This is a genomic window from Alteromonas confluentis, from assembly GCF_001757105.1.
Classification (GTDB): Bacteria; Pseudomonadota; Gammaproteobacteria; order Enterobacterales; family Alteromonadaceae; genus Alteromonas; species Alteromonas confluentis.
In genome coordinates this window covers 1-82770 of record NZ_MDHN01000009.1, presented here as the reverse complement: position 1 = coordinate 82770, position 82770 = coordinate 1, and the positions used below count along the sequence as shown (strand labels likewise).

The 82770-nt window shown below is 47.8% G+C and carries 66 protein-coding genes and 1 pseudogene; 26 read left to right on the top strand and 41 right to left on the bottom strand.

The window, feature by feature from the left end; translation table 11 throughout:
• Positions 1 to 146: 146 nt before the first annotated feature.
• Both BFC18_RS04520 and BFC18_RS04515 read right to left on the bottom strand, forming a co-directional pair.
• A pseudogene (locus BFC18_RS04520) lies at positions 147 to 578 on the bottom strand (transposase); the annotation flags it as partial.
• 60 nt (positions 579 to 638) lie between these two features.
• A complete protein-coding gene (locus tag BFC18_RS04515) occupies positions 639 to 1535 on the bottom strand; it encodes a DUF8021 domain-containing protein (protein WP_070124004.1) in 897 nt (298 codons plus the stop codon).
• A 140-nt stretch (positions 1536 to 1675) separates the two neighbouring features.
• Here BFC18_RS04515 and BFC18_RS04510 point away from each other — a divergent pair, with 140 nt between their 5' ends.
• A complete protein-coding gene (locus BFC18_RS04510; protein ID WP_070124003.1) occupies positions 1676 to 2110 on the top strand; it encodes a winged helix-turn-helix transcriptional regulator in 435 nt (144 codons plus the stop codon).
• Between the two features lie 224 nt (positions 2111 to 2334).
• Here the strand turns inward: BFC18_RS04510 and BFC18_RS04505 are convergent, their stop codons facing one another.
• Positions 2335 to 2706 (bottom strand): winged helix-turn-helix transcriptional regulator, encoded by a 372-nt coding sequence (locus BFC18_RS04505; protein ID WP_070124015.1) that lies wholly within the window; start codon positions 2704 to 2706, stop codon positions 2335 to 2337.
• Between the two features lie 147 nt (positions 2707 to 2853).
• Between BFC18_RS04505 and BFC18_RS04500 the strand changes: the two genes are divergently transcribed.
• The 7 genes from BFC18_RS04500 (at position 2854) to BFC18_RS04470 (ending at position 9059) form a co-directional block, all read left to right on the top strand.
• Positions 2854 to 3450: an NAD(P)H-dependent oxidoreductase gene (locus BFC18_RS04500; RefSeq protein WP_070124002.1), complete on the top strand. Its 597-nt coding sequence runs from the start codon at positions 2854 to 2856 to the stop codon at positions 3448 to 3450.
• 44 nt (positions 3451 to 3494) lie between these two features.
• Positions 3495 to 3869, top strand: coding sequence for an MBL fold metallo-hydrolase (locus BFC18_RS04495; RefSeq protein ID WP_070124001.1), 375 nt, complete (start codon positions 3495 to 3497; stop codon positions 3867 to 3869).
• A 47-nt stretch (positions 3870 to 3916) separates the two neighbouring features.
• On the top strand, positions 3917 to 4636 hold the full coding sequence (locus BFC18_RS04490) for a glutathione S-transferase family protein (protein ID WP_070124000.1): 720 nt from the start codon (positions 3917 to 3919) through the stop codon (positions 4634 to 4636).
• A 357-nt stretch (positions 4637 to 4993) separates the two neighbouring features.
• Positions 4994 to 5554: a gluconate 2-dehydrogenase subunit 3 family protein gene (locus tag BFC18_RS04485; RefSeq protein WP_139138949.1), complete on the top strand. Its 561-nt coding sequence runs from the start codon at positions 4994 to 4996 to the stop codon at positions 5552 to 5554.
• Positions 5542 to 7251 (top strand): GMC oxidoreductase, encoded by a 1710-nt coding sequence (locus tag BFC18_RS04480; protein WP_070123998.1) that lies wholly within the window; start codon positions 5542 to 5544, stop codon positions 7249 to 7251. Before BFC18_RS04485 ends, BFC18_RS04480 begins: the two co-directional genes overlap by 13 nt.
• A gap of 307 nt (positions 7252 to 7558) precedes the next feature.
• The gene (locus BFC18_RS04475) at positions 7559 to 8065 is read left to right on the top strand and encodes an SRPBCC family protein (RefSeq protein ID WP_070123997.1); all 507 of its coding nucleotides are present in this window, start codon (positions 7559 to 7561) and stop codon (positions 8063 to 8065) included.
• A 91-nt stretch (positions 8066 to 8156) separates the two neighbouring features.
• Positions 8157 to 9059, top strand: a complete 903-nt coding sequence (locus BFC18_RS04470) for a LysR family transcriptional regulator (protein WP_070123996.1) — start codon at positions 8157 to 8159, stop codon at positions 9057 to 9059.
• A gap of 83 nt (positions 9060 to 9142) precedes the next feature.
• Here the strand turns inward: BFC18_RS04470 and BFC18_RS04465 are convergent, their stop codons facing one another.
• Positions 9143 to 9685: a hypothetical protein gene (locus BFC18_RS04465; RefSeq protein WP_070123995.1), complete on the bottom strand. Its 543-nt coding sequence runs from the start codon at positions 9683 to 9685 to the stop codon at positions 9143 to 9145.
• Between the two features lie 238 nt (positions 9686 to 9923).
• Here BFC18_RS04465 and BFC18_RS04460 point away from each other — a divergent pair, with 238 nt between their 5' ends.
• Positions 9924 to 10400 carry an acyl-CoA thioesterase gene (locus BFC18_RS04460; RefSeq protein ID WP_070123994.1) on the top strand — a complete coding sequence of 159 codons (477 nt, stop codon included), beginning with the start codon at positions 9924 to 9926 and terminating at the stop codon, positions 10398 to 10400.
• A gap of 111 nt (positions 10401 to 10511) precedes the next feature.
• On the opposite strand, the gene BFC18_RS04455 is transcribed toward BFC18_RS04460, so the two are convergent.
• The 7 genes from BFC18_RS04455 to BFC18_RS04425 all read right to left on the bottom strand — a co-directional run bounded on the left by BFC18_RS04455 (position 10512) and on the right by BFC18_RS04425 (position 21659).
• On the bottom strand, positions 10512 to 11858 hold the full coding sequence (locus BFC18_RS04455) for a M24 family metallopeptidase (protein ID WP_070123993.1): 1347 nt from the start codon (positions 11856 to 11858) through the stop codon (positions 10512 to 10514).
• 120 nt (positions 11859 to 11978) lie between these two features.
• Entirely contained in the window at positions 11979 to 12338 is a 360-nt protein-coding gene (locus BFC18_RS04450) for a DUF2750 domain-containing protein (protein WP_070123992.1), read from the bottom strand.
• Positions 12339 to 12539: 201 nt separating this feature from the next.
• Entirely contained in the window at positions 12540 to 15656 is a 3117-nt protein-coding gene (locus BFC18_RS04445) for a glycoside hydrolase family 2 TIM barrel-domain containing protein (RefSeq protein WP_083272916.1), read from the bottom strand.
• A 79-nt stretch (positions 15657 to 15735) separates the two neighbouring features.
• Positions 15736 to 18504, bottom strand: a complete 2769-nt coding sequence (locus tag BFC18_RS04440) for a TonB-dependent receptor (protein WP_070123991.1) — start codon at positions 18502 to 18504, stop codon at positions 15736 to 15738.
• A 611-nt stretch (positions 18505 to 19115) separates the two neighbouring features.
• Positions 19116 to 19640 (bottom strand): RidA family protein, encoded by a 525-nt coding sequence (locus BFC18_RS04435; RefSeq protein WP_070123990.1) that lies wholly within the window; start codon positions 19638 to 19640, stop codon positions 19116 to 19118.
• An 18-nt stretch (positions 19641 to 19658) separates the two neighbouring features.
• A complete protein-coding gene (locus BFC18_RS04430) occupies positions 19659 to 20057 on the bottom strand; it encodes a c-type cytochrome (protein ID WP_070123989.1) in 399 nt (132 codons plus the stop codon).
• An 18-nt stretch (positions 20058 to 20075) separates the two neighbouring features.
• Positions 20076 to 21659, bottom strand: a complete 1584-nt coding sequence (locus BFC18_RS04425; protein ID WP_211481011.1) for a flavin monoamine oxidase family protein — start codon at positions 21657 to 21659, stop codon at positions 20076 to 20078.
• A gap of 470 nt (positions 21660 to 22129) precedes the next feature.
• On the opposite strand from BFC18_RS04425, the gene BFC18_RS04420 reads away from it, so the two are divergent.
• Positions 22130 to 23284, top strand: coding sequence for an AI-2E family transporter (locus BFC18_RS04420; protein WP_070123988.1), 1155 nt, complete (start codon positions 22130 to 22132; stop codon positions 23282 to 23284).
• Positions 23285 to 23314: 30 nt separating this feature from the next.
• Here BFC18_RS04420 and BFC18_RS04415 read toward each other — a convergent pair whose 3' ends face one another.
• Positions 23315 to 24343, bottom strand: coding sequence for a beta propeller repeat protein (locus BFC18_RS04415; protein WP_245680338.1), 1029 nt, complete (start codon positions 24341 to 24343; stop codon positions 23315 to 23317).
• A gap of 218 nt (positions 24344 to 24561) precedes the next feature.
• Between BFC18_RS04415 and BFC18_RS04410 the strand changes: the two genes are divergently transcribed.
• Positions 24562 to 25440 (top strand): LysR family transcriptional regulator, encoded by an 879-nt coding sequence (locus tag BFC18_RS04410; protein WP_070123987.1) that lies wholly within the window; start codon positions 24562 to 24564, stop codon positions 25438 to 25440.
• Between the two features lie 177 nt (positions 25441 to 25617).
• Positions 25618 to 26514, top strand: a complete 897-nt coding sequence (locus BFC18_RS04405; RefSeq protein WP_070123986.1) for a cation diffusion facilitator family transporter — start codon at positions 25618 to 25620, stop codon at positions 26512 to 26514.
• A gap of 66 nt (positions 26515 to 26580) precedes the next feature.
• On the opposite strand, the gene BFC18_RS04400 is transcribed toward BFC18_RS04405, so the two are convergent.
• The 9 genes from BFC18_RS04400 to BFC18_RS04360 form a co-directional block, all read right to left on the bottom strand.
• Positions 26581 to 31170, bottom strand: coding sequence for a hypothetical protein (locus tag BFC18_RS04400; protein ID WP_070123985.1), 4590 nt, complete (start codon positions 31168 to 31170; stop codon positions 26581 to 26583).
• Between the two features lie 238 nt (positions 31171 to 31408).
• Positions 31409 to 32527: an RNA polymerase sigma factor gene (locus BFC18_RS04395; protein WP_070123984.1), complete on the bottom strand. Its 1119-nt coding sequence runs from the start codon at positions 32525 to 32527 to the stop codon at positions 31409 to 31411.
• Positions 32528 to 32529: 2 nt separating this feature from the next.
• On the bottom strand, positions 32530 to 33438 hold the full coding sequence (locus tag BFC18_RS04390; protein ID WP_070123983.1) for an alpha/beta fold hydrolase: 909 nt from the start codon (positions 33436 to 33438) through the stop codon (positions 32530 to 32532).
• A 198-nt stretch (positions 33439 to 33636) separates the two neighbouring features.
• Positions 33637 to 34743 (bottom strand): adenosylhomocysteinase, encoded by a 1107-nt coding sequence (locus BFC18_RS04385; RefSeq protein ID WP_070123982.1) that lies wholly within the window; start codon positions 34741 to 34743, stop codon positions 33637 to 33639.
• 110 nt (positions 34744 to 34853) lie between these two features.
• Entirely contained in the window at positions 34854 to 35324 is a 471-nt protein-coding gene (locus BFC18_RS04380; RefSeq protein ID WP_070123981.1) for a CreA family protein, read from the bottom strand.
• A 121-nt stretch (positions 35325 to 35445) separates the two neighbouring features.
• The gene (locus tag BFC18_RS04375; protein ID WP_070123980.1) at positions 35446 to 36513 is read right to left on the bottom strand and encodes a branched-chain amino acid aminotransferase; all 1068 of its coding nucleotides are present in this window, start codon (positions 36511 to 36513) and stop codon (positions 35446 to 35448) included.
• A 370-nt stretch (positions 36514 to 36883) separates the two neighbouring features.
• Positions 36884 to 38113 carry a dipeptidase gene (locus tag BFC18_RS04370; RefSeq protein ID WP_070123979.1) on the bottom strand — a complete coding sequence of 410 codons (1230 nt, stop codon included), beginning with the start codon at positions 38111 to 38113 and terminating at the stop codon, positions 36884 to 36886.
• On the bottom strand, positions 38113 to 40455 hold the full coding sequence (locus tag BFC18_RS04365) for a TonB-dependent receptor (protein ID WP_070123978.1): 2343 nt from the start codon (positions 40453 to 40455) through the stop codon (positions 38113 to 38115). The genes BFC18_RS04370 and BFC18_RS04365 overlap by 1 nt, the downstream gene beginning before the upstream one ends.
• A gap of 392 nt (positions 40456 to 40847) precedes the next feature.
• Positions 40848 to 44153 carry a S41 family peptidase gene (locus tag BFC18_RS04360; protein ID WP_070123977.1) on the bottom strand — a complete coding sequence of 1102 codons (3306 nt, stop codon included), beginning with the start codon at positions 44151 to 44153 and terminating at the stop codon, positions 40848 to 40850.
• A gap of 136 nt (positions 44154 to 44289) precedes the next feature.
• Here BFC18_RS04360 and BFC18_RS04355 point away from each other — a divergent pair, with 136 nt between their 5' ends.
• Positions 44290 to 45039: a sulfite exporter TauE/SafE family protein gene (locus tag BFC18_RS04355; protein WP_245680337.1), complete on the top strand. Its 750-nt coding sequence runs from the start codon at positions 44290 to 44292 to the stop codon at positions 45037 to 45039.
• 34 nt (positions 45040 to 45073) lie between these two features.
• On the opposite strand, the gene BFC18_RS04350 is transcribed toward BFC18_RS04355, so the two are convergent.
• From BFC18_RS04350 to rutA, 5 genes are all read right to left on the bottom strand, one after another.
• Positions 45074 to 46531 (bottom strand): NCS1 family nucleobase:cation symporter-1, encoded by a 1458-nt coding sequence (locus BFC18_RS04350; RefSeq protein ID WP_070123976.1) that lies wholly within the window; start codon positions 46529 to 46531, stop codon positions 45074 to 45076.
• 68 nt (positions 46532 to 46599) lie between these two features.
• Positions 46600 to 47430, bottom strand: a complete 831-nt coding sequence (rutD, locus tag BFC18_RS04345; RefSeq protein WP_139138948.1) for a pyrimidine utilization protein D — start codon at positions 47428 to 47430, stop codon at positions 46600 to 46602.
• The gene (gene rutC, locus BFC18_RS04340) at positions 47420 to 47803 is read right to left on the bottom strand and encodes a pyrimidine utilization protein C (RefSeq protein ID WP_070123975.1); all 384 of its coding nucleotides are present in this window, start codon (positions 47801 to 47803) and stop codon (positions 47420 to 47422) included. Before rutC ends, rutD begins: the two co-directional genes overlap by 11 nt.
• Before the next feature lie 10 nt (positions 47804 to 47813).
• Positions 47814 to 48554, bottom strand: a complete 741-nt coding sequence (gene rutB, locus BFC18_RS04335) for a pyrimidine utilization protein B (protein ID WP_070123974.1) — start codon at positions 48552 to 48554, stop codon at positions 47814 to 47816.
• Positions 48554 to 49642 carry a pyrimidine utilization protein A gene (gene rutA, locus BFC18_RS04330; RefSeq protein ID WP_070124009.1) on the bottom strand — a complete coding sequence of 363 codons (1089 nt, stop codon included), beginning with the start codon at positions 49640 to 49642 and terminating at the stop codon, positions 48554 to 48556. The genes rutB and rutA overlap by 1 nt, the downstream gene beginning before the upstream one ends.
• Positions 49643 to 49934: 292 nt before the next feature.
• On the opposite strand from rutA, the gene BFC18_RS04325 reads away from it, so the two are divergent.
• Positions 49935 to 51122, top strand: a complete 1188-nt coding sequence (locus BFC18_RS04325) for a DUF418 domain-containing protein (RefSeq protein WP_070123973.1) — start codon at positions 49935 to 49937, stop codon at positions 51120 to 51122.
• A 5-nt stretch (positions 51123 to 51127) separates the two neighbouring features.
• On the opposite strand, the gene BFC18_RS04320 is transcribed toward BFC18_RS04325, so the two are convergent.
• The 4 genes from BFC18_RS04320 to BFC18_RS04305 all read right to left on the bottom strand — a co-directional run bounded on the left by BFC18_RS04320 (position 51128) and on the right by BFC18_RS04305 (position 57374).
• Positions 51128 to 51685, bottom strand: coding sequence for a uracil-DNA glycosylase family protein (locus BFC18_RS04320; protein ID WP_070123972.1), 558 nt, complete (start codon positions 51683 to 51685; stop codon positions 51128 to 51130).
• Complete coding sequence (locus BFC18_RS04315; protein ID WP_070123971.1) at positions 51682 to 52611, bottom strand: M20/M25/M40 family metallo-hydrolase; 930 nt, start codon at positions 52609 to 52611, stop codon at positions 51682 to 51684. The genes BFC18_RS04320 and BFC18_RS04315 overlap by 4 nt, the downstream gene beginning before the upstream one ends.
• 97 nt (positions 52612 to 52708) lie before the next feature.
• Positions 52709 to 54343 (bottom strand): glucoamylase family protein, encoded by a 1635-nt coding sequence (locus BFC18_RS04310; protein WP_245680336.1) that lies wholly within the window; start codon positions 54341 to 54343, stop codon positions 52709 to 52711.
• A 112-nt stretch (positions 54344 to 54455) separates the two neighbouring features.
• On the bottom strand, positions 54456 to 57374 hold the full coding sequence (locus BFC18_RS04305) for a TonB-dependent receptor (protein WP_070123970.1): 2919 nt from the start codon (positions 57372 to 57374) through the stop codon (positions 54456 to 54458).
• A 632-nt stretch (positions 57375 to 58006) separates the two neighbouring features.
• Here BFC18_RS04305 and BFC18_RS04300 point away from each other — a divergent pair.
• Positions 58007 to 59056, top strand: a complete 1050-nt coding sequence (locus BFC18_RS04300) for a LacI family DNA-binding transcriptional regulator (RefSeq protein ID WP_070123969.1) — start codon at positions 58007 to 58009, stop codon at positions 59054 to 59056.
• Positions 59057 to 59110: 54 nt separating this feature from the next.
• On the opposite strand, the gene BFC18_RS04295 is transcribed toward BFC18_RS04300, so the two are convergent.
• From BFC18_RS04295 to BFC18_RS04285, 3 genes are all read right to left on the bottom strand, one after another.
• The gene (locus tag BFC18_RS04295) at positions 59111 to 59704 is read right to left on the bottom strand and encodes a hypothetical protein (protein WP_070123968.1); all 594 of its coding nucleotides are present in this window, start codon (positions 59702 to 59704) and stop codon (positions 59111 to 59113) included.
• Between the two features lie 593 nt (positions 59705 to 60297).
• Positions 60298 to 61485, bottom strand: a complete 1188-nt coding sequence (locus BFC18_RS04290; RefSeq protein WP_083272911.1) for an MFS transporter — start codon at positions 61483 to 61485, stop codon at positions 60298 to 60300.
• Positions 61486 to 61522: 37 nt separating this feature from the next.
• Positions 61523 to 61768, bottom strand: a complete 246-nt coding sequence (locus tag BFC18_RS04285) for a DUF2798 domain-containing protein (protein WP_070123966.1) — start codon at positions 61766 to 61768, stop codon at positions 61523 to 61525.
• Between the two features lie 308 nt (positions 61769 to 62076).
• Here BFC18_RS04285 and BFC18_RS04280 point away from each other — a divergent pair, with 308 nt between their 5' ends.
• The 4 genes from BFC18_RS04280 (at position 62077) to BFC18_RS04265 (ending at position 68319) form a co-directional block, all read left to right on the top strand.
• On the top strand, positions 62077 to 65079 hold the full coding sequence (locus BFC18_RS04280) for a TonB-dependent receptor domain-containing protein (protein WP_211481010.1): 3003 nt from the start codon (positions 62077 to 62079) through the stop codon (positions 65077 to 65079).
• Positions 65080 to 65135: 56 nt separating this feature from the next.
• Positions 65136 to 65807, top strand: coding sequence for a response regulator transcription factor (locus tag BFC18_RS04275; RefSeq protein ID WP_070123965.1), 672 nt, complete (start codon positions 65136 to 65138; stop codon positions 65805 to 65807).
• Positions 65808 to 65817: 10 nt separating this feature from the next.
• On the top strand, positions 65818 to 66831 hold the full coding sequence (locus BFC18_RS04270) for an AAA family ATPase (RefSeq protein WP_139138947.1): 1014 nt from the start codon (positions 65818 to 65820) through the stop codon (positions 66829 to 66831).
• Positions 66832 to 66900: 69 nt separating this feature from the next.
• Positions 66901 to 68319, top strand: a complete 1419-nt coding sequence (locus tag BFC18_RS04265; protein ID WP_083272909.1) for a HAMP domain-containing sensor histidine kinase — start codon at positions 66901 to 66903, stop codon at positions 68317 to 68319.
• A 36-nt stretch (positions 68320 to 68355) separates the two neighbouring features.
• On the opposite strand, the gene BFC18_RS04260 is transcribed toward BFC18_RS04265, so the two are convergent.
• Positions 68356 to 69063 carry a GNAT family N-acetyltransferase gene (locus BFC18_RS04260; protein ID WP_070123962.1) on the bottom strand — a complete coding sequence of 236 codons (708 nt, stop codon included), beginning with the start codon at positions 69061 to 69063 and terminating at the stop codon, positions 68356 to 68358.
• A 161-nt stretch (positions 69064 to 69224) separates the two neighbouring features.
• Complete coding sequence (locus tag BFC18_RS04255) at positions 69225 to 69458, bottom strand: hypothetical protein (protein WP_070123961.1); 234 nt, start codon at positions 69456 to 69458, stop codon at positions 69225 to 69227.
• Between BFC18_RS04255 and BFC18_RS04250 the strand changes: the two genes are divergently transcribed.
• The gene (locus BFC18_RS04250; RefSeq protein WP_070123960.1) at positions 69441 to 69947 is read left to right on the top strand and encodes an AzlC family ABC transporter permease; all 507 of its coding nucleotides are present in this window, start codon (positions 69441 to 69443) and stop codon (positions 69945 to 69947) included. The two genes, BFC18_RS04255 and BFC18_RS04250, sit on opposite strands and share 18 nt — an antisense overlap.
• On the opposite strand, the gene BFC18_RS04245 is transcribed toward BFC18_RS04250, so the two are convergent.
• From BFC18_RS04245 to BFC18_RS04235, 3 genes are read right to left on the bottom strand one after another with little or no spacing between them, the layout of a single operon-like run.
• Positions 69944 to 70717, bottom strand: a complete 774-nt coding sequence (locus BFC18_RS04245; RefSeq protein WP_083272907.1) for a carboxymuconolactone decarboxylase family protein — start codon at positions 70715 to 70717, stop codon at positions 69944 to 69946. The genes BFC18_RS04250 and BFC18_RS04245 overlap by 4 nt on opposite strands.
• Before the next feature lie 20 nt (positions 70718 to 70737).
• Positions 70738 to 71643 (bottom strand): helix-turn-helix domain-containing protein, encoded by a 906-nt coding sequence (locus BFC18_RS04240; protein ID WP_070123958.1) that lies wholly within the window; start codon positions 71641 to 71643, stop codon positions 70738 to 70740.
• A gap of 4 nt (positions 71644 to 71647) precedes the next feature.
• Positions 71648 to 72568: an MBL fold metallo-hydrolase gene (locus BFC18_RS04235; RefSeq protein WP_083272917.1), complete on the bottom strand. Its 921-nt coding sequence runs from the start codon at positions 72566 to 72568 to the stop codon at positions 71648 to 71650.
• Between the two features lie 273 nt (positions 72569 to 72841).
• Here BFC18_RS04235 and BFC18_RS04230 point away from each other — a divergent pair, with 273 nt between their 5' ends.
• From BFC18_RS04230 to BFC18_RS04220, 3 genes are read left to right on the top strand one after another with little or no spacing between them, the layout of a single operon-like run.
• Complete coding sequence (locus BFC18_RS04230) at positions 72842 to 73507, top strand: 2Fe-2S iron-sulfur cluster-binding protein (protein ID WP_070123957.1); 666 nt, start codon at positions 72842 to 72844, stop codon at positions 73505 to 73507.
• On the top strand, positions 73494 to 74450 hold the full coding sequence (locus BFC18_RS04225) for an FAD binding domain-containing protein (RefSeq protein WP_070123956.1): 957 nt from the start codon (positions 73494 to 73496) through the stop codon (positions 74448 to 74450). Before BFC18_RS04230 ends, BFC18_RS04225 begins: the two co-directional genes overlap by 14 nt.
• Complete coding sequence (locus BFC18_RS04220) at positions 74447 to 76648, top strand: xanthine dehydrogenase family protein molybdopterin-binding subunit (RefSeq protein WP_070123955.1); 2202 nt, start codon at positions 74447 to 74449, stop codon at positions 76646 to 76648. The genes BFC18_RS04225 and BFC18_RS04220 overlap by 4 nt, the downstream gene beginning before the upstream one ends.
• Before the next feature lie 27 nt (positions 76649 to 76675).
• On the opposite strand, the gene BFC18_RS04215 is transcribed toward BFC18_RS04220, so the two are convergent.
• A complete protein-coding gene (locus tag BFC18_RS04215) occupies positions 76676 to 76942 on the bottom strand; it encodes a LysR family transcriptional regulator (protein WP_070123954.1) in 267 nt (88 codons plus the stop codon).
• A 1-nt stretch (position 76943) separates the two neighbouring features.
• Entirely contained in the window at positions 76944 to 77846 is a 903-nt protein-coding gene (locus BFC18_RS04210) for a LysR family transcriptional regulator (protein WP_070123953.1), read from the bottom strand.
• Positions 77847 to 78062: 216 nt separating this feature from the next.
• Here BFC18_RS04210 and BFC18_RS04205 point away from each other — a divergent pair, with 216 nt between their 5' ends.
• The 3 genes from BFC18_RS04205 to BFC18_RS04195 are packed head-to-tail and all read left to right on the top strand — an operon-like array spanning position 78063 to position 81871.
• Positions 78063 to 78827, top strand: a complete 765-nt coding sequence (locus BFC18_RS04205) for an SDR family NAD(P)-dependent oxidoreductase (protein WP_070123952.1) — start codon at positions 78063 to 78065, stop codon at positions 78825 to 78827.
• Between the two features lie 43 nt (positions 78828 to 78870).
• Positions 78871 to 79473: an NAD(P)H-dependent oxidoreductase gene (locus BFC18_RS04200; RefSeq protein ID WP_083272906.1), complete on the top strand. Its 603-nt coding sequence runs from the start codon at positions 78871 to 78873 to the stop codon at positions 79471 to 79473.
• Positions 79474 to 79486: 13 nt separating this feature from the next.
• Positions 79487 to 81871 carry a membrane-bound PQQ-dependent dehydrogenase, glucose/quinate/shikimate family gene (locus BFC18_RS04195; RefSeq protein WP_070123951.1) on the top strand — a complete coding sequence of 795 codons (2385 nt, stop codon included), beginning with the start codon at positions 79487 to 79489 and terminating at the stop codon, positions 81869 to 81871.
• Positions 81872 to 81963: 92 nt separating this feature from the next.
• Here the strand turns inward: BFC18_RS04195 and BFC18_RS04190 are convergent.
• Positions 81964 to 82770 (bottom strand): reverse transcriptase domain-containing protein (locus BFC18_RS04190; RefSeq protein WP_245680317.1); only part of this gene is annotated, 807 nt, incomplete at its 5' end.

The following is an 82770-nucleotide window of genomic DNA, read 5'->3' as shown; positions in this document are numbered from 1 at the left end:
GGAAACTGCGAATAAGTCCCGCAGTTTAACGCTGAGTTAAGCCGCAGCATCAGCTGCCTAATTTTTAAACTCTAATTTTGCAGTTTAGGCCAATATACTGCCGTTTTAGGCCGGATTTCGACCTACTTCCGGGCCATTTCCGGATTTCAGACAGATCTTGGCTGTCTTCGTAACATCTGGTCTACTTTAAACAGGTTCGCCAAGGTGAATAGCATGGCTAACTGTGAGTCATTTTCCATCAGCCCTTTATAGCGTGCTTTTATAAAACCAAACTGACATTTGATGATCCGAAACGGGTGTTCTACTTTCGCCCGAATGCTGGCTTTTAAATATTCGATGTTGATGGCGGTTTTATTCTTGCGGGGATGCTTCTTCAGCGCCCGAACTTTGCCGGGACGCTCTGCTATCAGCCATTCCACGTTAGTGTCTTTCAGCTCTTCGCGTTTTTCTGCACCTCGATAACCAGCATCGCCAGAGATGAACTCCTCGTCGCCATGCAACAGGTTTTTCAACTGATTCAGGTCATGCTCATTGGCGGCGGTGGTCACCAGCGTATGAGTCAGGCCGCTCTTTGCATCCTTAGGCAAATAGACTCAATGCCGTGGTAACGGCATTGAGTCTTAAACATTCAACATTAATTAATTTGTAAATCCTGACGTTAAGATTTCATCCTGCATTAATCCTATATTGTCGATCATACGAATTTTCCCACCGATAATTTTAAACACTTCATTGATTTGCATTTTCTTGGTGGTATTTGAGTAGTGAAGAATCGAATACGCAATTACGATTCCACGATCGGCATCGATTAACGCAATACGAATTTCTGATGCAGGCCCCCAAGGTTTTTGTCCTAAATTGCTTTCGTAGCATCCCACTTCACCGCTCTCTTCTATACCGTTCCGCGCATTATGGGTAACTCTTTCGCCACTGTGGAAACGATCACAACGAGGATCATAATCAGCTTCAACCGGCTTATGGTCAGTCAGCCCTTGAAAATATCTCGTAATAATTTGCTCTAACTGTTCACGCGTAGATCTATCTTCTGGTGCTACAAGCGTATTAAAAAGCGGATCGTAGGGGACAATATTTTTGAGTTTCACTTTCGGTGAATCATCAAAATTAATTTCTACTTCCGTTATTTTCCCATTAACAATTTTTAAACGAGTTCCTACATAAACTGATTTTCCATCCAATGTTTCAGCTGCAACGTGTTCAATAACATTACCTTTAATAGGATCAGTAAATGTGCCCACAGAAAGAATTCGTCTTATATTCATCCATTTACTATCTGTTAGTGCTATGGCTTTGGTGTTTTCACGGATTTGTACGTCGACAGCCAAAGGAAGTTTCTTTGTTGTTTTTGCAAGAATGCTTTCGTTAAATTGTTTTGCTTGATCCAGCAGGCAATTGCGTTCACAGCTTTGATTGGAGACTTTAAGCTCTTTCGCGTCAGCTGAAATCGCTGGAGCGCCCATAGCTATCACCGACATCACCAGCAGTGCTGAGGACATAAAGCGGTTATATTTTTTCATTGGTGATTTCCTCATAAATGAGTTTAGGTACGTCACTTGTAGTGTAAAGCCCAAGGTAAGCAGTTTCTTCCTAGGCTGAAGACGTGCATAATAATCGCACAACTAACTTTTAGTAAGTACGCACAAAAAGGTAAGTATGCATGACTGACAATTTATTGAGTGATGAAAAAGTCAGAGACACCCTATCCGCGTCGTTTCAGCGCGGTAATGTCTTTGCTGAGCAATGTCCTTCCAGGTTGGTAATGAATCATGTTACTAGTCGATGGGGAGTGCTGTGTTTAATTGCTTTACGTGGCGGCAAGCATCGTTTCAGCGAGTTGCGTAGAAAGATAAATGGAATCAGTGAAAAAATGTTGGCTCAAACTCTTCAGTCTCTTGAGAGCGATGGCTTTGTCGATAGAATTGCGTATTCAGTGGTGCCGCCTCACGTTGAGTACTCTCTGACGCCGCTAGGTAATGCAATTGGTGAAAAAGTGGTATCTCTTGCCGATTGGATTGAAATCAATCTTCCGGAAATTATTCAAGCTCAAAATAGTAAAGCCAAGTTAATATTAGATTCGAAAAGCATATCTTGATTCTGGTTTGCCGACTGAAGTGTAGGTAGCAGATCGTAATTATTTTTGTTGAGTTACAATGAACTTTCCTTGGCTTTACGTATGTCCGCTTTTGGCCGAGAGTAACACAAAAAAATCACTGCCTAGGTTTGAATGAGGTGTAACTCATGAAGCTTAAATTTGATAATATTTTTGATTCCATTATTGATGATCCAGTTAAGGCAAGGAAGGCTAGCCAATCCGAACTATTTAGTGTTTATCTGCACATCATAGGTTTCAGACCACACTCGGAGTTCATCCAAGATGTGCAAAGCTGTTCGCCCAAACTCGGTCAGCTCATACGTAACAGCAACAGGCCTGTCGCTTATCACCTTCCGTAACACCATGCCTTCGTCTTCGAGCTCTTTGAGGCGTTGATCAACCATCTTTTTACTTGCGCCACCGAGCATACGTGCAAGATCGTTAAATCTGACAGGTTCATCTTTCAGGTGATAAATAATCGAACCTTTCCATTTTCCGCCTATTAATCGCATGCCCTTTTCGATAGCGCAGGGTTCCATGCAAGCGTTGAAAACTTTTTTACGCCCTTTACTGTCTGTTTTTATTGAGCTTTTCACGAACTCCCCACTCATTTAAATAAGGTTACTAAAAGTATACTAATTGATTACAGTTTAAAGGTTACTAAAATATACCACATCTAGTTAAGTGAGAAAACGCACTTGCTTTCTTTAGCCCGTATACCAGCGATATCAGGAGTTTTTACAATGACCACCACAAGTTCAGGCAATGTTTTAATTATTAATGCCCACCAGTATTACCCATTCTCAGAAGGAAAGCTGAATGCCACCCTTGTTGATAAAGCTATCACCCTGCTTGAAGACAAAGGCTATCAAACACGCGTAGTGACGATGGCAGAAGAATACGATGTGGATGAGCAGCTAGCACATCATCAGTGGGCAGATTTTGTCATTCTTCAATCGCCTATTAACTGGATGGGTGTGCCATGGTCATTTAAAAAATACATGGACGAAGTTTATACCGCAGGTATGGGCGGCGCTATGTGTGCAGGCGACGGACGAGTAGCAGAAGCACCTAAGAAAAACTACGGTACTGGCGGCACGCTTTCTGAAGTGAAGTACATGATGTCCTTGACCTTCAATGCACCGGAAGAGTCATTCAATGACATTGAAGAGTTTTTCGACGGCAAATCTGTTGACGATTTAATGTTCCCGATGCATATGAACTTCAAGTTTTTTGGCATGACACCAATGGAAACCTTTGCCAGCTTCGACGTGATGAAAAACGCAGACGTCGAGAACGACTTTAAACGCTTCGAAGCCCACATCAACAAACACTTTTAACCAGTTCTAAAGCCGCTTCTTTGAAAAGCGCCTGAGGAGTTTTTATGTCTTTTTTACGTCACGTTTGGAAATCCGGACTTTGCTTATTATTGGCAGCGTCTGCCAACACTTACGCTCACGAGCTGCATGAGCCAGGACACATTGCTTCACCGAAAATGTATGAAATGCTGCTTGAAAACGACCGTGCTCTGGTTTTGAAAATGGTGTTAAAGCCTGGTGAGAGCGATGCATTTCACAGTCACAACAACGAAACAGTCTATTTTGAAAAAGGCAGTAAGCTAAAAATTGAAACGCTCGGCGGCGAGTCGGTTGTTGCTGACGTTCCTGACGGCCATGTTATGTGGCATGAGGCCTGGACCCACAGAGTGACAAATCTGGGTAAACAGACGGCTATCGCCATCATTGTTGAAGAAAAATAGGAGAGGTTTGCAATGGTATTTACTGATCTGCGAAGGGAAATACAACTATGAATTCACAAAAAGATATTCATCTATACACAGCCTCTACCATGAATGGCTGGAAACCAGTTGTTTTTCTTGAAGAAGCGGGTGTTGAATACGATTTAACACATATCGATTTTTCAAAGAACGAGCAAAAAGCGCCGGACTACGTGAAGCTCAATCCAAATGGCCGCATCCCTACCATTGTAGATCGCTCCAACAACGACTTTGTTGTTTTCGAATCAGGGGCGATTCTCTGGTACCTGGCAGAAAAGTACGGGAAATTTCTTCCATCCGATCCGAATGAGAAATCAAGAACACTACAGTGGCTGATGTTCCAAATGGGTGGTGTTGGACCCATGATGGGCCAGGCTATGTATTTCCAACGTATTGCGGCTAAAAACGGCAATGAAGATCCATTCGCTATTAAACGTTACGTTGACGAAAGCCGCCGACTGTTGGAGGTCTTAAATACACATCTGAAAGAGAAAGAATTCCTGGTAAACAACGAGTACACCATCGCCGATATGGCTACCTACACGTGGGCACGTGCCTATTATTGGGCGAATGTCAGCGTTGACGGTTTGCCTTACTTACAAGCTTGGTTCGATAGGATTGACGAGAGGCCCGCTACACAACGTGCGCTTGAAATTCCAAAGCCATTCTGGGCTTTTTTTGGTAAGGGCGACATTGAAGCTCAGGAACGTGAAAACGCTGAACGCTTCAAGAGTGATGTAAGGAAATAAAGGTAATCATTACTTCGCGCAAAGCACTTGCAAAGGGGCTTTTTAGAATCCGTTGCCTAGGGCGTGGCGGCCGAGTGTCGGTCCAATCAAGCCCGCCCACTGGTACCATTCTCATATTCACACGCAAGTTTTAGTGCTATTCAATCCAAATATTCAGGAGCGAACCGGATTTTTATTAATTAAAAGCCGTTAACGCTCTATCCTAGATTCATCGTTCCGAAGACAAAATGTTTCTATTTTCCGTAACCTTATTACGATTTATCGTTAAGCGTTCCAGTCTGAAAAAATTGTGGTAGCTTTGTTATGATTTTGTAACAGAACTGTTTATTGAAACAGCAGATCGACAAGGTAACCGCTATGGATAGAAGACAAATTCTAAAATATGCAGCAATGCTCACAGGCACAGCATTATGTGCTCCAGTAACAGCAACGATGCTCTCTGATTTAAGTAGACTTTCAGATAACGCTTCTGCCTCCCCCAACCCGACGTTCTTTTCCGCTGATGATTTTCAGCTGCTAACACAAATAATGGATACGATCCTACCTGAAACTGATAGCCCGTCGGCGTCAGATGTCGGGGCTAACACGATGATGGATCACATGTTTGCCGTTGTTTTCGAACCTGAGTATCAACAAAAGTTTAATGTGCAATACAAAGCTCTGCGCCAATTCCTTGAATCAAATAACTTCTCACGACTAAAACCAGACCAGAGAGGTAATGTTTTACGTCAGTTAGAGCTAGGTGAGAAGCAAGGTGATACTTTCTGGGCATATACAGATATCAAGCAGCAAACAGTGGCTTATTACCTGCTCTCGGAACAGATTGCGGAACACTATTTAAACTATTTGCCAGTTCCTGGTGAATACAAGCCGTGTGTGTCGTTAGCCACATTAGGCGGTAAGGCATGGGCAATATGAAAATGAAAAATAATAAAAACTTTGATGCGATTGTCATTGGTTCTGGCATCAGTGGTGGATTTGCAGCCATGGAATTATGCAATAAAGGTTACAAGACACTGGTACTTGAACGCGGGCGCATGGTTCAACATGGACAGTATCCTACAGCTCATATGGATACCTGGGATTTACCTAATCTCAATAAAGTCTCTCTCGAAGAAAAACAACAACATTACCAAAAACAGGACAGGCTGAATTGGTGGGTTAATGAAGACAATAAGCATTGGATCAACAAAGACGACGAAAATCCCTATAACGAAGATCAACGTTTTGACTGGATAAGAGGTTACCATGTTGGCGGTCGTTCCATTATGTGGGGGCGACAATGTTATCGCTGGAGTGATATTGATTTTAGCGCCAACCTTAATGACGGTGTGGCCGTAGACTGGCCAATCCGTTATGCCGATATCGCTCCCTGGTATGACTATGTAGAGACATTTGTTGGCGTAGCCGGTCAGGCTGAAGGTCTTAAACAAATACCAGATGGTGTATTTTTAAAACCTTTCCAACTTAATTGTGTTGAGCAAAAGATGCGTGAAGCGGTAGCAAAACGCTATCCCGATAGAGTTGTGACGCCAGGCCGCGTCGCTCATCTGACCGAATACAACCCTGAAGTGCATAAAGGCCCCAGAGGACAATGCCAAAGCCGCAACCGTTGTTGGCGTGGATGCCCTTTCGGTGGCTATTTCAGTAGTTTATCATCTACGCTGCCTGTCGCCGCCGAAACCGGCAATCTAACCGTGCGGGCGAACAGTATCGTTATGGAAGTTGTATATGATGCCAAAACGAAAAAAGCCAGTGGGGTAAAAGTTAAAGATGCTGAAAGTGGTGAAGTTATTGTGTTCAATGCACGCGTCATTTTCTGCAATGCCAGTACGGTAGCCACAACCGCTATTTTGCTTAATAGTCGTTCGGAAACTTTCCCTAATGGTCTGGGAAATTCAAGTGGAGAGCTGGGTCACAACTTAATGGATCATCACTATGGTATGGGTGCATCCGGCATACTACCGGGTCATGAAGATGATTATTACCAAGGGCGCAAGCCTACAGGTTTTTATATTCCTCGATTTACTAATATTGATGAGCAAAGCAAACAGAAAGAATATATTCGTGGTTTTGGTTATCAGGGTGGCGCTATGCGCGTGCAGAATAATCCGCACGGTTTAGTTGGCGAAGAATTAAAAGCTGAAGTCTTTAAACCCGGACCGTATCGTATTGGCATGACCTGTTTTGGCGAAATGTTGCCTTATCATGAGAACCGCATGTATCTGAACTTTAACCAGCGTGATAAACATGGTTTGCCCATGGTTACCTTTGATGCCAGATTACGTGATAACGAAATGAAATTGCGTGAGCATGGGGTAAAATGCGCGATTGAAATGCTGGAAGCCGCCGGGTGTGTGGATATTACGAGTTACAATAGTTTAACTGCTCCGGGCGCATGTATTCATGAAATGGGTACTGCGCGAATGGGACGGGACCCAAAGACCAGCGTGTTAAACAAATGGAATCAAATGCATGATGTTTCAAATGTATTTGTAACCGACGGTGCTTGCATGACCAGTTCAGGTACACAAAACCCAAGTATCACCTACATGGCATTAACCGCGCGAGCCGTGGACTATGCGCATAAGCAAATTCAGCAAAACAAATTATAGATTGCTGATGTTCCAAACAAGCAGTGTCGACCCCGTGGAAACGTGCCTAATATTGGGCAAATGTCAGCGTTGATGGCCTGCCTCACGTGCACAGTGTCTGTTTTGAATTCCAGGCTATCTATTGGTAGCAATTAAAATAGACACTTTCCTTTCAAAATCCCCGCCTTCAGGTACATTCTTTCGCCCTCTGATATAAGAATTCATTATAGATTTCATAGCATTTTACGATTGGCGCTATAACTGGCTTACCAGGATGATATCACTCACTGAGAAACAACCTGTTTAACAATACAAAAAGGTATTCATAATGAGCGATATTATCTGGCCAGATGGCTATGTCCCCGGATTTACTGACAACTACTGTTCAAACGAAGTCATTGTTGAAGGCCTTTCAGCCGCTGATATCTGGCCATTGCTTAACACTCCTTCGCTATGGCCAACATATTATGAGAATTCAGCTAATCCTCGTTTTTATGACGAGAAGGGCCCTATGTTGGAAAGGAACGTACGCTTTTATTTTGAGACTTTTGGTTTTCCGGTTGAATCGGAGTGCTTGGAGCATGTTGCTCCAGTCAAGGGGCAGTCTGCACGTCTTGCCTGGCATGGCTGGTCGGGTGAAGGTGACAGCCGTTTAGATGTGCACCACGCGTGGTTGATAGAAGATCTCTCTGGAAATCGTGTACGCATTTTGACTCAGGAAACCCAAAACGGTATACCTGCTAAAGCGTTAGCGACAACAAAGCCGAATCCAATGATTAATGGTCACCAGGAATGGCTGGATGGACTTGTTGAAGCCGCTCGTAAAGCTAAATAAACTACCTAAATAACGGGCCGCTCTCGACATTATTGAGACTGGCCTTTTTGCACTATATTTAGCATAACTTTTTCTAAACTACGCACTGACTATGGCCAATATTAAGAATCTTGATCTGAACCTGCTGCGGGTTTTCGATACTTTGATGGATGAAAAAAACGTATCAAGAGCTGCAGAGAAGCTATCTGTTAGCCAACCGGCGGTAAGTGGTATGCTGACACGGTTAAGGCACAGCCTGAACGACCAGTTATTCATACGTAGTCAACATGGCATCGTTCCTACTATTCGCGCTCAAGCGCTTTCAGGGCCAATAAAAAAGTTACTAAGGGAGCTGGATGCTGTTTTAGAGCCCACCGTTTTCATCCCTCACGAGGCTGAACTAACCCTCTCCATTGCGGCTACAGACTATTCCTTAAACGCTATTGTTGAGCCTTTTTTACAGGCTTTACGTCAACAAGCACCGAAAATGAAAGTCGCGGTTCGCTGGATCAACGAGCACGAGCTTTTCGAACAGATGGAACGCGGAACCATTGATTTTGCGCTTACAACCCCGGAAGCAGCCCCCGATGAACTGCACTCCAGAACATTATTTAACGAAACATATGTCTGCGTGCTCAGAAATGAACACCCTCTACTGGAAAATAAGAGTTTAACCCTCGATCAGTTTTGCAATGTAGAGCATGCCATTGTGTCTTACGTAGGTGGCGCATTTGAAGGCACTACAGATACTGTTCTTCGTTCACTGGGAAGGCAGCGCCGCGTAGTGCTGTCGGTACCTAGCTTCCTTTCTTTGGCCAGTATTTTAAAAAACAGCGATCTCTGTGCCGTGGTACCCAAAAGAATCATGAAAAATATGCACGATCTCACAACCGTAAAATTGCCATTTGAAGTGCCCGGATTTACAAAAATAGTGGCTTGGCATGAACGCTCTCATGACAGCGAGGCCCATCGATGGGTTCGGGAGCTATTATCTGCCACATGCAAAGAAATTTGAATGTTGCAATGAGTGGTGGGAGGCTTGTTGAAGCACGTTCAGCCAGCCTTGCGACAGGCTAAACGCGCTTAGGCACACACTTATTATAGTGCGTGCTCTTCGGTTATACGGGTAACATTCGCGTTACCATCTTCAACCCGTTTAATCACCTTTCTTGCCTCGACAATGTATTTTTCGGGTACAGGCTTAGGCTTCGACTCGTCTTTTGCAATAGTGGTCATGGTCTTCCACTCAGCAATTCTGTCATCCAATGCATCAGCAGCCCCCAGAATAATACTCCAGCCTGTCAGATTCAATTTGAGATAATAGGTTTTGCCCGCTTCAATATTTCCCTGAGCGACTGCCCACATATTCTGTAGCTCCACCATGAAAAGGTGCTCGCCAGGCTCGACTTGATATTGAAGTAACTCACCAGCACCTAAGGTACCGACAAAGCTTTCACCGTCCCACACTTCACTTTTCGCGCCATCGCCCATGAAGACCGAACGACGAACAAAATTTACCGTTGCTTTATCTTCTTCCGGCTTGTTCTGAAACGCCACCTCTTTCATATTTCCCAACCCCGCGCAGCCTGCGAGGTTAAAAGACAATAATACAAAAACAATAATTCCAATTTTCTTAAACATGCTAATCCCTGTTGTAAGCCTTTGATTTTATTTTTTAATCACGGCATTAGTTTACTTATTTTGCGAGTACGCCGAAGAAGAATAAACGTAAAATCCAACTAGCACAAGAAAGCAAAAACCTAGCCTAGCACTACCTCAACTCACCTCATCAATTAGTTTAAATTATCAGCAAAACCACACGCACGGTGATTATTTGTACTATAGATACATAGTAAGTTGCGATTACTTGAGGTGTGTTATGCCATCTTCTCAATTGACCTTTCGGTTTCTTGCTGAACCAACCGATGTGAATTTTGGAGGGAAAGTTCACGGAGGAATGGTGATGAAATGGATTGATCAAGCTGGCTACGCGTGCGCTGCCCAATGGAGTAGTCAATACTGCGTAACAGTTTCTGCTAACGGCATACGGTTTATTAACCCGATTTTAGTGGGTCAGGTGGTAACTGTAAAAGCCAGCATTGTGCATACGGGCAACTCAAGCATGCATATCTACGTCACGGTTTCGTCATGCAACCCACAGGATGGCATTGCAACGATAACTAACCGCTGCTTCATTACATTTATGGCCGTTGACGTTAACGGCGAGCCAACCCATGTACCCCATTATATTCCTGACTCTCAGGAGGAGTTGCAGTTAGAGTTGGTCGCCATGCACGCAAAGGAATTCGCCAAAGAATTAGATGAAGATTTTAAGAGCTCGATTGGCTATCACTAACGGCTGGTTTGAAAGTTCCAAGCTTTGAATGTTGTTTTCGGGAATCGCAAAGGGCGCGGCACTGCATGCCCTTAGTGCCTGCAGTGCTCCACGTAGAAAGCTAATCTTATTTTATTCCGAACGAATTAAATGAAAATCGGTTTGTCTGCCGTCGATATATTCAACTTTATCACCGTCGAAAAAGGCGTCTTCTTCCAGCATTATTCTAATTTCTTTATTCCACTCAGGTACGAAGGTAGCTGCATTTAACTCAATCGAAAATGCCGTGTTGGGATATAGCGGATAATCTCCCACTACCGGCAAACCTTCTTGCGCATCCCACATTCCTATCGTTGGGCCCGCTGCATGCCCATGAAAGCCAAGAGGATGTGTATATACCGAAGGTTTGATGCCCTCACTGATTGCCTGCTGCCGGGTGCGTTTCAGAATTTCATTGCCTGAGTGACCCAGCTTAAAGTTGTTGATAAGCAGCGTTTGCAAACGATTAGCATTGGCGAGGGCTTTTTGTAGTCTCTCTGGGGCTTTTGTTTCACCAGGCTTCAGCACATAGGCATGTTGCTGCTGATCGGTATTGAGGCGTAGATAAGTAATACCGAAATCCACATGGAGCAGGTCGCCAGGCTGAATCACAGACTCACTACCATCTTCACTAAAGGTTTTAATCTGGTCAAACTCGGCATTGTCAGCCCGCTGAATAGACACTGAAGGATGGAACCAATTACTCACACCCAGTTTAGTACTTTGATCGCGAAACCACCACACAAGGTCGTCAGAGGTGGTTTTTCCCGGAGATACGACTTCGTTTGAAAACGCCGTTGCAATGAGTTGATGACCAATAGCCGCCAACTGCGGGTAAATTTGCATTTCAAGGGCACTGCGGGTTTCCAGCCAGCCAATGGCCAGTTTCTCCGCCGACACCAGGCGTGAACGATACTCTGGTGACAAAGCCTGGGTCAGCTTTTGTTTTTCGGTAGACGACATGCCATCTGCCAGCGCAAATGCGTTGGAAGTATTAATGCCTATTTTCTTTGGCTGACGCTTTTCAATAATGTCTGATAACGCGGCCCACTGATCAGGCTGCTTTTCTTTATCCCAAGCTTTTTTAAACTCGTTCCCTACGGCATATCGAGCTACAGCCAGCATTTCGAGCGGCTTACCCTGCCCTGCATCATAGATAACCAACATTGTGTGCCTGCGAGCAGACATCCAGGTAGATGGCAACATGGTTTTAAGCACGGGATCTTCGTTATATTCCCTCGACATGATCACCCACATGTCGATGCCCGAGCGTCGCATTATGCCCGGCAAAATCTGCTCAAAGCGCTGAGCCAGGATCTCATCGATGATCTCGCTGCGCTTTTTCATATCCGCAATATTATTCATTTCCGCCGAGTGGGATTCAACAGCCCAAGTCTGCAGGCTCAAAAATATCGACAATAAAACGCTGATAGTTCGCATAAATGTCCCTTTTCTAGATGCGCTTCTGGCCATCTGCGCGTTTGAGCGCAAGCTGAACTTCATGACCCACTGAACGACTAAAATGAAAAAACGCAGCCGAAGCTGCGTTTAATACATCGTTTATAACTTTTCTATCTCAGCCACCATCTGACTGAACTCGGCAAGTTCCACTTCCAGGTACTCGCCACCATCGCGCCATTCCACACCGATAACTACATTGTCTTCTGCCAGATCTTCCATCCAGAACTCCAGCCAGTCTGAAACCGAAATGGCCTTAGGTACGTAGTCCTGCCATTCGTCCGTGCAGTGTTCACGGGCCAGTTCAGCGTTTGACCACAGCGGCATCACGTCAGTGTTTTCGTAGTTTACTGAGTCGACAATTACCCAGCCTTCGCTGCTCTTGTCCTGCAACGCCCATACTTCCTGCGTTTCCTTAACCTGTGCCATAAAATCGGCTGAATCTGCATGTTTATCTGTCATGATGAACTCTGGGTAATGAATAAGGCTGCTATGATACGGCTTGCTAGCCTGTTAGGCCAGATATTCGCGCTACACTAGCGGATTCAGTCGACCTGAGCGGGCCTGCTCAGCTTTCCAAACTCTGACATCGCAATCGACTCAGCATATACAACGGGTACGAGATAGCTCTGCGATTTTCCCTACCCGTTTTCTGCTGGCAGATTACTCCACCACTGGTTTTAACACAAAACTGTACTGATAATCCCGCCACGGCAGCGTGTAGCGATACAGCGGTGACTCGCCCCAGGAATTGGTGCCGCCTACGCCGCGCTGACGATAATCAATGTACAGGAAAGTATTCTCGGTTTGCGGAATTTGATAGCTGTGCAGTCCCTGCTTTTTAAACTGATCGTAATTGAACAGATCATCTTTTGACAGGTTGAAGCCAATCGTAGGCTCTCCGGAAACCCGGAACGTTTCTGCGCCTTTACCGCTGAAATCAGCCTCGTACACGAACGCTCTATGACCGTTTTCCTGAGGACGGGCATAATCGTGACCCAGTTGCTCGACAGATCGGGTATAGCGCCCGAACATGGCGGAGTGATGGCGGTCACGGTAGTTTTCATGCGGACCTCTACCAAACCAGCTGACGGTATCGTAGTTTGGCAACAGTTCCACACGATACCCGATGCGCGGTAATTCAGGGAATTTCTTATGTGCGGCCGCGTAGAAATTCACACTCACTTCTAAGGTACCGTCTCCGGCAATGGCATAGCGGGTAAAGTAGCGACTTTCCAATGTCGGTAATGCATGCTCCGTATTGATAACAACCCGGTTGCCTTCCGTCGAACTGGAGATCGACGTGAGTTTGGCAGACGCGTACAGCTTCTGGTATACCTTCGCCTTCTCAGGATATTTCTCTCCAAAATCGTTATCTGTAGGCGCACGCCAGAACCAGGGCACCATGGGTGATGCAAGCTGCTTGTCACCGTCTGCAGTCCATTGACTTAACCAGCCACTTTGCTTATCAAACGTATACGTTTGCTTGCCGGCTTTCACAGTAATGGCATCATCTGCCGCATTCACGGTAGGCGTCTTACCTTCACCAAGAGACGGTGCCGCTGCCATAGCATTGATTGCCAGCGGGAGCTGTTCTGTCGCGATAGCGACATCGGCGGCATACAACTCAGTTTTCTGTTTCGGATAGAACCGGACTGTCAGGTAGTAACGTTTGCCCTCCTGCGTTTTATTGCTGAAAGAAGGAAGGGTAAACGTGCCGGACTGCTGTGGTTCGATATCGAGATTTTGAATATCGCCCTGTGCTACAACGTTACCGTTTTCTTCCAGCGCCCAGTTCAATGTCAGGTCGTTCAGAGAGGTGAAATACCGGCGGTTAAATACCTGGATCTGACGTTCGCCATTACCGGCAAAAGACACTTCCACATCCTGATACACATACTTCACTTCTTCTGCATGAGGATGCGGCTCGCGATATGCGTTCATCACGCCATTCGCACTGAAATTCTCGTCGTGATACACGCCTTCTGGCTCAAAGTCACCGCCATAACCAAGGAAAGTGTTACCGTCCTTGTCCTTAGTCTCTATGGTCTGATCAACCCAGTCCCAGATGAAGCCACCCTGCAGCGCCGGATATTTACGGATCAGTTGCCAATAGTCATAAAGTTCACCCACTGAGTTGCCCATGGCGTGTTCGTACTCGCACAAAATCATTGGGCGAGTGGGATCAGAGAGCGCATAGTTTTCCATCAACGGAATGGACGCATACATTTTGGCGAACATGTCGGTGTGTGACTTGGTGCGTGCCTGATCAGACATGACCGGTCGGTCAGTGCGGGTTTTCAGCCAGTGATATAACTGCTCGGTATTCGGACCGTCGCCGGTTTCGTTGCCGATAGACAGGATCACCACCGCGGGATGATTTTTACTCGCCTCGTACATGTTGCGAACGCGATCGAGAAAGGCGTCTTTCCACAATGGGTTATTTACAATGTGCTTTTCTGGATCGTAGTTGCTGTCTGTGGCACCAAACGCGTGGGCTTCTTGGTTTGCTTCATCTACCAGGTATAAGCCCAGCTCATTAGCCAGTTCATACCAGGCAGGATTGTTTGGATAGTGAGAATTTCTCGCTGCATTGATGTTGTGTTGTTTCATCAGCAAAATATCACGGCGCATGGATTCACGGGAGATCACATGGCCTGTACGCGGATCATGCTCATGGCGGTTTACACCCTTGATCAAAACCGGCTTACCATTGATAAGCACGTTTCCGTTTTTCAGCTCACTTCGACGGAAGCCAATCCGCTGCCAGGCATATTGTGCGGTATCACCTTCCCCTGCGGCGACCTGCAGGCTGTAAAGATTTGGCGTTTCTGCCGTCCATGTATCAATGCCAGGAAGGGTCGCTGAAGCGGCACAATCGGCACCTTCCCCTTGCCCCTGCCAGACCAGCTTTTCATTTTTGCCAAACAGCTGGTAACTGACATTGCAGCTATCCATTACGTCGCCAGAGCCGGTTTGTACGTCCGTCTTTAGAGATAAAATGCCCTGTTTGTAGCTGTCATCCAGTGTGGCAACCACTTCAATATCGCGAATATGTTGTTCAGCAGGTGTGCGATAAAGGTATACGTCCCGCTCAATGCCCGACAATCGCCACATATCCTGAAGCTCAAGATAGGTGCCGTCTGACCACTGATGTACCTTTAGTGCAATCAGGTTATCACCGCTTTTGAGTTTGTCAGTAATATCGAATTCAGCGGCGGTTTTTGAATCCTGGGAATACCCCACGTACTTGCCGTTCACCCAGACAGAAAATGACGATTTCACCGCACCGAAATATGCAACAACACGATCACCGGCCCAGTCTTCCGGCACGGACACATGCTTACGATACAACCCCGTGGAGTTATTCTCTGACGGAATCTCACCGGAAGGAGTTTCGGGGCCGTAATCCAGACGAATATTAACATAGTTGGGGTAACCATAGCCGTTTAATTCCCAGTTACCGGGTACAGGAATTTCTCCCCAGCCTTTTTCAGCATAATCCGGCTGCATAAAATCATCAGGGGCAGCATCAGGATTTTCCGCCAACTTAAACTCCCAGGTGCCATTCAACGACAAGTAATCGCTACTGTCCCAGGGCGTAGTATTAAACGCGCCCGGATCTTCAGTGAATGCGAAAAAATGAGCGCGGGGTTCAAGGCGGTTCTTTTGTAAAACTTGTGGGTTTTGCCAGTCAGGCAATTCGCTGCTCCCCGCCTGAGCAAGGGCTGCAGTCGAAGGCGTTAGCACCGTACAGAGTATAAGGAATCTTTTAAACATAACTATCCTGTCAGAGTTACAGAATGGGAAAATGACAAAGGCAAGCGCACTGCTGCGCCTGCCTTTTTAGTCAGAATGCTTAGAAACTGGTGCGAACACCGAGGGTATAGCGTGCGCCGTTATCGATCATCTGAATAAACTGTTCACTGTAACGACCATGACGACGTAACTCTTCACCTGTCACGTTGATACCTTCAACGAAAACAGTGAGGTTCTCATTGATGTCGTAGCTGGCACTTACATCGAACTGGCCGTAGGTTTCAGTGAAACGAGGCTCGGTTCCGCCAAGAGGACTCACCAGATCCTGCATGAAGCCTTCACGATTGTTGTAGGCAACACGTGCTTGCAGCGGGCCTTGCTCATAAAACAGAATGATATTCTGCGAATCACCCAACCCTTCCAGAGCAAAAACCTGCGTGTTGTCTTCACTGTCGAGTGAAGCGTCACTGTTTACGATAGTGGCGTTAGCCTGAATACCGAAGCCGCTTTCGAAAGTGTGCAACCACGCGATTTCCAGACCATTCACATCAGCCGTTTCGCCGTTATCAGGCAAACGAACAGTGAAGTCATAAGGACCACTTGCCAGGTTCAGCGTGCGGGTTTCAAACGATGCCACGATGAAGTCTTCAACTTCTTTTTTGAACGCGGCCACAGACAGGTAACTGGTGTCGGCGTAGTACCATTCCAGTGACAAATCGAAGTTAGTCGACAGGAAAGGTTTCAGGTCGGCGTTACCAGAGTCGGCCTGTAGGTTATTCGGACGGGTAACAGACACATTGAACACCGGCACCAAATCGCTCATGGTTGGACGAGTCAGAGTTTCAGAGAAGCCAACACGCAACATTAAGTCATCGGTAAGATCCATCTTCGCGTTGATGTTTGGCAGTAAGTTGGAGTAGCTGTTTGATTCAGCAATCGGTACCCCTTCACTCGTAGCATAAACATCGCTGTAGTCTGAAGGATCGTTTGGCACAGGGACCACGTCCAACAGTTCGCGACCATAACCGGTGGTAGTGGTATCCGTCTCGCTGTAGCGTAAGCCGAAGTTAATATCCACCGGCATGTCAGAGATCAGCAGACTAAAATACATTTGCGCATACAGGCTCAGCACTTCTTCTTTTACAGAGAATGAACTGCCCGCGAGTGAAGGACTATTCAAACCTTCAGCGTCTACGATTGCACGAACTTCATCAAAGGTTTGTCCGGTATTATCAGCAACCTGCTGAATCGCATCGTCAGAGATTGCGTAATCAAAGTAGGCTTCCGGATCGTAAGCAATCCATTGTTGGCTGGCATTTGAGAAGTAGTTCTGGGGCGTGTAAATATACAGAAGCTCATCAGGAATATCTGTCTGATAGCCGCAGTACACATTACATAAACTAGACGTCAGGCTGTTGTTGTCTTTGCTACGATCCTGATAGTACGCCCCAAACTCCATTTTGGAGAATGCGTTGTTTGAATCAGGCAACCAGGTAAAATCTGCACGATATTCGTTGATGGTATCTTTGATGTCGTAACCTTCGCGGTTGGTTACGTGCATACGGCCTGCCGGAATATCGGTTAACGCATCAGAGCCACCTTCGATATTGATGGTTGGTGTTTCACCAGAAAAATCGAGACTGTAAGCGTTGTTGTAGCCCACCACGGTGAAATAGTTATTACCACCGCTGTTGTTCTTCGCCGTTGATGTAGATACATCGAAGTTAGCCGTAAAGTAGTCGTTTACCAGCCATTCGTAATTGATACCGTAGGCCTGAATCTCTACATCACGGGCGTCGCTGCTTTGAATGAAGTCGGTCGCGCCACCTACACCGTTTACCAGTGTACTGTCGAGAGATGTTACCGAGCCATTCTCGTTAACCACAACGTTATCCAGGTTACTGTCTGACAGCCAATGTCCTACCGTATTCCTGCGGGAGCCCACTTCAAATTTGGAATACAACGCATCAACTTTTAGCATCATGTTGTCTTGTGGGGCATACTGAACCACCACGTTTCCACTGGTGCGCTGACGGTCACCAAGATCGACGATCTGATCAAAGTTCTGCGGCACATATACGCCATTGAACTGGTCATTGTCGGCGTATTGTGGGTCGTCTACCTCTGAGCGGTTAGTCAGGCTGACATTCGAGCGCCAATCACGTACTTGAAGGATGTTAGTTTGCGCCTTCCGTTTTTGCAGGGAACCCGCGACAAGTACGCCTAATTTATCATCCATAAACCGATTGGTGATCAGGCCTGAAATTTGCGGCGTGATCTCTTCTGAGATTTCCTCATACATGCCCTTGGCACTCGCAGCGCCTGCGAACCCTTCAAAATCAAACGGATTTGCTGTTGTTACATTTACGGTAGAGCCGATACCGCCGGCTTGAAGAGACGAGATAGGGCTTTTATAAACATTAGCGCCACTGATGAGCTCTGCCGGTAAGGTGTCGAAGCTAAACTCACGCCCCTGATTCTCAGTCGCGATTTGTCTGCCGTTAACCAAAACAGTATTAAATTGAGGCCCAAAACCCCGAACAGTAATGAACTGACCTTCACCACCACTTCGGTCAATGGCTACACCGGTGATACGCTGAAGGGATTCAGCAACGTTCTGATCAGGGAACTTACCCAGATCTTCCGCAGAAATACCATCAGATACGACATCCGACGCCTTCTTGTTGAGCATGGATTCTTTAAGTGAGTTTCTGAAACCACGTACTTCAATGACTTCGGTGTTTTCGGCTGTCGCATCTGTACTTTGTGCCATCGCTATTGATGTATTGAGCGACGAAACGATTGCTAAACATAGTGAACTTTTAAGAAAAATCTTTTTCGTGAAACCGGTATTTCTGCTCTCAATCATGCTTGTCTCCTTTCAGGGCATCCGCGCGCCCCGTATCCTTGATTTGGCCGTTGAATAAATTGCAAATTTTCCATAACCAAACGTCACGGTGCTTAACTACGACTCAAAGTTAAACGTTTACCCTCACAGCCCTGTTTTCTCTTATTTTTATTGTTACGAAAACGGTATTCCTGTTTGAGTTGTGACGTTATTCCACCAAAATATATATAAGTATCAGCAGAATAAGCTATGCGCAAAGCTGGTGTTACCGCCATTATTAAGGCGTGAACTCCGCTACACTGGTCTTGCAAACCCAAGGTTAAACGTTAAACCTTAGACGAAAGTATACTAAGATAACGTCAAGCATATGTAAACAGAATGTTTACGCTTGAGAAAAATAAAACATTTATACCAACAATAATGCACAGCGTTTAACAAGCTGTATTGCCTGGTACGGTTTACAGGCAGGTTTGTTTAATGAGAAGGTGTTTATGAACAGGTAAGTTCAAGACTCTGAAATCGAAATTCTTATTACTACAAAAAGGGATTATTCAGGAAGCGCGTAGCTGGCTTGATGAGTAACGAAAAAAGCTCGCTTCAATGTAAAGCGAGCTTTTTTCGTTTATATATGATTATTCTGGACGAACGGCTGTCACTTCAATTTCTACCAGGTAGTTAGGGTTAGCTAACCCTGCTACCTGCAGCGCAGAACGTGAAGGCAGGTTAGGCTGCTCGTCTGTGCCAAAGAACTGCGTGTAACCGCGCATAAAACCAGCGAAATCCATTTTTCCATCCATTTCCGGATCGCCAACCAGGAACGCTTGCATCTTAATCACATCGCCCATGGTCAGGCCAAGGCTTTTCAGATTTTCATCGATGCGTTTCATCACGCTTAAGGTTTGCGCTTCGGTATCACCGTAAGCTTCACGGGTGCCCGCAGGCGCATCAGGGAAACTTACACCAGGCACTGAACCACTTAAGAAAACAATCGTGCTAGTCGCTGGTACTTCAGAGGCGCGCAAAATAGGGAAGTCAGAGCCAATCAAGCCATGACGGATAACAGTTTCTTTCGGTTCAGCCGTCGCTTCCGCTTCGCTACAGCCAGTGTTTGCAAGTGCTGCAGTAAGTAACAGAGGGGCAATAAATAGTTTTTTCATTTTATGTGTTTCCTGATATTAACGTTTGGCAATTATTTTTACGTCGTCTGCGCTAACTTTATCGGTAAAGTTATTGCCGAAATGGGTACGTGTGTAATTCACCACCTCAGCAATTTGCTCATCAGACAGATATTGTTTTAGTGCGGGCATGCCGCCCATTCCATTGCTCACCATAAAGGTAACGTAAGCACCGGCGCTCAGTTTTGGATTATTAGCCAATGCAGGATAGCGGCCTGCACCTTGCGCTCCCTGCGCTTCAGACATATGGCACCCCTGGCAAATTGCATGATAGAGCTCGTCACCAGACGCTTCTTCAAACTTATTCCCCAGTGAGAAACCTGCGTCATCGGTTGCCATCGCAGCTGTGCTGAGCGAAAACAGGCCAGTTACCACTAATGCTTTTATTGAAGATTTCATTATGTGTTCCCTTTTATTTTACGCAGCGGTTGCTACCGCTTTTTTGTGTAATCGCTTAATGGCATCGTGGGCGGAGGAAATCGCCCCTTCCTGCCAGGCAGGAAGATGTGAAGCATGCTCACCGGCCAACACCAGTCGACCATCAACCTGACACAAGTTATCGTAGTGCTGCTCGCGCTTCTCTTCTGTCCAGGCGCCAAAACAGCCTTGAGTCCATGGCACACGGTGCCAGCCAACAGCAATACCGTTGTTAAACTCTTCAGTGTATTGAGGGTGAATTTGCTTACCGTATTCCACTGCTTTCTTAACCCGTTCTTCCGGTGCTAATGAGGTGAATTCAAAGGCATTCGGCCCCCAAACATAGGCGCCTAGCAGTACGCCCTTACCTTTATCGTAATACTTCGCGCTTGGGTAACTGATATTGGTGATGGGTAAATCGGTATAAGACACGCCGCCGAAAATGGCTTCGTCCTGTTCCCAGAAACGACGATTAAACTCGAGGCCCACTTTCACCGAAGATGCATAGGGCACCGAGCGGATAGCAGTCTGCATTGCGCTGCTCGCTTTCACTGGGATTTGTGAAAGTATGGAAAGTGGAATCGTGCATACACACCAATCGGCTTTCGCTGTTTTAGCCACGCCGTGGTGTTCATAATCGACTGTCACGCCCGTATCGTTTTGATCAATCTTGGTAACGCGGGCGTTGTATTCAATCAAGTCGCCAACGCGTTTCTCAAAGGCTTTCGCAATATTGTCCATGCCACCAACGGGTTGGAAGATGCTGCTTTGAAATTCAATGTCTTGCCCGTTTACGATGAATTTCCACAGGTCAGACTGTAGCAAGGCACTTTGATCTATAAGGTCGCTTGGTTCGCCCTTGCCTGACAAACCACCGCCCGGTGGAATGGCAAATCCGCGTCTGAGGCTGGTTTCATGAGACTTTTGATACTTCCCTTTCTCATTCAGCGCCCCCCAGTGACGCAGTGATTCGAACAGCTTTTCACGATCTTCAAGACTCAAAGAATCGTCCAGTGCATTCTGATTGATGGTCTTTGCCAAAAGCTCAGCAGCATAGCCTTGATAATCAGCTTGAACCGTGCGGTAACGTTGCGGCTTACCGCCAAAGGCCTTGGTGGAATGCACCAGCGCGTTGTAGTTCACCTGAATGAAAGGTTCGATGGCAATGTTGAATTCATTAATGTAAGACATCACGTGATGATGGTGATACGGTACACGCCATGGACCTGGGTTTATGTAGTTGCCTTCGGCAAATTGACATTGCTGTGTTGCCCCACCCAGTTCGGTATAGCTATCGCCTCCCCGTAATGTCCAGCAACGTCCACCAGCACGTGAGTTAAATTCGAGAATTTTTACTTTATAACCCGCTTTTCTTAATTCATAAGCTGACGTCATTCCAGCGACACCCGCGCCCAGAACCAGTACAGTCGCGCCTTTTTTAACGCCATCTAAATTTAATGAACCCGGGTGTGAAGACTCGGCTGCGAAGCCGAGGGATGTCATGGCCTGATACATGGCCCCGGCTCCCGCCGTCTTTCCGATCCAGCCTAATAGCGCCCGGCGGCTCATACTATGATTGGTCATCGAAAATACTCCTCGTGATGATCAAATTACTCAAGGTCGGGCTTTAATTGCACTGTCAGTACCAGCTTTAACTTCACTGAGTTTAAACAGCAAAAAATCGCGATAATTCGTCGATATGTAAAATTTATGAAAACAGGAGCCGCAGTTATTAGGCGTTGTGCACAAATCAATCGCATGACTGCACTTATTCAAAGCAGTCATTGCACAATAAATGTGTTGCGCATCGCGCTGATTTGGTGCGCATGACGCACCTATGCCATGTTATGTAAAGAGCGTAACGGTATATCTGAGAAAACTAATTGACGGGGAGAGAGAAAAATTTATAAAAGCAAATAGCAATTAATTAGTCTGAGGAACATTAATTTTGTGCTTCACCCACAGTGAACCGAACACAACACTTCACGTACCAACACTAATTAAAATGCGCAGTGTGCCTAGTAGAGCACTCGGTTTCATGAAAAGGCTGGCAAATGGACTACAGAGAAAACGGAACAAATAACCAGCAAGACAGTATTTTGCAGCCTGGAGTTAAGGAAAGTCGCCATATCCGCCTGCTCAAGACACTCGTTGGCTTGGCAATTATCTATACTTTATACCTGGCAAAATCACTGTTAATTCCGCTATTTTTCTCTGCACTGGTAGCGCTGCTGTTAAGCCCGCTTGTTAGAATTGCGCGCAGGTTCTTTATTCCTCCTTCACTATCTGCAGCCGCACTTATGCTCTTATTAGTAACGCCATTCACATTACTGGGGCTGGAATTAGCCGAGCCCGCACAACGGTGGATGCAGTCTTTGCCCAAAATAGCGGCAGAAGTCACACAGGAAATCGAAGAAATCAGTGACAGCTTAAAACAAGGCGCAGAACTCACAGCGCCTGAACCAGCGAAAGAAAACACCTCATTTTTTAGCTGGTTTGATGATGAGGAGGAACCAGAACCCAAGCCCAATGATGGCAACACAATGACGGACAGGCTTAAACAAAGCGGTATTGAATTAGGTCTGACCATATTAAGCAGTGCGCCTTTGCTGTTAGCTCAGATATTTGGCTGCCTGATCCTGATCTTCTTTTTATTGGTGTTCGGCCCTAACCTGTTCAACGTATTCATTCGCGATTTTCCTATTGTGACCAATAAGCGCCGGGCACTGGTGTTGGTTAACCATATCCAGCGGGAACTTTCTGCGTACATCATTACGATAAGCATGATTAATGGCTTGCTTGGTGTTGCCACCGCTATCGCATTTACCTTTTTGGGTGTACAGGATGCAATATTGTGGGGTGCGTTGGTCGCGCTGTTGAATTTTGTGCCTTATCTGGGCGGTCTGATAAGTTGCAGTATTCTTTTGGTTGCAGGCTTGGTGCAGTTTGGTCTGGTGTCTGCTGCTTTGCTACCCGCTTTTGTATTTCTCGGTATTAACATTTTCGAGTCACAACTTGCCACGCCCACGGTGCTAGGCCGCAGCTTGCGACTTAACCCGGTGATTATCATCTTATGGCTATCGATTACCGGCTGGTTGTGGGGCATCGTAGGCGTGTTGATAGCTGTACCCATTTTGATGAGTTTTAAAATTATCCTGTCTAATTTAGGTGCCCTGCCCCACTGGGTGAAGTTTATCGAGTCGAAGTGATTATCCAGCATCCAGCAGAAAAGGCATAGGCTAGTAAACTTCAATCAGCCCTTCTTTTCCGGCCCCTATACAGCTCTTACTTTGCTGGCAGGCAATGCTCCAGATATTGCTTTTACTGATCACCTGCCATTCACTGGCATCTGGCTTTAGCACCGCCACGCCATCTGGATTACTCACCCAATATTCAATGCCTTCCGAGGTAGGTAACAGCGCCGAGCCGTAAACCGCTCCCCTGAGCGGGAGTGGCGGCAAGGCAACCCATTTACCGCTTCCCAAGTGATAAAGCCAGGCTTCCGCCTGTTTGCCTGCGGCCTTCAGGCTGCCACCAGCTACAAAAATCGCCTTTCCTTCAACTTGAACTGAAAAAACGCCGCCAGCCTCTCCACCGGGTATGGGGGTTTCAAGACTTCGCCATTCCCCGTTTTCCTCAATGAGTAGCCGCGACGTTTCGCCGTTACCGGTACCAATGATAATACCGCTGTCGTTGTAGCGACTCAGGCAGGTTCCACTCGAGGCAAATCCCCCTTCAGAAGTTTGCGCCTTGATGTCCAAACTCTGACGTTGCCAGTGCTTACCGCCATCCTTTGTGGAAAGTACAAACAGCCCCTTCTCATCGGAATCTCCGTAGAGCCAGCCGTTGCTTTCATCTGTCATTGTAAAGCAGTCATAAAATGTAGAAGACGCTTCCCCTTGCGATACTTGCTGCCAACGCTCTCCCTTATCGCCACTGATATATATACCTGATTTATTCCCTTCTCCGGCGCTCATCACGATAAGTTGGCCGTTTTCCAGATACTGGTTGTCTCTGAATTGCAGAAAATCAGAGCGTACAGGCCCATTAATTTTTCGCCATTGCAAACCGTTATCGTCTGATAAGTAAATACCGCCGCCACTGCCGCTGGCAACCACAGTATCGTTTTGCCAGGTGACCGCCTGAAACGACACGCCTTTATCGAGCTGATGGGTAGTGATATTTTCCGTGGCTTGTGCATATGGCGCCAAACTGGCGAACGCCATCGAGAAAGACATCATTAATGTAGAAAGCGAGATGTTTTTCATCGAAGGTCTTTTAATTCGATGTTTATTCATAAGCGGGGCATGTTCCTTTGCATCATCAAATCGAGGTACGGGTCATTCAGAGCGCCAACCAGTGTAGACTGACCTTTGTCCTGAAATCAAAACCTTAACATCGCAATTTATTGAAATCCTCAGCAGATGCTGCACGTTTTCACTGCAAGATCGATTATGATAAGTAGACCTGTTCAACCGAGATCAATATGAATCTATCGCAGATAGAAGCCTTTTGTGCCATCGCCGACACCGGTTCGGTGTCTGAAGCAGCACGTCAACTGGAATGCAATCGCAGCAAACTTAGCATGGCGATTAAAGTGCTGGAAAGTGAGCTTGGTGTAGAGTTATTCGTGCGTACCGGCAATCAAATTGCGCTGTCAGAAGTTGGCAAAGCCATCTATAAAGACTGTGAGAGTATGCTTATTACCGCCACCCGCATTCGCGGTACGTGCGCGCAGGTAACCGAGGAATTTGCAGCCGAGGTATGGATTGCGCCAGACGACTCCCTCCCCGACTCGGTATGGCAAGGATTTATCCATCAGCTAAACAACCTGTTTCCCAATACGTCCTTTAATCTTATTTTGGCCTCATGCGGCGATCTCGCCAACCTGGTCGCAACCCAGCAAGTCGATTATGCCTTTGGTGTAGATTACGAACGTTTTGATGATGCTCGAATTACCTATAAGCCGCTGGGCAAAATTCGCATGATGTCGGTTTGTAGTGCATCGCACCCGCTGACTAAAATAAAGCGGGTCACCGACGAAGATCTGCGGAAATCCATGCAAGCTGCCATGGTCTATTTGAATGAACAGAATAACTCGAGTCTGGAACCCTTCTCTCGCCGCCATATTGGTTTTTCCAGCTTCGAATTTATGCTCAATACTATTTTGACAGAAAGTGCCTGGGGGGTGTTACCCGAACCATTAATTCGCCACCATCTCAGGGAAGAGCGCCTGGCCGTAATCCGTCATACCTACGGCTTAACGCAAGAGGATTATTGCATGGTAAGTTTAACCGGAAGTGCGGACAACCCTGCAATGGCGTGGCTGGCAGATAAGCTAAGCGACTATCTGTTTGACTTCTGAGTATAAACACCCCGCTAAGCGTCAATTTTATTGACACCACACTTTAATCGTATCTGTTTGATTATGTTGACAAATATATCAATACAGATTTATCCGGCCGATTAACACACGAGAATGCCGTTGTAAAAAAGCCCGATTGGACGAAAATAAGCGCAGTTTTCAACAGGTGTTTAATTTATGTGTATCCAAACAAGCCGCAATGAAAAGCGCACTCTGACCCTCTCAGCCCTTTCTGCACTGCTCTTCGCTGTTGCCGGACTGGTGATTGGTTTGCTTGTAGATTCACTGGTTATTGTGTTCGATGGTGCCTATTCTCTGGTGAGTCTGGTGTTAACTTTATTGTCGCTAGCTGCAGCCCGCTTCATCGCCGCGCCATCGTGCGATCGTTTCACCTTTGGCCGCGCAATATTTGAACCTGCCGTAATTGCGATAAAAGGCGCTGTTATCTTGCTCGTAGTGGGTTACTCGCTTTACGCCGCGGTAGAAGCATTACTCACCGGCGGTCGTGAAGTAGATGCCTCAGTCGCCACAGCGTTTGGCGTAGTAAACGTGCTCGGCTGTATTGCTGTATGGGCATTAATTGCTGCACAAAGTAAACGTCAGCATTCAGGCTTACTGGATGCCGAAGCCGATCAGTGGCAAATGGACACCATGTTAAGTGTGGCGGTGACCGCGGGCTTTGTGGTGGCTTGGTTGATGACGCAGAGTTCATTGGCAGCCTATGCGGTCTATGCCGACCCGGTGATGATGCTACTTATTTCCCTGTACTTTATAAAGGTGCCGCTGAACATGCTGACATCGGCATTGCGCGAAATCTTTCTGATGGCGCCGAGTGAGGAGATTCGTGAACGGATCGATCAAAGTGTACTGGAAGCGGGTAAAGATTCAGATCAGGAAATTGAATTGGCGGGTGTAGCAAAAGTTGGTCGCGAATTATGGGTTGATGTAGATATATATCCCGACGACAGTGATGTTATCAGAGTGAAAGACATCGAAAAAACCCGTGAAACCATTCAAAAACGTTTGGCTAAGTTACCGCTGGAGCTTCAAATTAATGTGAATATCGCCAGCTAGCGCGGAACACTTCGAACAGGCCGTTATTTCGGCCTGTTTTTATTAGCAACGCCAAGTTCATTAGCTCTATTCTATATCTGAGCCGCCACCTTTTAATAAACTCAGGTTTTTTATCATCAACGGAATTAGACCAAGCGCCGCGGTAGCAATTCCCAATAGAGAATCCAAAGAGCTACCGCTGGAATAAATAAAGGCGGCCATCAACACCAGCAATATGGCAAAAATGGGGATCCGTATGATGCTCCAGACTCCAGTGCTGGTGTTGTCCATCCAGCTTTTCATCACAGATTCGGGTTCTGCAGTCAGTACAAACTGCCTGAAGCTTTCATTGATAAGATGCCATCCCTTGTCTCTGTATAAGTAACAGCGCCGAACCAAACGTTCGATAGTAACTGCACTTTGAGGATTAATCGTTGCCCCGTGGGCCATACGCCAAAGAATGATTTTCTCCTTAATGGTGCATTCTTCCCATTTGCGTCGATAGAGGGGGCCTGCATGTACTAACATAAATTCTATTATTTGTTCTGGCTCCCTTAACCTCTCACTGTCAAACTGGGGCAGAACCGAGGTAATTTCGGGCCAAGCTGCACATTCATAGCTTAAAAGCTCATTAACGTCGAAAGGGTTTAATGGCAGGGATTTATGTACTGGAGACCAGGCGTAATACTTGTCAAATTCGGAAAATAGCGTCGCCCATTCAGTCTTTTCATCTATATTAACTTCCGCTACTGACCCGTATTGGTAGGCATTTGGATTTAGCATCCGATAGAGGGGGGCTGTCTCAGACACGATGACTAACAAAACTTGTTTATTCAGGTGTAACTCAAACAGTAAATCCAGTGCATCTTTTTTAGCTTCCGGGTTTAAACTCAGTTGCTCTAGTGCTGAAACTGCTACAACCATATGTTTGCCAACAGATTTACCTACACATTTTTTTATCCTCTCACTAAAATAAAATACATTGGCATGCTCATCAGTAGAGTAAAACTTATCCAAACAATCGACAATTCGGAAAACTTTTCTTTCGAAAAGTACATAAGAGTTGTTTTTTTCAGAATTTCTTAACAGTTCCATTTCTCCCTTCAACCTGGTAGCGTTCAGAATCAGCTGTGAGTGCCCGTCAATTTTCAGTTTATGAAAATTCAGCTGAGGGAATTCTGAAGGATAAGAAAACTCCCCCCTATCCAGATCACCAAGCCGGTATTGATCTAGTATATGCTCGCCCATTAATCGGCGCACTATGAGCTGTCTGACAGTCAGGTAAAGTCCAAAAGGCACGCCCAGGAACATAAGTGTAACGATCATAACACCGCCAGATGTTGTCAACGGTTCAATAAGAAATAAATCAGCTCGGTAACGAAGTTGTGAAATAAACGGTTGATCAGTTTTCATCAAATCTTTTTTTGCCGCTAAAGTTAGTTGACTGATGAATTCAGTCTCACCCAACATTGCTCCAAACAAATAATTGAACAATCTGTCTGTGGAGTTTCCCTTGTAATTCGTTGCTTCATTTTGAATTTGTACCCAATCAGGTCTTTTCCTACTTTCCGCAACACTTCCCAAGGCATAGAACTTATTAGCCAACGATTTGAATGTATTTCCTAAGCTGATATCACATAATGATTTCTCCTTGGAATAAGCAATCCGGCCTGTCATGGTTTGGGTTTCACAGGCATCGCCGGTCAGAAAACGAATATAACTAGCAAACACTTCGTCTTTCTTACTAATTTCACTTTTTAGCGCTTGCTCTTCAAACTGAGCTTGCCTTGATAGTAAGTAATCATGAGCGCTAAAGGTAATTATTGATGCCGGCACACTACCAGCAAAATAAAAAAGACTAGCTAAAAACCAGACGTAGCTTGTCGAAAATCGTGTTTTCTCTCTTGAAAATGTTGATTCGGGTCGGCTGGCATTTTTATTTTTTCTACTAATGACCCACCACAAAACGAGCCCTAAACATATTACTATGCCAAATTGCCAGCTTCTGAATAAAAAGATAATAGTCAAAGCCAATAAACAAAGGGAAAGCAGCAATTTAGCACATAAGAAATTAATCAGAGGGCTTTCCCATAATTTACACTGACTTCTTTTCAGTAATATACTGCATGCTGAAATAAGGAGAACAATTCCTATAAGTGCACTAATTTGGTTTTCAGGAATAATTGTGTAGAACTCTCTCCAGGAAATAAATACTGCGAGCAAAACCGGAATGCAAAGGCCTGTGAAAGCGATAAGTGGCTGTCGCCACCAATAATACATATTGTAACGTAGTTGCCAGCAGTAGATGACCAGTGAAGCCAGTACCGCTGACATCACGGACCAGAGAAGTAGCCTGCCTACCAGGCTGACCACTATACCCATTAGCGAAATAATAAAAAGACCTGTCGCAAATGTTAGGATCGTGCCGCCCAAGTAACACATTTGTTTGTGGCGGTTGTAATAACACAAATCCTGCCAGAATCGTTGAATAGTCAGATATCGGAAAATTATAAAGCCAGGAATAATAGTCAGTAAAAAAATAAAGACCGTTGTAAAGACCATCACCATATTAATAGTTTGTAGTTCCGTCGGATCGAAAAAAACAACAAGATGCCAAGGTGCATTGTTCGACGCTGAGGGCTCTAGTAGAGACCCTACAACCGCCTTATGAGGTACTCCCTTATATTCCAGATTAACGGGAACACTCTGATTTGAAATAGATGTCGTTGCCGCTCTCAATAATGCATTTTGGCTAGTTTCAATAAAGAAATTCTCCACGAGACTTAGCGAATCATCACTGTGAAAAATAACATCACCTTGTTCGTCGATAACTGCAAATCCAAAATGCTTTGGTAAAATGCGATCAACAAGTGATGATAATCTTGTACCTGCAAAATGCATTTTTACTTCGTCTTGACCACTCTCTATTTCTTCATGAGAACGTTTTATTGGTGGGATTGTGAACATTAGATTCCGACGCCCATCCTCAATATTGAAAATCCGCTCCATAAATACGTTCTGCATATCTATTCCATCAAGCTTCATGCTCCAATACTCTTCGCGCATAGCCGCTTTAAAGTACTCTCTGTCAGAAAGGTCCAATAAGCTCGTGTTCACCAGCTTTTCAGAGAGGTATAAAAATGGCGTTAATTTATCTTTAACCACTTTCCCATCAGCACCAAGAGAGGATAAGGCTTCCAGGAACGAGCAGTTTTTGCGGCCTTCCACTGAATTTCCGAGTAACTGCGTGCTAAGAAAGCTTGTGTATACTGTATTTTCAAGCTTTATATCCGGCTTAATTTTTTCTTTTTTAGTTCTATCAATGATTTTATTGTGATTAAAACATGTTCCTAAAAAACCATACGCATTTACAATGTTGAGTGCGGGTATTAGTAAATATTGCTCAGGAATATAATTATATTTATCCCTTAAAAATTCACCCCAGGATTTAAGATTATTTTTCTTGTAAGTTAAAGGGCCGAGCAATGGATGCTCTTCTGTGGGTTGTTCCCTCGCAATAGCTAATCTTCGTGTTATACCCAGAACTTGCTTTACCTCTTTAGTGACATCTTGACGCATATCACGATAGATAGTCTTTAACTGCTTCTCTTTCACCTCGATCAGATAGTCCTGAAACAACTGTTGGGAGAGTCCAATGGTAACAATGCCTACAGCCACGATAAGTCCTAGGACGATTTGACTTTTATCTCCTGGCTGAATTGAATAAGTTTCACTGATAAATCTAAGCTTGAGTAGTGGGATAATCGCAATAAGGAACAATAACGCTAAAATCAGCCACATCAACATATCTGGCGGCAATTTCAGTTTCTGGGAGGTGATTAGTTTCTTTTTAACTGCCCCAACTAAATAGTAATATTTACCTTCAACGCTTTTACCTTTGCTGGTTAATGGATGAAGATAAATGCGATAGGTTGTGTCATCGAATTGAACGTCGTTGTATCGCGTACCGGAGAGGCGCACCCGATCCGAAACAGCTTCGTCTATATTTTTTTCGCTGCCATTAGCATAGAGTTCTGGTACAAGATTACCTATATCCTTAAAAAATAACTCAGGGTCATTAACTAACTTCGTTGCGTTATTCACCACGCTTTTGACTTCACCGCTATCTTCTACAAGCGCGACAGTTTGAAATCGATTAAGCCGTTGACTCAGTACATACTGAATACTGCTTTGGAGGGTAAGTTTAAGTTTAGTGTTTGCACCGTAATATACCGATTGTTCAAATATGGCTTTATCATAGCTCGGTATAAAAAAAGCAAATTGAGAGTTAGTTTTCTCTATTTCATATCTGTTTTTGTATTTGTCTTCAAAACCTACCTCAACAGATACATCTAAGACTTGTAAGTCGCGAAGCTCATTTGCAGACGTACTAAGAGAGCGAATTGCCGACGTACTTTTTTTTTCAACATCTTTTAGCTCGACGTTTTCAATATTAAACTTATTGGGCAACGAGTAATCAGAAGTTTTCTCTACCTTTTGTAGGGTTCGAGCAATAGTCCCTTCTATCTGCTGCAATTCCCGAAAATATAGTGTATTGAGAACATCTTCATTCCTCTCCATTTTCAGAAAATAGATAACACCGAAAATGACACTGCCTACAAGCAGAACTAATATGATAAATATAAGGCGGGAGAGGTTTCGCTTAAGCGGTGTCATAAAGCATCCTTGCTTTAATAACGTCACATCCTATCGAAGTCGAACTGCAGTAACCACTAAACGTTATAACTGAATAATTGTATAAAAATTAATCTCATCATAGCGTTCACATTACTCTCTTTCAATAAGAAAAAAGCGATATAAAAACAAATATAAACACCCCATAACGCTAGAAAACGAGCAATACGATGCTTATAGCTGAGGAGTTACCTATGAATATTAATTTGGGTCAGGCACTTTACCAGAGCGCCCTCCCACTTGTATACAGTCCCGCGATCATCCCAAGATTACCCAGAGTTATTCCTGTAAGAAGCCAGAAAGTACCGGAGCAGGAACCGAAAACCGACAACGCTTTTTTGCCTCTCGTATTTTCATCGGCAGCGATAATGATTTGCGTTTTGCGGGTTTGTACGAAAATCACAACCATCATGAGTTCGTAGGCCACAATAGGGAATACCCACCCCGAAGTGAATTCATAGGCAGCGGTCAGCAAAACGCCGGTGATAACGATGCCTATCATGGTGCGCTTACGCTCTTTTCTCAGCGCTACTTTTCGACCTTCGTTTCGCATGCGACGCAAAGGAATTTCTGCACTCAGGTAAACCGCGATTAAACCGGCAAATGTAGCCAACATGGCGCCACTGAATATCCACTGGAGTGCTCCTATCAAACCGCCCTTCATGGCTGTTGACGAACTTGCACTTGAAACAGTGGCTGCCTGAGCGGGCGAACTGATGCCCGCACTAGCGACAAGTACTGAACTGATAGTCAGTGTGGGCGCTGTCGATAAAATAAGTGCACCGGATTTATCCAGCAGTTTTCCTTTTAGCGTTTGGCGTGCCCGACTTAGTTGTTGGCGAACCGATGCATCCGAAATTGACAACAATGTTGCCACCTGTGCGCTCGACTGCTCCTCCCGATAATACAACAGGACAATTTCTCGGGTTTCTTCCGGCAAGTCGTCAACTACCCTTGCAAGAATTTGCGCCTGTTGGCTTCGACTTAACACCGTTTCAGAATCGCCGTCATCCTGACAAAATTGGGAAAAAAGTAAGTCAGCCTCGTCGCCTCCAACTCTGTCGGTAACCCGGTTATCCCGAAGATAATTGAACGCGGCATAGCGTGTAGACTGTCTTAACCAAGGCAGAAAGCTGGACGGGCTTTTCAGCGTGTTCAGTTTCTGCCAGCACTGAATATACACCTGCTGTGCCACTTCCTCACTGGCATCGAGATCTTTCACAATCGCCAGGGCGATGCTGCTGATGGTATTTCGAGTGGCCTGGATAAGACGCGTGAAGGCGTTGTTGTCACCTTTCATGGCCAGTAGTACGTCTTGTTCGGCGATTTGCACACTCATGATCATTCCTTGATAAAGTGGTTAATCTGTTCTTTCAGCCATGCCGGATCGTCGTACATGATAAAATGAAGGGACTGAGTGTTCATTTTTACCGTAGCACTGGGCACACTCGCAAGTTGCTGTTCATACATTTTTTCGACAGACTGTTTTCTCTGTGCATCCTGAAAGCCACCTGATGCGCCCAGCAAAACGATGGGGGTATCGGTTTCACGCAGAGCTTCTCGTAAATCACGACTCATTAAATCATACATGATTTGCCCAACAGTGGCCGGATCGGACGTACTGGCGAACTCTATCACCTTCTGATGCCCGGCTTCAGAAGCACTCTGTCGCGACAGACCCATTCGGGTTTGCCCTTCAAACTGCTCTCTGCTCATTGCCGCGTACATACCGCGAATCTGCGATGCTTGTGGTGCCAGCATTTCAACACTCACATCATTACTGCCAGTAAAGATGGCCCCGATATACGGCAGCCCATCAACAGAAATTGCTTTACTGATTTCCACGTCAGGGTTTACCGCCAGCGCCATAGCCAGAAAGCCGCCCATGCTGTGACCGATGACAACGGGATTGTCTATCTGATGTGACACCAAGTAATCAGCCACGGCATGTTCAACATTTTCCAGAGTGGTATCCGGCGCTACAGGCGTACGGCCAAAACCAGCTACATTGATAACGTATACCTTGTGGTCTTTTTGCAATTCATCCACGGTTGATTGCCAGACAGTACCGTCTGACATGAGGCCGGGAATGAGGATTACAGGCGTACCAACCCCATACTCATCGACATGAATAACGTTAGTATGAGACTCAGTGTCTGGGCTTGCAGCAACTGAGGATGTCAGCAGCCAAGCCCCCATGGTGAATGAAAGAGCAGCTGCAAAGCGGTGAGGTGGATAGAGACGTTTCATTATGATTTCCTTTGAGTGAAAGTACATAGAAGAGAAACGCCAACCGGTGAATATGTGACAGAAAAAACTAAATTTGTGTGAGAAAAAATAAAAAACCTTTTTAATCAGTAAATTAAAATCTTTATATTTTCACCAAATATCAATTCTTAGTTGTGACCGAACTCCAGCTCCGACTGTGCATAAAACAGTGGCACGTTATCACAGCACTTTCTTCCATGCCGTCTCAGGCAGCAGATACAAACCGTTCTCTGACTGCTCTCCCTCTCTGACGATAAATCCAATACCTGCCGCCATCACGGCCAGTGTCACATCGAATGCGTTGATGCTGTCGCCATATCCGGCAGTCAGGTTAAACATAGAACCATCGGCAAGCAGAAATACCGTTTTACCGTTACGGTTGTAAGCATTCACATAAGGCATAGGAAGAGATTCAGTACTATTGGCTTTCAGGTAAGCCACATCGATTTCTTTGGCCACGTGCCCAACGTTCAGAACAAAAGCGCCATCTTTAAGCCTATCCAGATGGCGCGCGCTTACTACCCCAGCCGCGCCGGTGGCGGTGGCAATTACATCCGCCTCTTTCGCGGCATCATCGAGACTCACCACCGGCCAGCCATCGTACTTCGCCTGCAGAGCACGGGCTGGATCGAGTTCGGCTACCTGCACCTGCGCACCAAACGCTTTGGCCGATGCTGCTACGCCTTGACCCACCAGCCCATAACCGATAACCACAACAGTCTTTTCATGCAGCGTGAGGTGGGTAGTCTGGAAGAAGGTCTGCCAGGCACTTAATCCCACCATGTGGCGATTATGCAGGCCTTCTTTTACTGGCAAATCGTCCCAGTTAAAAATCGGGTAACGGGGGGCTACACCACCTAACCGCGTGATACCGGAACCGGTGGCTTCAAGGCCTGCTTTTACCGTGGTTGATGCATCGTTCTCGTGCAGACGGGTAGTTAAATCTGCGCCCATTTCACACAGGTGCGTTGGCTGCCATGCCAGCGCCTTATTGAAAGATTCAGACCAGTCGGCGTCGCTCATATCGCGCCAGGCGTGAGCCGCTGCACCTTTTTCCACCAAATAAGCAACAACGTCATCTTGCACAGTTGTCGGGTTACAGGTTGTGAGAAATATTTCGCAGCCTCTATCCAATAGACCCGCCACCAGCGGCGCCATTTTCAGATCAAGGTGCATGTTACAGGCAAGGCGAACGCCGCTAAGGTCGGGAAGTGCCGCCAACGCGTCGCGAGTACGGGTCATATGAAGGGTTGCCCAGTCTAGCTCGGCCTGAAAATTCTGATACATGTAATTGCCTGAAGAAATTGGAAGAATAAATCGGGGCGCCATAATAGCAGGCTTCGCCTGTATCTTAACGGCAAAACGCCCCAATTATCATGCCGTTAGTCAGACGCAGATTAATCCTGCATCGGCTGCGTTTGATAAGCACTGGTGCCCCACAGTGGCACTGTCGACAAACTGTGCTTGAAGCTTCCCGATGTTTCCTTGGTGGAATACGCGAGGTACATCAATGTCTGACTTTTCCTATCGAGGATCCGGCGGATTTTCATATTCTTAAACAGCACACTTTTCGACTTACGGAATATCACTTCACCAGAGTCCGATTTATCAATCTCTGCCAGCATGGCGGGCGTAATGTCGCCGGTTTGACGGCAAGAAATTGAACTATCCGATGGATCAGCCAGACTCAAGTTCGCTTCGATGCTCGCCACATGACAAGTCACGCCGGGAATACCCGGGTCGGTCAGCGAGTCAATTTTAATGTCTTTGGTGGTAAATAAGCCCAACGACACATCACCCACCTCATTGTCGGAACAACCCGAAAGCAGCAGCAAGCTCGCCGCAGCAACACATAATCCGGTTCTCATAAAACATCCTCTTTTTTCAATTTTGTCAGCGTACAATGTTCCGACGCGTTTTTCATTGCGCTTGTTCAGCGAAAACAAAAATGGCGCCCATCAGGCGCCATTGTTAATGCATAACCATCGTTTAATCGATGGTAGTGATCCAGCCGAACGGGTCTTCAATTTTACCGTACTGAATACCGGTTAACTGGTCGTATAGATGCTTGGAAACAGGGCCTGATTCGTTGTTATTTACTACGTAATCTTTTTGCATAAAGCACAGTTTACCTACTGGAGAGATAACTGCCGCGGTGCCACAGCCAAACACTTCAGTGATTTTGCCTGATTCGATATCAGCCACAACCTGATTCACATCCATGCGTTCTTCACTGACTTCGTAGCCAAGAGTAGGCGCCAGTTTCAGAATAGAGTCACGGGTAATGCCTGGTAAAATACTGCCACTAAGCGCAGGGGTAACAATCTTTTTGCCTTCGTAAACGAAACAAATGTTCATCGCACCCACTTCTTCGATGTACTGACCATGAATTGAATCCAGCCACAACACTTGCGAGTAACCCAGTTCAGCCACTTTTTCAGAAGCCATCAGGCTGGCCGCATAGTTACCACCGGTTTTCGCTTCACCGACACCACCAGCCACTGCGCGACGGTATTCATCGGTAATATAAACCGCAATAGGATTAAAGCCGCCAGCGAAGTACGCACCAGATGGGCCAGTGATAATGAAGTGGGTATATTGTGAGCTTGCGCCCAGACCCAGCTTGCTGCTGGTTGCAATCATCGCCGGACGAATATACAGCGACGAACCGTCTTTAGAAGGCACCCAGGCTGCATCGAGCTTAACCAGCTTTTTCAGTGCTTCCAGGTGTAAGCTTTCTTCCACCTCAGGCATAACCATACGTGCCGCTGAGCGGTTGAAACGACGGCAGTTGGCTTCCGGACGGAACAGGTTAATCTTACCGTCTTCGCGACGATACGCTTTTAATCCCTCAAAGATTTCCTGGCTGTAGTGTAGAACCGCGGCTGAAGGGTCTAATTGAAGTGCCTGATAAGGGACGATTTGCGCATCATGCCAACCCACACCTTTGTCGAAGACCTGGCGAAACATGTGATCAGAAAATACTGCGCCAAAACTAAACTCCTGGGGACATTCGCCGCGTTTATCGGCATCCAGAGGCAACACTTCAATAGACATCTCAACCCTCACTAATTAAACACTCATTGTTTCGGAAACAGCAGACGACACGATTGTCGAAAAGACAGTATGGGTCAGATTCGGAGCTCCAGTTTAAGCAATGTGCTGGAGGCGGCGACAGCCGTATTCACCAGGCTGCCAGAGTGAACCGACGAAGACATGGTCGTTGCTGGTTTGCAGTTTAGCGCAGACACCGCTTAGAAAGAAGTACGAGGAGGCGGTTTATTCTACCAGAGAGATAAACCCTGAGTATTTGAAGCTGAATTGTCTGAGTATTCGATTTGCAGGGTTTACGATTCAGGTAAAAAGGAAAAATAATACAAAACGGACACCATGACGATGCCCGTTAATCAAATTATCAATTACATCACTATTGAGGCTTTTTCAGAGATTCAGCATAGTCTTTAGCCTGTTGCAGTAAGCGCAATGCATTATTACCCCAGATATCAGCCAAATCTTTTTCTGAATATCCTTCCGCCAGTAATCGCCCGGTAATTTTGGGGAGCGCAGCAACATCCATCATATTGTCGACGCCGCCACCGCCATCCCAGTCTGCCCCCACGCCGGTGTGCTGTGGACCAGCCACTTTCAGGATATGAAGGAAGTGTTCCATGTAATCCTCAAAGGTGGCGCGCACGGCCGGATGTTCCATATCGATTTGCTTGCGTTTCGCCTTCAGCGCGGCAATCTCTTCTGCTGTCATCTCCGCCATGTTGCCCATCTGTTTGAACAGCTCACCATAAGCTTTCCCCCGCTCCGGATCGTTGGGTAATTCCTTCAGGTAGGAACTGTAGGCATTTACATGGATCACGCCGCCACTGGCAACCAGCTTTTTAAGCAGAGGGTCATCGACGTTACGAGGATGGTCATACACCGCTTTGGTACCCGAGTGAGACAGTATGACCGGCGTTTTCGACAGCGCAATCATGTCTTTGAGTACATCATCATGAGCGTGGGAAGCATCCAGAATCATCCCCAGTTGATTGGCTTTCTTAATCAGTTCCTTGCCGAGATCGGACAGACCACCATACTGCTGGCCATTGGGATCGGTGGAACTGTCACCAAACTGGTTATTCTTAAAATGCACCGGCCCGACCATGCGCACGCCCATTTTATAGAACGTCTCCAGCAGGCTTAAATCTTCGCCCAGCGGATAGGCGTTTTCCATGCTGATGTACACAATCTTTTTGCCCTGCTTCGCAATGTCTTCGGCATCTTCAGGTTCCGTGGCCAGCGCGAATGTCTCCGGATGTGCCGCAACCATCTCATGAATAGCCATGGCTCGCAGCAACGCTGTGTCTCTCGACTCCCGGAAGCCCGCTTCGGTAACAGGCCCCTGCGATGAATATATCGCCCAGAAGCCACCGTCCAGACCGCCACTGTTCATACGGGGCACATCGACCTGAGAAAAGTCATCATCAAAAGTATGACTTTCCATGATGTCAAAACCTGGCTGCACCAGCAGCGCAGGCGTATCCAGGTGAGTATCCATTACCACCAGCGATTCGTGTATCGCATCACTGCTTTTGTCAGCCAGTGCCGGACTGCACACTGCAGCCACAGCAAGGGCACATAGTGTATGTTTAGCGTGTTTTATCATTAGAAATCCACCGTTAGCGTTGCCTGAAATGTGCGTGGGCTAAGCGGTCTTCCGTAGTTGGAACCCACATAGCCAAATGACACCACCTGTTTATCGAATACATTATCGAGGTTAAATCGCAGGCGGACATTTTCAGGTAAACCGAAATCATTGGGGCCACCAATATCCACATAGGCCTGAGCCACTATGTAGCTGTCCAGCGAATAGGTTTCGTTAAAATCAAGGTATCGTTTGTCGGTATATTTTGCCGAAAAATTAGCCACCAACCATTCTGTCGGTTCGTAGGTGACACCGGCAGTTGCCAGCCATTCCGGGCTGTCAGGTAACATTGCGCCACCGGGGTTGCCGTCGAATCCGTCTTTGAGAGTAGCTCTTTTGTAAGACAGGTTCCCATTGAAGTACAACTGCCGGTCAAACATTTCTGGCTGATAAACACCACTGATTTCAATACCGTAGGCATCGGAAGCACCGGCATTGATGTAGTAGCTCTCTGGCTGTTCAGTGGCTGGGTTGATCACACTGCTGGCAATCAGGCGGTTATCAAACTCGGTGTAAAACAGGGCAATCGAACCGTTGTAATTTTCACGGTTAGTACGGATACCAATTTCATAATTAGTCGCTTCTTCCATGGCCGGTGCCGGTGCATCAAAACTGACTGCAGTGCTGAAAATATCATCCGTACCGTTAGGCAGTGCCGCGTTTTTAGCATAGGAAGTAAACACCTGATCGGTGCTGTTCAGGCTGTAAACCGCCCCCACCATAGGCATGAAGTTTTTCTCATAGTCGTGACCAACACTCTGCGGGCCGTAACCAGGTTCGCTGTCTACCTCATAATCGGCATAGTCACGATAGCCATCGAGGCTGTAATCTACCTGCAGCGCTTTTGCACCGAGGGTAACAATCAAATCGCCATCCATCAGCGTCCAGTCATCTTTCAGATAAAGCTGCGTGGTATCGCGTACTGCAACATAGTCACGGCGGTAATAAGCAATTTCATCGAGCAGCGCCTCACCGTCAGAGCTGCCACCTACTTTATTGGTGCGCTGCTGAATACGATGGTAGGTATCTTCTTCAACCCAGCCACCAAAAGCAAAATGGTGGTCACCGGCAAACCAGTCAAATCCGGCGACAACACCCTTACGTTCACCGTCCATTCCAGATAAACCATACTGCACACCGCGAGGATGCACCACGTCCAGACCTGCGGCGGCCTGACGTTCATATATAGCCAGTGAGTTGCTATAGCTGTCTGGAGAAACCCCTGTACCAACCTTATCTTCGTAATAGGCGGTGGCTTTAAATTGCACATCTTCTGAGAGGTAGGTGCCAAAACTCAAAGAATAAAGCTTGTCATCACGGATATTAATGCGATCTTCGTAGTAGTTGGTACAGCTGCCGGTGAATACCGGTGTAAAATCTGCGTCATCTGCTACCCCATCACCGTTATAGTCATACACGCCAGATTGCGGATTGATACACCCTTCAGGAATAGACGGCGAGTAGCTCAGGTAATAGTTGTCATCGAACGCCTCTGGAGCAGCTGACGGAGAATCATAGTCAAAAAAGTCATTGGCAACGTAAGTGGCCTGTACATAACTATCACCAAACTCATAGAGCGCTTTGGCTTCAATGTGCTCGCGGTCGATGCTGCCGGGTCCACGCCATAAATCGCTATCGGTTTTTGAGCGACTGACGTAGGCCCTGAAACCATTGATGTCGCCTGTTTCAAGCTTCACAAACGTGCGCTGCAGGTTGTAGTCGCCAAGTGAGATTGCTGCCATGCCGCCCATTTCTTCAGACGGCTTCACCGTTTCGTAAGTCGCAATAGGACCAAGGGAAGCATAGGTGGGCTTAGACACATCACCGGCACCCGGTGACGCGATAACTGCGCCCAGGTTTTCGTTATCGACATAGCGGAAAATCGGGCTTCCGCCGAAGGCATCAGAACGGCCCATTGGAATACCGTCGAGCACAAAGCCCATCTGGCTGAGGTCAAACGCACGCACCTGCACCGAGTTACCGAATTCGTATAAACCCAGTGCGCCATCAGTCTGCACGTTGAAGCCTGGCAGGCTTTCCAGCATTTTAAGGCCAGAGATACCGGAAGGCGCAGAGAGTAGCTCTTCGCGGGTTACCGCTACGGTATTGGTTGCGGCATCCTGACCAATGGCGATATCAGTCTGTGAAACCCTGCGTCCAACAACCACGATTTTTTCTTCGTTCTGGGCTGTTTCATCTTCCTGGTTTTGTTGCGCATGAACATGGGTATTTAAAAAAAGTGAGCCAATAATGCTGGCGAGAGAAGAATAGATAAAACGTTGAGACGTTTTCTGATTAGTCATAGTAGAGTGTTCTCATATGGAGTCTGGATGAATGCTTTAAATTTAAAATTCACTGCACACTCCCTGGGCAGTGACAGTCATAAGCAATCAATCACTGCACCAACTACCGAAATTCACTCTATTCTTAGGATAAATTTTCCTTATATTCCGATGAATCACATAATTAATTTCTCAAAGAGCAAAAAACGTACGACGTAATTGGCGAAACTCAACTACTCACTCAGGCTCGCGCACTATTAAAGTGATGTACACCAAATCAGCTGCACCATATTAGACAAAAGTATAAATTAATATCATTTGCCGATGGTATTCTGTTTAATCAAAAAAGGCTGACAAAAGCCCGAAGAAATATCTACGGGCTTTGGTTGTTAGTTTTTGCTTGAGGTGCCAATCTATTTATTCACATCCTTTGCTGGCGTTCTCGCATCCGGGAAGGCTTCGCCTTTCAGCGGGTTAATGGGGTTCAGCTTAATTTGCTCTTCCAGATACTTAATCGCCGCTTCAAGTTGAGCATCTTCACCGTTGAATGTGGCATAGGGCAAATTATCCACTTCAATGTCTGGGCTGATGCCTCGACCTTCTGTGATCCAGCGGCCATCAGCAGCGAATACCGGGAATTCAGCAACACGGGCCATACCGCTATCTGCCACCGAATTTCGGCCAGTTAGCCACACACCGGCACCCGCCGTGGTTTTGCCGATCACCGGCGCAATGCGCATGGCGCGCACACCTGCGGTAAAGGTTTCACCGTCGGAGTAGGTAAACTGGTCGGCTAGCACTACCAGATGACCACGGAAAGTTTGCTGCATATTCGTGCCGGTACTGCCATCAGGATATTGCCAGAACATCCACACACGGCGCAGCAACTTCTCCAGAATCATGCTGTCGACGTTACCGCCGCGATTACGGCGAACGTCAATAATGAGTCCGTCTTTGCGATACTGGGCATAAAACTCACGGGCAAAGTTAGCCACATCACCACCGCCCATAGCGTACAGATGCAAATAGCCAATATCTTCATTGGCTTCACTCACCTTCTCGCCGTTAGCCAGAACCCAATCCTGATAACGTAAGCCGAAATCCTTACCTGTGGTTGTCGGCGTAACAACGGTTTTCAGTTTCCCACCGTTTCGCACCAGTCCAAGCAGCACCTGTTTACCGGCTTTATTCAGCAGTGCACTCACCAGCTGTGCCTCTGTTTTTACGTCGCGGCCATTTACAGACTCGATGATGTCACCTTCCTGTGCATCGACTCCGGCTTGTGCCAGCGGCGGCGCATCCGAGGGTACTTCAGTATCGTAGCGATAGATATGGGTGATTTTCACGCCCTGTTCCGTGTCGTCAAACACGCCACCCAGCATGGCTGCTTTCGGCTGTTCCTTGTCGGTTGGAATATCGCCGCCCCGCACCTGACTGTGCAAGGTATTCATTTCACCCATCATTTGCGCAAATACGTCATTGAGTTCATCACGATGAGTAACGCGTTTTAATAGCGGGGCATACTTATCTTCAACCTGTTCCCAGTCGACGCCGCGCATAGTAGGGTCGAACAACGATTCACGGTGCATCAGCCAGGCGTCGTGAAACAGTTGCGCCCACTCTTTTTGCGGGTTAATCCGCATCTGCCAGTCACCCGCTTTTACCTGCGCGTCGGAGAGATCTTTCGGAAAGCTGCTTTTTGCCGGAACAATGTACATGTTCTTGTTGCCATTACCTCTTTTGAACACAAACATAGCTTTGCCATCTGCCGACAGTTCGTATCCTGCAATACCGGAGGTAACCGTCTTCAACTTAGCGTCGTGTTTCAATTCCAACGCTTTGAGGGTGGCGTTTCGCCCACTTCGGTCACCAACAAACAGCAGAGACTTGTTCGCACTCAGTCCAAAATAATTGCCTGGTGCCACTGGAACCTGCCAGAGCCGCGCATTCAGGCCATCCCATTGTATTCTGCCTGAATCGATGGCTTCTTTCCCATCCTCGTCCTGCTCGGTGTTTTCGTCGTCTTTGCTATCAGCTTCTTGTTCTACTCGCGTGAGTTCCGTTGGAGCCGAAAAACTAAAATCCGCGTCATTGGTTAGATTAAGGGCGAAGATCTGCGTGCGCTTATCAAACTCGGTACCCATGGCGCGGTCACCCCACGGGTTTGATGGTGTAGCCACAAAGTTGCGTTCCGACAGAAAATAGAGCCAGTTGCCATCTGCGCTAAAAGCGGGCGAATAAGACTGGTATTTATCCGATGTGACATCCTGCCCTTTATTTTCTTTCAGGGAGTACAGGAAAACACTGTTGCGTTCATTACCGGTTTTCGTGCGGGTAACCGCCAGCATATTGCTGTCGCCAGACCATACGATGTCAGACTTAGCGAACAAACCATCGCTGTCGTCGAACACTTTCACCTGCGACTTATCTTCGAGATTCATCAGCCAAACTGCACCCGCTTTGTCGTCAAAGGCGAGCCATTTGCCATCAGGCGACAAAGACAACTGCCAGCGATAGGTTGATGCGTCTTGAGTAAGCTGTTCAGCCTGCGCGGAGCCATCGGCAGCGAAACGCCAGATCTCCAGTTCACCGCCGGCATCGTTGAGGGCATATACCCATTTGCGGTCTTTGCTCAGTAGCGCCTGACGGCTGCGAGAATCTTCCGGGGTGGCAATTTCAACCAATCGGGAGCCATCGGTGGTGGCAACCGCAATACGTCCACGTGCGGTGATCACTACCGCATCACCCGTGTTGGCTAAGGACACGTTTTTCAGCAGTTCCAGTGGGCTGTTGTCCCAATGTTCACGCAAGTAAGGAAAATCGGAAACAAGCTGAATCGGCAGGGTTTTATTGCTGCCCGCTTTCAGATCACGCACTACCAGATCAGCACCATTCTGATACACCGCTTTGCCATTCCCCATTGCAGCGCCGCGCACGGTCCACTCATCATATTGCGTTTCTTTTCGCGCACTCTTGCCATTCAGCGTCATTGACCACAGGTTGTCGATGCCGTCCTGATTGCTGATAAAAAACAGTCGGTTCTCATTTAGCATTGGTGTGCGGATAGACCCTTCGTGCTCTGCCGTTAGAAGCTCCGCTTCTTGGGTAGAGCTCAGTTTCCAGCGCCATAAACGCCCTTTCGCGCCGCCCTGATAATAATTGGCATTGTCGCCGGAAAGTTGCAGACCGAAGCGAACGAAGTAGAGCCACTCGCCTTTATCATCAATCACACCTTCTACGGCGTCAGCCAGCGGCAAAGTGGTGGTCTTACCGCTTTTCACATCAAGCAGTTTCAGCACATAGCTGTTGGTCGGGCCCACCCGGCTGTTAGTGCTGTACAGAATTTTTCCGTCAGCAGTCCACTGATGCAGCTTCATGCCCGAATTTTCGAATGTGACACGCTCTGCCAGGCCGCCGCGAATAGGTTTGATGTAGACTTCCGGCGCGCCTTCATAATTAGCAACAAAAGCCAGTTGTTTACCATCAGGTGAGATCACTGGCTGGGTTTCATCAGCAAGTTGCGTGGTCAAGCGGGTAGCGGCGTAGTCACCTTTTTGTTTATCGTTCAGTGTGACTGACCAGAGATCACCTTCGGCATTGAATACCAGTTGATTGTCGTGAATGGCCGGCTCGCGGAAATAGCCCGGCGCCGCCATTGCCTGCGTTACCGTCAGACTTAGCAGTCCGAGGGCGCCACAAAAAGAAAGTGCGGATTTCATTGATGTTTTCCCTGTTCTAAGTGCTTTATAATTAACATTGTTGTTTGTATCGGGTTGTTTTTTACGCTTAAACCTGAACATATTATGCAACGACAGACAATATTCCTCTGTTCTCACACGCTGTTAAGGAAACCTTTTGCTTTTAGACACCCTTTCTGTCGCGGATGTCAGTATCGTACTGGCAATCGGCTTTATGGTTGGCCTTGCCAAGGCCGGTATTCACGGAACCACCCTGCTGTCAGTGCCATTGCTGGCGCTGCTGTTCGGAGGAAAAGGCTCGTCGGGCATTATGTTACCCATGTTAATTGCCGCCGATATTTTTGCAGTCTATCACTACCATCGTCACGCAAACTGGCGCTTTCTGATGAAACTGTTTCCTCCTGCGATTGTCGGCGTGATACTGGGTACCTGGCTGGGAGAATCCATCGACGATGCACTGTTCGTACAAATCATGGCGGTGATTATCTTTCTGAGTGTGGGCCTGATGCTGTGGCTGGAGAAACGCAAATCGGCGGTGCCCGATAATCACGCTTTTGCAATCGTTACGGGTGTGATGGGCGGCTTTACCACCATGGTAGGTAATCTGGCTGGTTCAGTAATGGCCGTGTATCTGTTGAGTATGCGTCTGCCGAAGAATGTGTTTATTGGCACCGCGGCATGGTTCTTTCTGGTGATTAACTTATTCAAAGTGCCGTTTCACGTTTTTGTATGGGAAACCATTAACTGGGAAACCCTGCAACTGGATTTAATTGCCCTGCCTCTCATTATCGCTGGTGTGTATACGGGGATTTGGCTAGTGAAGAAAATCAGTGAGGCGCACTATCGATGGTTGGTCATTGTAATGACTTTGGTGGCTGCTGCTGCGTTGATCCCACGCAGTCTGTAACGCCAAACACCGAAAATGGAAGACCGGCATTTATTCAGGCCGGTCTTTTCGCCAACAGCAAATAGAGGCTACCAGCGACGGCAACACCCACGAACCAGGCGTACGCATAAAGGCTATCGAAAATCCCAGGCACACTCTCAACCACACCAGCTGCATGCAAGAATCCCGGCAGGTTCGGTAGAATGCCGACCACCAGTGCAATCAAGCCTGCCCTGTTCCAGCCATTGTTTTCACCATATTCACCGTCGTGCACAAATAGGGCAGCGGTGTTTAACTGGCATTTGCGCAGAATAAAATAGTCGGCAATCAGAATACCAGCGATGGGACCGAGCAGCGCAGAATAGCCCACCAGCCAGGTAAACAAATAGCCACCGGCGGTTTCCAGTAGCTTCCACGGAAAGATGGCAATGCCGATACCGGCAGTGATGTAACCGCCCATCTTAAAGCTGATTTTTTGTGGGTTCAGGTTGGAGAAACCATAAGCCGGCGCAACAATGTTCGCCGCCAGATTAGTGGTTAACGTGGCGAGAGCCAATGCCGCCAGTGAAATGACCACGCCCATACCGCCCATTCTGCCTGCCAGTACCACCGGGTCCCATATAGCCTCACCGTAAATGGTTACCGTTGCAGATGTCACTGCTACACCGATGAACGCAAACAACGCCATGGGTAACGGCAGACCAACGGCTTGTCCGATAATTTGATCCCGTTGGCTGCGGGCAAAACGGGTGAAGTCAGGAATGTTCAGCGCCATGGTCGCCCAGAAGCCCACCATGGCGGTGAGACCGGGAATGAAGGTGGACATAAACTGGCCCTCCTTTGCCCCGCCTTCCACAAATTGCGACGGTGCTGACAGCATCTCGCCGAAGCCACCGGCTTTGATGTACGCCCAAATCAACAAAGCTAATCCCATAGTAATCAGAAACGGGGCGGCATACGTTTCCAGCCAGCGGATGGAATCGGTACCGAATTTAATAAACACCAGATGCAGCGCCCAGAACAAAAGAAAACAGATGGTTTGTGCCACATCGATGCCAAGGAACGGTAATGGATTGGTGACCAGCGCATCATCAGTGACGGCGTTCAAGATAACGTAAATGGCGGAGCCGCCTACCCAGGTCTGAATACCAAACCAGCCGCAGGCCACAAGCCCTCGTGCCACGGCAGGAATGCGGGCCCCTCGCGTGCCGAAAGACGAGCGTAATAGCACCGGAAACGGCACACCGTACTTCGCCCCTGCGTGACCAATCAACAGCATGGGCACCAGCACAATGGCATTACCCAGTAAAACAGTCGCGACGGCCTGCCACCAGTTCATCCCTTCTGAAACCAAACCGGCGGCCATCATGTAACTGGGCACACACACCACCATGGCAACCCAGAGCGACGCATAATGCGCCCAGGTCCAAGTGCGATCTGCGGCTGCCGTCGGCGCTAAATCCGCATTCCACAGGTCGGCATCGTGTGTAGGCAAACCGCGTTGTTTTTCCATTCCTTCAGGGCCCCAATGATTTTGATGACATAACTAAGTGGCAGCTTACCGCATCTAGCCTACTATCGTCAGGATGTCTCCTCTGACACATATCCTGAAAGGTGAGTGAGAATGAGATCATTCACGATATTGGGTACAGTAACAGTACATGCATGGCCGCCATAATCCAGCACCGATAGAGCCGCACAGGGCAGTCTGGCGGCGAGGATTTGTGAGCGTTTCCACGGTACCAGCAAATCATCACGGTCGGCGATAATAAACGTATCGGTTTCGATGCCGGACAGACGATCATCAATATTGAATGTGGTTAACGCCTCAATACGCGTTAGCAAGTTGGCCTCATCAGGAAAATGCGCAAGCAGGTGCGCCTCTTCGGCCTGCAATGCTTCAGCGTGTTCCACAATCCAGTCTGGGGGATACAAAATAAGCGTCTGCATCTGCAGAAAAGCGGCTTTGTCGCCTGCTGCCAATAACGCTTTACGGATATTAAAACAACGAGCTGAATGGATGTTCGGACAGCTCCAGGCGTTGATGGGGATGAGGCTTGTGAGCATGGACGGACGCTTGAGTGCCAGTTCCAGCCCGACTAATCCGCCCAGCGCGTGTCCAATAAGATGGCACTCGGTAACGTCCAGACTATCAAGCAGTGCCAACAACTCATCTGCCATGTCGGCAATCGAGTAACCTTTTGGCAATGCCGCCGGACTTCGGCCTGTGCCGAGGTGATCGTAGGTGATCACCCGGAAGTTTTTGGTCAGCGCCTCAAGTTGCGGTTTCCAGAAGTTAGCCGACCCGCCCAGTCCTGAACTTAATACCAGCGTGGGCGCGTCTTCATTTCCAGCTTCATTGGCTCCGACAGGCTCGTGAATTTCATAGTACAACACAGGCTTATCCGACATGGGCGATACTGGCAATTTCAACTAACGCTTCGGGTTTCACCAGTCCCACCTGAATACAGTAGCGAGCCGGTTTCTCCCCTGGGAAATACTCAGCGTACACCTTATTGATCGCGCCGTAATTGGCCCAGTCGGTGAGCAGAATGGTGTTGAAGGTCACATCATCCATGGTGCCTCCGGCTTCCTCAATCACGCTTTTAACTGTTTCCAGTACGTGACGAGTTTGTGCTTCAGCATCCCCTACATGCACCACATTGTTGTCTTTATCGAACGGTAGCGTGCCAGAGACATACACGATATTGTCCGCCATGGTGCCGGGTACAAATGGAGCGATAGGCACGCCGGTGCCTGCGGGAATAATTGCTTTCTTGCTCATGATTATTTCCTTATTTAGAGGCCATCAGGGTACAGAATTCATCCACGCTGGAGACCCAGCCGAAAAAGGTTTCAATGTTAAACAATGCGGCATCGTGGGCACTGCGTGGCCCAGCCTGATAGGTCGCGTCTTCCAGCACTATGCCGAAATACTCCAGAAAGAAGCCGTCACGCAAGGTCGATTCCACACACACATTGGTGGCGATACCAGTAAAGACAAGATTACGAATGCCGCGGCTGCGCAGCATGCTGTCGAGGTTAGTATTGAAGAAGCCGCTGTAGCGGGTTTTCGGGATCACCATGTCGCCGGGCTGCGGTTTAAGTTCATCGACTAAGTCATAGTCCCAGGTGCCTTTGGCTAGCATGGTGCCCATCAGTTCAGGCTGCTTACGCATGGTTTTAAGGGCGTTGGATTTGTACCAGTTCGGTGAGCCCGGCCCACCAGCCTCGTGATAGTCAGGGTCCCAGCCATTTTGGAAAAACACCACGGGCATGCCGTTAGCACGAGCCACTTCCAGCACTTTGATGGTTTTAGCAATAACCGGGGCCGTGGTAGACACATCAAAACCCGCTTTATCCAGATAACCGTTTTTGCTGGCATAGGCATTCTGCAAATCCACCACAATGACTGCGGTTTCTGCAGGATTAAAAGTGATAGGCTCGGGTTTCGCGGGCAGTACTTTTTGCGAAGGCTGCCCTGCCCGCTCAGACTGAAAATAACCGGCCACTTCATAGTAAGACTGCTCTGCCATTACGCGGCTCCTGTCTTGTCGTACAGATGCTGACGGGATTTCATCAGTGGCTGAATTTTGGTGCCGAAATCATCCATGCCTTTAAGGAAATCATCGAAGGTCAGCAGTACACCACCGCAGCCGGGCACGGTATCAATTTCATCCAGCATGGCGGCCACAGAGGCATACGAACCCACCAGCGTCCCCATATTCAAGTTTACCGCCGAAGTGGGGTTGGTCATATCGCGGACGTTGGTATCTTTGCCGGACGTTTTGTCTGCGGCGCCCTGCTCTGCCATCCAATCCAGCGCAGACTGATCTTTACCTTCTTTGTATAACTCCCATTTTGCCATGGCCTTTTCATCGGTTTCGTCGGCAATCACCATGATCAGTACTGCGGAATCGACCTTTCTCTCGGCTTTCGCAGCAGCTTCAATTAAACGTTCAGAGGTCGGTGAAAATGCAGTAGGTGTATTCACCCCTTTGCCAAAACAGAAGTTGTAGTCGGCGTGTTTCGCAGAGAACGCCATACCAGACGCACTCTGGCCAGCGCAGATAATAGGAATTTTGCGGGACGGTTTAGGCAGCATGCGACAGTCGTCCATCTGGAAATGCTCGCCTTTGAAATCACTCTGACCGGTTTCCCACAGTTCTTTCACCACGGTGATGTACTCTTCGAGATATTCGTAGCGGTTACCGAAGAACTGATCGCCGGGCCACATGCCCATCTGGGAATATTCCGGACGCTGCCAGCCGGTGACAAGGTTCACACCGAAGCGACCGTTGGAAATGGAGTCTATGGTTGTGGCCATGCGCGCCATGATGGCCGGCGGCATCACCAGGGTTGCCGCGGTGGCATACAGCTGAATTTTGCTGGTAACGGCAGCAAGGCCGGCCATCAGGGTGAACGATTCAAGATTGTAGTCCCAGAACTCGGTATCGCCGCCGAAGCCACGAAGCTTGATCATCGACAGGGCGAAATCCAGATCGTACTCTTCAGCCTTCATCACGATTTCTTTGTTTAAATCAAATGTCGGCTTGTACTGAGGAGAAGTTTTTGAAATCAGCCAGCCATTGTTCCCGATTGGAATAAAAACGCCTATATCCATTTTCGCTCTCACTTGATGTTTCGTGACCACCGATATAGCAGCCATCCCTGACGGTGTTCTTCTTTGTTTTTCATCGTCGTTCATAAAACAAGCGAGCATTAATCGCGCCATGAATTTAAAGTCTTAAAATTCATAAAGTTAAATTAAAATAAATACAAAAATCAGACCATTTGGTCCATTTTAGTTCAGTGCTATTGGCTGCTTTGCAGTCTCATGGTGCAAAGTTTGAGCGGATTCAGGTTATTCTATAGAGGTTGTGAAAAGGAAAAAGGCATCTCTAAAAGGATTGACTATGCGACTACATTCTCTGGACGCCATACGCGGTGTCGCGATTCTTGGCATTCTCATCATGAACATTCCGTATCATGTGAATATGCTAGTGGGCTATGCCCATTTTGCGCCCCCCTTGTTAACCGACCAGATAGTGAGTTTTCTGCAGCTTATTTTTGCCGACGGACGGTTTCGAACGTTGTTCAGTATTTTGTTTGGAGCGGGATTAGCCATTCAGTACGGGCACTGCGAGAAGAATAAGTATAACCCATCGCTTTTTATTAAAACCCGACTTAACTGGTTGCTCCTGTTCGGCGCATTGCACGCGCTGTTTATTTTCGGGGGTGACATTCTGATGTACTACGCGATTTGCGGCATGATCGCAAGAAAGTACCTGATGAATGACAATGCAGCATTAATGACAAAGGCACGTAATTTCTTACTTATTGGGGGCGTCGTCATCCTGGTTATGTTCGCCGCCATGCTTGTTTTCTCCTCACCGGACGATTTGATGATACGCGGCTCAGACAACTACCAGGAACAGTTGTCAGTGTGGCGTAGCGGATACATCATTCAAATGTTGGCGCAAGGCGGTGTGGCGCTGGCGTTTCTGGTATTCGCTTGCATTGTGATGATATGGCAGACGCTTGGCCTGATGTTGCTGGGCGTATACCTGTTCCGAAGCGGATTTTTCATCAATGGTTTTAGCCCGCAACTATTCAGAAAAATTATTATCGCTGGAATTGTAAGCACGCTGCTCGCCATGCAACCGCTGATATTGCAATCGATATACATGGAAGAATTCGCGGTGATGTTGTCATCGATTTCCGCGATATTTGTGGCATTGGTGTACGCGCACCTGCTGGTAAAATGCCAGCAAAAGGAAAACTGGCTGTTCAGTACCTTACGCAATTGTGGTCGTATGGCGTTCTCTTTATATCTGTTGCAATCCATCTGCATGGCGATATTGTTCCGAGCGATAATGCCCCAAGTTAACCCTGGGTTTGAAGAAACCATGACACGAACCGATTTACTTTTTATCGTGGTGGTATTCACTGCTATCCAAATGCTGCTGGCGAATGTGGTTATGAATAAGTTCGGTCAGGGACCGTTTGAGAAACTATGGCGATATTGCTATTTGCGTAGCTTTTATAAAAAGGCAGAAAAGGCAGCATTATCGGCGATCGAAAAACCGACAACAGTTCAATAGTGCTTTCAACTCAGCAGCACACTGAGCGATTTCCGCAGTACAGGCAGACTGCGGGCTTCAAACCATGGATTACGCACCAGCCAGCGGTTGTTTCGCCCTGACGGATGAGGCAAAACGTAGCGGTTGCCTGGGGATTGTGTTGTCGCTTCGACGGCTTCGGTCAGGGTTTTAAATTGTGGCAGGTAATACTGCTGGGAATAGCGGCCAATATGAATGGTTAAGGCTGGATTTAACTGTTTAATCACGCTGGCATGCCAGGTTTCGGCACAGATTTTAGGTGGCGGCGCATCCGCCCCATTTTTGTAGCCAGGGAAGCAGAATGCCATGGGCATGTGAGCGAACAGGCCGGAATAAAACTTTTCTCTGTCTACGCCCAACCAGCTACGCAGTTTGTCGCCGGAGGCATCGTTCCAGGGTATATTGCTTTCGTGCGCCTTGATCCCCGGCGCCTGCCCGATGATCAGAATGCGGGCATGTTCGCTAAACTGAAACACCGGATTCGGTGCATGGTCGAAATCGCCAGCGCACAGGGTGCACTGGCTTATCTGATCACTCAGATTCAAATCGCATCCAGATTTTGTTCAAAGAAAGTCACCGCATCGACCACCGTCGCAACCGAACGGTAGAAGAAATCCAGCGGGATATTTTCATAGGTATCACTGGGTTTGTGATAGTGTGGGTGGTCTTCCACGCCAAAATACAGAAACGGAATACCTTGTTTGAAGAACGCACCGTGATCAGACTGCATTGTCCAGTCCTGATCGCCGTCTTCCGGTTTGTCATGCCCCATCAGCAAGTGAATACTCGCGCGCTTTGCCAGTTGCTCAACCAGTGGCCTCAGTGCCGGATTATGATAGGTGCCAGAAACATATAATTCGTCTTTTGTGTTCTGCGCCAGCATGTCGAAGTTGATTGCCAGCGCAGGGTTAACGATTTTATGCACTGCCAGCGAAGCGGCTATATGGCGGCTACCCTGCAAGCCCATTTCCTCGGCATCAGGGAAAATGATCCACAAATCGTGCTGTGGCGGTTTTGCCGCAAAAGTTTCCATTACCGCTAGTGCTGCTACCACACCCGACGCATTGTCGTCGGCGCCGTTGTAAATCTCCCCCTTGTTAATGCCAACGTGGTCGTAGTGGGCAGTAACAATAAGACTCTTATCTGACTCCCCGGTGCCTTCGAGATGCACCAGAATATTAATGCCCTGAATCACTTTTCCTTCACCTTCTTTTCGAGGTTGAACGTCAAATGGCAGCACTTCCACATCAACATTGCCTTTAAAGGCTGTCGCATGAATCCTATCCAGAATGTACTCACGAGCTTTTTCAGCGCCTTCTGTGCCTGTTCTGCGTCCTTCCATGTCATCAGCGGAAAGGGTTTTGAGGCCAGAGGACAGCACTGACGGCTCAACAGGGCTGGTTTCACAAGAGGCAGAGTGACTGAACAGAAAGGCTGACGTCAGCAAAAGCGCAACGGGAGAAAACTTCATGATGGTTCCTTTAAAAATGCATGGCAGGAGCATAACGGAACCACCACAAATACGCGAGGCCATTATCTGCGAATGGCCAGAGAGGTTTTAGAAAAGGTCATGAAGAAGGCTCCTGATCACTTTTTGCGTTGAGGCGGGTACGCACATTGCGGTCAACCGAGAAACCGAGCTTTTTCAGCCCGCGCTGCACGTCTTTATCTTTCATGAAGGTGTTCCACAGCAGTGCGGACCGATAGTTTTCAATCATGCCCACGATGGGCCCCTGATCGATAGCAAGATAGGTGTTGCGTACCTGAGTTTCCGGATCGCCCGAGACACTCAGGTTAATGCCGTCGAAAAAGCCCATCCGTCCGAACAGATGCTTACCGTGGTTGCGGTAAAGGTTTTTCAGCACCTTCATCGATTCCTCAGGGGTATAGGGCATCGACGACAATGCTGCCGTTGGCGCAATAGTACCGTGGTCCCGCTCCGCACCCGGGGCATGGGCGGTGTATCCAACCGGCACCATATCACCGGCGGTCAAACCCCAGAAGTCCTCGCCGTAACCTTCCCAGCCAAATGGGTTATCGATGCTGTAAGCCCGGTTAATAAGCGTGTGGCGACGGTTCTGTTCCCAGTAATTGGCGTAGCGATCTCGCAGGCCTCTTGGATCAAGCCCCATGAAACTGTAGTGGGCAAAGAACAGCGGACCGCCCATGTTGACTTTATTACCCAGTGGTAATGTGATGCCGTAGTACTCAGAGTAGTTGCGGAATGTCTCATTTTCCCAGCTTGCCCAACCGTCATGGTAGGGCTTTGCAGAAATTGGATTGGTGGGTGATGACGCTGCCAGCACGTAAACGATCAATGCTTCGTTGTACCCTTTGATCGGGTGATTCATTTTCCAGCCGTAGTTTTTCGACCAGTGCCAGTACAGAATATCTCGGCCCTGGGTGTACCACTGCCAATCCATGTCTTCCCACAGTACCGTAATGCGCTGGCGCAGGCGCTTTTCTTCTTTGTTATCGCTATCGAAATACTGGCGTGCAGTGAGCAGCCCCTGCATCATAAACGCAGACTCCACAATATCGCCGCCGTCATCGAACTTACTAAAGTTAAAGGCGTTCAGATCGTCAGCGGTATACCAATGCGCCCACATACCTTTAAAACGTTCAAATTGTTCCAGATGGTCAGTCATTTTATTCAACCGGGCGACAGCCGTTTCCCGGGTTATCCAGCCACGCTCTGCAGCGGTGATGATGGCGGCAATACCAAAGCCCGTGCCGCCTGTGGTCACAATATCACCGTCTTCATCCATAAACGGAATGCGTTCCCGAGCCATGCCACTGGAGGGTTCAGCATATTCCCAGAAATAGCGGAAGGTGTATTTCTGCACCATATTCAGCAATTCGTCATCGGTGAAGTCCCGGGTGCTGGCAGTGCCACTGGCAATTTCAGTGGCTTTATCGTCTTCCACTGCCATCAGGCGGTATTTCAATTGCAGGTTTGCCCCCATATCACGGACAAAATCCAGCGCAAAACTGCCGTTGGTTTCCTTTCGGGTCTGCCATTTCTGACCGCCGTCCGATGACACATCAATCCGGTAATGAGTGCCTTCCTCATAGAGGTCATCCCAGTTCAGCTCCACGTGGCTGTCGTACCCTTCCAGGGTCCAGTCAGCCGCCATCGCCGGAGGGTGCATTGTCAGAATTGCAGCGGCGGAAATACCGCGAAGAAGATGTGATAAACGCATTGTCTAGTCTCTGATTTAATTCGTTGTATTTAAGTTGTGTCGTCAGGTAAAAGTACGGGGCAGAAAGCCTGCCCCGCAAATCGTCCTCTTCAGAGGAGCTTATTGATAAGGTTTAGAAGCGCCAGCCGGCAGAGAGTTTCAACTGACGCATACCGCCGTTGGAGGCCGAGTTGGAGTTAGGCTGGCCGAAGGTTTCCAGGTCTGGGTTAAGATAGAAGTTGCCATAGTTGTCTTCGTTGAACAGGTTTTGCACATCGAAACGTATCCAGGCAACAGAGTTCGCAACGAGATAATCGGTTGGAAAATCCTTATTCAGCGCCAGATCGAAGCGGGAATAGCCGCTCTTCGACGGTTCGGCCCGCTCGAAGGTACACTGGTTATTGTCGTCACACAGGGTGTATTGGAAGATACGCTCTGACGACCAGGTGTACTTGGCGGTGAGCGCTATGTTCCATGGCAGGTCGTAGGAACCGGTAATCACCACGCGATGGTCCGGCACGCCTACCGATTTATTCCAGCCGTAGTCACCAACACTTTCATAATCAAAGGCATAGACTTCGCTGTAGACCCGGTTCTCTTCTGCATCGGTAAAGGTGTACGCAAGGTTCACGCCCCAGCCATCTTTATGAGAACGGTTCAGTTTGAAGTACAGGTTATTGGCACGGGTTTCACCATCGTTAGTAGCGATGATCAAACTCCCCCAGCCCGGAATACCGTAACCCCACGGCGATCCCCAGTTAGTGCCTTCCTGAAAGAATTCACCATTTGGCAAGCGGTTGCCCAGCAGCCAGTTGAAGCCATTTTTACTCACTACCCGAGCTAAGCTGACTTCGGTATTCCAGTCACCAAAAACGCTGCGCACACCGAAACTCATCTGATCGGAATACGGCATTTTAAGATCGTTTGGCAGCATGTAACGGGTTCCGCGGATTTCGGTGCTGGCAATCAACGAATCCAGACCGCTTTGCGTGAGGTACGATGCATCCCACGGTACACAATTTGTGGAAGAGTCGTCACAAGGATTGGCGGCATCGCCCTGGAAGAAGTATTCCGCGGTGGTGAATGAACCTGTGCTCATTTCCAACTGCATGAAGTCAAACTGGTTGCGGTCGTAGGAACGGCCATAGCCACCAAACAGCATGTGATTTCTGTCTTCATCCATCACGTAACTAAAGCCCAGGCGAGGCTGCCAGGCACCGGTGAAGTACTCCCGCTCAACGCCGGTGCTGATGTAGTCGTCGATATTGTAATTTGCGTTCTCGATATTTTCCCAGCCACGCAGCGCCTCGACCAGTTCGTCGGGGGTTTGATAATTTTTGTAGCTGGGCGTTTCTTCGTAATCCCAGCGAATACCAATATTCATTGTCAGGCGATCGGTGACTTCCCAGTCATCCTGAATATACAAACCCAATTGTCGGTTTTTCGCTTCAACGGCACCGCCTACGGAACCGCTCGCGGGGATCCCCCACTGAACACGATAAGGCTGAACCACATCAAATTCGCCCTGGCCATTGAATTCAACGTTGTAGTAATACTGCGGATTTATTGGCTGCTGCTGGATGGTACGAAGTTCTATGTCTTTGTATTTGATACCGGCTTTGATTACATGGTAACCGTTCCATTCAAGATCCAGCCAGGTGAAATCGTTCTGAATCCCCCAGCCTTTCTGGCCCTTTTCCTGGTAGTCCTGGCCACCGCCAACATTAATGATCGACTGATTTTCTGCGGTTTCCAGTCGCATACCGATTTCATCGGTGAACGCGCGCGGATTCCACGCTGCATCTTCATAGGTCACACGGAATTCATTCTGCCAGGCATCCGCTGTGTAGGTGTATTTCACATGGTAACGGTGGTCTTTCACTTCACGATCCACACCATATTCATAAGCATTAGCGCCACCAAAGCCGGATACATCACTTTCATCACGCAGTTTCACCGACGCTTCTATGGTCTGGTCGGCGTTAATCATCCAGTCGATTTTGCCAAAAAACAGATCTTCTTCGAAATCAGACGCGAAACGACCAATACTGGATGCGTATTCAGAAGGTAAGGTGACAAAGTCGATGCCGGAACCACCAATCACATCTTGTGGCTGTGCGATGGTTTTCTTCTCATAGGAAGCGAGGAAATGCAGTTGATCTTTAATGATCGGGCCAGCGAATGTTGCACCAGCGTGGCGAATCAATGAGCGGGTTTTGCCTTCCGTTTCATTAGGCTCGGCTTCGCGGAAGCCTTCATCGGTGTAGTCGACAAAAAAGTCGCCTTCAAATTCATTGGTACCGGAACGGGTCACGGCAGTGATCGCTGTACTCCCCACCTGATCGTACTCGGCTTTATAGTTTTGGGTAATCACTTTGTATTCGCCAATAGCACTTTGCGGAAACGGATTACCACGGCTGGAATCCTGGCCGGTAACACCCCCCTGAAGTACATAATCTTTCTGGCTCACACCATCGAGAAACACATTCACACTTCGCTGATGCTGAGCACCGCCGCGTAAGCTCACGCTGCCGTCGGCACCAGTATTCACCTGAACGCCTGGTGCCAAGTCAGCGAAGGCCAGAAAATTACGGTTGTTTTGAGGCAGGCGCATCATCATTTCGGGGGTGATGTTAGTGCCAATTTCTCCCCCCGAGAACGCCTCAATCCGAGTACCGGATACGGTGATCACTTCAACATTGTCGTCGCTGGCTGCCACATCGAAATTCAGTCGCGCAGACTGGCCGACTCTTAGTGTGATTTCTTCCACATCACCGTCGACAATGACCTGATAAGTGCCGGGTCGCAGACCAACAAACACATAAGAGCCATCTTCGCGCGTGGTGGTTTCATTCACATAGCCCCGTTCTGTATCGCGAGCCATGACCTTTTTACCGGCGGCGCTGTCTACGGCACTGTCCACGGTACTCACCACTTTTCCGCGCAGGGTAGCACCTTCAATTTGTGCCAGCGTCGGAAAACTGGTTACGCCGGCTGAAGCAATGACAACGGCAAGGGCACTGCGTTTAATCCAATGTGGTGCGGTGTTCATATGTGTCTCTCCATAAAAGTGGCCCAGTGCGCTCCTGCGATACTCCACACGCAACCTGTCGCCAAAAAATCTGGTAAATAGGCTGTAACGCCCTTCTTTATTTTTGGAAACCGATTTCATTACCCAGGCAATAAAAAGCTGGATTCAGGATCATTTGCGCCCTGCTCCAGCGATCTGATATCGAATTTACATTAGCCTAAAGTCTAAAGTCAAACACAAAAAATTAACATCTATTCTCAAGAAAAATAACAACAACAAAGTCTAGAGCCATGAATTAATTGAAATTAAGCTGAGACACAATGTTAAAATACTGATACGTGCCCAGAGTACAATGAGATTATTTTTTAACATTAAATCTCAAACGATTGATTTGTGTTTGGTGTAATTCTGCCTTCTACCCAGACGTAGAACCTGTGAACTGGAAACAAAAAAAGTCCATATAAAACAGTTGCAAAATTTAGTTAACAGACAATCAAAACGTCAAAATGGAAATCGATTTCCAAACTAAATTGCTTTACTTTGCAATCGATGCCAGACTTAACCACCCTCATTCAGGCTCCACATATGGATATCGACCTGAGCGATGGAAGTTATTTGCTTAAAAATAAACGTATTTCCGGGACATCCAGAGAATGGACTATAAAAAAACAACAACGGCGAATACCAATAAAGAAATGGCCATGAGCGACATCGCCACAAAGGCTGGCGTGTGCAAGGCAACCGTTTCACGGGCGTTAAATACGCCAGATCGAGTGAGTGCCAAAACCCGTGAAAAGGTACTCAAAGTGGTTGCTGAAATGGGCTATACGCCAAACAAGCTGGCTGCCGGTCTACGTCAGGGTAAATCCCGCAATATCGCTATCATGTTGCCTGATATTACCAACCCTTACTTTTCCCCAGTGATCAGAAGTATCGAGAATGTAGCAAATCAGCGGGGCTATTCGGTGGTGCTTAACGATACTCAGGACGACCCGGCTTTAGAACGCACTTTTGCTGGCATGGTGAGAACCCGACAAGTTGACGGTATTATCACAAATTCGAGTCGTATTCCTTTTGATGTTGACCCGTCCAAACCGTTGGACGAACAACTTCCACCGCTGGTGAATGCATCCGAGTTCACAGAGCTGAGCGGTATTCCCAAAGTCGGCGTCGATAACTACCAAATTGGTGTTGAAGCTACTGAGCATTTACTTAAGTTAGGCCATACAAGGATTGGCGTGATTGCCGGCCCGGATACAATTAACAGTAGCCAGCTTCGTGAGAAAGGCTTTCGAGATGCAATGGTTAAGGCGGGTGTGAAAGTAGAAGAAAAACTGGTGTTTCATGGCGACTTTTCCAGTCAATCAGGCGTAACCGGTGCACAACGACTGATGCAACAACGCCATCGGCCCACAGCCATTTTCTGCTTCGGCGACCTGGCGGCCATTGGCGCATTGCACGCGTTAAGAGAACTGGAATATCGGATACCTGACGATGTGTCAGTGATCAGTGTAGACGGTATCGCGCTGGGCGAATATTGTGCCCCACCCCTCACTACCATTGCCCAACCTATGGAACAGATAGGCAAAACCATAGCCACTATTCTACTGGATTTGATTGATGGCAAACCGCCGCAGCAAGAAGTGAATATTCTGCCCCATCAGTTGGTAGTGCGTAAAAGTACCGGGCCAGTGCCGAAGTAGTTTATAAAACCCTATAGTTCTGACCCTTGTCGGGCCTACTTTACAATTAACTTACTACGCAACGGCCGCCATTATATTTCTCAGATTCTCGATTGGTTTAGATCTTCTCTTAACCAGCACATCTTCATTTATTTTCAGGATTATGCTCTTTAGCAAATCGGTTGTATTTTCAATATGCGTCAGCGCTTTAAGGTGCTCAATGTCATCGAAAATTTGACGTCCTTTTAACGACAAGCGTTTTTCTGACCTACCAGATGCCAGCTCGCTTTTAAGGTACTGCGCGATTTTTTTTGCTGCCTTTTCATCTTCCGACAATTTATGGATGTAGTACTTCATCATACTGGGAACAAAGTCTGTAGATGCACCGATTTCGAGCGTTGCCAGGTTGAGAATGTCAATCAGGTGCGCAGGCAAGCGCCCTTCAACCGGCTTGCGCCTGGCCTCATACTGACGTTTGACGGCCGGAGTTGATTGATGTGGCAGAACAGTAACGCTGTCACATTTGTCACACACACCCACCAGTACATTTTTCACAATTCCACGACCATCACTGAAAGGCACATCTCTTAACTGAAATGTCGCATTTTCAAATGATTGGCATTTATTACATGCCGCCTTTTGCGACTCGCCTACTTTGAAAATTTTCATAATTTTCCTCAATGATGAACACTAATGAATACGCTGTTCGGCTCTACAAAGTACCACTTGATATACCAATCCTGCTTCAAGTGTCACTCTCCCGATTGCCAATAGATTTTTAACGTCAATGTCATCTCTCACTTCATGAGAAACGAGCCCTTTTTCTAAACACTCGATGACTTGCCGCTTAGCATCCTTAAAACCCATACCACACCTTAAAATGTACGACAATTCGCGTACAAAATCAATTTTCATGATGTCCCATTGGAAGAGACGTAAAGTAATATAAAATAGAGAGTTAGCCCTTGGATATCATACATGGAAGAGTGAACACTCAAACATACATCCAAGGTACAGGTTCATATTTCTCTTCCGATGAATAGGCAGCGGGGTAGGATTTATTTTACACGGGATAAAGTTCAGTATTGGTTTTAAGGATGCAGACTATTGTGGTCAATATTCCATATAAGCTCATTTTGGGATAAAAATGAGTTAGCAACAAGTTCCGCTGTTTGGCTTTAGGTGACCTTCACATATCGACCAAAGATTCCAGCAGTAGCCAGGCACGCATAGACCAGCAAGTGCTGCTTATGCCGCAGTGTTCAGGTCGTCCGGTACTGAATATTGCCGACCCGTCGCATCAGGATAAAAACCACAACCAGTGATGCGAGGGCAGCCAGGGCACTGAAGTAAAACGCCACACTGGAAGAATATGCCCAAAGGTAACCGCCTAGTGCCACGCCGCTTGCTTGCCCCGCGCCAATGCATACCGCGCTGTATAACGCCTGCGCTTTTCCCTGGTCTCGTGTTGATGCAACCTGCTTAAAAAGCAGCACCGCGATGGTGTGTACTGCGCTGAAACTGATACCGTGCAGAAGCTGCAATAAGGTCAGTTCCACCACGCTTCCGCTCTGGGACGCCATGCCCAACCAGCGCACAGTGGTGAGCGCCAGACTGAGAAGCAACAGTGTACGCAGCGAAAAATGACGCATCAGCCAGGGCATCAGCGCAAACACCGCAATTTCTGACGCTACACCCACAGTCCATAAGTTACCGGTGACGGCGGCACTAATCCCCTGCTCTTTCAGCAATAAACTGTAAAAGCCGTAATAGCTGCCGTGACTGAAATTCACTAAGAAGAAGATAAATAGCAGCCCCCACAGCGCGGACTGTTTCCACAAACTTTCTGTATTTCCCTGTAGCCTCGATGAAACGGGCAGTGTCGGCGGCCCCTGATTTACCAGCGTGACCAGCCACAAAACGCACAGCAAACCCAGCACGATATACGGCAGGTAGTCCACGGAATACTGTTCCACGATTTGACCCACTGCCCACACCGCAGTAAGAAATCCGCCGGAGCCCCATAACCTGATCCGCCCATATCTTTCTGGCTTATTTGCCAGATGACTAAGGGTGATAAGTTCAAACTGGGCATTTAGTCCTTGCCAGCAAAAAGCGCTCATGCACAAAACTGCCACCAGCGCCCAGTAACTGTTGAAACAGAAGAACGCTCCTGCAAAGCTAACCACGGCGAACAGGTTACCCAGCTGAATAACCCGAATCCTAGAGGACGCCCGATCGCAGATTTCCCCCCATACATAAGGTGCGACGATAGCGGTAACCATTTGAAGCGACGTGAGCTGGCCGATTTGCCATGCTGAATAGTCCAGCGACTGCATGAACAACATCCAGTACGGCAGCATAGTGCCGAGCACCGCACAGTTGAAAAAGTAGAAGGCAGATAACCGCCAGTAAGGACTACCGGGCGTGACTTTAGTTAGTATCGACAAACAGGTTCCCTGCCGTTGCCGTTAAAAGAAATTTGGCTTACCGCTGCCTGACCACCGCTTCCTGCATCACGAGCTTACCCACAATGCGCTTCACCACGGGTGAAACCATCATGATGATGGGAAAGGCAATGGCAAAAGTCATGGGCCAGGACGTTAGCCAACGGGTGAGAAGGTCGTCAACAAATCCAATGTTAATGATGGTCACCACCAGGGACATAATGCCAGACATAAAAAATGCCATGAACAAGGCAAATACAATGGGAGCGAAACGGGGATGGATCATGACTATCAGCCTCTTTGTCTGGCTTAATTTTGCACATATCAGAAGTTAAATTGTACATGATGACACGCAGTATTCACCAGTTTTATACCGCCCGTACGCCACGTCTTGCGTAATTTTCACGTTCATTTCATTCTGCTAATATAACCTTTAAATATCGGTTAACTATCCATGTATAAAAAATGCACGCTGCAAGGTTGGTGCAAGGTTTATTCGCTATAAAAAAGGCGTTCGAGCTTAGTAATAAAAATGACATATAAGCTAGCCGCCAAACTCGAATGGGCAATTTACTCAATTCGGAGAAACAACAAGTGAATAACAATAAATTTCCGCTGTCGCTGGTTGCGATTGCGGTACTGGGAATACACACATCCTCTCTTGCAGCGAATATTCAGGAATCAGAGGTCGCTGTCGACGCCACACAAGATACAGAAGTTCAGACGCAGGATTCGTCTGTTCAGGCCGATTCGCCGGTTATTGAAGAACGAATTTTAGTTACCGGTTCTCGTCTGCAAAACGGGAATATCGTCAACAAACCTGAAATTATTACCGCAGATGAAATAAAACGTCGCGGCGTAACCAGTGTTGAAGAGCTAATCCGCACCTTGCCACAAAACCTCGCTACCATCGGTGGTATGGCTAACCTGAATCCCAATGGTCCCCTTGGTGTAGGCAGCAGCTCGCGCAGTATGTCAACCATTGGTGCGCTGGGTGTTTCTGCCGCGAACCTGGGCGGCATGGGCGCAGGCCGCACGCTTATCCTCATTAACGGTCGTCGGGTCGCTGGCGCGGCGGGTATCGAGGATGGCTTTGTTAACCTGAACGGTATTCCATTAAGTGCCATTGAGCGGGTGGAAATTACGACCGACGGTGCTTCTGCCGTTTATGGTGCCGACGCCATGGGTGGCGTAATCAACTTTGTTCTGAAAAGCGGCTATTCAGGCTCAACAGTGAGTGTGCAGCATGAAGACTCAAACAACGGCGCAGATAACTCACGCATCAGTTTATACACCGGCCAGGCATGGACATCCGGTAATGTGTCGTTAACGCTGGACTATTCAAAACGCGCCCCCATCATCAACGCGAAAACAGGCTATGTGACGAACAACTACGCGCCTTATTTCAATGATGATCCAAGTTATGATCGTCGTTCGTTCACTGCGGGCGGTCAACCTGCTCTTATCGATAATTCTGTTTCTACGTACAACCCTGAAACCGGTATGTACGATACGCTTACACAAGCTTATACCGTCGCACCGGGCTTTACCGGCCAACCCACCATGGACGATATGATTTTGGTGGGTCGTGAAGCCATGCGCGATTTTGTGCCCCGCGTTGGCGGCCCAGAGTCAGAAACCCAAAGTGCCACCGTCAGTTTTGAACAGCGTCTTACCGAGCACCTGGTTTTCACGGGTAACGGTATGTTTACCCGAAGCGAATCCTCTCAGAATGACATTCAATGGAGCGGGTTATCAGTAACCCTTGCACCAGGACAAGCTTATAATCCGTTCCCTGCGTATGCATTAAGTAGCTGGTCACCAGGCGTTACTGCTTATTATCATCCTGAAGATGAAATTGCGACCGGCGAGTTACCGCTGGGCTATACACAAAACAGAAACGATTCCTGGAACCTGAATTTAGGGCTGACCTACGAAATATCCGATGATACGAAGGTCGATTTCATCTATACCACATCCCGCTCGAAGACCACCGGAAGCAGCTTTAAGTCTGGATCTGAAGTTTCGTTTAACAGTGACCCTACCAGCCCTAACGGCGTTGCCTGTTACAACTTCTTCCTGAGTCAGGGCCGTTACTCAGGTGATGAGCTTGCCTTCAGACAGGATCTTTTCGATCGTCAATGTTTAGCACTCACCAGTTCAGATCCTACCGTTGCATTCAACCCGTGGAAATCCTCAGCGGATGGCACTGGCGGCTCAATCAGTGACTTCTTCTATCAGGATGTAACAGAAGAAAGAACGTCGAAGCTGGAAAACTTTGAATTACGTTTAACCGGCTCGGTGTTCGAACTGCCTGCCGGTGAAATTAATTATGCGATTGGTGCTGAATACAACGACGATGGCGTTGGCAGTAACGAAATTGCTTACATTACCGGTGAATCAATGCACCGTACGCGGGAAGGCTATTTTGTCGAAACGTCTATCCCGGTTTTCGGAAAAGACTCCAATGTGCCTTTTGCTAAAGCATTGACCCTGAGCATTGCAGCCCGTCGTGATGAGTACAATACCGAAGGAGCTATTGGTACGGTCGACAACATTCTGCCAGACATGGGCGGAGAACTGATTTACGGTAAAAATACCTTTGGCAGAACCACGCCGTCCTACGGTTTTAACTGGCAACCTACCGACGAAATTACCCTGCGTGCCAAGTGGACAGAAGGCTTTAAGGCGCCGCCTTACACCACCTTATTCAGTTCTTTGGGTACACAGCAATATACGGCTTATATCTCTGATGACCCGATATTCAACTGCCGCACAACGGAAAGCTGTGACTTTGACTATGGCGATTCTTACTACGGATATTATGCGCTTCGTACCACCGCACCCAATCCGGACCTTGAACCGCAAACCTCGAAGCAAAGTGCTTACACGTTGTCCTGGTACCCGAAAGGCGTACTTGGTGGCCTGACCGTAGACATCACCTACAATAACACCACCATCGACAATGAGTATGCGAACACGGCCGACCTGATAAGACTGATGCCTGCCAGTGAGGTTTACACGTTCGAAGAATTCTATCCTCGTGATGAAAACGGCAGGATTACTGAAGTTCGCAACATGACATTCAACCTGACAGGCTCTGAATATGCGTCTGTGATGTATGATATCGGCTATTTCATCCGCACTGATTTTGGTAATTTCAGCCCGAGTATTACTTACCTGGATAACCTGAAATCGGAATCCAAAGCCTTCTTCAACAGCGAACCGGTGTCTCAGTTGGGTACGCTGGGCGGTATTGATGAGTATAAAATCAATGCGTCTCTGCGATACAGCTATGGAGATTTAAACGCGACGTTGTGGGCATACTACACACCAGGTTATATCAACGACAACGAAGGGCTTCTGACAGCTGGTAACATTGTTAACCCTGATTATGTGAAAACGGTAAGCTCAATGACCACCATTGATCTCACCGCCAGTTATCAGGTGACACCAGAACTACGGGTGAATTTCGCCGGTCGTAACCTGTTCGATAAAGAGCCGCCACTGGTGGTGGTAGGACAGTTACCGTATGACTCCGCACGTTACAATGTTGCTGGTCGTACACTGTCACTGGAACTGCAGTACGAGTTCTAACAGTAAAGCGGCGCCCCGCCATGGGGCGCTTTTTGTATTTTCGGGTGAGGTATCCCATGCGATTACTGCTGATTGAAGACGACGAAAACATTGCGGAAACGCTGGTGGCGTATCTGGAAAAAAACGGCTTTGTGGTAGACCTCGCCCCTACCCTTTCTATTGCCAGAACGGCCGTATGTGAGAATACCTTCGACCTGGTATTGCTGGACAGGCTGCTTCCTGATGGCGAAGGCATGACTATGCTGCGCTATTTTGAAGAGCAGAATAAACCTCAGCGGGTAATATTACTCACTGCCCTTGGCGATGTGGATGACCGTGTTCGCGGCCTGGAATCCGGCGCACACGATTACATCCCCAAGCCATTCGAACCCAGAGAATTACTTGCCCGCATTCGCAATGCATTGAAACAACCAATAAAAATTAAACGCGATGTCAAAACCTTTGGCCCACTCAGTTACGATGTTGAAAGCCGGGGTTTTAGCGTAAATGGCGAAGTGCTGAATTTACGCCGCACCGAAGCGCTGGTACTTGAAGCTTTAATGCAAAGACCAGGCAGCCTGGTATCACGGGAATCCCTTGAGTCCAAAGTATATGGCTACGACAAGTTTGTCTCTTCAAACTCTCTGGAATCTCAGGTAAGCAGACTGAGAAAGAACCTGTCTGAACACACTGACGAGATAAAAATCCAAACCACACGAGGATTGGGCTACAGCCTCATAAAGGCATAGCCAGATAATTATGACATTACACTCTATTGATGCTGCTACACAGCGCGTGCGTCAGTTTTCTGAAACCTTCGAAACCATTCGCAATGAAATAAACAAAATGATTGTGGGTCAGCAAGACGTGGTTGATGGCGTGCTGACCGCATTGATGGTGGGCGGCCATGTGCTGATTGAAGGTGTACCCGGCCTGGGTAAAACCATGCTGGTAAGTACATTAAGTCAGGTGGTGAATCTGCAGTTCAACCGTATCCAGTTCACCCCGGATATGATGCCTGCCGACATTGTGGGTAGTTCAGTGCTAATGGACGATGGTAGTGGTAAGCACACACTGACTTTTCAGGAAGGCCCGATTGTTTCTAACCTGGTGCTGGCCGATGAAATAAACCGCGCCACACCGAAAACCCAGTCGGCCCTGCTGGAAGTGATGCAGGAAAAGCAGCTCACTGCCGGTCACAGAACCATCAAAATGCCGGACCCGTTTTGTGTAATGGCAACGCAGAACCCGGTTGATCAGGAAGGCACCTACCCGCTGCCGGAAGCACAACTCGATCGTTTCCTGTTCAAACTGATTGTGGGATATCCTTCCGAGTCGGATTATCACACCATTATCGACCGGACCACCAGCAACGCCAAAATTGAAATTCAGCCAAAGACCTCAGCTGAAACGTTGCGTGACCTCCGTCAGACAGTGCGCGACATCCCAGTGCCGTCTGCCGCTAAAACCTACGCCATCCGGCTTGTCATGGCTTCACAACCTGGCAGCGAATATGCCACAGACATGGTAAATGAATTTGTTTCTTTGGGTGCGTCGCCCCGTGGTATTCAAAGCCTGATGCTGGCAGCCAAAGTAAAAGCACTGCTTGCCAACCGGTTTGCGGTGAGTTGTGATGATGTGGAAAGCGTGGTGCTTCCGGTTTTACGCCACCGAATTGCGTGTAATTTTAAAGCCCAGGCTTCAGGCATAAGCGCTGATGCAATTATCAAAGATATTCTGGTTCGCCTGCCCCGGCCCGATACCAGAGCTTAACCTGCGTGTTACACTCTTAATCACGTTGACCTCTACGGTGAGGCTTCGCTTCTGATAAGGACTGATACAATGAAACGGATCCTCACATTTGGTTTTTTCAGGCAAATACATCGCTCGATGATTGGGCAGATGTTAATCCTCTCGCTGGTGTTTATTTCAGCCACTATTTACTACATTGCCTACTTACCCATTTCCGACCTTGATCTCACCGAACCCGACCCTATTTATTTTACCAATGAAAAGGTGCGCCGGGAGATCCGCGATTTTATGGATGCCCGTCATGAGGGCAAAATCACCAGCCAGCAATTTCAGCTGTCTGAATCCCTCAACAACTTTCAACGCAACAACCCGGATTTTAGCTACTTCTTTATGGTTGACGGTGAAATCTTCAGTAATGGTAGAATTCCGCAGTACTATTCAGCCTTCCGTTTCGATGATATTGATGAAATCAGTCGCGACGTAAACAAAACCAAACTGTGTTCATCGTATTTTGATGCCACTTCAGATAACGGTGATCACGGCTACATTCAGTACAGCAACTGCAACGATTATGCATTCTATCTGGAGTTTTCCGGCGTTACGGTTGCTGATGCGCCGCCTGAGAGTTCATTGTGGGCATTCTATAAGCGCATGGTGGTAGATGTAGGCGCAAACCTGATCCTTGCTGCTGCCGGGGTTTTCATTATCACCGCCATCATCCTGCTGTTTAACTGGCGGCTAATGAATAAAGTGGCCAAAGTCGCCTACTCGTTCAATCCCAAAAACCTGCATCAGAAGCTTCCTGAAAAGGGGTTGCCCAACGAAGTATTGCCCCTTGTTCAGGCGGTAAATGAAATGTTGTCGCGTATTGATGAGACCCAGAAGCAGCACAATTTTTTCCTTTCTACCGCCGCCCATGAAATGCGCACGCCGCTCACAGTATTGCGAACCCGGCTGGAAATGATGGATGAAGGTAATCTTAAAGAAAAGCTGATTGATGACGTAAGACGCCTGTCACACCTGGTAAATCAACTCCTTCGCCTAATGCGTATTGGTGGCCCGAAGAATCATGAGCACGATATCGATTTAGTGCAGTGCTGCCAGCGCGTTGTCAGAGAACGTCACCTGCTTGCAGAAACAGCAGGCGTTAAGCTCAGTTTCGAGATTGAACAATCCGCTGTCATCATCCCTGGGGATGAAGGTCTGATGGAAGTCGCTATCGCGAATCTGGTCGATAACGCCGTGTCATTTTCATCAGCCGGACAAACCGTTGAGCTTAAAGTTAAAGCAGACTGCTCCGTGAGCGTGCGGGACCATGGGCCCGGCATCCCCGACGATAAACTGGGTAACCTGTTCGAACCTTTCGCGAAATTCCCGCCGAACCGCAATGGACACGGTCTAGGTCTTGCCATCGTAAAAGCCATCGCGCAACTACACAATGGCACCGTGACGGCAGAGAATGCCGAAGATGGCGGGGCGCGGTTTACGTTGATGTTTAAGGTAGGTTGAATACCGCTTTTGTAACGCTGAATAAATCGGGCCGCCTTAATCGACATCAAAGAAATCAGTCAGCCTCTGCATCTGCATTCCTGCGGCATCAAAATTATCAGGCGCAAGCCAGGCCTGATAGCCCACACGCAGTCTTGAGTACTCACTATCCAATAAGGCGTACCACGCGGTGTCGCGGTTTCGCCCTTGTGTTACCAGCATTTGCCGAAAAATACCTTCAAAGGTAAAGCCAAACCGCACTGCCGCCGCTCTGGATGGCGCATTAAGTGAATCACATTTCCATTCCAACCTTCGGTAACCTAGGGTGAAAAACACATATTCAAGTAATAGCGACATTACTTCTGTCGACATTGCTGTGCGTTGCATCAAGGGTGAATAAACCAGATGACCCACTTCAATCACCCCGTTTGTAACATCAATTCTCATCAGAGCAACCGTGCCCACAGCATTTCCAGTCGCACTGTCGATAACGGCAAACTGGTATGGATCGCTTTTATTCGCCATTCCTACCAGGAAATCGCGGTAGTCCTGCAATGAAGTAAAAGGGCCGTAAGGTAAATAGGTCCAATTCCGCTCATCTTCACTTTGCTGAAAAGCTTGGTAAAGGCTCTCTGCGTGACGATGAGCGTCGAGTCGCTCTAATCGGCAGTATTTTCCTTCAATACACGATATTGTAGGCGGTTCAACTGGCTGCCATTCTGGTAACGCTTCACCAACCGGTTGTCCAAATTCATTGAGTTTCATGGTCTATTCAATATGTGGCTAATTTGAAACCAAAATACGTTGCCGTTGAAACTATAGCAACACCCTTCATTTGTAGTTTTTTGTTTTTTATCAGCCGATTAAAATAACGGGAATGTTGAAACGGAAACCCGCCGAGGCTAATGGGAATGAGCAATAAGGCCTTAGGCATATGCCGATCCCTGTCCAAGCGTTTTAACCAACAAATCGTGCAAACCATCCACCGCCTCGGATTGACTGGAATGGCGGCTGCGTATCACCGCCACCTCCATGGGATCGAGTGGTCCGAAATGATGATCACTGCCTAAAATTTCCAGTTGTTCAGGTACACTACAACGGGTTAACACTGCCACGGCCACAAAGCATTTCAACCACTCATTTTGGACGGCTTTAAACATCTCGTTCCCATATCCCTTTTCGTCGCCGTGTTTGGGGCAGCATTTGGTTTGGCTGCATTGCAGAGCTGTCTGAGCGAAACCGATACGGTTATTATGAGTACGCTGGTTTTTGCAGGTGCTTCTCAGTTCGCAGCGCTTGATCTCTGGGGTGAACAGGTTTCTCTTATTCCTCTGGTACTCACCGTTTTTGCTATCAACGCCAGATATCTTTTGATGGGCGCAACGCTGTATCCGTGGCTAAAGCAATTACCGCCGGCCAAAAGATACGCCACCATGGTTGTCGCTTCAGATGCAAACTGGGCCCTGTCAATGCGGGCACTTAATAATGATAAGCCCGGATTAGGCTTGCTCTTAGGAGGTGGTCTGGCGCTGTGGTCTTTCTGGATTGTCGGTACCTGGATTGGTGTTTTTTTTGGCAATTTCATTAGCACCCCGGAAGCGTTTGGTGAATGCGGTATTCTGGTTGCCGCACTTGTGCGGCAGGTTTAATCAATATCGATATTCCTGACCTCATTAATCGCATTGAAAACGGCTGGGAACCCCAGTACAGGCAGGCAATGAACCAGCGCACCAATCATCTCTGGCTTAGTGTTGCCAACAATCAAATTGCCTCTTGCGTGGGAGGCAAGCTGCTTTTCAGCACCCAGAGTGGCTAATGTGATGAGCGCAACGAGTTCACGAGTCTGGTTGTCGATGGCACTTCTTGAATAGAAGTCACCAAATAAAAGTTCGGTAAGATAAGCAGGCAGCTTCTGATTGTAGGGTGCAGGTAAATCTGCAAACGCATTTTTGATTTCGTTGCCGTAAATGGGCAATTGTATGGCCAGACCAGCCTGGTACCGGCTCTCATTGCTACTCTGCGCCTGTGACGGCAGAGGCAGTACAATTCCCTTTTCATTGAATACTTCGTTAACTGCAACGAGGGCATTCTCTATTCGAGGGAATCCGGTAAAAGGGGCGGCCACATAAAGCGATTCGCGAATCGTGAGCGGCGCAATGCCATCATCAATTGCCAGACGCACTTGCCTCTTAAGTTGAGGGAACGACTGCTGAACAGCGAGAGCCGTTATCAGGCTAATGTGCTTTTGCAACGGTGTGAGCACTTCCAGCGCGTTCAACTCATTCTCAACAAAATTATTTTGAATCGCCATAAATTCAGGATCGGTTTGTTCTGTTGTTCTCATCGTCATTGTCGCTTGGTTGGTTGAGTGACACCCGGTTAAGAGCATCAGTGTTACTATAAAACTCAGTCTTTTCATATTTAATGCCTGCCCGATTGTTACCGGTATTGCGTTGGCGACATGCCCACGTTGCGTTTAAAGAAGCGGGTAAAGTGCTGGGGATGACTGAAACCCAACTGATACGCCACCTGAGCTATGCTCAGGGAGGGGTTGGCCATTTTCTGCTTAGCAATGCTGGTTAACCACTTTTCAATAAACGCCTTCGCAGATATCCCGGTTTCAGACTTGATGGCATCACCAAAATAGTTCGGTGACAGATGCAGTCTACTGGCGAAATATTTCACCGTAGGAAGTCCGACAGATTCCGTTTTACCCTGCTCGACATACTGTTGAAGTTCGTTTTCGAACCTGACTAATAATTCAGTCGGTGGCTTATTAACACTGTCTTCAAGACGGGAGGCAGCGCGATTACACTGAGACAGGATCAGGCGGATGTAATTGGCAATAACGTCCTGGGTTAATCGGGGATTTGAATACTCCCCTTCCGGTGCTGTTGAGACCTCAGTCTGCAGCATACTGAAGAGCCGAATTAATTGTTCTCTGACTTCAGCGGTCACAGGCACTGCCGCATTACTTTCATAATGGAAAAGCCTGTTCTTATCTAAATGTAATGCCTGCCCGGCGACAAAATCAGGATGAATGGCGATTACCCAACCTTTAGGGCGGTAGAGTTCGGTCTGATGCTGAGAGAACACCTGACCAGGCGCAATGAATAAAAGAGAATCTCTGCAAAAATCGTAGCGACCTCTGCCATACTGAATGCCCTCACATTCACTTTCTTTCAGAAAGATCAGATACAAACCGCTCAAGTATTCATGAGGTATGAACGGCGTAGAGTAAGCCTGATTCAGAACTGAAACATGCTCGTGATACGTTGCCTGCCCCCGTTCTTCGTTAAACTGGCGGATAGAGTTAAGCTGCTCGATAGTGTTTGGCTTAGTCATACCATTACTTCTTGCCTGGCCAGACAAACGGCTCTCCCGGAGCCAGCACTTTAATGCGTTCAGGATTGGTAACCCTGGTCAGCAAAGCATTGGGGTCGCCATTAAACGGGCTGAAATCAGGGGCATTTACCGAGCCCCAATGATGCAGGAGTAATATTGCTTCTGGATAAGCGTTTGCCAGCTTCACAGCGCCTTCAAAGGTAAAATGCCACTCGCTGTCGGAAAAGTCGAAAAGGATAATGTCCGGCGCAGGAGCATACGTAAGTTGTTCCGGCATCAGTCGTGAGTCGCCGGTTGCCCAAATCGTCCCTTCCTCTGTTTGGATCCAGAACCCTGCGCTGTCTTCATCTTTGAACACTCTGTCTGCCGCATCCGGATAGGCATTTTGCCAGGCATGATCGGCAGGCATGACTTTGACATCCACATTGCGATTGATCTTAAAACTATCGCCGATATCGTGCCCTGCACCATTGAATTCGTGCTGTTGCATCAGGCTACCAACATATTGGGTGGAGTGTATCACCGTGCTGGGATTGTTTAGCTTTGATAGGGTTGGAATACTGAAATGGTCGTTGTCAGCATGGGTAACCAGAATGGCGTCGAGTGCCGGAACATCTTCAGTACGGATGGGAAAATCAATCATGACCTCCATGTCAAAGCCTTCCAATAACGGATCGATCATAAATGTTGTGCCATGGGAATTTATCAGAAATCCCGCGAGTCCCAGCCAGTAAAAAGTGGTGGTATCGGAATCACCAAAAGCCTCACTGCTAAGCGGCAGCGTAGCTTCAGGCTTCGCCTGCCCAGCTTCGCTATAAATCACATTTTGAAAAGCCTGGGTAGTGTCTGAAGTTGCCTGTGCAGAACTGGCTATCAGGGCGGTTATGGTAAAGATGGTTTTAGTTAATGGTGACTTAGCAAACATGAAAACAGCCTTTTTGAACTTTGGACCTGTAATCACTTTAGCACCCGGAATCCAGTTTAACGCCACCCTAATTACGGTATTTCCTACCATTTTTACTGCATTATAAAAAATACTAAAAGGTGTTTTTACGTGCCAGTTACCACTATTACGGTATTGCCTATCAGAACTACGGGCGTTCGGGTCAGAGTATTGCCAATTCGCAGACGGCTGGATTAACTATCAAATGTATTAGATCACAAAGACCAAGGTTTTTAATATCCAGAGGAGAAACCGATGCGTTCAGACCAACCAGCGAACCCGTCCAGGCGGGACTTTGTCAAATCAACGTCTACGGCAGGAATTGCAGCAGGCGTCAGCACTCAGTTTCCTTCAACGGCATTGGCGAAATCATCATTACCCGATGTTCGTGAAAAAGCATTTACGCAACAGGTAACACTGACAATCAATAGCCGAAAACACACGTTAGGAATTGATACACGAACGACCTTGCTGGATTTGTTACGGGAAAAATTAGCGCTCACTGGCACAAAAAAGGGGTGCGACCACGGCCAGTGCGGTGCGTGCACCGTGCTGGTAAATGGCACCCGCATCAATGCGTGCTTATCGTTGGCCGTGATGCACGACAGCGATGAAATTAGAACAGTTGAGGGTCTGGGAACGCCCGACAATCTGCACGCACTGCAGGATGGCTTTGTAGAGCATGACAGTTATCAGTGTGGGTACTGCACTTCCGGACAACTCTGTTCAGCTATTGGGATGCTCTCGGAAGCCAGGAAAGGCATGCCCAGCCATGTTACGCCGGATCTAATTATTCCGGTTACGCTAAACCGTGACGAAATTAAAGAAAGAATGAGTGGCAACCTTTGTCGTTGCGGCGCTTATCAGAACATTTGCAATGCCATCGAAGATTATGCGGAGCGTGACCGTGAGACCGTTTAATTTCATCACAGCAGAATCACCGCAACACGCCTTATCGCTTGTAGCAGAGAACAAAAATGCGAAGTTTATAGCGGGCGGAACAAACCTGCTTGATCTGATGAAGCTTGAGATAGAGGCGCCTCCTCTACTGGTAGATATATCAAAAACAGGTCTCGATAAGATAGAGAAGCGTGAAGACGGGCGTATCGCCATCGGTACGTCAGTCACGAACAGTGCCCTGGCTGCCGATATGAATATACGACGGGGCTATCCAGTGTTGTCCCGTGCATTACTGGCCGGTGCATCCGGACAGTTACGAAACAAGGCAACGACAGGCGGAAACCTGCTACAACGTACCCGCTGCCCGTATTTTTACGACACAGCTCAGGCCTGTAATAAACGACTGCCTGGCAGCGGATGTTCGGCGAAAGGCGGATTCAGTCGTCTGTTAGCAGTGATCGATGTCAGCGATGCCTGTATTGCTTCCTTCCCAAGTGACATGGCAGTGGCGCTTCGTGTGCTTGATGCTGAGATCGAGTTGTGCAGCCTGACAGGCACCAGAATAATTCCAATTCGCGACTTTTATCATGGCGCGACTACCCAGCCTCATATCGAAACGGTTATCAGGCGCGATGAACTAATCACGCGGATCATTCTGCCCCGCCCCATTGGTGGTAGCCACTTCTACGAGAAAGTCCGCGATCGGGCCTCGTATGCATTTGCTCTGGTGTCCGCTGCTATGGTTTTCCTGCCCGATGGTTCAGCGAGGGTGGCTTTAGGCGGTGTAGCGCCTAAACCCTGGCGGGTGGAGTCTGCAGAGCAACTGCTTACTACTGATATTGATGAATATGTGCGTATTGCATTTTCAGGGGCCTCATCAACCCACGAGAATCAATTCAAAATTCCGCTTGCGAAGCAAATTTTAACAACACTGATAAACGAGCACAAAGAGGCGATGGCATGATCTTCGATAAAGCAAGTGAAAATGTTTTTGACCAGCAACGGGTGGTCGGAAAGCCACAGCGCAGAATTGATGGCCCGCTGAAAGTATCCGGAAGCGCTACTTATGCCTACGAACAGCAACTTAACCAGAAACTAGCTTACGGGTATATCGTGGGTGCTCAGATAGCGTTCGGAAAAATTTCCGGCATAGATGACCGAAAAGCGCGGAGTGCCGAAGGGGTAATCGACATTATCACCTATCAGAACGTGCCTGAAGTCGGCACCGGGGCTTTTCTCTCAGCGAAGGCCCTGGGCGGACCGCAAATTCAACATTATCATCAGGCCGTTGCCATCGTGGTGGCAACTACCTTCGAACAAGCCAGAGCAGCGGCTGCCGCTTTAGTTGTGCATTATAAACGAGAAAATGGTCAATATAGTCTTGAATCACTGGCAGCCAGCGCTCCCTTGTCGAAAAGTGGTGCTTTCAGGCCCGAACCAGTGACGTCACTGGGTGACTTTGAAAGCGCGTTTCACCGCGCTGCCTTTAAGGTGGACGAGACTTATACTACCCCTGATCAGTCGCACGCCATGATGGAACCCCATGCGACGTTGGCATACTGGGAGAACGACTTATTGCATTGCTGGACAGGCGTGCAGCAATTAAATTGGGGCGTGCGTGATTTGGCTCTTGCACTGGGTGTACCGAAAGAAAAAATAAGAATGCGGGCACCATTCATTGGGGGAAGTTTTGGCGTAAAAGGCACGGTGATGTCAGATACCGTACTAGCCGCACTTGCCGCACAAAAAACCGGTCTGGCAGTGAAGGTGACTCTCCAGCGTCCTCTTGTAGCGAATAATACCGCACACCGCCCGGCAACCATTCAAAGGGTTCAGTTAGGCGCAAATCCCGACGGTAAATTAATCGCGATTGGTCACAAAAGTGTATCGGGGAATATTCCGGGCGGTCGCCCGGAAGCCGCAGTGCTATCCACCCGATATCTTTATCATGCCGATAACCGGCTAACTGAATTAAAACTCGCTGAACTCAATCTTCCCGAAGGCAGCGCAATGCGAGCGCCGGGAGAAGCCCCAGGGCAGATGGCATTAGAAATAGCCATGGATGAGCTTGCAGAAAAGCTCGGTATTGACCCTGTTGAACTGCGAATTATCAATGATACACAGTTTTCACCAGAACATCCGGATAAGCCCTTTTCCAAACGCAATCTGGCGCGATGTCTAAAACGGGGCGCTGAAACATTCGGGTGGGAACATCGTTCAGCACAACCCCGGTCCCAGAAAACGGGGCGATGGTTGAAAGGAATGGGCGTATCATCAGCCATTCGCGGTGCGCCTGTGATGCCGTCTGCAGCACGGGTAACACTGCAATCAGACGGGCGTCTGAATGTTAAAACCGACATGACCGACATTGGCACAGGCACCTACACCATCCTTGCTCAGACTGCTGCAGACATGTTCGGACTCACAACGGCAGACATAGATGTACAACTGGGAGACTCTGCGTTCCCTGAATCACCGGGAAGCGGCGGTCAGTGGGGAGCGGCATCGTCAACTGCGGGTGTCTATGCCGCATGCGTAGCGCTACAGGAAAAGCTCGCTGATGAAATGGGCGTGTCACTCAACGATCTCTCCTTTTCCAACGGGCAGATAGTCGTGAACGGTAAGTCTATCGCTTTGCAGTCACTCGCCCTTGAAGGAGAGATCAGCGCGGAAGCAAAAATGGAATACGCGGAAAGCCGAAAGCAGTTTGAACATCAAACCTTCGGCGCCCATTTTGTAGAAGTCGCAGTAAATGAACTGTCCTTTGAAGTGAGAGTGAAACGCATGCTGGCCGTGTGTGACGCGGGCAGAATTATTAATCCCAAAGCAGCAGAAAACCAGGTGCTGGGCGGGATGGTTATGGGGCTGGGTGCAGCACTCATGGAAGAATTAGTGGTTGATGAACGTCTCGGCTTCTTTGTAAACCACGATCTGGCAGGCTATGAAATTCCGGTACATGCCGATATTCCCGAGCAAAAAGTCATCTTTATCGACGATGTGGATGAATATGCCGGTCCGCTTAAAGCCAAAGGTGTAGGAGAACTTGGATTAACCGGCGTCGCCCCGGCTATTGCCAACGCAATTTACAATGCCACAGGGATAAGGGTGAGAGATTATCCAATTACGTTGGATAAACTTTTAGCCAGTTCCAATTCCATTTGATACCAAAATCATCCTTAGGAAAGCAGTTCAGTCATGAGGAAATTTCTTTAGAATCGCGTCAATATTCTCGATATGACTGCCCACATTATCTCTTAAAAGTAACCCGGCTTGTGTCACCGATACGCTCCGGGTTGTTCTTGTCAGTAACCGGATACCCAAATCATCTTCCAGGCTCTGTATTGAGTGACTAAGAGCCGAAGAAGAAATCCCAAGTTGTGCCGCTGCACGTTTAAAACTCCTTTCTTCTGCGACCACCAAAAAATACCGTACTGCGGTAAAGGATATTTTTTTCATGTTACGAGGGTTCCTTGCTGTAGCGCAGCGTATCTACAACCAAATTCATGGCTCTGGAGGGATTTCGCCTGTTCGGATAATACAAGTGCAGCCCTGGCCACAAGGGACACCAGTCTTTGAGAACAGATATTAACTCACCAGTCTCAATCATTGGCTGAACCATGTCCTCCGGAAGAAAAGCAAGACCATATCCGGCTTTAACCGCTTCAAAAACGTCATAGGCATTATTAAAAATAATGCTGCCATTGACCGCAATTTGAATACTCTTCCCTTCCTTTTCAAACTCCCATTCATATAGCCCGCCATAAGTTGACGTTCGAAGATTGACGCATTGATGATCTGCAAGGTCGTAAGGCGATAAGGGAATTTTTTTATTTTCAAAATATTCCTTCGAACCCACCACGACATTTTGCATATCCGGACCAATACGAACAGATATCATATCCAACGCAACCTCTTCGCCAAAACGAACGCCAGCGTCAAAATTGCGGGATACAATATCGACACTTTCGTATTCATTACTAATTTCAATCTGAAGCTTTGGGTAATGCTTAACAACGTCCTTCAACTTAGGCCATATTATTGTTCTTATCGCATAATCAATGGCTGAAATCCTTACGACACCACTCACTTCCTCTTGCATGTCGGTGAGTTTTCTCATCGCAGTTTCAATGGCATCGTACTCACCGCTGAGTTGCTCAAAAAGCCATGAACCTTTTTCTGTCGGTTCCACCCCCCGACTTTTTCGGATAAACAAACTGGCTCCCAACTTGTCTTCCAAACGCTTTATTTTTGCACTAAGTGTCGGTTGAGAAACCCGCAATTCTGCAGCAGCCTTCGTTAAAGAACCCGCTCGCAGAACAGCGATGAAGTCGTATAAATCGTTGTGTAAGTCCTGAGACACAAACCAATCCTATATCAAGCCAGTTTTAGCGATGAATATTATCAAACCAGATTAGTGAAAAATATCTATACCAGCATAAAGATTATCCTCCTACTCAATAACTCCAGCATTTTCTATGATTCACCAATCAAATGCTTTTTCTTGCTTTAAGTTCTGTTCGCCCATTGCGACTCTGACAACAAGCAAAAATAAATTTCACAACGATAAGGAATCTCTATGCAATTTAACTTTCAGGACAAAGTTGCACTCGTTACTGGCGGTGCATCAGGAATAGGCCTGGCAACGGTTCAGGCATTTTTCAAAGCCGGAGCAAAGGTAGCAATTGTCGACTGCGATTTATCCAGGGCAGAGTTGGCAGCGCGTGAGTTGAGTAGCTCTTCTGACAAAGCACTTGCCATTCAGTGTGACGTAGCCGCTCCCGAAGAAGTCGAAAGAATGGTGTCTGACGTTATCAAAACCTTCGGGAAGATAGACATTGCATTCAATAACGCGGGCGTACAAAACCAACTGGCTGAAACCGCCGATGCCACGGTTGAGGACTTCGACAGAGTAAATGGCGTGAATTTACGCGGTATGTGGTCCTGCATGAAATATGAATTACGCCAGATGCGCGAACAAGGTGAAGGGGTCATTGTTAACTGCTCATCTTTAGGAGGGCTGGTAGGTGGCGCTGAACGAGGTACCTACCATGCAGCTAAGCATGGTGTGCTCGGGCTGACAAAAAGCGCAGCGCTGGAATATGCAGACAGAAATATAAGAGTGAATGCTGTTTGTCCGGGATTGATCTGGACACCTATGGCTGAACAAATGGCTGAGTCCGGGCAGAGAGAAGCATTGGAAGGAATGATTTCTCAAATCCCCATGAAAAGACATGGAGATGCCAGCGAGATAGCCGATGTGGTTTTATGGTTAAGCAGCGATGCATCAAGTTATGTAACCGGTCAGTCTATTTCTGTGGATGGCGGGCTGATCATGCGCTAACACGCAATCAGCTTATCTGAATCTTATTGAGCGGGAGCCATTCATGCTACGCAACTATTTCATCCGTTGGTTACACATTCTGGCGGTTCTCAGCGTTTGTATTACAAGTACCAGCGCTTTCGCCACCGATGCACAAGAAGCGCAAGTGAAAACGCTGGTAATTGTTTCACACCCCTATCCTGAACGCTCTGTGCTGACTCTGGGCCTGCAAACAGCTGCAGAGAAAGTTCGGAACGTAACTGTCAGAAATCTGGAAAGTATCTACGGATTTGATACTCGCTCGATCGACGCAGACGTCGAACGTTCGCTTATGCGTAGTCATGACCGGGTTGTTTTCGTATTCCCAACCCACTGGTTCAATATTTCACCTATGTTGAAAGCATACCTGAATGATGTTTGGGGAAGTGTAGGTCCGGGATTATGGCAAGGAAAAGAAATGTTGTTAGTCACCACTGCCGGAGGAGGCAGCGCAACTTATGGTGAGAACGGTCGGATTGGTATTGAATTGAAAGATGTTTTCGCACCTATGAAAGCGTCAGCTGCTCATGCTGGTATGACTTACCTAACACCTCTGACATTTCAGGCAGCCAGGAATTCGGAGTTAGCGACGTATCAGCAAAAACTGATTGAGCGTTTGGTCGAATAGTTCGCGGAGAAATATGATGTCAATTCAAAAGAAAACCACATTAAACACCCTCTATACAAAATTACTCTCGATCATCATTATTGCACTGGGTGTCGCCTTGCTGGCAGGAGGCGCTTATCTGATAGCGCTGGGCGGGAGCCTTTATTTCGCCTTTGCTGGCGTGCTGTTGTCAGTCTCGGGAATATTACTGCTGAAGAACAAGCGGTCAGGCGTTTGGGTATTTATCGCGACCGTTTTCTTAACCGTAATCTGGGCGATCGCAGATAGCGGTTTCGCATTCTGGCCACTCTTTTCACGGCTGTACGTACTGGCGTTGCTAGCAGCCTTGGTATTGCTTCTCCCGCTTAGCAAAACAGCAACAACGTTATTCCACATGCCTGTAAACAGGCTGGCAGCGATCACTATTCTGGCTGGTTGCTTACTCACTTTCATCGCTATGTTTCAAAAACATGGTGTTATTCGCAATGACTTTGCTATGAGTGAGACGAAACATGCTGAAAACAATCCCGGAATAGCAAATTCACACAACTGGTCACATTGGGGGAATACGCCCGCAGGAACCCGATTCTCCACGTCTAATCAGATCACCCCGGAAAATGTGCACAACCTGAAACAAGCGTGGTCCTATCAGACCGGAGAAGTGCCCAATCCTGCCGCCGGAGAAGGTTTTGTTGTCACTCCTCTCTATGTCGACGGGCTTGTTTATGGCTGCACGCAGTCAAATACCCTGTTTGCCCTGGACGGCGATTCTGGCGAGGAAGTCTGGAAAGTTGAAACACATTCTCAGGGAAACAACCGGCCTCGCTGTCGTGGCGTGGGATATCATCAAACTACGTCGACGGCTACCTACAACGGGCAAGCACAAGACCATGCCCCACTTCAATGTCACCAGCGCATTATTACGACTACAGTGGATGCGAGACTTATTGCTGTGGATGCAAAGACGGGAGAATACTGCAACGATTTTGGAAATGACGGTATTGTCTCGCTGAAAGCAGGAATGGGTGAAGTAAAACCAGGTTTTTACTTTCCTACAGCAGCACCAACGATAGCAGGCGATTTGATTATCGTTGGTGGTCTGGTGTGGGATAACCACGAAACCGGCGAACCATCAGGTGTTGTCAGAGCATTTGATGTCAATAATGGCAAGCTGATTTGGGTTTGGGATGTGGGCAACCCGGCGCTTGCACTCTCTGACGTCACAAACACAAGCTATACCAGAGGAACCCCCAATGTGTGGTCGACCCCTTCCTATGATGAAAAGCTGGGACTCGTATATCTGCCAACAGGTAACGCCACACCTGATTTCTGGGGCGGTCACAGAACACCGCAGGATGAAGCATATTCCTCTTCCATCGTGGCGCTGGAGCTGACAACAGGAAAAGAGCGCTGGCGCTATCAAACTGTACATCATGATATCTGGGATTTCGATGTTCCCTCACAACCTGCACTTTTTGATATTCCGGACGGCGCAGGCGGAACGATACCTGCGTTAATTCAGACAACCAAAATGGGGCAGATTTTTGTACTCAACCGTGAGACTGGTGAGCCCGTCACTGAGGTTGTGGAGAAAAAAGTGCCCACAGGTTCAGTGGATGACGACTGGACTTCGCCTACCCAGCCCTACTCAGTTGGCATGCCGCTTATTGGCAACGGTAAACTAGAAGAAAGCGATATGTGGGGATTAACCTTGCTAGATCAACTTTCATGTCGTATCCAGTTTAAAAAGCTTCGCTACGAGGGTGATTATACGCCACCCAGTGAGGTACCAACCTTACACCTACCAGGCTGGTTTGGCGGCATGAACTGGGGGTCGGTTTCTGTTGTTGAGAACCAGAACCTGTTAATCGTCAACGACATTCGTGTAGGCGTTACTTCTCAACTAATTCCCCGCAAAGCGTTTGAGGAAATGTACGCAGGCATTGGTAGTGAAGGGGTAAGCGGTCAGCAACTGGGCACTCCCTGGGGTATTAAACAAGGTCAGTTTATTTCCGCCCTGGGAATCCCCTGCCAGCAACCACCCTTTGGTACCCTGACAGCTATCGATATGACGACAAAAGACATTGTCTGGCAAGTTCCATTAGGTACAGTTGAAGACACTGGTCCCCTGGGCATAGTTACACACTTACCTATCCCAATAGGCATGCCAACACGTGGAGGCCCCATTTCTACAGAAACTGGTGTGATATTTATGGCCGGGACGCAGGATTTCTATCTGCGAGCAATAGACGCATTAACCGGGAAAGAACTTTGGAAAGGCAGGTTGCCTGTGGGTGCTGAAACAACGCCAATGACTTACACCTCAAAACAAACCGGCAAACAGTTTGTGCTTATTTCTGCCGGTGGCACATCGGCCAGCGGTAAGCCCGGCGATTATGTGATTGCGTATTCGTTGTGAAATCCTCAATGCATCGAGTAGGGTGAGGCATCACCGCCTCATCCCTCTCACAGAACCGTACGTACGGGCCTCGTATACGGCTCCTGTACAGTTTATCCAGCGTAATTGCTGGGCACATTTCCCGTTCTAACGTCTTCCAGATTCACCAGTCCAAGTTCGTTAAACCAGCTGTTTGGCATCGCGTAGCTTGCCAGTGGGCTTCTTGCGCTGCGCCAACTCGTCATGCTCATGGACGCGAACTTGCCTTTGTAGCCCCGCTGTCGTAGCCAGCGATGCAGGCGGCTCGCCTTTTTCCATAACTTCAGTTGAACACTGCGCAGTCTGCGTCTCAGCCAACTCGCGATTTGCTTGAATGCCCTGCTGGCATTGGCAATCCTGAAGTACTGGCTGAACCCTCTTAGCAGTGGATTCAGTCTGTTGATGACATGTGACAACGGTTTTCCCCCGTTGCGTTTTGTCATCTCCTTTAGCTTCATTTTGAACAATGCCAGTTTCTTCGCTTGGATTCGGGTATATTTCGTCCCGATTTCCACACCAAGGAACCTGACACCCGCATCACTGTGTGTGATGTGGGTTTTCTCTGTGTTCACGGTCAGCTTCAGTTTACCTTCAAGGATTTGGGTCGCTTGTCGTTGCGCATTCTCTGCCGCTGAACGACTGCGACACAAGATAAGAATATCATCAGCGTAGCGCACTATGCGGTGGCCACGTTGCATCATCTCCTTATCAAACGCATCCAGATAGATGTTCGCTATCAAGGGGCTGATTACCCCACCTTGCGGACTCCCTGTGTCTGTCTGCTGCCAATGGCCTTCAACCATCACCCCACTTGTTAAGAACTGGCTGATTAAGCGCAGCACGCTACCATCACGCACCCGCCGTTTAATGCTTTCTATGAT

Coding starts and splice junctions, on each gene's coding strand:
- BFC18_RS04515 (WP_070124004.1), bottom strand. CDS start 1,535: ATGAAAAAATATAACCGCTTTATGTCCTCAGCACTGCTGGTGATGTCG.
- BFC18_RS04510 (WP_070124003.1), top strand. CDS start 1,676: ATGACTGACAATTTATTGAGTGATGAAAAAGTCAGAGACACCCTATCC.
- BFC18_RS04500 (WP_070124002.1), top strand. CDS start 2,854: ATGACCACCACAAGTTCAGGCAATGTTTTAATTATTAATGCCCACCAG.
- BFC18_RS04495 (WP_070124001.1), top strand. CDS start 3,495: ATGTCTTTTTTACGTCACGTTTGGAAATCCGGACTTTGCTTATTATTG.
- BFC18_RS04490 (WP_070124000.1), top strand. CDS start 3,917: ATGAATTCACAAAAAGATATTCATCTATACACAGCCTCTACCATGAAT.
- BFC18_RS04485 (WP_139138949.1), top strand. CDS start 4,994: ATGGATAGAAGACAAATTCTAAAATATGCAGCAATGCTCACAGGCACA.
- BFC18_RS04480 (WP_070123998.1), top strand. CDS start 5,542: ATGGGCAATATGAAAATGAAAAATAATAAAAACTTTGATGCGATTGTC.
- BFC18_RS04475 (WP_070123997.1), top strand. CDS start 7,559: ATGAGCGATATTATCTGGCCAGATGGCTATGTCCCCGGATTTACTGAC.
- BFC18_RS04470 (WP_070123996.1), top strand. CDS start 8,157: ATGGCCAATATTAAGAATCTTGATCTGAACCTGCTGCGGGTTTTCGAT.
- BFC18_RS04465 (WP_070123995.1), bottom strand. CDS start 9,685: ATGTTTAAGAAAATTGGAATTATTGTTTTTGTATTATTGTCTTTTAAC.
- BFC18_RS04460 (WP_070123994.1), top strand. CDS start 9,924: ATGCCATCTTCTCAATTGACCTTTCGGTTTCTTGCTGAACCAACCGAT.
- BFC18_RS04455 (WP_070123993.1), bottom strand. CDS start 11,858: ATGCGAACTATCAGCGTTTTATTGTCGATATTTTTGAGCCTGCAGACT.
- BFC18_RS04450 (WP_070123992.1), bottom strand. CDS start 12,338: ATGACAGATAAACATGCAGATTCAGCCGATTTTATGGCACAGGTTAAG.
- BFC18_RS04445 (WP_083272916.1), bottom strand. CDS start 15,656: ATGTTTAAAAGATTCCTTATACTCTGTACGGTGCTAACGCCTTCGACT.
- BFC18_RS04440 (WP_070123991.1), bottom strand. CDS start 18,504: ATGATTGAGAGCAGAAATACCGGTTTCACGAAAAAGATTTTTCTTAAA.
- BFC18_RS04435 (WP_070123990.1), bottom strand. CDS start 19,640: ATGAAAAAACTATTTATTGCCCCTCTGTTACTTACTGCAGCACTTGCA.
- BFC18_RS04430 (WP_070123989.1), bottom strand. CDS start 20,057: ATGAAATCTTCAATAAAAGCATTAGTGGTAACTGGCCTGTTTTCGCTC.
- BFC18_RS04425 (WP_211481011.1), bottom strand. CDS start 21,659: ATGACCAATCATAGTATGAGCCGCCGGGCGCTATTAGGCTGGATCGGA.
- BFC18_RS04420 (WP_070123988.1), top strand. CDS start 22,130: ATGGACTACAGAGAAAACGGAACAAATAACCAGCAAGACAGTATTTTG.
- BFC18_RS04415 (WP_245680338.1), bottom strand. CDS start 24,343: ATGAAAAACATCTCGCTTTCTACATTAATGATGTCTTTCTCGATGGCG.
- BFC18_RS04410 (WP_070123987.1), top strand. CDS start 24,562: ATGAATCTATCGCAGATAGAAGCCTTTTGTGCCATCGCCGACACCGGT.
- BFC18_RS04405 (WP_070123986.1), top strand. CDS start 25,618: ATGTGTATCCAAACAAGCCGCAATGAAAAGCGCACTCTGACCCTCTCA.
- BFC18_RS04400 (WP_070123985.1), bottom strand. CDS start 31,170: ATGACACCGCTTAAGCGAAACCTCTCCCGCCTTATATTTATCATATTA.
- BFC18_RS04395 (WP_070123984.1), bottom strand. CDS start 32,527: ATGAGTGTGCAAATCGCCGAACAAGACGTACTACTGGCCATGAAAGGT.
- BFC18_RS04390 (WP_070123983.1), bottom strand. CDS start 33,438: ATGAAACGTCTCTATCCACCTCACCGCTTTGCAGCTGCTCTTTCATTC.
- BFC18_RS04385 (WP_070123982.1), bottom strand. CDS start 34,743: ATGTATCAGAATTTTCAGGCCGAGCTAGACTGGGCAACCCTTCATATG.
- BFC18_RS04380 (WP_070123981.1), bottom strand. CDS start 35,324: ATGAGAACCGGATTATGTGTTGCTGCGGCGAGCTTGCTGCTGCTTTCG.
- BFC18_RS04375 (WP_070123980.1), bottom strand. CDS start 36,513: ATGTCTATTGAAGTGTTGCCTCTGGATGCCGATAAACGCGGCGAATGT.
- BFC18_RS04370 (WP_070123979.1), bottom strand. CDS start 38,113: ATGATAAAACACGCTAAACATACACTATGTGCCCTTGCTGTGGCTGCA.
- BFC18_RS04365 (WP_070123978.1), bottom strand. CDS start 40,455: ATGACTAATCAGAAAACGTCTCAACGTTTTATCTATTCTTCTCTCGCC.
- BFC18_RS04360 (WP_070123977.1), bottom strand. CDS start 44,153: ATGAAATCCGCACTTTCTTTTTGTGGCGCCCTCGGACTGCTAAGTCTG.
- BFC18_RS04350 (WP_070123976.1), bottom strand. CDS start 46,531: ATGGAAAAACAACGCGGTTTGCCTACACACGATGCCGACCTGTGGAAT.
- rutD (WP_139138948.1), bottom strand. CDS start 47,430: ATGTCGGATAAGCCTGTGTTGTACTATGAAATTCACGAGCCTGTCGGA.
- rutC (WP_070123975.1), bottom strand. CDS start 47,803: ATGAGCAAGAAAGCAATTATTCCCGCAGGCACCGGCGTGCCTATCGCT.
- rutB (WP_070123974.1), bottom strand. CDS start 48,554: ATGGCAGAGCAGTCTTACTATGAAGTGGCCGGTTATTTTCAGTCTGAG.
- rutA (WP_070124009.1), bottom strand. CDS start 49,642: ATGGATATAGGCGTTTTTATTCCAATCGGGAACAATGGCTGGCTGATT.
- BFC18_RS04325 (WP_070123973.1), top strand. CDS start 49,935: ATGCGACTACATTCTCTGGACGCCATACGCGGTGTCGCGATTCTTGGC.
- BFC18_RS04315 (WP_070123971.1), bottom strand. CDS start 52,611: ATGAAGTTTTCTCCCGTTGCGCTTTTGCTGACGTCAGCCTTTCTGTTC.
- BFC18_RS04310 (WP_245680336.1), bottom strand. CDS start 54,343: ATGCGTTTATCACATCTTCTTCGCGGTATTTCCGCCGCTGCAATTCTG.
- BFC18_RS04305 (WP_070123970.1), bottom strand. CDS start 57,374: ATGAACACCGCACCACATTGGATTAAACGCAGTGCCCTTGCCGTTGTC.
- BFC18_RS04300 (WP_070123969.1), top strand. CDS start 58,007: ATGGACTATAAAAAAACAACAACGGCGAATACCAATAAAGAAATGGCC.
- BFC18_RS04295 (WP_070123968.1), bottom strand. CDS start 59,704: ATGAAAATTTTCAAAGTAGGCGAGTCGCAAAAGGCGGCATGTAATAAA.
- BFC18_RS04285 (WP_070123966.1), bottom strand. CDS start 61,768: ATGATCCATCCCCGTTTCGCTCCCATTGTATTTGCCTTGTTCATGGCA.
- BFC18_RS04275 (WP_070123965.1), top strand. CDS start 65,136: ATGCGATTACTGCTGATTGAAGACGACGAAAACATTGCGGAAACGCTG.
- BFC18_RS04270 (WP_139138947.1), top strand. CDS start 65,818: ATGACATTACACTCTATTGATGCTGCTACACAGCGCGTGCGTCAGTTT.
- BFC18_RS04265 (WP_083272909.1), top strand. CDS start 66,901: ATGAAACGGATCCTCACATTTGGTTTTTTCAGGCAAATACATCGCTCG.
- BFC18_RS04260 (WP_070123962.1), bottom strand. CDS start 69,063: ATGAAACTCAATGAATTTGGACAACCGGTTGGTGAAGCGTTACCAGAA.
- BFC18_RS04255 (WP_070123961.1), bottom strand. CDS start 69,458: ATGTTTAAAGCCGTCCAAAATGAGTGGTTGAAATGCTTTGTGGCCGTG.
- BFC18_RS04245 (WP_083272907.1), bottom strand. CDS start 70,717: ATGAAAAGACTGAGTTTTATAGTAACACTGATGCTCTTAACCGGGTGT.
- BFC18_RS04240 (WP_070123958.1), bottom strand. CDS start 71,643: ATGACTAAGCCAAACACTATCGAGCAGCTTAACTCTATCCGCCAGTTT.
- BFC18_RS04235 (WP_083272917.1), bottom strand. CDS start 72,568: ATGTTTGCTAAGTCACCATTAACTAAAACCATCTTTACCATAACCGCC.
- BFC18_RS04230 (WP_070123957.1), top strand. CDS start 72,842: ATGCGTTCAGACCAACCAGCGAACCCGTCCAGGCGGGACTTTGTCAAA.
- BFC18_RS04220 (WP_070123955.1), top strand. CDS start 74,447: ATGATCTTCGATAAAGCAAGTGAAAATGTTTTTGACCAGCAACGGGTG.
- BFC18_RS04215 (WP_070123954.1), bottom strand. CDS start 76,942: ATGAAAAAAATATCCTTTACCGCAGTACGGTATTTTTTGGTGGTCGCA.
- BFC18_RS04205 (WP_070123952.1), top strand. CDS start 78,063: ATGCAATTTAACTTTCAGGACAAAGTTGCACTCGTTACTGGCGGTGCA.
- BFC18_RS04200 (WP_083272906.1), top strand. CDS start 78,871: ATGCTACGCAACTATTTCATCCGTTGGTTACACATTCTGGCGGTTCTC.
- BFC18_RS04195 (WP_070123951.1), top strand. CDS start 79,487: ATGATGTCAATTCAAAAGAAAACCACATTAAACACCCTCTATACAAAA.